Below are 115,343 nucleotides of genomic sequence, written 5' to 3'. Positions count from 1 at the left end.
CTGAAGCAGCTCCGGCGACACCACAAACCAAGAGGCTGGTTCCGCGGCTAGGACCAACCATTCGGATACAGAGACGGGTCAATGCTTTTTCGCCCGCCTTGCCCATCATCGCCGCTGAAGAAATTCCCCCCACCATCTTCCCCACCTCCACAAATTTCGCCTTCGTGCATTGCTGTTCCCGTCCGGTCGTGCATGCCTCCTTGATTTCCAATCCTCCGGCACCAAGGTCCAACATCACGCCCACAACCGTTCCCGAACTCAGATGACGCGCGACGTTGCCCATGCGTTTGACGTTCTTCGCATAGTTGGCGATCTCGCCGGTGTGCAGGTATCGCTTGCTGGAGATCCCCAGCATTTTCTTGATCGACGAGTTGTTCTTGAGCCCAGTTCCCCAGCGTCCGATCCCGCGTAGCTGGCCGTCGAGCGTGCTGAAAAGCGCCTTTCGCTGTGCGAGAAACTGATCCTTGGTGAACACCCCGAAGCGCCATTTCTGATACGCCGTACCGATGTCTTTCAGCGTGTCCTGCACCTGATTCAGGTGCGTTGCCCACGCCGAGGTCGCACTGCCGACGCCGATGGAGCCGTAGGTCATGATGCTTTGCAGCAAGTCGTAATTGTGGGTCTGCAGGTGTGCGCTGGCGTTGTTGCTGCCCAAGAGGGTCTGATGGACGTTTCGAGCATGGAACATGAGCATTTCCTCGTCCCGTGTGCACATCTCCGTTGAGTCGTCACCCACGATGATCAACTCTCCCGGCTTGCCCATGCCCCCCAAGCCGAGGTGAGCGTTGACCCGGTCGAATTTCTGGTTGGCGCGCCCACCCATCACAAGACCCTCTCGATACCAGGAGAGGCTGCGTTTTCCGTCATTGATGAGCGCGTAAGGCGTGGACATGCGGGGATCGTCCTGATCGTTTGAAGAAGGCGAGGACGATAGGGGTCGGTTTTGGGGGTTGTCAGTAGATGCCGCGGGGATTTGGGCGTGACTACGGAAGTTTCAGAAATGCCCTACTTCCGATCTTCAAATGCCTGACAAACGCATGGGCGCAGGCAGATCATTCAGCCACATCCGAATGAATGCCGGGCACGGGATCTGTAGGAGCGAATTCATTCGCGAAAAATATTTCAACCGACAGAGATGTTTAGGTTGACCGCCGTCTCGCGAATGAATTCGCTCCTACAGGGGGTGCGCTCATCTTTGCGATAGGCCCATGGACGACGACGCTCTGCCAGCGCGCTATCATGCCCACCTTTATCCACAGGCCTTTCAAACCGGCCTGTCGCAAGCATTGGGTCTGAGGGCAATACATGGCGCCGTGGCTGACAGTCGTGGGAATCGGTGAGGACGGCTACAAGGGGCTGGGCCGGAATGCGCGGCACGCGCTGTTGCAGGCGCGCCTGGTGTTCGGCAGCTCGCGCCAGCTGGACCTGTTGCCGCCGTGCATTCAGGCCGAACGGCGTCAGTGGCCGAGTCCGTTTTCCTTGCAGCCCGTGCTGGAGCAGCGCGGTGAGCCGATCTGCGTGATTGCCAGCGGCGACCCGATGCTGTTTGGCGTCGGCGTCAGCCTGACACGCCAGGTGCCCGTCGAGCAGATGCGCGTGATCCCCGCCCCCTCGTCTTATTCGCTGGCTGCCGCCCGCTTGGGCTGGGCGTTGCAGGATGTGGTGACACTGTCGGTGGTCGCCCGTCCCTTGGCGGCATTAAACGCGCAACTGCATCACGGTTTGCGCCTGCTGGTGCTGAGCAATGACGGACACAGCCCCGCCGCGATGGCAGCTTTGCTGCGCGAGCGGGGTTTCGGACCCAGCCACATGACCGTTCTCGAACACTTGGGCGGCCCGGCGGAGCGTCGTGTGGACGGCATCGCTCAGGACTGGTCGGACCCAGACATCGCGCCACTGAATCTGGTGGCGATTGACTGCCGCGCCGCGCCAGACACTTTGCGACTGTCGCCCCTCGGCGGACTCCCCGATGACGCGTTTCGTCACGACGGCCAGTTGACCAAACGCGATGTGCGCGCTATCACCCTCGCCCGTCTGGCGCCCGTTCCTGGCGAGCTGCTGTGGGACGTCGGCGCTGGGTGCGGCTCCATCGGCATTGAGTGGATGCGCGCCCACCCCACCTGCCGCGCCATCGCCATTGAGTCCAACGAAGATCGCCATCAACTGATCGAATTCAACCGCGACGCGCTTGGGGTTCCCGGTCTGCAATTGGTGCGCGGCCGCGCGCCCGACGCGCTTGAAGGGCTGGAACGCCCGGACGCGATTTTCATTGGCGGCGGCGTGACTCGCGCTGGCGTGTTGGACAGCTGCTGGGAGCAATTGCGCTCAGGTGGCCGTTTGGTCGCCAACGCCGTCACGCTGCAAAGCGAAGCGATGCTAGTGAACTGGCGTGAACGGCATGGCGGCGAACTGACGCGCATTCATATCGCCCACTCCAAACCCTTGGGCAAATTCGACACGTGGCGTCAGGCGTTGCCAATCACCCTGCTCGAAGCGATCAAGCCCTGATGCGCGACGAAACCGCCGAGCAACCCGCCCCTCTGCGCAGCGGCCTGACCACCGGCAGCTGCGCCACGGCGACCTCCCTCGCAGCGGCGCGATTGCTGTTGGCGGGGGAGATGAACGACGCCATCGACATTACCCTGCCCAAGGGCAAGCAGGTGCAGATGCGGCTGGAGTTTTGCCGGGCCATCGAAGGTGGCGCGGAAGCGGGCACGATCAAGGATGCTGGCGATGATCCGGACGTCACCCATGGCGCCCTGTTGTATTCGCAAGTGCGGCTGATGTCCGAACCCGGTGTGCGATTCGTCGCAGGCCCCGGCGTCGGCACCGTGACCCGCCCAGGCCTGGTGCTGGGCGTCGGCGAGCCGGCCATCAACCCCGTGCCCCGGCGCATGATGACCGAGCACCTGACTCAGTTGGCGGCTGACTTGAGTTATGCCGGCGGCTTTGAAGTCACGGTCTGCGTGGAAAGGGGCAGCGAGCTGGCGCTCAAGACCATGAACCCGCGTCTGGGCATTCTGGGCGGGCTGTCGATTCTCGGCACCAGCGGCATCGTCCGGCCGTTTTCCTGCGCGGCCTACATCGCGTCGATTCATCAAGGCATCGACGTCGCCAAGACCAACGGCTACCCGCACATAGCCGCCTGCACCGGCAACGCCAGCGAAGACACCATGCGCCGGGTCTATGGCCTGCCCGACATCGCGCTGATCGAGATGGGCGATTTCGTCGGGGCTGTCCTCAAGCATCTGCGCAAGGTGCCTGTGGATAAACTCAGCCTGTGCGGCGGCTTCGGCAAGATCAGCAAGCTCGCCGCCGGACACATGGACCTGCACAGCCGCCACTCCAGCATCAATCTGGACCAACTGGCGCAATGGGCGGCCGACGTCGGCGCTGACGGCGAATTGCAGCAGCAGATTCGCGAAGCCAACACCAGCCAACAGGCGCTGGCCATGGCGTCGGCAGTCGGCGTGACGCTGGGAGATGCGGTGTGTCAGCACGCGCTGGATTTCGCCCGCAGCGTGGTGCCTTCGCAGGTGCAGGTCGAGGTGTTTGCCATTGACCGGCAAGGTGGCATCGTCGGTCACGCGGGTGCGTTCCAATGACGCGCATCTTGTTGTTGGGCGGTGTGACGGAAGCGCTGGCCATCGCCCGAACGCTGGGGCCACACCACATCTATAGCCTTGCGGGCGTGGGCCGCGTGCCAAGCGACTTGCAATGCCAGGTGCGGGTCGGCGGTTACGGCGGCGCGGAAGGCCTGGCGCAATTCGTACGCGATGAAGGGATTGGTCTGATCCTCGATGCGACGCATCCCTACGCCGCGCAGATCAGTCAGAACGCCGCCACTGCCGCCACCCTGACAGGCATTCCCTGCTGGGGCCTGCGTCGCCCCGCCTGGCAAGCCGGTCCCGACGACAATTGGCGAGAGGTCTCGGACTGGGCAGAGCTCATCACGGCACTGGCCCCCTTCAAGCGCCCACTCTTCACGCTGGGTCGCGAGCCGCTGCAACACCTGCACGAAATCCCCGACCACCAGTTCTGGACCCTCCGCGCCCTCGACACCTATCCCGGCAACGCACGCTGCGAAGTCATCGGTGCCCGCGGACCGTTTCACCTCGAAGGCGAGCGCGAACTGTTCGCGCGTCGCAACATCGATGTGCTGATCAGCAAGAACAGCGGCAGCAGCGCGACCGAGCCCAAGCTGGAAGTGGCGCGGGAACGTGGGGTGCCGGTGCTGGTGTTGAAGCGCCCGGTGTTGGCAGCGGTGGATCGGGAGTTCTGGAACATTGCGCAGGCGTTGTCCGCTTTAAAAGACCTTTCCTGATCCAGACCCAAATCGCTGCAAATTCGTCAGCAACACGACGAACGTTCCGACTTCATTCGTCTGCTTCGCCTGACTTCGGAAAAAAGCCTTACGGAATACCTTTTCCGCATGATTTTTTTCGAACGTTCTACCTCATTCTCGGATTGGCTAAAGTCGTTAAAGGACAAAACTGGTCAACGACGCATTCTTGCGCGACTCGACGCCGCTGAAGAAGGGCATTTTGGAGATTGCCAACCGGTTGGCAGCGGAATCTATGAAATGCGCATACATTATGGACCTGGATACCGGGTCTACTTCACTCGCCGTGGCAACGTCATGTACCTGCTGCTGGTTGGCGGCGACAAATCCACACAAGCACGTGATATTGACCAGGCTAAGGAAATGGCCAAGAACCTCGGCATGAGGACATGAAGATGAACGTTAAAGAAGAATTCAGACCGTACGACGTGACGGACTACCTCGATACGCCGGAAGATATGGCGGGCTATCTGGATGCTTGCCTGAGCGAAGATCAAGGCGATGGCGCTCTCGTTCTCAAAGCACTCGGCAATATCGCCCGAGCGCACGGCATGACTCAAATCTCCCGAGACATGGGAATCGATATGGACAGCCTTTCCAAAGCGCTGAGCAATGAAGGCAATCCAGACCTTGCAACCATCATGAAGGTCATCAAAGCCTTGGGACTCAAGCTCCACGCTTCGACCTGACGCCCCGCGACACATCGCCGCACCCGCACTTTTTACATCTCGCGCCCATTCAGGCTAAATGGCCGACATGAAAAAACAAGAACGTACCCTCATCAGCCTCAAGCGGCGCCGGGCCTTTGCCTGGGTTGCGTGCTTTGCGCTGCTGTTTGGCATGTTGGCGATGCCCATGACGCCGACGATGCCGCGTACGCAAGGCGAGCGGGTGGTATGGGGCAGTTTCTGTACCGGCAGCGGCACGCGGTTGGTGGCCACGCCCATTTCGTCTGCCGATCAAAGCAGCCCGGAGCGTAATGACCACGCCCTGATGGAGCATTGCCCATGCTGCTCCGGCGTTCTGTCGATGGTGGCGATTCCCGCCGACAACCAGCCGGGCTTTATCGTGTTCGTCCAGCCTATCCGCCTGCCGGATGCCGTTTTGGTGTTCCACGGGCCGCCTAGGGTGTTATGGCCCAACCTCAATCCCCGAGCCTCTCCGCGCGTCTGATCGTTCGTTCACGCTTTACTTCGCGTATCTGAATGACCTGAAGAGGCCTGCCCCATGTTGAAAAAAGTTCTGCTGCTGGCAGCTTTGCTGCTGTCCACCTGCGTGGTGGATGCCCACGAATATGAAAAAGGCCCACTGTCCATCGCTCACCCGTGGTCAATGGAGCTGCCACCGAACTCGCCCACCGTTGCCGCCTACTTTGTGATCAAAAATGGCGGTTCGGACGCCGATCGTCTGGTCAGCGTCGACAGCCCCATCGCGGGCACGGCTCAACTGCACCAGCATGTGCATCAGGACGGCCTGATGAAGATGCAGCAGGTCGAGTCGGTGGACATTCCGGCAGGTGGCACGGTGACCTTCGCCCCAATGGCCTACCACGTCATGCTGCTGGACCTGAAGGACCGCTCGAAGCTGACTTCTGGCCAGCGCTTCCCGTTGACCCTGCACTTCGAAAAGGCCGGAGACCTGGCTGTCGAGGTGGTGGTGCAAAAGGACGCGCCTGACGATTCGGCGCCTGCCCATGCCCATTAATCGCCCCTGATCATCGAAGCTTAACGCCTTTGAGCCGCTTGCCCGCGATCCGCAGTCATCACGCTGACGCCCCCCGCAAAACGTCGGGTGCGTGGCTGAGCCTGTTCGCGATGCTGATGATTTTCGTCGGCCCGCTGATCTCCCAATCGATGCCGATGGAACATCACGCGGGCATGCCGATGTCCGCGTCGATGGCTGCCGACATGGACATGGCCATGCCGATGGACATGTCGTCTGCCGATCACAGCGGACACCACGCAAAGACGGCTGACGGGGCAGGCGTGGATCATGTGATCTGGGCCAAGTGCGGCTATTGCACCCTGCTGTTCAGTTGCCCCGCACTGACCCAGACGTTGGCGGTCATTGCGCCTGTACCGCCGAAACCTGCCGACTTCTACACCGCTACCCCGCAACAGGGGCACGCTCAGCGGCATGTCTTCCCCAACGCCCGCAGTCGCGCCCCGCCCTTCGCTTCCGTCGCTTGAACATTCAGAACATTCGCACCCGCTGACGGCCATGCAGCCGTCAGCGGGTTGCACCGTGCTTATCCCTGACGGGAGCGTTTTACCGTGTCCAGACCCAACGTGTCTTTCTACAACCTGGCGTGGCGCTGGCATTTCTATGCCGGGCTGTTCGTGGCGCCGTTCATGATCCTGCTGTCGTTGACCGGGATGGTTTATCTGTTCAAACCGCAGCTCGATTCGCTGATGTACAGCGACCTGCTGACGGTCAAACCGGCCCATCACCTGCTGAGCGCCGACGAGCAGCAACAGCGTGTGCTGGCGGCCTACCCCAACGTGTTGATCAGCAAATACCTGCCGCCTGTGAACGCGCAGAGCAGCGCGCAGTTCGTGGTGAAACAAGACGGCCGCGACGTGAACCTGTTCATCGACCCCTATAGCGGCCAGATCCTCGGCACCCAGGATGCGAAGAGCAATCTGCAAGCGATGGCCCGCGAACTGCACGGCGAACTGATGATTGGCACGGTCGGCGATCGTCTTGTCGAGCTCGCAGCGGGTTGGGGCATCGTGCTGGTGGTGTCCGGCCTTTATCTGTGGTGGCCGCGAGGGCGTTCATCGGCCGGCGTGCTGTGGCCGCGGATCAGCGCCAAAGGCCGAGTGCTGTGGCGCGACCTGCATGCGGTGACCGGCTTTTGGGGGGCGGTGGCGTTGTTGTTCATGCTCTTGAGCGGCATGACGTGGACGGGGATGTGGGGCAAGGTCTACGCCGATGTCTGGAACACGTTTCCTGCGGCGATGTGGAATGACGTGCCGAAGTCCGACAAACAGGCGGGCGACCTCAACACCGCCGCCGTGCAGACCGTGCCGTGGGCGCTGGAGAACACACCCATGCCGGTGTCATCCGGCGATCACGCTGAGCACATGAATCACGGCGCCATGTCCAGCGCACCTGCCGCGCCCAGGATCACGCTGCAACGGGTCGTGGACATCGCCAATGAGCGGAAGATCGAACCTGGCTACAGCATCACGTCGCCCAAAACCGCCGACGGCGTGTTCACGGTATCGGTGTTTGCGGACGATCCTCACAACGACGCCACACTGCATGTCGATCAGTACAGCGGCAAGGTGCTTGCGGACGTCCGCTACGCCGATTACAGCGTGGTGTCGCGAGCCACCGAGTTGGGCGTGATGCTGCACGAAGGCAAGATGTTCGGCTGGGTCAACCAACTGATCATCCTGTTCATCTGCCTGATGGTGCTGCTCAGTTCGGTGAGCGGGATTGTGATCTGGTGGAAACGTCGGCCGCAAAACGGTTGGGGTGTTCCGCCGCTGCGTCATGACTTGCCGCGCTGGAAAACGGCGACGGTGGCGATGGTTGCGCTGGGTGTTGCCTTTCCGCTCGTCGGGATTTCCATGATGGCAATATGGTTACTCGATCGGATAGCCCTTTCGCGCTTTGCCAAATCGACGACAACAGCTTAGATTGCGTCCTGCGGGGCCTGGAACCTTTTTTGGGTGGTTTAGTGATGAATTCCTCCTCATTTCCGGTTTCAGGCCCCGTCTTTGTTTTTCTCTCCGACATATGCAGCGCCGTTTGAGCGCGCCCCACCAAAAACCTGTCGACCCAGACAACATCCGCACCACATCAGCGCACCCACCGCACCACGGCTCCCGCGCCATCCCACATTGGTGCGACCCCTCTCTCGATCGCGACGCTTTCATTCGATTCTGCGACGTTTTCGGCGTTGGCCCAGCCTTTGCTAAAGCCTAAGCAGACACAACCTCCGCACCGCCAACAGCATTTCCTAAAAAAATCAAAGAATGGAGCTAGCCAATGAAGCGTCGTAGTTTGCTTAAAGCGTTCACCTTGTCCGCATCGATCGCCGCTATGGGTTTGGCCTGGACCGCCCAGGCCGCCGACACCATCAAGGTCGGCATTCTTCATTCTTTGTCCGGGACCATGGCCATCTCCGAAACGTCGCTCAAAGACATGGCGCTGATGACCATCGACGAAATCAACGCCAAGGGCGGCGTGAACGGCAAGAAGCTCGAAGCCGTGGTCGTTGACCCTGCGTCCAACTGGCCGCTGTTCGCTGAAAAGGCGCGCCAACTGATTACCCAGGACAAAGTGTCCGTGGTGTTCGGTTGCTGGACGTCGGTGTCACGTAAATCGGTATTGCCGGTCTTCGAAGAGCTGAACGGCCTGCTGTTCTACCCGGTGCAATACGAAGGCGAAGAGATGTCGCCGAACGTGTTCTACACCGGCGCTGCACCTAACCAACAGGCGATTCCTGCGGTCGAGTACCTGATGAGCGAAGACGGCGGCGCGGCCAAGCGCTTCTTCCTGCTGGGCACCGACTACGTCTACCCACGCACCACCAACAAGATTCTGCGTTCGTTCCTGCACTCAAAAGGCGTGAAGGACAGCGACATCGAAGAGGTCTACACCCCGTTCGGTCACAGCGATTACCAGACCATCGTGGCCAACATCAAGAAGTTCTCCGCTGGCGGCAAGACCGCTGTGATCTCCACCGTCAACGGCGACTCCAACGTGCCGTTCTACAAGGAACTGGGCAATCAGGGCCTGAAGGCCACCGACGTACCGGTCGTTGCATTCTCGGTGGGCGAAGAAGAACTGCGCGGCGTCGACACCAAACCGCTGGTGGGCAACCTGGCAGCCTGGAACTACTTCGAGTCGGTGAAGAACCCGGTCAACACCAAGTTCGTCGCGGACTGGAAAGCCTACGCCAAGGCCCACAACCTGCCGAACGCCGACAAGGCCGTGACCAACGACCCAATGGAAGCCACCTACGTGGGCATCCACATGTGGGCACAGGCGGTCGAGAAAGCCAAGTCCACCGATGTGGATAAAGTCCGCGAAGCCATGGCCGGCCAGACCTTCGCCGCGCCGTCGGGCTTCACCCTGACCATGGACAAGACCAACCACCACCTGCACAAGCCAGTGATGATCGGCGAGATCAAGGCCGACGGTCAGTTCAACGTGGTCTGGAAAACCAAGGAGCCGATCCGTGCTCAGCCTTGGAGTCCGTTCATTCCGGGCAACGACAAGAAGCCTGACTATGCGGTGAAGAGTAACTAAGCCGCGTTAAAGGTCGCTCTTGCGTATGGCGCATGAGCGACCCGGCGCGTCGCCTGAACATCCTTCGCGAATGAATTCGCTCCCACAGGGGAATGCGATCTTCTGTGGGAGCGAATTCATTCGCGAAATGCCTCAACGCGGTTTCTCTGCTGTACGCCGACACCAAGGCCAAACGATATGCCCAGATCTCTTCTCTACCGCCTCATTCTCGCCCTGAGCCTGTTGCTGCCTTTCGCAGCCCACGCCAGCGATGCCGGTGACTTTGTCGCGGCCGAATCCTCCGAACGCGCTGAATTGCTGGAAGCCTGGGCCGCCAAGCCCGATCCGACGCGCGTCGAATTGCTGGTTGCCCTGCAGGAAGGCCGGGTGGCCGCCGACAGCAGCAACCGCGCCTTCATCCAGAACGGCGACACCTACACCGCCGTCGACCCGAATGCTCCGGCCGCAGCCGACGCGCCCAATCCTGACGAACCGCAGGCCATCAGCCTGAACAACCGTTTGCGCGGTCTGGTGGAAACAGCGCTGGCCAGCCACCAATTGCTCGCCGCCGACGCCAAGTTGCGTCTGGCCGCCGCGCTGACCCTGCAGAAAAGCGCCCGCCCTGCGCAACTGAAACTGCTGATGCAGCAAGTCGCCAGCGAGAAAGACGACACCGTTCACGCGGCCCTGAGCCTGGCGCTGGCCAACCTGCAATTGGTCGACACCAGCCCGACGGTTCGCCTCGCCGCTGTACGTCTGCTGGGCGAAACCGGTGATCCGCTGGCCCGAACCCGCCTTGAAAACCTGCTTGAGCCTAACGTCGAAACCGACCCTACCGTGCGGCTTGCCGCCGAAACCAGCCTGGCGCAAGTCAAACGCAAGCTGATGATCGGCGAAGTGATCGGCCAGGTGTTCAGCGGTATTTCACTGGGGTCGATCCTGCTGCTGGCGGCACTGGGGCTGGCGATCACCTTCGGCTTGTTGGGCGTGATCAACATGGCCCACGGCGAGATGCTGATGCTCGGCGCCTACGCGACGTACGTTGTGCAGATCATGTTCCAGCGCTACGCACCCGGCGCCATCGAGTTGTATCCGCTGGTGGCGCTGCCGGTCGCGTTCTTCGTCACGGCCTGCATCGGCATGGCGCTGGAGCGCACGGTGATTCGTCACCTGTACGGTCGCCCGCTGGAAACCCTGCTCGCGACCTGGGGCATCAGCCTGATGCTGATCCAGCTGATCCGCGTGGTGTTCGGCGCACAGAACGTCGAAGTGGCCAACCCCGAATGGCTGTCCGGCGGCATTCAAGTGCTGCCGAACCTGGTGCTGCCGTACAACCGGATCATCATCATTGGCTTCGCGCTGTTCGTGGTGGTGCTGACCTGGCTGCTGCTGAACAAGACCCGCCTGGGGCTGAACGTGCGCGCCGTGACCCAGAACCGCAACATGGCCGCCTGCTGCGGCGTGCCCACCGGGCGCATCGACATGATGGCCTTCGGGCTCGGCTCCGGCATCGCCGGGCTGGGTGGCGTGGCGCTGAGCCAGATCGGCAACGTCGGCCCTGACCTGGGCCAGAGCTACATCATCGACTCGTTCCTGGTGGTGGTGCTCGGCGGCGTTGGTCAACTGGCCGGCAGTGTCACGGCGGCCTTCGGTCTGGGCATCGCCAACAAGATTCTCGAACCGCAAATCGGCGCAGTGCTGGGCAAGATCCTGATCCTGGCGCTGATCATTCTGTTTATCCAGAAACGTCCGCAAGGGCTGTTCGCGCTCAAAGGACGGGTGATCGACTGATGAACCAGCCATTGATGGTTACCGCCGCGCAACGCGCTGGCACCAAAGTCACGCTCGCGGTGGGCGTGGTCGTCCTCGCCCTGCTGATCGCCCTCCCGCTGCTCTCGCTCTTGCCTGAAAGCAACAGCCTGCAAGTGTCGGCCTACACCCTGACGCTGGTGGGCAAGATTCTGTGCTACGCCATCGTCGCTCTGGCGCTGGATCTGGTCTGGGGCTACGCGGGCCTGTTGTCGCTGGGCCACGGCCTGTTCTTCGCGCTGGGCGGTTACGCGATGGGCATGTACCTGATGCGCGAAGCCTCGGGCGACAGCCTGCCCGCGTTCATGACTTTCCTGTCGTGGACCGAGCTGCCGTGGTACTGGGTCGGCACGCAACACTTCCTCTGGGCCATGTGCCTGGTGGTGTTGGCGCCAGGACTGCTAGCGCTGGTGTTCGGCTTTTTCGCCTTCCGTTCGCGGATCAAGGGCGTGTATTTCTCGATCATGACCCAAGCCCTGACGTTCGCCGGGATGCTGCTGTTCTTCCGCAACGAAACCGGCTTCGGCGGCAACAATGGCTTCACTAACTTCCGCAGCATTCTGGGTTTCAGCATTACCTCCCAAGGCACGCGGGCGGTGCTGTTTCTGCTCACCGTGACCTTGCTGGTTGGCAGCCTGTTCGTCGGCTGGCGTCTGGCGCGCAGCAAGTTCGGTCGGGTGCTGACCGCTGTGCGTGATGCGGAAAACCGCCTGATGTTCTGTGGCTACGACCCGCGCGGTTTCAAGCTGTTCGTCTGGGTGCTGAGCGCTGTTTTGTGTGGCTTGGCGGGCGCGCTGTACGTGCCGCAAGTGGGCATCATCAACCCCAGCGAAATGTCGCCGACCAACTCCATCGAGGCCGCCGTGTGGGTCGCTTTGGGCGGGCGCGGCACGCTGATCGGCCCGCTGTTGGGGGCCGGTCTGGTCAACGGCATGAAGAGCTGGTTCACCGTGGCCTTCCCGGAATACTGGCTGTTCTTCCTCGGCGCGCTGTTCATCGTGGTGACGCTGTACCTGCCCAAAGGCGTGATTGGCCTGATGAAAAAAAGGGGCGAACAATGAAAAGCACGCCGACTCCCGCATTCGATCCCGTGCTGGACCCGAACAGCGACGCAGGCACCAGCCGCGACGCCATCGGCTTGGGCCAAATCGCGGGCAAAGGGCTCAACACCCGACACGGCACCATTCTCACGCTGGAAAGCATCAGCGTCAGTTTTGACGGTTTCAAGGCCCTGAACGATCTGAATCTGTACATCGGCGTGGGCGAACTGCGCTGCATCATCGGCCCCAACGGCGCGGGCAAGACCACCCTGATGGACGTGATCACCGGCAAGACCCGCCCCAGCCACGGCACCGCGTGGTTCGGCGAGACGCTGGACTTGACCAAGATGAGCGAAGTGCAGATCGCTCAGGCCGGGATCGGGCGCAAATTCCAGAAGCCCACCGTGTTCGAAGCGCTGAGCGTATTCGAGAACCTGGAGCTGGCGCAGAAGACCGACAAATCGGTCTGGGCCAGCCTGCGGGCCAAGCTCAACGGCGAGCAACGCGACCGCATCAGTGAAGTGCTGGAAACCATTCGCCTGACCTCATCGATGGCGCGGCCTGCGGGTTTGCTGTCCCACGGGCAGAAGCAGTTTCTGGAGATCGGCATGTTGCTGGTTCAGGACCCGCAGCTGCTGCTACTCGACGAGCCGGTGGCGGGGATGACCGACGCCGAAACCGAATTCACCGCCGAACTGTTCAAGAGCCTCGCGGGCAAGCACTCGCTGATGGTGGTCGAGCACGACATGGGCTTCGTCGGCAGCATCGCCGACCACGTCACCGTGCTGCACCAAGGCAGTGTGCTGGCGGAGGGGTCGCTGGAAGAAGTGCAGGCGGATGAGCGCGTGATTGAGGTTTATCTGGGGAGGTAACGCAGATTTCGGATGACATCTGTGGGAGCGAATTCATTCGCGAAACGGCGGTACATCCGACGCATTTTTAGCGCCTGAACCACCGCATTGCGAATAAATTCGCTCCCACAGTGGATCGCGGCAGCCACAACAGACGAGAACGGACCTTATGCTCCAGGTTGAAAAGCTTCATCAATACTACGGCGGCAGCCACATCCTGCGCGGCCTGTCTTTTGACGTGAAGATCGGCGAAGTCACGTGCCTGTTGGGCCGTAACGGCGTGGGCAAGACCACCCTGCTAAAAGTCCTGATGGGCCTGCTGCCCGCCAAAGAAGGCGTGGTGCAGTGGGAGGGCAAGCCGATCACCGGTTTCAAGCCGCACCAGCGGGTGCACTCGGGCATCGCTTACGTGCCCCAGGGGCGCGAAATTTTCGGGCGTCTGACGGTGGAAGAAAACCTGCTGATGGGCCTGTCCCGTTTCCCCGGCTCAGAGGCCAAGGAAGTGCCGGCCTTCATCTACGAGCTGTTCCCGGTGCTGCTGCAAATGAAGCATCGCCGCGGCGGCGACCTGTCGGGTGGTCAGCAGCAACAGCTGGCGATTGGCCGAGCACTGGCCAGCCGCCCTCGCCTGCTAATTCTCGACGAGCCTACCGAAGGCATTCAGCCGTCCGTGATCAAGGAAATCGGCGCGGTGATCAAGAAGCTCGCAGCCCGTGGCGACATGGCGATTCTGCTGGTCGAGCAGTTCTACGACTTCGCGGCCGAGCTGGCGGATCAGTACATCGTCATGTCCCGTGGCGAGATCGTTCAGCAAGGTCGCGGCGAAAACATGGAGGCCGAAGGCGTGCGTGGTCTGGTCACCATTTGATGCACCGATCGGCTAAGGTAGACGCCTTCAAAGAAAGACACCGAACACTATGAACCTGCCTGCCCACACCGCCCTGTTCACACCCAGCTGGCACGCCGAGCTGGAGCTGGGCTATGGGCGCTTCGACGACACCACGCGCCCGACCCAACGTCGCCACAAAGGTCCGTTGCGGGTGCAAAAGCACCTGTACCCCGAAGGCCCGGAAGTCTGCCAGCACATCATCGTTCACCCGCCGGGCGGGATTGCGGGCGGGGATCGGCTGGACATCAACGCCAGCGTTGGCCCCAATGCCTGGGCACAACTGACCAGCCCCGGCGCCGCCAAGTGGTATCGCGCCGCGGGCCCCGCTTATCAACAGCTTGAGTTGAAGATTGCCGCAGGCGCTACGCTGGAATGGCTGCCGCAGGAGACGATTGTCTTCAGCGAGGCCAAGGCTGAATTGACCACGCGCATTGAGCTCGAAGGCGATGCGCGGCTGTTGTACTGGGACGTCGTGGCGCTCGGGCGGCCGGCCAGCGGCGAGCGTTTCGATCAGGGGCATTTTCAGGCGCATCTGGACATTCGTCGCGACGGCAAACTGCTGTGGCATGAGCGCCAGCGCATCACGGGGAATGACGGGTTGCTGGATTCGCCGGTGGGCCTGTGTGGCAAACCGGTGTTCGCGACGCTGATCGTGACCGGGGAGATTGACGCGGCGCTGATGGAACGTTGCCGCGAGCTGGCTGAACAGTCGCCGGTGCGCGGGGATGTGAGTCAGTTGCCGGGGCTGATCGTCGCGCGCTGCCTGGCCGATGAAGCGCTGCATGCAAGGGCCTGGTTGATTGAATTGTGGAAAGTATTGCGGCCTGCGCTGCTGGGCAGAGAGGCTGCCGCGCCGAGAATCTGGAGTACCTGATTTTTTGGGTTGGCTGGACCGACGTCTTCGCGAATGAATTTGCTCCCACAGGGAGATCGCGTTCCAACGGTGGACCTGCATTGCCGCGCAGAGATGCATTCCAACGGGCATATGCATTCCTTGGGAGAAATACATTTCCACTGTGGGAGCGAATTCATTCGCGAACGATCGTCCAGACAACAACGATTTAACGGGCAAACGCCCAACCGATTTAAAACGGAAGAAACATGGACCTGACGCCACGCGAAAAAGACAAGATGCTGATCTTCACCGCAGGCCTGGTGGCCGAGCGGCGACTGGCCCGGGGCTTGAAGCTCAACTACCCGGAAGCCATGGCCTTCATCTCCGCCGCCCTACTGGAAGGCGCGCGCGATGGCCAGACCGTCGCAGAACTCATGCACTACGGCACCACCCTGCTCACCCGGGAACAAGTGATGGAAGGCATCCCGGAAATGATCCCGGAAATCCAGGTCGAGGCCACGTTCCCGGACGGCACCAAGCTGGTGACCGTGCACCAACCGATTGCCTGAAACAGCCTTTTTTGAACAAGTGAAAACGAACATGACGTATACGATTCGTGACGCGCTGCTGACTGACATGCCTGCCGTGCTGGACATCTACAACGACGCCGTCCTCAACACCACGGCGATCTGGAACGAACAACCGGTCGACCTGGCCAATCGCGAAGCGTGGTTCGTAGCGCGCCAGACCCAGGCCTACCCGATTCTCGTGGTCGTCGATAACGCCGGTCAGGTGCTCGGCTATTCCTCGTTCGGCGACTGGCGGCCCTTTGAAGGCTTCCGCCACACCGTCGAACATTCGGTCTACGTACGCGCCGATCAGCGCGGCAACGGCCTCGGTCCTTTGTTGATGAAAGCGCTGATCGAACGCGCCAAGGCTTGCGACAAACACATGATGGTCGCGGCCATCGAAAGCGGAAACGCCGCCTCGATCCACCTGCACGAACGGCAAGGCTTCATCACCACCGGCCAGATGCCGCAAGTCGGCACCAAATTCGGCCGCTGGCTGGACCTGACCTTCATGCAACTGGACCTGTCGCCGGGGGCCAAGGCCCCGCCGTCTCAGGCGCCATCGCAGGGTTCGAACCCATAATCCGATAGCCCACCCTATGCCCTGATTTCTCTCTTTGAAGGAAGCCAAGTCATGAATGCTGCTCAGTTGCGACGTGTCACCGGTGAAAGCTTTGCGCATTACCGCCACGGTCTGGTGGCGTTGTTGCTGGACGCTGTGCACCGGGGCGCGTCCATCGGTTTCATGGCCGATCTGAGCGCCGACGAGGCGTATAGCTGGTGGGAGAGCATCAAGACCGAGGTCGAGCAGGGCAAGGTGCTGATGTGGGTCGTGGTGCAGGACGAGCAGGTGCTGGCGACCGTGCAATTGGCGCTGTGCCAGAAGGCCAACGGCCTGAACCGCGCTGAGGTTCAAAAGCTGCTGGTGCTGCACCATGCCCGCCGTCGCGGGTTGGCCACGCAATTGATGCAGGCGGTCGAACAGGCCGCTGCACAGCAGAAACGCGGGCTGCTGTATCTGGACACCCTGGCCGGCTCGCCTGCCGAAGATTTTTACCGCGCGCTGGGTTATGAGCTGTGCGGCCAACTGCCGGACTATGCCTGCAACCCGGACGGCGAGTACCACGCCACCGCCATTTACTACAAGTTACTGTCGAGGAAGAGCGCATGATTCCTGGTGAATACCAGATCCAGCCCGGTGACATCGAACTCAATGTCGGGCGCCGCACGATCACCCTCAGCGTCGCCAACAGCGGCGACCGGCCGATTCAGGTCGGCTCGCATTTCCATTTTTTCGAAACCAACGACGCCCTCACCTTCGACCGCGCCGCCAGCCGTGGCATGCGCCTGAACATCCCGGCCGGCACTGCCGTGCGCTTCGAACCGGGCCAGGCGCGAGAGGTTGAGCTGGTGGACCTGGCAGGGCTGAGGCGAGTATTTGGATTCGCAGGCAGAGTCATGGGCGACCTGTAGCAGCGCCGAGCTTCAAGCCACAAGCTGCAAGAAACGGCAGTCCGCGGCGTACACAATTCCGCTTTTACTTGAGGCTTGCAGCTTGAAGCTCGCAGCTCAAATTGGATTCGAGGAACGAGAATGAAGATCAGCCGACAAGCCTACGCCGACATGTTCGGCCCTACCGTCGGTGACCGCGTGCGTCTGGCCGACACCGAGCTGTGGGTCGAGGTCGAAAAGGACTTCACCACCTACGGCGAAGAAGTGAAATTCGGCGGCGGCAAAGTCATTCGCGACGGCATGGGCCAGGGCCAGTTGTCAGCCGATGACGTGGTCGACACGTTGATCACCAACGCGCTGATCATCGACCACTGGGGCATCGTCAAGGCCGACGTCGGCCTCAAAAACGGGCGCATCGCGGCCATCGGTAAAGCAGGCAACCCGGACATTCAGCCGGACGTGACTATCGCCATCGGCGCGGCCACCGAAGTCATCGCGGGCGAGGGCATGATTCTCACCGCAGGCGGCGTCGACACGCACATCCACTTCATCTGCCCGCAGCAGATCGAAGAAGCGCTTATGAGCGGCGTGACCACCATGATCGGCGGCGGCACCGGCCCTGCGACAGGCACCAACGCCACCACCGTCACCCCCGGCAAATGGCACATGATGCGCATGTTGCAGGCCGCCGAAGCGTTCCCGATGAACATCGGCTTCACCGGCAAGGGCAACGTCAGCGTGCCTGAACCGTTGATCGAGCAAGTAAAAGCAGGTGCCATCGGCCTCAAGCTGCACGAAGACTGGGGCACCACCCCTGCCGCCATCGATAACTGCCTGACCGTTGCCGACCAATACGACGTGCAGGTGGCAATCCACACCGACACCCTGAACGAATCCGGCTTCGTCGAAACGACCCTCGGCGCGTTCAAGAACCGCACGATCCACACCTACCACACCGAAGGGGCTGGGGGCGGCCACGCGCCGGACATCATCAAGGCGTGCGGCTTCCCCAACGTGCTGCCGAGCTCGACCAACCCGACCCGGCCATTCACGCGCAATACCATCGACGAGCACCTGGACATGTTGATGGTTTGCCATCACCTGGACCCGAGCATCGCCGAAGACGTGGCGTTCGCCGAAAGCCGTATCCGTCGCGAGACCATCGCCGCCGAAGACATCCTCCACGACTTGGGCGCGTTCTCGATGCTCAGTTCTGACAGTCAAGCCATGGGCCGTGTTGGGGAGGTGATCATGCGCACCTGGCAGACCGCCGACAAGATGAAACGCCAACGCGGCGCCCTACCGGGTGACGGCGAAGGTAATGACAATTTCCGGGTCAAACGCTACATCGCCAAATACACCATCAACCCGTCGATCACCCACGGCATCAGCCACGAAGTCGGCTCGGTGGAAGTGGGCAAATGGGCGGACCTGGTGCTGTGGCGCCCGGCGTTCTTCGGCGTGAAGCCGACGCTGATCCTCAAAGGGGGTTCAATCGCTGCCAGCCTGATGGGCGACGCCAACGCCTCGATCCCGACCCCACAACCCGTACACTATCGCCCGATGTTCGCCAGCTACGGCAGCGCGTTGCACGCCAGCAGCCTGACCTTCATCAGCCAAGCCGCCTTCGATGCGGGCGTACCGGAGCAACTGGGCTTGAAGAAGCAGATCGGTGTAGTGAAAGGCTGCCGCAGCGTGACCAAAGCGGACCTTATCCACAACGACTACCTGCCGAAAATCGACGTCGACCCGCAAACCTATCAGGTGAAAGCTGATGGCGTGCTGCTGTGGTGCGAACCTGCGGACGTATTGCCGATGGCGCAGCGGTATTTTCTGTTTTAACGGGGTATCGCGGGAACTCCTGTGGGAGCGAATTCATTCGCGAAAAATGGTTCGGGCGATGCACTTGTATCGTCTGGATGGGCCTCTCGCGAATGAATTCGCTCCTACAGGTCGATCTCTCTCAAGGTTCGCACGCTCAATCCCCTGTTCTTCCCGTCACGACATGGCGCTAATATGGCCCCACTTTCACTCAGCGCTTCGCCAGCAAGGTTGTACCCCCATGCGTCTTTCCGACTTCATCGTTCAGCACGTGGACCGCATTGTCGACGAGTGGGAAAAATTCGCGGCGACGCTGACACCTGCGGCGGATTCGATGAACAGTGTGGAACTGCGCGATCACGCCAAGGCCATTCTGCTGGCCGCGGCGCGGGACATGAACACGGCGCAGACCAAGTCCGAGCAGATCGCCAAATCGCAGGGCGAAGAGATCGGCAAGACCCCGACGCTGGATCAGGCGGCGGCCAGCCATGGCGAGCTGCGGCACACGGTCGGCTTTGATCTGGTACAAATGACGTCGGAGTTTCGTCACCTGCGCGCAACGGTGATCCGGTTTTGGGTTGAAAGCCTGACTTCGCCGGAGATCGCGTACTTTACGGACATGATCCGCTTCAACGAAGCCATCGATGAAGCGCTGGCTGAGTCGACGGCGGCTTACGCGGAACGTGTTACCCGTTCGCGCGACATCTTCCTGGCGATTCTGGGCCATGACCTTCGCGCGCCGTTGCAAGCCATTGGCATGTCGTCCGAAATCCTGATGCGCAAGACCACCATCAACGATGCGGACATGGCTTACATCAAGGCCATCAAAAGCAGCGGTCGGCACATGGCGACCATGGTCGGGGATTTGCTGGAGTTCGTGCGCAGCCGTCTCGGCTCAAGCCTGCCGGTCGAGCGCAAGCCGATGGAGATGACCGTGGCCTGTCGTGAGGCCATTGATGCCGCCATCGCTGGCCATCCCGACTGCGACCCGACGTTCACCTCCCAGGGCGAGACGCAAGGCGAGTGGGACCGCGCGCGGATTGACCAACTGCTGCAAAACCTGATTGGCAACGCCCTGCAACATGGTGCTTCGCCGCACACGATCAGCGTGACACTCACGGGCAGCGAGCATCACATCAGTCTGTCGGTGCACAACGAAGGCGAGCCGATTGCGCAGGAAGCCATCGGCAGCATTTTCGACCCGATGGTGCGCGCGCTCAACGAAGAAGCGGGCACGCACAACCCGTCCACTAGCCTGGGGTTGGGGTTGTTCATCGTTAAAGAGGTTGTCAACGCCCACGGCGGAAGCATCACCGTGACGTCGAATGTCGGGGATGGGACCACGTTTACGGTGGTGCTGCCGAAGAGGGGTGAAGCGCCCAGATCCACACAATCCCTGTAGGAGCGAATTCATTCGCGAGACATCTGCACGGGCGACCCAGAGGTGTCGGATGTACCGGCGCCTCGCGAATGAATTCGCTCCTACAGAGGTCCGTCGTCGCGGGCATTGCATCCTGCTCAATCCTGCAAAAACCTGCCCAGCCGCTGCTTGAGCATGCGGTTTTCGGCCCGCACCTGCTCAAGCTCATCCAGCAGGTTCAACGCCAGGGCGACGCCGTCCCATTCCATTTCCAGATCATGATGCAATTTGGCCGCGCGCTTGGCGATCGACAGCGAGTACGTGTCGAACAGCCAGTCATCCGGTTTTAGTCCCTGGGGTTCGACGATGCCGTGTTCGACAATCTCGATGACATAGGCGGCCGGCATATCGACCACCTGGCAGAACTCCTTCATGTCTACGACCAGGGTATTGCGCATGATCAGTTACTCCATTGAGCCCTCGGATCGAAAGCGGCCTTCTCGGCCAGTTTCTCCCACAGCGCTTTGGTGGCGTCATCGGTGGACTTGGGCATGACGATTTTCAACTGCGCATACAGATCGCCACGCTCGCCCTGCTTGTTCAACAGACCATTACCTTTAACCCGCAATCGCTGCCCGCTCTGACTGTCCGGACGAATGGTCAGGTTGATCTTGCCGGTCAGGGTCGGCACCGCGACCTTCGTACCCAGCGCCGCCTCCCACGGGGCCAGCGGCACGGTGATGATCAGGTCATGGCCTTCGACGTCGAAGCGCGGGTGCGGCGCCAGACGAATGGTCAGGAAGAGATCGCCATTTTCGCCCCCGGCAATGCCCGGCGCGCCTTGTCCTTTAAGACGAATGCGCTCGCCGTCGCTCACGCCCGCCGGGATCTTCACGTTCAGGTTTTTGGTGATGTCCGCCATGCGCTGGCCGTTGGCGCTGTGCTGCGGCACTTTGAAGCTGATTTTTTTCGACTCGGTGGAGAGGGTTTCTTCCAGGAAAATCGCCAGGTCCAGTTCCACGTCTTGCCCTCTACGTCCCGTGCTGCGCGGACGTCCGCCCGGCTGACCGCCACGATTGCCAAAAATAGAACTGAAGAAGTCGGAGAAATCCCCGCCCTCGAAGCCGCCACTGCCAAACCCCGGGCCTGCGCCCGCGCCACCACGGCCCTGCCAGCCCGGAGGCGGCTGGAAACGGCCCTGCTGGCCGTATTTGCGGATGTCGTCGTATTCGGCGCGCTTTTCAGGGTCGCTCAGCGCTTCATAGGCCTCGGAGGCCTCTTTGAATTTGTCTTCCGCGCCAGGCTCTTTGCTGACGTCGGGGTGATACTTGCGCGCGAGCTTGCGGTAAGCGGTCTTGATCGTCTTCTCGTCCGCAGTCGGCTCAACGCCAAGGATCTTGTAATAATCTTTGAAGTCCATCTAACGGTCACCCATTCCGGAGTCTCCAGCACAGTTCCGTACCGCGTTATCAAATGAGAACGTCGACCGCGCTGAATGTTGCAAGGTTATCGGCACACGGCCTCGCGAGCTTGAAACAGGGTCCAAACCGGCCGTATGCATTGAGAGTTGCCTTGGAGATTGGGGGTGATGTGCGCTGATTCAAGCGGCCCGCGTGAAATAGACGCACATGAAAAGAAAAACCGACGTGCGCGCTACGAATCTGGCGCTTTGTCGCATACACTGCGCGGCCGTTTTTTTGACCGGAACGTACAGACATGAGCACCCCATCCCCAGCCCGTGCCGTTGGCATCGATTTCGGCACCTCCAACTCCACGGTCGGCTGGCTGCGCCCCGGAACGGAAACCCTGATCGCGCTGGAGGACGACAAGATCACCCTGCCCTCGGTGGTCTTTTTCAACATGGAAGAGCGTCGCCCGGTCTATGGCCGTCTAGCGTTGCACGAATACCTGGAAGGCTATGAAGGCCGCCTGATGCGCTCGCTCAAGAGCCTGCTGGGTTCCAAGCTGATCAAGCATGACACCAGCGTGTTGGGCACGGCGATGCCGTTCAAGGACCTGCTCGGGCTGTTCATCGGCGAGCTGAAAAAGCGCGCCGAAGCTGTCGCTGGTCATTCATTCGAACAAGTGGTGCTGGGCCGTCCGGTGCATTTCGTCGATGACGATGCGGCCGCCGATCAGGAGGCTGAAGACACCCTGGCCGAAGTGGCACGCAAGATTGGCTTCAAGGACGTGTCGTTTCAGTTCGAACCGATTGCGGCGGCCTTCGACTACGAGTCGACGCTGGGGCGTGAAGAGCTGGTCCTCATCGTCGACATCGGCGGGGGTACGTCTGACTTCTCGCTGGTGCGTCTCTCGCCTGAACGTCGTCTGGTCGATGACCGTCAGAGCGACATCCTCGCCACCGGCGGCGTGCACATCGGCGGCACCGACTTCGACAAACAGCTCAGCCTGCAAGGCGTGATGCCGCTGTTCGGCTACGGCAGCCGGATGAAAAGCGGCGCCTACATGCCCACCAGCACCCACATGAACCTGGCAACCTGGCACACCATCAACTCGGTGTACTCGCAGAAGTCGCAGCTGGCGCTGGGCAGCATGCGCTACGACATTGAAGACACCTTGGGCATCGATCGCCTGTTCAAGCTGATCGAACAGCGCGCCGGGCACTGGCTGGCGATGGAAGTGGAAGAAACCAAGATTCAACTGACCCATGCCCACAAACGCGTGGTGCCAATGGACCGTATCGAGGCCGGTTTGAACGCCGACCTCAGCCGCGAGCTGTTCGAGTCGTCGATCGATGCGCTGCTGGAGCGTGTGCGGGAAAGCGTGACAAGCCTGCTGAACGATGCAGGTGTGGGCGTGACCGACGTGGACACCGTGTTCTTCACCGGTGGTTCCAGCGGCATCCCGGCCCTGCGCAACAGCGTCGCGGCGATGCTGCCGAAAGCGCGGCATGTGGAAGGGAATATCTTCGGCAGCATCGGCAGCGGGTTGGCGATCGAGGCGAAGAAGCGTTACGGCTAAGCGGCATCACACCGATCCGCTTCTGCCGGAGGCGTAGGAGCTGGCTTGCCTGCGATCTGCCGGGAACCGGCAGCAAATGCAGAAAACCTGGTTGTATCAGCAGAACCGCATTCGCCGGGTTTGCTGTTGCTGCCCAACAGATCGCAGGCAAGCCAGCTCCGACGGCCTTTGGCCAGAAGCAATCAGCGTCGAACCGAAAACCGCAGCGAGCCGTCAGACCAACTCGACCTTCCGCAACTCGCTCTTCAAATACGCGTAATAAATCGGCCCTGCCACCACGCCGGGCAGGCCGAACGCGGCTTCGAAGATCAGCATCGCCAGCAGCAATTCCCACGACTTCGCGCTGATCTGCCCGCCGACGATCCGGGCGTTGAGGAAGTATTCGACCTTATGGATCACGATCAGGTACCCCAGCGCCGCCAACGCGACCCAGATCGACAGCGACATGCCGACAATGAAGATCAGCGTGTTGGACATGAGATTGCCCACCACCGGCAACAAGCCGAGCAGGAAGGTCAGGACGATCAGCGTCTTGGTCAGCGGCAGGTGCACGCCGCACAACGGCAGGATCACCGCGAGGAACACCGAGGTGAACGCCGTGTTCAGCAGCGATATCTTGATCTGCGCGAACACGATGTTGCGAAACGCCTGACTCAGCAGGTGCAGACGCTCGAACAGCGCGGCGGCCAAGGGCTTGCGCTTGGTGACGTCGGGAATGCGTTGCAGCGCAATGATTGCACCCAGGACCATGCCAATCAGCAGGGTCACGAACATGTGTGCGGCGCCTTTGCCGAGCAATTGCAGCTCGCCGATGTGCTTGGTCAGCCACGCGCTGAGGGAGGCCTGGAATTCAGAAGCGCTGGCGGGCAAATAGCCGTCGATGAACGGCGGCAACTGGCCGCGGGCACGCTCCACCAGAATCATGAACTTATCCAGCGACGCGCCGGGATTCTCGGCTTCGTGCAGGATGAAACTGATCGCGCCCGCGAACAGCAGCGCAAGAACACTGACGACCAGCGTGCCGAGCAAAGCCACCGCTAACCAGCGCGCGCGCTCACCGGCGATCAGGCGTTGCAGTTGTGGAGTGAGCATGTCGACCAGTTCGTAAACCAGCAGACCCGCGAGCAGACTGGGCAGGAGCTTGAGCGGTAACACCAGCAGCAGACCGCCGAACACGAGAATGCAGCTGGCGATGTACACATGACGCGGCGAAAACGTTGGCATACAGCCTCAAAAACGAACGGCCTGAAAAGATGGGCAGTCTGCCAGCGTTCCCTGTTAAGGACCAGCGCCTAGAAGTGTCGTTAGTCGCTCTAACTGTCACGCAAATACCTGTGGGACCGAATTCATTCCGGGCGGTGATCTGACGATTGGCCACTACGGCGATACATCTGCATCGTCTTCGCTGCCGTTCCGCGAATGAATTCGCTCCCACAGGTCCGTTTCATCTCGATAACTCTGGTAACAAATGCCTTATTTTTTCTTCAGGCAGTCACTCATGAACGTTTTGCGCGCATCGCCTTTCAACGCTTGGGTCGAGGCCGTCGCGTTGCAGGTTTTCATCTTCTCCTGCTGGGTGGCCGCCGGGGCTGGCGCGGCTTTCAGGCAGGTGCTCATGAACGCCTTGCGGTCGTCGCCCTTCAAGGATTTGGCCGACGCATCGGCATTGCAGGTGGTCATTTTGTTTTGCTGTGCCGTGGCAGCGAAACCTTGAGCGCACATCAACAAGCCCATGACCAACAGAGGAACACGCAGCATTTTCATCGACTTTCTCCGGGATCGCCGCACAGACGCAGCTTTCAACGCAGTGTAGTCAAAGAATGTTGCGACATATTTCCGAGAAACCGGCCAGTGAGGTAGACGCGAATCCTCACAAGCCGATAATGACGCCTCACTCTTCTGCCGGTTTCCCCATGCAATACCTGTATCCCCTGCTCACCGTCATGATCTGGGCGGGTAACAACGTCATCACCAAAGCCGCCGCCGGGCGCATTTTCCCGGCCGAGATCGGCTTTTACCGCTGGCTGCTGGCGGGTTTGCTGTTCACGCCGTTTCTGCTTGGCCCGGTGCTGCGCAATCGGGCGGCGATTCGGCCCATCGTCGGCAAAGTCGTGGTGCTGGGCGTGCTGGGGATGGCGATTTATCAAAGCCTCGCGTACTACGCGGCAAACATCACGACCGCGACCAACATGGGGATCATCCTGTCGTTGGTGCCGGTGATGACACTGGGCATGTCGATTGCGAGTCTTGGCACCGCGCTGACGGCAGGCGCGTTGGTCGGTGCACTCGTGTCGTTCGCGGGCGTGCTGTTGGTGGTGTCGCAAGGCAGTTGGGCCGTGCTGATTGCCCATGGCGTCAACTTCGGGGACTTGATGATGCTGGTCGCAACGCTGGCATACGCGACTTACAGCACGCTGCTGAAGAAATGGCAGCTGCGCATGCCGCCGCTGCAATTGCTGTATTTGCAGATTCTGGTGGCGATCATCGCGCTGTTTCCGCTGTTCCTGCTCTCGCCGAAAACCGGACTGAACGGCAGCAACATCCCGCTGGTGCTGTACGCCTGCATCCCGACGTCGATGATCGCGCCTCTGCTGTGGATGAAAGCCATCAGCATCCTCGGCCCCAGCCGCACGACGTTGTTCTTCAACCTGGTGCCGATTCTTACGGCGTTGGTCGCTGCCTTGGCGCTGGGCGAGCAACTGGCGTCCTATCACTTCATCGGCGGCGCATTGACGCTGGGCGGCGTGATCCTCGCTGAACGCTGGACCACCCCGCTGCGCAAAGCCGCAATCCGTTAGGGTCTACGCCTCTTCGCGATCATCCGCGCTGTGAATCGACACGTCGGTAATGCCCGCGACATGGGGCAGACCGATGTGTGGGTTGCCCGCATCGAGGGGATCGTCAGCCACCGCAACGTGGTGCTTGTGCGCCAACTCGTGGACGACCTCAATGATCGGCACATCCAGGTTTTCGATCACATCGACGTGATGTTCGCCAGCGAGGGTGTACTCGATCTCATAAAGCTCTTTATCGCTCATCGCATCACTTCCTTTGCGACCCTTTGGGGCCGACAGATCACGAACTACGGCTAAAAAAGTCAGAGGCCAGCGGCTTTCAATCGCGAGGCGTGTTCGAGAAACAGCCCCACCGGATCAGCCCCTTTGCCGACCAGCCCGAAGTGCTGGTTGACGATGTCGAAATGGTCGAGCGGGAAGTCGTCACCGATGACTGTGCCCAGGTGCGAACTGAATCGCCCGACCATGCCATCAGATTGACCTCGCTCTTTCGTGAACGTGCGAGCGAATATTCGGCAGGTGAGATTAGCGGCATCGAGGCGGTTTTTTCCCCGGTCCGTGCGCCCCGGTTGCAAGGTGCCGGACCACGAGTAATACCGCACGCCGTTGACCAGTTCTTCGCCCTGCCCGCCCCAGCTTTCAGGCAGGCCTTGCGGGAACAGCCGGTTGAAGCGTGCAACGCCACGGGTGGTCAGCGAATGGTGCGCTGCGTCCACGTCGGTTGGAAGCCGCGTGCCGCGATAGCCAGTGTCGAGGAGGGCGAGCGCCAGCGTGGTCAAGCGTATGCCTGCGTTCACCGCCCGACCACGCACCGTCGTTTGTGGGTAATGCTCCTCAAGGTAGTCAGCCAGTTCCGAGCCGTGATTGGGACCGGCGACTGAGGTGACGGACGCCACCAGGTCTGGCCGCACGCCCGCGACGTAGCGAATGGTCAGCGCGCCCTGGCTGTGGCCGATGAGGTTGACCTTGGAGGCCCCCGTGTCCCTGAGAATTTCTTCGATTCGCGCAAGCAGCTGTTCGCCGCGAATTTCCGTGGAGTTCACCGCCGAGACCATCACCGGAATCACCGTAGCCCCACCCCGCCGCAACGCCGGGACGATGCCGTACCAGTACGGATAGACGATCAGCTTCACAAAGCCCAATAACCCCGGCACCAGCACAATCGGATAACGCGTGGCCTGTTCTTGCGTCATGGGCGGTTGAATCTCCTGATGTCGAATGACAATCCCTCTGTGGGAGCGACTTCATTCGGGATGGGTCAGTCCAGCCAAAACATTTCCGCCAGATGTACGATTTTTCGCGAATGAACTCGCTCCCACAGAATCCGCGTCTAGCCGCTTTCCCGGCTCGGCCCGGAATCTAAACCCTAGCCGCAAACCATTCATCAATGATGACAAAACGAGGTAATGCCCCATCGCCATCTTTTGATCGAACTCTTTCAATCGGCCAACGCTCATAACTGCAACGGGCCACCAATGGCCTTTCTCTGGAGTGACCGGTTATGTACAAGCAATCCTTGGCAGTAGTGTTCGCAATGGCCGCGCTGGCGGGCTGTACATCGACAACCCTGCAAAACCCGGTGGACTACGCGACGTATCGCAACGAGCCGTTGGTCAAGCAGGTGGACACGGGCATGACCGAACAGCAAGTGCTGACCCTCGGCGGCGAGCCTTCTACCCGTGTGCATCGCAAGGTTCACCCTGGCACCTGCAATAACTACATCCTGAACAAAGACGGCCATCAACAAGCGTATTACGTGACCTTTGGCGCCAACGACCGCGTGGACAGCAAGGGTTTCATGACTTGCGAACAGCGTGAGGCGAATGAAAAGGCGATGTAATCGATCACATCCGATTCATTGACGCACGCAAACTGGTGGGAGCCTGCTTGCTGGCGAATGTGGCATATCAGTCACAGAAAGGCTGACAGGTCTGACGCATTCGCCAGCAAGCCGGCTCCTACAAATGGTCCGCGTCGACCCGAACCCGCGGCAAAACAAATAAAACTTTTCCTCGCGCCCGACACTCACACCATAAGACCCGATCTCACCGGGCGCCGGTCAGGCTCTATACGATCAGCGCATCAAGAGCGAGACGGCAAAAAACCGGATTAGCCCTGGAGATGAATGATGAGCGATGTGCAGCAATTAACCGATGTCAGCACCCTGCGCGAACGTGCGCGTCACAACGTTGAAAACGGTGCAGTGACCGAAGGCTATGACGGCGACCGCGAAGAGATCATTCGCCTGCTCAACGCCTCGCTGGCCACTGAATGGGTGTGCGTCCTGCGTTACAAGCGCCACTACTACATGGCCAAAGGCGTTAAAGCCCAGGTCGCAGCGGCCGAGTTTCTTGAGCACGCCGGGCAGGAAGCCGAGCACGCCGACAAACTGGCCGAGCGTATCGTGCAACTGGGCGGCGAGCCGGAACTGAACCCCGACCTGCTGTCGAAAAACTCCCACGCGCAGTATGTGGCCGGTAATACGCTAAAAGAGATGGTCACCGAAGACCTGATCGCCGAGCGTATTGCCATCGACAGCTATCGCGAGATCATTCAGTACATCGGCGACAAGGACCCGACCACCCGCCGCATCTTCGAAGAGATTCTGGCGCAGGAAGAAGAACACGCCGACGACATGGCGGACATCCTCGACGGGCTGTGATGCCAGAGCGGGAATGCGAAAAGCCAGGGCATGTGCCCTGGCTTTTTTGTGGGTGGCGGATTAGTGAGCCTTGGGCCACTCCTGTAGCAGACAGGCTTGCCGGCGGCAGCGTCATCAGAATCGCCACCGCCGGCAAGCCGTGCGGCTACAGGTAGTCACCGCTTCACTTAACGGTTTTAGGCGCTTTGCCCGCGCGCATCTGTTCCAACAACGGCGCGCACTGGTTCGGCTCGCCACCACTCGGCGCGACCAGTGCCAGCAGCCCCGCCGCAGGCCCAACCGCCGCGCCCAGCAGCACCATTCCCGCGCCACGCAACAGCAGCGGCCCCGACTGCACACCCGCACTCGGCTTGACGAACGGACCCCTCACGTACAGCGGCGAGCGCAGGGAGAAGACACGGAAGCCCTTGGATTCCGGCGTGACCTTCAAGTCCAACTGCTCGGCCTTCATGTTCGCCGTGCCGTCGATGTAGATGATCGCGTTCTCAGTGTCGAACACCGACAGCTTGCTGGTCGCCAGCCCGTCCTTGAACCCGAAGTCGGAGGCCGCGCAATTGATCTTCACGTTTTTGTCGCCGAACAACGTGCCCACGACGTAGTTACCGACGTTCAGACCGGCAATCTCCATCAGGTCACGGCTGATCGCACCGTCGTTCACCAGCAGCTTCATCTCGCCATTGGCCGTGCCCAGCAATGCCGCCACCGAATTACCCTTGCCAGCAATGTCAGCGTCGCCGTTCAACTCACCAAAGCTGGTTTTCATCGGTTCAAAGGTCGGGAACAGTTGCTTGAGCTTGAAGCCGCGCGCGGTCAATTTCGCGCGTCCCTCCAGCGGCTGTGAATGGCCATTGAGCTTGATGTCCGCGTCCAGTTTGCCGCCCGCTACGCCGAAGCGCAGGGGTTGAAGGCTCAATTGGCCGTCGCTCAGCACCACATGGGTGTAAAGATCGGTAAATGGCAGTTCGGCGCTCTGGACGATCTTCTTGCCCGTGAACTCGACGTCCGCGTCCATCGCGCTCCAGCGGTCGGTTTTGAACTCCTCCACCGGCAACACTTTGTCAGCAGGCTGTTTGCTCTCACCACCACGGGATTTCTGCTCGGCGTTTGAATCGGCGCCAATCAGCGGCTTGAGGTCAGCCATCAGCAATTGATTGGAGACCAATGCACCGCTCAACTTTGGACGCGGCTCGCTGGCGACAAAACCCAGATCGCCGTGGATGTCGCTGTTGCCGATCTTGCCGTTGAAGCCTTTGTATTGGAACGAGGCTCCGGCCGGATCATGCAATTTGGCGATCAGCCGGCCATCGGTGGAGTACGGCGGGGAGTCCGGCAGCGTCACGCCGGTCAGCGGGTAGAGATTGCCCAGACTGTCGCCGGACAGTTTCAGGCTCAGGTCCAGCTCACCCAGGTTCTGCGGGTCGGTGACCGTGCCCGCGACCGCCACGCGGGTGTTGCCCGCACTGACATCCGCCTGAACCGGAAACGGCAGCGCCGCATCCTTCAACGCCAGCAAGCCACCGACCTTACCGGTGCCGTTAAGGGCCTGGCCGTGATATTGACCTTTCGCCTTGAAGCCAAACGCGTAGTCCTGAGCCGACGCGCCTTTGTCTTTCACCTTCTTCGCTTCGCCGCTGCCGACGATGTCGCTGAACGGAATCGGCTTGCCGAGCGGGTCAATGACCACTTCCACGGCGGTGTTGATCTTCTGGTCGTTGTAACTCACGAAGCCTTTGTCAAAGCCGATCGAACCGATGTCCACTACCCAATTCGAGGGTTTGGCGTTGGGGTCGCTCTTGGGCAGGTCGAACACCCAGTTGGCGCGACCATCGGCCAGACGTTCGATCTTGGCGTTGGGCTCAGTCAGGTCAATGCGCGGAATTACGACGCGCTGCGCCAATAATGGCAGCGGCGACAAACGCATTTCCACACGTTTGAGGGTCACCATTTGAGGGACTTTCGACCATTCGGGGTTACCCAGCGCGATGTCTTCCGCCGACATGTGCGGCCAAGGCACCCACGCACGCCAGCCGCCTTCGTCATGCTCGCGGCGCCATTGCACGGCCAGATTGCCGTTGATGGCGAACGGTCGATGCAGCTCGGCCGACACTTTTTCGTTGATGGTCGGCTTGAGCCGGTTCCAGTCAAACGTTGCGATCACGATGATCAGTACAGCCAGCAACAGCAGCAGAATGCCGACTGTCCAGGCGAAAATCTTGCGGCCTCGCGTCATTGCGTTTTCTCCCCAATCTACAGACGGCCCTTCCTGGGCGCGTCTTGCACGTCATACCCCCTCTGACTGACAAAAGCGCCGTGGGTTTGATGAAATCGGGAAATGAGCTTCGGAAAAGTTCCGCAATGGCCCTTCGCAGGCCGTCACTGGCGTACTGAGCGAGCCGGGCAATTGAGCTACAAGCCCCATAAATACGGGCCCGCGTCGCCGAATCAATTCTGTCGATGGTCACCATCAGCCCTTTGAACTTCTTTATCCCCGCTCCGCCAGTAAAATTGCCCTCACGTTCACAACACGCCCTTTCCAAGAGCAACCACCATGAAACGCCAATTGATCGCACTGACCCTTTCTCTTCTCGCCTCCAGCGCGTTCGCGATGCCTGCCAGCGAACAACCGATGCTCGGCGAAGCGAAACTGTCCCAGGAAGCCGGTCTGCCCACTTTGGCGCAGGAAGGGACTGATCGCGTGATCCATCAGTACCAGCGCGTTGCTATCGAAGAAAATTGCGACAGCCTTGCGCACCGCTACCAGCGTGTCGCCGACAACGGCCCTGACCGTCTGGTCCAGCAGTATCAGCGCGTTTCCTGATCCCAATGTTCAAATGCCAAAGCCCGGCCCTGATGCCGGGCTTTTTCGTGCCGACTGCCCATTGCGGAAAACCGGGTTCGACGCCGCGCAAACGCATTTGCTAGAGTGCTGCCCACTTCTCCTTCAGATATTGCCTACTCCATGCTGCCCCGCGCCGAACAGAAACAGCAGACCCGTCACGCCCTGCTTGATGCAGCCCGGGGGTTGATGGAGAGCGGTCGCGGCTTTGGTAGTCTGAGCCTGCGGGAAGTGGCGAAAACGGCGGGAATCGTGCCCACTGGCTTTTATCGCCATTTCGACGATATGGACCATCTGGGCCTGGCGTTGGTCAGCGAAGTCGGCCAGACCTTTCGCGAAACCATTCGCCGGGTGCGGCATAACAGCGACATCAACACCGGGATCATCGATGCTTCGGTGCGGATTTTTCTTGAAGTGGTCGCGGCCAATCGCTCGCAGTTTCTGTTTCTGGCCCGCGAGCAGTACGGTGGCTCGCTGAAAGTGCGTCAGGCGCTGGGCGCCTTGCGTGAGGCGATCATCGCCGACCTCGCAACCGACCTGGCGTCGATGCCCAAATTTCACCACCTCAATCCCGATGACCTTGCGGTGATGGCCGACCTGGTGGTCAAAAGCGTGTTCGCCATGCTCCCCGAACTCATCGACCCGCCGCCCGTGACGCTGGCCGAACACATGACGCCCCGGGCCAAGATCACGCAGCAATTGCGCTTCATCTTCATCGGTGCCAAGCGCTGGCAGGGCCTTGGGAGCACCGAATAGCGAGCTTCAAGTTGGGAGCTTCAAGCTGCAAGGGGTCAGCGCTGCAATGCATCACCTCTTAAAGATCCTTTAAACGCCACCTTACTTTCGACCACGGGGTGTCATCAGGAATGATCCTGACGGCGAACTCAGCCGCCACATCCCAATCTGGTGCACCCTCATCCAGTGCGCACCAATAACGATCACCACCACGCCCCACCTTCTATCACCTCCTTAGGCCCAGCCGCCCATTCCTGACTGACCTGTCAGTTGGCAAGCCCCTTGCTCTACCTATTGCATCGCACATTGCTGGAAGTTTTCCGATGCTGGTGATTCATCAACGAATCGAACCCCAGGCCGAATGGGCCGCTGAGTTGCATTTGAATTTCGAAGCGCGGAGTAAAAGCCGGCTGCGCTGTTTCAGTGCCGAGGGCGAAGACGTAGGCCTGTTCCTCGAACGCGGGCAACCGCCCTTGCGCGACGGGGATTTTCTCAAGGCTGAAGACGGTCGCGTCGTGCGTGTCTGCGCCCGCCCGGAACAGCTGATGCACGTGACCTGCAGCAGCGCTTACGAGCTGACCCGCGCGGCCTATCACTTGGGCAACCGTCACGTCGCGCTGCAACTGGGCGATGGCTGGCTGCGGTTGCTCGACGACTACGTGCTCAAGGCCATGCTCGACCAACTCGGCGCGACCACCGAGTCCATCGAAGCGCCGTTCCAGCCGGAACATGGCGCGTATGGCGGTGGGCATCACCATTCGCGTGCGGGGGAAGAAGACTTCAACTACGCGCCGCGCATTCATCAGTTCGGCGTCCGCAAATGAGCCCGCGGCCATGAACAAGGCGTGGGCGCTGTTGCGTCTGGCCAGCCCGCTGCTGCCGATTGGCGGCTACAGCTATTCCCAAGGGCTGGAGATGGCTGTGGAGCGATCCATCGTCAGCGACCCGCCAAGCGCCGCCCGCTGGATCGGCGATCAACTGTTGCTGAATCTGTGCCGCTTCGAAGCCCCGCTTTTATTGGCGCATTGCACAGCGGCGGCTGACGAGGATTGGGCGGCGTTGTTGCAACTGAGCGAAGAACACCGCGCCAGCCGGGAAACCCGTGAGCTGCATCTGGAAAGTCGGCAGATGGGGTACTCGTTGCAGCAGTTGCTCATCGGTCTGCCTGAGCTGGATCAACCTGCCCGGGATTTCCTGCGCCAGACCGACGAGCCGCATCTGGCCTTGGGCTGGGCGCTCGCCGCACGCGCCTGGCACATCGCCCCGCAGGACGCCCTCGCCGCCTGGCTGTGGAGCTGGCTGGAGAACCAACTGGCCGTGCTGATGAAAACCCTGCCGCTGGGGCAACAGGCCGCGCAACGTCTGACCAGCGAGTTGACGCCCCTGCTGGAAACCGCGCAGCTACGTGCCACTGAACTTGATCCTGAACACATGGGCAGCGCGCCGTTTGGCCTGGCGTTGGCGAGCATGGCCCACGAGCGCCAGTACAGCCGACTGTTTCGATCGTGACCCTTTATTGGCCCCCCTACGAACTGCACAAAAAGATCAACGGAGAACACCTTATGAACAGCCAACCTTTGCGCGTCGGTATCGGCGGCCCGGTCGGGTCCGGCAAGACTGCGCTGACCCTCGCCCTCTGCCTGGCGTTGCGCGAGCGCTACAACCTCGCCGTGGTCACCAACGACATCTACACCCGCGAAGACGCCGACTTTCTGGTGCGCAACGAGGCCTTGGCGCCTGAGCGCATCATCGGCGTGGAAACCGGCGGCTGCCCACACACTGCGATCCGCGAAGACGCGTCGATCAATCTGGAAGCCGTGGATCAGTTGAACCGTCGTTTCGAAGGCCTGGACCTGATCATCGTCGAATCGGGCGGCGATAACCTGTCCGCGACGTTCAGCCCTGAATTGTCGGACCTGACCATCTACGTGATCGACGTGTCCGCGGGCGACAAGCTGCCGCGCAAGGGCGGGCCGGGCATCTGCAAATCCGACCTGCTGGTGATCAACAAGATCGACCTGGCACCGCTGGTGGGCGCGTCGCTGGAGATGATGGACCGCGACACCAAAAAAATGCGTGGCGACAAACCGTTCGTGTTCAGCAACCAGAAAACCGGCCATGGCCTGGAGGACATCATCGCCTTCATCGAGCGCCAAGGCCTGCTGACCGCTGCCTGATTTCATTCACTAAGGAAGATCATTGATGAATCGCAAAACCTTTTCGGGGACAACAATGCTCGGCGCCTTGGCGCTGCTGCTGGTTCCGGCCTTGGCATTCGCTCATCCGGGCCACGATGAAAGCGGTCTGGTGGCGGGCATCAGCCATCCACTGAGCGGCATCGATCACTTGCTGGCGATGGTCGCGGTGGGCTTGTGGGCCGCGCAGCAGAAAGGCGCCGCTCGCTGGGCACTGCCGATGACGTTCGTGGGCACCATGCTGATCGGCGGGTTGCTGGGCTTTGAAGGCCTGGAACTGCCTGCGCTTGAGAGCGGCATTGCGGCGTCGGTGTTTGCGCTGGGTCTGGCCGTGGCACTGGCGGTGCGTCCGCCGCTGTTCGTGGCTGTGGCGGCGACCGCGCTGTTCGCGATGTTCCATGGCGTGGCTCATGGCCTTGAGCTGCCAGAGATGTCCAGCCCTTGGGGTTACGCACTGGGCTTCGTCGGCGCCACCGCTGCGCTGCACGCCGCCGGTTACGTCGTGGTGCGCTTCCTGCCAGCGGCGGCTGCACCAATTGTGCGGGTCGCCGGAGCATTGTCGGCTGCGACAGGGGTGTGGTTGTTCGCGGGCTGAAATCTTCTCCCTGACGCACCTCATACCCTGCGGGAGCGAATTCATTCGCGATACGCCCGTACAGCCGACAAAGATATGTCGGATGTACCGGCCAATCGCGAATGAATTCGCTCCCACAGGGGCTCTGCGCAGGACGGCCCCTCATTTGATCCACCCGTTCACCCCGCCATCCCCGCCTCCTGCTACCATGTCGCGCAATTTGACCTCTGCCGCGACGCCATCCGATGCCTGACGTTTCTCTGCCCGCCTCCAAGCCTGAACTGTCCGCTGTGTTCGCCACTGTGCAACAGCATTTCATGGCAGTGATCGTCCCGCTTTGGCAGGGGCCGGGCTGGAATGCCGAGATGGCGCTGCCGTATGAGGCGCTGGACGCTCAACACCAGCCGTTGCCCCCTCAGCGTTACCGGGCCATGGCCTGTGCGCGGCAGTTGTTTCTGTTTTCCAGTTTCATCGGCGACCCGCAAGTGCCCAATGCCGAGGTTCGTGCGGCGGCGCTGTTCCGCTCGCTGCAACGGCATTTCCACGATGCCGAACACGGCGGCTGGTTTTACAGCATCGACCCACAGGGCGCGCCGCTGGACCGTCGCAAAGACCTCTACACCCACGCGTTCATCGTCTTCGCCTGCGCGCATTACTGGGCGAAGGTGCGTGAGCCGTTGGTGGAATCGATACTCAATGCCGCGCTGCACGTCGTCGCCGAGCGTTTTGCCGATGGCGATGGCTTGTACGAGTCCGTGCTGAACGAAGACTGGTCCTCGCTGGACGCCGGGCCCCTGCAGAATCCGTTGATGCACCTGGCTGAAGCGTTCCTGGCGACGCTGGAAGTGCGCGAAGACGCCGACACGCTCGCTGCCCTCGACGCCTTGGCGGAAGCCATGCAGCGGCGCTTTGTCGATGTCGATCACGGCGTGATGCTGGAGAAACCCCTCGGCGCTGCGGATAACTGGTCCGAGCCGGGGCATCAGTTCGAATGGTTCTACCTGCTGGAGTCGTCGGCACACCTGCGCGGCACCCCGCTGCATCGCTCGTTGACCACTGCGTTTGGCCACGCCGAGGCGCAAGGGGTCGATCCGGTCACAGGGGCTGTGGTCGCGACACTGGATGTGGAAGGCTTGGTGAAGGATGGCACTCAGCGCATCTGGGCGCAGGCCGAGTACCTGCGGGCGTTGACGTTGCGCCCTGACGGTCAAGCGTTGCTGGCGCGTCAGTTGAACGCCTTGCAGCAGCGTTTTTTGCATGCAGGCGGCTGGAATGAGTGCCTGGATAGCCAGGGACAGATTAGCCGCAGCGACATGCCGTCGACCACGCCCTATCACTTGGCGACGTGCTATATCGGATTGGCTGAATACTTCGGCGCCTGATCAATTGCCTCGCGAATGAATTCGCTCCCACAGAATTGAGAACGCCTCAACACTGTAGGACCCGGCAGCAAGCCGGCTCCTAAAGGTCATTATTGCAGTCTTACTTCGCATCGCCCCGCGTACGATCAATCGCAAACCCGGCCCAGGTCTGGCTCACAGGCATCAGTTCCAGGTTGTTGACGTTGACGTGCGCCGGGGTGTTCATGATCCAGAAAATCGTCTCGGCGATGTCTTGCGGCTGGATCGGCTCAGCGCCCGCGTAAGTGGCGTCGTACTTCGACTGATCACCACCGAAACGCACCAGAGAGAACTCGCTTTCACACAGGCCGGGCTCAAGGTTGGTCACCCGCACGCCGGTGCCGATCAGATCGTTGCGAAGGTTCAGCGAGAACTGTCCGACGAAGGCCTTGGTACCGCCATACACGTTACCGCCCGGATACGGATAATTGCCCGCGACCGAACCCAGGTTGACGATGCTCGCGCCACGGCCGTAGGCGATCAGGCGCGACAGTAGCGTGCGAGTGGTGTAGACCAGCCCTTTGACGTTGGTGTCGATCATGGTGTCCCAGTCGTCCAGGTCGCACTTCGGCGCAGGATCGATGCCCAGCGCCAGACCAGCGTTGTTGATCAGGCCACGAATCTTTGCGAACTCGGCAGGCAGTCCCTCTACGGCCTTTTCCACAGCCGCACGGTCGCGGACGTCCAGCGTCAAGGTGTGCACCTTGGTCTGCTTCGACAGTTCGGCGCTCAACGCCTGCAATCGCTCTTCGCGGCGACCGGTCAACACCAGCGACCAGCCCGCTTCTGCAAAGCGTCGTGCACAGGCTTCGCCAAACCCGGATGTAGCACCGGTAATGAACACGGTAGAAGTCATGTCGTTCTCCTGACGGGGTTTCGGCTTAGGAATAAGCTCGGGTGAACGCAGCGCAGCGGCTGCGTGTAGGAAAGTTCTGGAGAATGCCCGCGCAGGCGGCTCGGGATCAAGCCTGCGCGTCACAAACCTCACACGGCGGTGGGGGTACATTCCGACTGTATAAAAAACAACCAAACATACCAAAGCCTTGTGCCATCAGGGCTGGGCGCAGTTTTGCCCACCTTATCCACAGCCAGACACACAAAATCGGTGCGCAACTCGCAGGGCTACACGTCACGGCATGCGGGGCCTGTGGGCAATTCAAAAGAGGTTTTCTCTTGACCTGCTGAAACCGATCTGCCGCCTGTCGAGCGCTCAGGTTGTACGAACGGACAGGATCGTTCGTCCAACCTCAGGGATTGCGCTATCTGCGGCGGTCTTTCCAAGGGTTGCACACAGAGTTATCCACAGGAGGACCGGAGCAAAAAACTGGATAAAAAACCAGCCTCTAAAGCGTTGACAAACTCAGCAGAAATAACAGCCAAACCTACTGATCAATAAATAACCAACCCTCTGTAAGCCTTATAAACAAAGGCCTGTAGCCAACTGCCACCAACTTATTCACAGTCACCTCCACAGTAAAACTGAACAAGTCAAAAACGTGACAAAACAACCATTTGCAGCGGCTAAGTGTCGCGCTTTGGCAGCTCTTCAAAATTGTTTTCCACAATTGGGGTCGTCAGCCTTGCATTCCTCTTATAGCAGCACGGCTTGGCGGCGATGACGTCCGAAAAATCCCTGCGCCAGCACGCCGGACTCCTATGGATGAGCCGACGACAAACCTGTGGGAGCGAATTTATTCGCGATGGGTAGGTACATCCGACACATCCCCATCGGTTGTACCGCCCTCTCGCGAATGAATTCGCTCCCACAGGGGTAGGCCGCTTATTCCGTTACCAGGAACGCTCGACGCGCCACGCAGAATGCAAAACGCCCCGAGTGAATAACACTCAAGGCGTTGGTTATTGCCGAAGTACTGGAGGAATCAATGCCCGCCGAGATAGGCGTTCCGCACTTCTTCGTTGGTCAGAAGCTCCTGGCCGGTGCCTGTGAGACGAATCTCGCCATTGACCATCACGTAGGCGCGGTCTGACAGCTTCAGGGCGTGGTTGGCGTTCTGCTCGACGAGGAAGATCGTCATGCCGGTTTTCGCCAGTTCACGCAGGGTGGAGAAAATCTGCTTCACGATGATCGGCGCCAGGCCAAGGCTCGGCTCGTCCAGCAGCAACAGTTTCGGGCGGCTCATCAGGGCGCGGGCGATGGCGAGCATTTGCTGTTCGCCCCCGGACATGGTCATGGCGCGCTGATTACGACGCTCCTTGAGGCGCGGAAACAGCTCGAACATGCGCTGCATGTCTTCGTTGGCGTACTTATCCCCAATCGGAATCGTGCCCATCATCAGGTTCTCTTCCACCGACATGTCGGGGAACACACGGCGGCCTTCCGGCGACTGCGCAATGCCGTTGGACGCGATGTAGTGCGACGACTTCTGCGTGATGTCGGTGCCCTGATAGATGATCTGCCCGCTGGCGGCGCGAGGCTGGCCGAAGATCGACATCAGCAGCGTGGATTTACCCGCGCCGTTGGAGCCGATCAGGCTGACCGTTTCGCCTTCATTGATGTGCATCGAGACTTTCTTCAGAGCCTGAATAGGCCCGTAATACACGTCGATCTCTTTCAGTTCGAGGATCGGCTTACTCATACCAACTCCTCTTCATCAGCACCCAGGTACGCCGCGATCACCTTCGGATCGTTGCGAATCTGCTCCGGCTTGCCCTTGGCAATCACGTTGCCGTGGTCCAGCACGACAATATCGTCGGAAATGCCCATGACCATGCCCATGTCGTGCTCGATCAGCACGATGGTCATGTCGTGGTCGTCGCGCAGGTGACGGATCATGCCACTCAACGCTTCGGTTTCCTGTGGGTTAAGCCCTGCGGCTGGTTCGTCCAGGCAGATGACCTGCGGACGGGTGCACATGGCGCGGGCGATTTCCAGACGACGCTGTTGGCCGTAGGACAGCTCACCGGCGAGACGGTTGGCGCAGTCCACCAAATCCACCACTTCCAGCCAGTAGAAGGCGGTGTTCAGCGCGTCTTCCTCGGCCTTGCGGTAGCCCTTGGTGTTGAGGATGCCCGCGATCATGTTGCGATTGACCCACATGTGCTGGGCGACCAGCAGGTTCTCGACAACGGACATTTCCTTGAACAGGCGAATGTTCTGGAACGTACGCGCCAGGCCTGCACGGTTTACCAGATGCGTGCCGCCGAACATTTTGTAGAACAGGCGGCTGCCGAAACGCTTGGGCGAGGCGAAGTCGCTGACGCGGAATTGCTCGCCGAGCAACTGGATCACGTTGGTTTTCTTGCCGCGCGCGTTCAGCTCGATCTTGCCGCCGGTGGCTTTATAGAAGCCGGTCAGGCAGTTGAACACGGTGGTCTTGCCCGCGCCGTTAGGGCCGATCAGGGCGAAGATCGAGTTGCGGCGCACTTCCAGGCTCACGTCGCTGAGGGCCTTGATACCGCCGAAGTGCATCATCAGGTTCTCGACGGACAGAACGATTTCGTCGCTCATCACGCGCCCTCCACTTTTGCCAGCACGCCTTTGCGTGGTTGTACGCCGCTGCGGCTGATGCGAATCAGGCCACGTGGGCGCCAGATCATCATCAGCACCATCAGGATGCCGAACAGCAGCACGCGGTATTCCGCAAAGCTGCGCAGCATTTCAGGGGCAACGGTCAGCACGAATGCCGCAATCACCACGCCCACGGTCGAACCCATGCCGCCGAGGACAACGATGGCCAGGATCAGCGCCGATTCGAAGAAGGTGAACGAGGTTGGGTTGACGAAGCCTTGGTAGCTGGCGAAGAACACCCCCGCCAAACCTGCGGTCGAGGCACCAATGGTGAACGCCGAGAGCTTGACCAGCACGTGGTTCAGGCCCATGGAACGGCAGGCGATTTCGTCTTCACGCAACGCTTCCCAAGCCCGGCCGACCGGCATACGGGTCAGGCGGTGCTTGACGTACAGCACCGCCAGCACGACCAGGAACAGCACGGCATAGATGAAGATGAATTTCAGGTCCGGGTTGTATTCGAAGCCGAAATACTCGTGGATCGGAATCCCGCCGTCTTTGGCGCGACGCCCGAACTCCAGACCGAAGAACGTTGGCGAAGGCACCGGCACGCCGTTCGGGCCGCCAGTGAACGACAGCCAGTTGTTGAGCACCAAACGAATGATTTCACCGAAACCCAGGGTCACGATGGCCAGGTAGTCGCCGTGCATGCGCAGGACCGGGAAGCCCAGGATGCAACCGGCAAACGCCGCAGCGATGGCCGCCAGTGGCAGCGCCGACCAGAAACCCAGGCCCAGATACTGATAACCCAGCGCCAGACCGTAAGCACCGATGGCGTAGAACGCCACGTAACCCAGGTCAAGCAGACCGGCCAGGCCGACCACGATGTTCAGGCCCAGGCCCAGCAACACGTAGATCAGGCCGAGAATGACCACGGTCAGGACGTATTTGTCAGCGAACACCGGGAAGATCACGGCGATCAGGATCATCAGCGGAATGATGAAACGCAGGCGAGTCTTGTAACCCGGTGGCAGCACGTGGACGCCAGAGCCGGTGCTTTCGAAACTCTGGGCGATGGCCACGCCTTTCGGGGTTTGCAGGAACAGGCTCATCAGGAAGCGACCGACCACCACCACACCGACCAGCGCCGCGACGCGACCCGGTTGCATGTTGAAGCCATAGCCGTCCAGCACGATGCCGACGATGGGGCCGAACACGATCAGCGCCAGCAAGCCGGCAACCACCGCGTCGATCAGACTTTGTTTGATATCGATGGGTTTGACAGGAGCAGACATGGTTACACCTTCGCCACGAGTGGGCGACCCAGCAGGCCTTGAGGACGGAAGATCAGAATCACTACCAGCAGGCCGAAACTGAACACGTCTTTATAGTCGGAGTTGATCAGACCGGAGAATTGCGACTCGGCAACCCCCAGGATCAATCCACCGAGCATCGCGCCCGGCAATGAACCGATACCGCCGAGTACCGCTGCGGTGAAGGCCTTGATACCGATGACGAACCCGGCGAAGAAGTCGAACGTGCCGTAGTTCATGGTGATCAGAACGCCGGCGAGTGCGGCCATGGCAGCACCGATGACGAACACGTAGGAAATGATCCGGTCGGTGTTGATCCCCAGAATCGAGGCCATTTTGCGATCCTGCTGCGTGGCGCGGCACATGCGGCCCAGCTTGGTGTACTTGATGATGTAGGTCAGTACGCCCATGCCGACAAACGCGGCGATCAGGATGAAGATTTTGGTGTAAGTGATCTGCACGAAACCATGGCCGATTTCAAACCGCATGGCACCGTCGAGCAGGGTCGGAACACCTTGTTGACGTGGGCCCTGTGCGATTTGCGCGTAGTTTTGCAGGATCAGGGAGATACCAATGGCACTGATCAGCGGTGCCAGACGCGTCGAGTTACGGAGTGGCTTGTAGGCCACGCGCTCGATGACGAAGCCATACACACCGGTCACCACGATGGTGAAGATCAGCGTGCCGAGAATCAGGAAAGGGAACGACTCGATACCGAAGAACGACAGCACGGCCAGGCCGATGGCTGCGAGGTAGGCGGAGATCATGTACACGTCGCCGTGGGCGAAGTTGATCATGCCGATGATGCCGTAAACCATCGTGTAACCGATGGCGATCAGGCCGTATACCGAACCCAGGGTCAGGCCGTTGACCATTTGTTGCAGGAAAATACCATCCATCACGCACGCTCACGAACTTGAAGGCCAACCCGGCGCGGACCGGAAACTCCCTCGTGAGGAATGACGGGACGCGCACGATGGCAACAGAAGAATCCGACGCTGCGCGGGGCAGCGTCGATTACCGGGTCAGGCCGTTTCGAGGTTCCAAGCCCGCAAAACGGCTGACTCGACTAGGCGCTCAACTTACTTCTGCTTTTCGAGCTGGTGATATTTGCCATCCTTGTCCCACTGGTAAACCACGTAGTCGGAGACTTTCAGGTCGCCTTTGGTGTCCCAGTTCTTCTCACCCATGACGGTTTTCACCGGATGTGCTTTCAGCCACTTGGCCGCTTCCTCGCCTTTGGTGGACTTGGCGCCAGTGAATGCAGCGGCCAGGGCCTGAACCGAAGCGTAGGAATACAGGGTGTAGCCTTCAGGCTCGTAACCGCCTTTGCGGAACTGATCCACGACAGCCTTGCTGTCTGGCAGCAGACGTGGGTCGGCGCCGAAGGTCATGTACACGCCATCGACGTACTGAGCGCCGCCAGCGGTGGTGACCAGTTCGTCGGTCACAACGCCGTCGTCGGACATGAACTTGACGTCTTTGAGGCCTAGCTCACGCATTTGGCGAACCAGAGGGCCGGCTTCCGGGTGCAGACCACCGAAGTAAACCACGTCGGCACCGGCACCACGGATCTTGGTCACCAGGGCGCTGAAGTCTTTCTCGCCACGGGTCAGACCTTCTTCCAACACCGGCTTCACGCCGCGAGCGGTCAGTTGCTTGGCGGTGGCGTCAGCCAGGCCTTTACCGTAGGTGTCTTTGTCATTGATGACCGCGACTTTCTTGCCTTTCAGCACGTCGACGATGTAATCGCCAGCGACGATACCTTGCTGGTCGTCACGGCCGCACATACGGAACATCGCGCCCAGGCCACGTTCAGTCACGTTCGGGTTGGTCGACGCAGGGGTGATCGTGATGATGCCGGCTTCGTCATAGACTTCCGATGCAGGGATGGTCGAAGACGAGCAGAAGTGGCCAACGACACCGACCATTTTGTCAGACGCAGCCTTGTTGGCGACGGCCACGGCCTGTTTCGGCTCGCACGCATCGTCGTATTGAGTCAGCGCGATTTTTTCCCCGTTCACGCCGCCCGCAGCGTTGATAGCGTCAGCCGCAGCCTGAGCGCCTTTCCAGAACTGCAAACCAAATGAGGCGTTGGCGCCGGTCATTGGACCAGAAACGCCGATCTTGACGTCAGCCTGTGCAAAAGTAGCCACACCCATTGCAGTAGCGACTGCGAGTGCCAGAAAGCCTTTCCTGTAAAACGTCTGCGACATGAGTTGGTGCTCCTAGGTTTTTTAATTAGCACTGCGACCACAGAGATGCTCTGAGCAAGTGGCGTGCCATCGGTTTTTTATTCTGAAAAAAGTCGTCGTTTTGTTGTTATTCGACTGTTTTGAGCCCTTTTTTATTGGGCGTGCAACCGTCTAAACCGCGCAAGGTGCAACCCTGCGACTTTTATAGAGCAACCCTCCCGAATAACGCGCGCAACCGCACTGCCCTGACCTGTACAACCCTGTTGTTACAGCTTGCGTCACCGAACTGCACACCGGCGGTGCGGGACCGCTACGGGACGCACCATTTGAGGGTAGTGGATATACGCGAAAGCGTTGATTTATGACAAACATTTCGCCTCAGATCACAACCCTGAGACATTGCCCCGCATGGTATAGCGAAAAGCCAGCTTCATATAAAGAGCTGCGTAAAGCAATGGCCGAGAGCGGCTGCATGGGAGCAAACGGGATCGGCAGCACATCCGGGTTGCCACCGCACAGGTAATCGGCGAAGGCTTTACCGACGACTGTGCCGGTCGTATTGCCCCGACCGTTGTAACCGGTCATGGCGACCAGTCCTGGTGCAGGCTCGTACATGCGCAGCAAATGATCGGGCGTGAAATCGATGCAGCCCGTCCAGGTGCATTCCCACTCGACCTTTTTCAGGTACGGGAAATAGTGCTGCTGAATGCGGTCTGCCCAGGCCTTGAGGAACCACGTCGGCTTCTGATTGCCGTTGCCCAGACTGCCCAGCAACAGACGCCCATCCGCGTCGCGACGGATGCTGCTCAGCACTTGGCGGGTGTCCCAGGAGCCCTGTCCACCGGGAAGAATCTGCTGGGCAGCCTCTTCCGTCAGCGGTGCGGAGGCCACTTGATAGTAATAGCCAGGGAAAAAGCTGCGGCGGACTTCAGTCCAGTCGCCTTCGGTGTAGGCGTTGGACGCAATGACGACTTGATCGGCGATGACCGAGCCGTTGTCGGTGATCACGCACCAACGTTGGCCCTGACGCTCCAGCCGCTTGACCGGCGAGTGATCGTAACGTTGGCCTCCCAGCGAAGTGACCGCTGCCGCCAGACCGCTGGTGTAGGCCATCGGGTTGATGGTGCCTGCGCGGTGGTCGAGCAGCGCAGCGGTGATTTCCTGGGTGCCGGTGGCTTCCTGGCATGCTTTGCCGGTCAGCAGTTCGATGGGCGCGCCACGGCGTTTCCATTGCTCTTCGCGGCTGCGCAGATCCAGCTCGCCCTTGGCGTTGTGCGCCATGTGCAGCGTGCCTTTGCGCGTGGCCTGGCAATCGATGTTGTATTTTTCAATGAGGCTGAACACCAGCGACGGCGCGTTGCCGAGCATGGTGTTGAGCTGGCTGCCGATTTTCTCGCCGAAACCGGCTTCAATCTCGTCGGGCGGAATCCATAGCCCGGCGTTGACCAAGCCCACGTTGCGCCCCGAGCCACCTTGGCCGGTGCGATGGGCTTCGACGATGGCGACGTTCTTGCCCTGTTCAAGCAAATGCAGCGCTGCCGACAACCCCGTGATGCCTGCGCCGATCACGCACACATCGACGGCCACTTCCCCCCTCAACGCTGGCGCCTCAGGCCTCTGCGGCGTCAGCGTTTCCCACAGACATTCTTCGCGTAGCGGCATCGCAAAACCTCGAAAAGAGACAGCCAAATCTGATAATCACAATCAGGACGTCGCCTGCACGGACGCCATCGCGAATGAATTCGCTCCCACAGGTCCTGCACAATCCTGTGGGAGCGAATTCATTCTGGGCGGCATTCCGACGATAGAGCCAACACAAATCGAGGGCTGTTCCCGGACATGCCTGAGAGCAACCCTCAATTTTGGCTCCAAACGCTTAGTCGAACGTAATGCCCTGCGCCAACGGCAGCTCGCGGGAGTAGTTCACGGTCGCGGTCTGGCGACGCATGTAGCCCTTCCACGAATCCGAGCCGGACTCACGGCCACCGCCGGTTTCCTTCTCGCCGCCGAACGCGCCACCGATCTCTGCACCACTCGGGCCGATGTTGACGTTGGCGATGCCGCAGTCACTGCCCAGCGCCGAGATGAATTGCTCGGCCTCACGCACATCGGTGGTGAAGATGCACGAAGACAGGCCTTGTGGCACGTCATTGTTCAAGCGCACAGCGTCAGTGAATTCCTCGTAACCGACTACGTAAAGGATCGGCGCGAACGTCTCGCTGCGGACCACGCCGCTTTGCTCAGGCATTTCGACGATGGCGGGCGATACGTAAAACGCGTTCGGGAATTTGTCGGCCAGTTGACGCTTGCCGCCAAAGACGGTGCCGCCTTCGCTCAACGCCTGTTCCAGCGCTTCCTGCATGTTTTCGAAGCTTTGCTTGTCGATCAACGGACCGACCAGATTGCCTTCCAGCGGATGACCGATGCGCACTTTGGCGTAAGCGGCTTTCAGGCGCTCGACGAATTCGGCCTTGACCGAGTTATGCGCGATCAGGCGACGCAGGGTGGTGCAACGCTGACCGGCGGTGCCGACGGCGCTGAACAGCACGGCGCGAACGGCCAGGTCCAGATCGGCGCTTGGGGTCAGGATCATGGCGTTGTTGCCGCCCAGTTCCAGAATGCTGCGAGCGAAACGCGCAGCGATTTTCGGCGCCACTTCACGGCCCATACGGGTGCTGCCGGTGGCGCTGATCAGGGCGACACGCTCGTCATCCACCAACGCTTCGCCAGCGTCACGGCCACCGATCACACATTGCGCGAGGAATTGCGGGGCGTCCGAGAACTCAGCGGCGACGCGGTCGAACAGGGCCTGGCACGCCAAGGCGGTCAGCGGAGTCTTTTCCGACGGTTTCCAGATCACCGAGTTGCCGCACACCAGCGCCAGCGCGGTGTTCCACGACCAGACCGCCACCGGGAAGTTGAACGCGCTGATCACACCGACGACGCCCAGCGGGTGCCAGGTTTCACGCATGTGGTGGCCCGGACGCTCGGAGGCGATGGTCAGGCCGTACATTTGGCGGGACAGACCGACAGCGAAATCGCAGATGTCGATCATCTCCTGGACTTCACCCAGACCTTCCTGAGTGATCTTGCCCGCTTCCCACGACACCAGCTCGCCGAGGTCAGCCTTGTGTTTGCGCAGCGCTTCACCGAACAGACGCACCAATTCGCCACGGCGCGGCGCCGGGACTTTGCGCCAGGCGTCGAACGCGTGCTCGGCACGGGTGATGCGCTGCTCGACTTCGGCCGCCCCTTCCCAACTGACCGAAGCCACCTGACTGCCATCAATTGGCGTGTGAACAGGCTTGTCACCTTTCTGGTAAAGAGCAGGGTCGACACCGAGACGGGTTAGCAGATCGTTGAGCATGATTTCTCCTGGATTCGGATGAGCCGTAAAACGCGATTGCGGAATACTGGGATTGAGGTGTTTCGTCAGCCTCTAGTAATAGCTGGCGTGACGTCATGCAACAAACGACGATTAAGCGAGATATCATTCCGTTTTTTCATGCTGACGCCGAGCAGGCCTGAATATGCTGAACAGACGCCATCTGCCGTCCATCACCGCGCTGCAATGTTTCGAAGCGGTGACCCGGCACCTGAGTTTCACCCGTGCCGCCGAAGAGCTGAATCTGACCCAAAGTGCGGTCAGCAAACAGGTCGCGCAACTTGAAGAGCTCGTCCAGCACCTGCTGTTCAGACGCGTGCGCCGTCGTCTACAGCTCACGCCAGCGGGGGCTTTATATTTGGCAGAGGTGCGAAAAATCCTCACGCAGATGGAGATGTCCACGCACTTTCTGCGTTCCTACGGCGGCGAAACCGAAGTCCTGCGCGTTTCGACGCCCTCGACCTTCGGCGCCCGGTGGTTGGTCCCACGTCTGAAAGGCTGGCGTCTGCGGTATCCGCACATTCATCTGGACTTGGTGAACGAACAGGAAAGCGATGACCTCGCCCAGAGCCGTTGCGACCTGTCGTTCTATTTCGGCCAGGGCGCCCGACCCGGTGCCGAAAGTGTGAAGCTGTTTGGCGAAGAACTGGTGCCGGTCTGTTCGCCCGACAGCCTTCCCGACAAGCCTTTCACCGATCCCACTCAACTCGCCGACCTGGTCTTGCTGCAAAACGCCCATCGCCCACAGGGCTGGCATGAGTGGTTCGAAAGTCAGGGTTATCAGACCGAACACAGCTATCACGGCCCGCGTTTCGAAACGTTCTACATGTGCATTCGCGCTGCGCAAGTGGGGTGCGGCGTGGCATTGCTGCCGCGCTTTCTGGTTGAAGAGGAGTTGGCCGACGGCAAGTTGGTCATTCCGTGGCCTCATGCCCTCCCCAGCCACGATGCCTATTACCTGGCCTACCCGGAACACGCGGCAGAAGTGCCGAAAATCCGGGGGTTTGTGGAATGGATGTTGGAGCAGTTGGATCAACCGACACCGCAATAAATGATCAGAATCACTTCCCCCTGTGGGAGCGGATTCATTCGCGATGCCTCGGTATGGGCAATAGAGCTGCGTCGAATGTACCGGCTTTCGCGAATGAATTCGCTCCCACAGGGCTCAGACCTCTTGCCCAACGCTCCGGTGACAACATCCAACAGCTGAAACATTTCTGCCCCAAGCCGGCGACGACTGGCATTATGTCCGTCACCGTCAATAACACGCCGGACGTAGCGGCCTGAAGCCATCAGCCCCGCTGCCACAAGGTTGTATGCGACACCGACTCGATTTCCACGAGCCGCATGTTTGCGGCCACTGCTGGCTGGAGCGACACAATGAGTGAGAGCGCTTTCGCAGATCGCATCGTTCAGAACCTGCTCGATACCGACCTCTACAAGCTGACCATGATGCAGGCCGTCCTTCACAACTACCCCAACGTCGACGTTGAGTGGGAGTTTCGCTGCCGCAACGGCGAGGACTTGCCGCCTTATCTGATGGAAATTCGCCACCAGATCGAGCAACTTTGCGACCTGTCCCTGAGCGTCGAAGACATCGGCTTTCTCGAACGCATCAGTTTCATGAAACCCGATTTCCTGCGCTTCCTCGGCCTGTTCCGCTTCAACCTGCGCTACGTGCAGACCAGCATTGAGAATGACGAGTTGTGCATCCGCCTCTGCGGCCCCTGGCTGCACGTGATCCTGTTCGAAGTGCCGATCCTGGCCATTGTCAGCGAAGTGCGTAACCGTTATCGCAACCCCAATACGCTGTTGATTCAGGCTCGCGACCAGCTCTACCGCAAGCTTGACTGGTTGACCGCCACCGCTACGCCTGATGAACTCGCCGAACTGAAAGTCGCCGATTTCGGCACCCGCCGCCGCTTCTCTTTCGCGGTTCAGGAAGACGTCGTTTCAGTGCTGAAAAAGGATTTCCCCGGTCAGTTCGTCGGCACCAGCAACGTGCACCTGGCGCGCAAGTTCGACCTCAAGCCCCTCGGCACCATGGCTCACGAATGGATCATGGCGCACCAGCAATTGGGCCCTCGACTGATCGACAGCCAGAGTGCCGCCCTTGATTGTTGGGTGCGCGAGTACCGCGGTCTGCTGGGTATCGCCCTCACCGACTGCATCACCACCGACGCCTTCCTGAACGATTTCGATCTGTTCTTCGCCAAGCTTTTCGACGGCCTGCGCCACGATTCGGGCGATCCGGTTCAGTGGGCTGAAAAGTGTATTACCCATTACCAAAAGCTGGGTATCGATCCGATGAGCAAGACGCTGGTGTTCTCAGACGGCCTGAACCTGCCCAAAGCGCTGGAAATATTCCGGGCGCTGCGTGGTCGGATCAATGTCAGTTTCGGCATCGGCACCAACCTCACTGCTGATGTGCCGGGGGTCCAGCCGATGAGCATCGTGCTTAAGATGACTGCCTGCGCCGGTCAGCCAGTGGCGAAGATTTCCGACGAGCCCGGCAAGACGCAATGCAAGGACCCGGAATTCGTGTCCTACCTGCGCCACGTATTCAAGGTGCCAGCCTGACCCGAGCACCGTACTGCCCCACTTTTTTACATGCCTCTTTTTCTTCTTCATAAGGAGTCAATCATGCAAGCCGTACAGCTCGAGATCGCTAAAGAGCTCAAGGTTCAGGCCCCCTTCGCCAATCAGGGCGAGCTTGAAACCGAGGTCGCGCGTCGAATCCAGTTCATCAAGGACTGCCTGCACAACGCCCGCCTGAAAGTGCTGGTGCTGGGCATCAGCGGCGGCGTCGATTCGCTGACCGCCGGCCTGCTCGCCCAGCGCGCCGTGAAAGAACTGCGCGAGAGCACCGGCGACAACGCCTACCAGTTCATCGCCGTGCGCCTGCCGTATCACATTCAGCACGACGAACACGAAGCCACGGCGTCGGTGGATTTCATCAACCCGGATGAACGCCACACCGTGGACATCGCCCCTTCGGTCAAGGCATTGGTCGAGCAAGTCAAAGCCTTCGAAGGCCAGTCCGATGCGGCGGTGGATTTCGTCAAAGGCAACGTCAAGGCACGCACGCGCATGGTCGCGCAGTACACCATCGCGGGCGTTCGCGGCGGTCTGGTGATCGGCACCGACCACGCGGCGGAAGCGGTCATGGGCTTCTTTACCAAGTTCGGCGACGGCGCCTGTGACCTCGCCCCGTTGAGCGGTCTGGTGAAGAATCAGGTTCGCGCCATCGCCCGCAGCTTTGGTGCTCCGGAGTATCTGGTCGAGAAAATTCCGACTGCTGACCTCGAAGACCTGGTGCCGGGCAAACCCGACGAAGCCTCCCACGGCGTGACTTACGCCGAGATCGACGCCTTCCTGCACGGCCAGCCCCTGCGTCAGGAAGCCTTCGACATCATCGCCAATACCTACCGCAAGACCCAGCACAAGCGCGACCTGCCTTACGCGCCGTAAAAGCAGCGTCGAGTGGCAAGCTTCAAGCGGCAAGACGCGCAAGGCTTCAATCTTGCGGCTTGCCGCTTGTAGCTCGCAGCTGACGCGCGGCGCAGCATTCGAAAACGGAATGAACCCGTCGTTTTTTTTCGCTTGATGGCGTCCGTCATCAAGGCTTTCATAGCGGCCTGACTTTCTCGCTCAGAGACGCTAACCATGACTGCTTTCCACGGCCTCTTTTCCCTCGTCGCCTCCACGGTCGGCCAGCCCGCTGCTGACTGGCTCGAACGTCGTGTCGACGTCCCGCAAGCGCTGCATGATTTTTCCTGGTCCGACGGAGGCGTTCATCGCGTCTGGCTCGCAGAAGCGCTGAACCTGTGCCTGTTCCATAAACTGGTGCAAGCGGTGCCGGACGGCCTGCGTTACGTTGACGAACAGTTCGAAAGCGGACGCAAAGTGGTGTTCGATCATGGCGCCATCCGCACCGTGGACTGGGCGCAAAACGGAGAGCTGCCTCGTGGTCGCCAAGCATTTTCGCGGCTGCTGGAGCCGTTGGGCTTTACCGACGTGCGCACCTATCCGCTGACCAAACTGAACATGACCGGCTGGGGCTATCGCCAGATGGACCTGCCGGAAGACATCGCGCAGTTCTTCGTGTCGGAGCTGCATCCGGGGCGTTTGAGCCAAGCATTTCAGGACGCTGTCAGCCGCGTGGTGAGTTCCAGCCGCGACCCGCTGACGCCTGACGACCTGAGCATCCTCCAGCGTCTGCGCGCGACGCGTCATTGCAGCCTCGAAGAAGCCACACGCCTGCTGCCGGGGCTGTATCGCGCATTCGGTCGTCAGCATGGTGTGGTGCAGGAAGCCGACTATCGTCAGCTGCTCGGCGAAAGCGCGGAAATGGCGTGGATTTCAACGGAAGGCAACAGCTTCAACCACCTGACAGATCGGGTCGGAAATCTGGAAGCCACGGTGGAAGAGCAGATTCGTCTGGAACGCCCGATGAAGGACAGCATCGAGGTGTCTACGTCAGGTCGCGTGATGCAGACCGCCTACAAGGCTTGCACGGTGAGTCGCGAGCTGCTGAATGCCGAAGGCGTGCTCAAGACGCATCAGGTGCCGGGGTCGTTCGTCGAGTTCATCCAACGCAAGATCGACCCGGAAAACGGCAAGATCGACCTGAATTTCGACAGCAGTAATGCACAGGGGATTTTCAAGATGACAGCGTCTTGAGGTACGTCGGACTATCCTCTTCGCTGCCGTCGTGACCTCCGGCGTCTCCTACAGGGATCGAGGCGTACCTGAAGTATCGGTACACCTCTGAAACCTGTGGGAGCTGCCACCGATCACTTCAGGGTAATCGCGCCCTTCATCATGCTGATGTGGCCTGGAAACGAGCAGAAGAAACCGTATTTCTCTGCCGGGTCCAGCTTCGACACATCGATTTTCAGCGAATCGGTCTCGCCAGCGCCAATGATCTTGGTGTGAGCAATGACGCGTGCATCGCCTTCCTTCAAGTAATCTTTGTCGATGCCAGCGCTCAGGCCGTCAGTGGCAATGGGCTGCATGTCGGCGTCTTTGCTGACCACCAGGTTATGGCCCATGACGTTTTTTGGCAGGCTGCCTGAGTGCTTCAGGTTGACGGTGAATTCCTTGCAGCTCTTGTCGATTTCGATGGCCTTGGTAGTGAAAGACATCTGATCGGTAGAGTCCACGTCCACCGAACATTCGGCGGCCAGCAGATGGCCGCTGGCCAGGGTCAGCAGGGAGGCAGCAACGAGCTTGCGAATCATGGTGAGTCTCCTGAATGGGGTTGCTCTGTTTTTTGTATACAAAGATTGCCTCAATCCTAAACAATTTATCAACCCAAGATTATGAAACATCTCTGGGCGGGCTCTATCAGGCCCATCGAGACAATCAAGCAGCCAACCATACAGGGTCTTTCTAAGATGAGCCCGTCACTCATCAATCAGGACGATCATCATGCAACTCAACAGCCTTTTCCGCAGTTTGCTCGCCGCCTACGCCTGTGGCGCCAGCGGGAGCTACGACCGTGTGGCTCAGGATTACAACGACTACCGTCACGCGTGAGTTCTGGAATCCGGAGATTCACTCATCCAGCGGCATGACCGTCACACGCACTTCCGGGTCATGATTGCCGCCGCCGAGGATGACGCCGCGCAAGGGTGAGACGTCGGAAAAATCGCGCCCCCACGCCAGACTGATGTGTTCAAGCGCAGGCTGGATGTTGTTGGTGGGGTCAAAATCCACCCAACCCAGCACCGGACAGAACACCGAGACCCAAGCGTGGGATGCATCGGCACCGATCAGACGCGGCTGGCCGGGGGGCGGCTGAGTCAGCAGATAGCCGCTGACATAACGGGCCGCAAGCCCACGTGAGCGCAGGCAGGCAAGCATCAGGTGCGCAAAGTCCTGGCAGACACCACGCCGGGTCTCCAGCACCTCCACCAACGGCGTCGCCACTTGCGTCGCTTCGCCGTCGAACGTGAACTCGTCGAAAATCTTCTCCATCAGTGCCTGAGCACATAGCATCAAAGGCTCCCCTTCCGGAAAACAACCAGCCGAAAACTCGACAAACGATTGCTTCAGGTGCACGTAGGGCGATTCGAAGCGGTAGCGGCAGGCTTCCAGAATGTCTGGCGACATCTTCGTCGCGCTGTAGGTCAGCGTGCTGCGGGTCAAATCCCAAGCCGGTGACTGCCGGAAATCCAGCGCAGGTCGCTCCAGCACTTCGATCTGCAGACGGGCGTTGACCTGCAATTCATCGTGGGGCCGTTCGAACGCCAGCCGGGTCAGCGGATTGCCGAACACGTCCAGCTCATCTCGGCGCGTGGTCGGCGCCGGGCTGATCTCCAGATGCTGCTCAAGGCAACGCTGCCAAGGGCTGCACCGTGGCCATAAATGCGCGAGCTGCTGCGCCAGTGACACCGGGGTGTCGTACTTGTAGTGGGTATCGTGAAGGATCTGGTAGAAAGCGCTGTTCATCAGACGGACACCGTGCGCTGGCTGACATCATCGACGTGGGCGAAATGGCGCAGGGCCAAGCGGTCAGAGACCTGGCCGCTGGTGTCGCCGATGCTTTGCAGCAAGTCCGCCAAGCCGTGCAGCGCAGCCTTGACGCTGCTCTGACCGAACAGGCCGTTTTCCAGACAACCCAGGTCAAACGCTGCCAATCGCTGGCGCAAGACCGCGAGGCTATTGTCCTGGGGCACGCCAAAATCGTCGTTCAAACGCTTCACCGAACGCGTCACCAGCTTGAGCTGGAACAGCACGGCGTGGGGGTTTTGCTCGTCCAGCAGCAACAAATCGAGGACCGGAATCAACTGCGGCAACGCCAGATACCGCGAACGGTAAGTGATGCTGCTGTTGCCCAGTTCCAGCAGCCAGTCCAGCGCGTCCTGATCGAACACCGCGTCGCTTCGCAGGAATGCGGCCAGGCTGGTGCTGAGGAACTGCAAACGCTCGATGCGCCGCCCGATCATCAGGAAACGCCAGCCTTCGTCGCGGGTCATGTCGTCCAGCGCAAAACCGGACAGCGCCGCGAGAGACATCACCAAGCGGTTGAGAAAATCCAGCAGCTCGCCGAAGTCGGGGGCGTCGGTGTCCAGACTCGCGGCTTCGCGCTGCAATTCGACCAACGCTTGCCAGTTCTCACGAGACAACTTGCCGCGCACCTGCGAGGCGGCCCACTGCAAACGCTGCAGGTTGGAACGCAGACTGAATGGCCAGTCTTCGCCCAGCAACGCTGCGAGCAAGCGATCGTGCAGCTCGCTCGGCTCGTCTTCGTCCTCGCGTGGCACCAGATTCAAGCGCTCGCCCAGCTCGACCGCCGCTTGCAGCGCCAGCGGGTCATCGCCATCGACGTAGCGCGCCAGCATGATCCGCAGCAGGCGAGCACTGTCGTCGCAACGTTCGCAATAACGACCGAACCAGAACAGGTTTTCCACGACACGCGACGGCAGATAAGGATCTCGGCGGATCAGGTCATGCACGCCCAACGAGTGACGGCCTTTCCACGGCTCGCTGCCCAACGTGCGCTCGCCCAGAATCCACGTGTCCTTGCTGGCCCCGCCACGCTGCATCGATACCACGTCGGCATCGGCATCGGCGGCCACCCGCGTCAGGCCACCCGGCAGCACGCGATAGCCGTCGGCAGTCGCGACGGCATACACCCGCATGCCGATGGCACGAGGTTGAAGCTGTGCGTCGGCGCCCTGCCAGACCGGCGCGTGAGACAGCTGCGCCAGTTCCTGAGCGACATAGGCGTAAGGCCGCGCCTGCATTCGCGCCGCCAGCGCCTGACGCTGTTCATCGTTCAAATCCCGGCCGAATACCGGCACGAAGCTCTGCGAAGGAAAGGCCGGTTTGATCAGCAATTCCGGCATTTTTTCCAGCGCTTGGGCGAGAACGGGAGGCTCGCCGCACCACCAGGTCGCGATGGACGGCAGAATCAACGCTTCGCCAAACAGGTGCTCGTTGATCTTTGGCAGGAAACCCAACAGGCCCGGCGATTCCAGCACACCGCTACCCAAGGCGTTGGCCACCAGCACGCGGCCCTGACGCACGGCTTCGAGCAGCCCCGGCACGCCGAGGGCGGAATCGGTGCGCAGCTCCAGCGGGTCGCAGAAGTCGTCGTCCAGACGCCGCATGATCGCGTGCACCCGACGCAGGCCGCTGAGGGTTTTCAGGTACACCGTGGCGTCGCGGACCGTGAGGTCGCTGCCTTCGACGAGCGGATAGCCCAATTGCCCGGCGAGGTACAAATGCTCGAAATAGCTCTCGTTGAAACGGCCCGGCGTCAGCAGCACGACCAGCGGCACTTCGTTGCTGCTCGGCGCCTGTCGCGCCAGTGTTTCCTGCAACGAGCGGAAGAAACCCGAGAGGTGCTGTACTTCCAGATCGCGATACAGCTCGGGAAAGGCGCGGGACACGATCAGGCGGTTTTCCAGCGCATAACCCGCACCGGACGGCGCTTGCGTTCGGTCAGCGGTGACCCACCAGCGGCCATCCGGGGTGCGCGCCAGGTCAACGGCGTACACGTGCAAAAAAGTGCCTTCCGGCGGCGTCACGCCTTGGCAGGGCCAAAGAAAATTGTTGTGGCCAAAGACCAGCTCGGCCGGCAAAAGACCCTCGGCGATCAGGTTTTGCGGGCCATAAAGGTCGGCCAGCACCGCGTTGAGCAATCGCGCACGTTGGGAGATACCCGCCGCCAGTTGCTGCCATTCCTCGATCGGAATCAAATGCGGCAGCAGGTCCAGTTCCCAAGGACGATCGGCCCCTTTGGGGTCGGCATAGACGTTATAGGTGACGCCGTTTTCCTGAATCTGCCTGGCCAGCAACGCCTGCCGCTGGATCAACTGAGCGGGGGTGCTGCGTTGCAGCTGCTCGTAGAAACGCAGCCAGTGCGGCCGAATGGCGCCGCTGGCGTCGAGCATCTCGTGATAGGTGCCCGCAGAGAGCGGGTATCGGTCAAGCAGGTCGGGCATGGAAGGCTCGGCAGACAACTAAAGAGGTCAGATTAGCGCAGACAACGTGACACGAAGTGGCTCGCTTCCCTGCGGCCGCTTTCTGAGCAAGCCAGCCCGATTCATGAGATCAGGCTGGCCGTCCGGGCCATTTTTATCGGTGCAGACGCAAATCCAGCGTCATGGGCAATTCATCGTTGAGGGTCAGTGCAGGCACCGCCAGTTTGCCGGGGCTGTGGCCGACGCGGAAAAACCGCGACAGGCGCCGACTTTCGGCTTCGTTGGCGTTGACCGGCAGGGTTTCGTAATTGCGCCCCCCAGGATGCGCGACATGATACTCGCAGCCGCCCAGCGAGCGCTGCATCCACGTATCAAGAATGTCGAAAACCAGCGGCGCATGCACCGGAATCGTCGGCTGCAAGGCGTTAAACGGCTGCCAGGCGCGATAACGCACGCCCGCGACGAATTCGCCTACACGTCCGGTCGGTTGCAGCGGCACCGGCACGCCGTTACACGTGAGCATGTAGCGTTGCGGCGGCAGGCCCGTGACTTTCAGCTGCAAACGCTCCAGCGACGAGTCCACGTAACGCACCGCACCGCCAGCGGCGCCCTCCTCGCCCAGCACGTGCCAAGGCTCCAGCGCCTGACGCAGCTCCAGCTCGATACCGCTGACCGCGTAATCGCCAACTTTTGGAAAACGAAACTCCAGGTGCGCCGCGAACCACTCGGCGCGCACCGGGTAACCGGCGGCGTTGAGTTCGACAATGACGTCAGCGAAGTCCTGCTCGATGAAATGCGGCAGCATGAAACGGTCGTGCAGCTCAGTGCCCCAGCGCGCCAGCTTGGCCGGTGCGTAAGGCTCACGCCAGAACCGCGCCACCAGTGCGCGCAGCAGGAGTTGCTGCGCCAGGCTCATCCGCGCATGAGGCGGCATCTCGAACGCGCGCAATTCCAGCAGCCCCAGACGGCCCGTCGCGCCATCCGGCGAATACAGCTTGTCGATGCAGAACTCGGCCCGGTGGGTGTTGCCCGTGACGTCGATCAGCAAGTTGCGCAAAAGGCGATCCACGAGCCATGGCGGGCATTCTTCACCCGGCGCGGGCATCTGCGAAAAGGCGATTTCCAGCTCGTACAGCGAGTCATTGCGTGCCTCATCGACACGCGGCGCCTGAGACGTCGGACCGATGAACAATCCGGAAAACAGGTACGACAGCGACGGGTGGTTGTGCCAATAGCTGAGCAAGCTGCGCAGCAGATCGGGCCTGCGCAGGAACGGCGAATCCCCCGGCGTCGCGCCGCCCAGCACGAAGTGGTTGCCGCCGCCGGTGCCCGTGTGTCGCCCGTCGATCATGAATTTTTCGGTGGTCAGGCGGGTCAGGCGCGCCTGCTCATACAGGAACTCGGTGCGCTCGACCAACTCATCCCAAGAGGACGAAGGCTGCACGTTCACTTCAATCACGCCCGGGTCCGGCGTGATGCGGAAGTTGGCCAGACGCGGGTCGCTCGGCGGCTCGTAGCCTTCCAGCAACACTGGGCAACGCAGCTCTTCGGCCGTGGCTTCGATGGCCGCGACCAGCTCCAGATACGCTTCGAGGGATTGTAGCGGCGGCATGAACAGATACAACCGCCCGCCACGCGCTTCGGCGCTCAGCGCGGTGCGGGTCAGCCAGTCCGCTGACTCGTCAACCTTCGGCATACGCTCGGCGCCGGCATTTGTCTGTTCGGTGAGGCCGCCAAGCGCGCTGTCGACTTCTGCCCGATCCGGCAGGTCGGGGAAATCCTGGTTGTAATCGGTCGGGTGGATGTACGGGTATTCCGCAGCCTTGACCCACGGCTGCGAGGCCAGCGGCAGACGGTAGCCCAATGGCGAATCACCCGGCACCAGACGGCAATGCTCGTCCCGCAGAAACCAACGCCCGCTCTGCCAATGATCATCGGCGGCAGTGCGTGCTAACGGCAGGACATGGCCAATCACCGTGTCCAGCCCCTGAGAAAACACCTTGGTCAGCCGTGCACGCTCCAGCTCATCGCCGAGGCGCGAATCCTCGGCGCTGACGTTTTTCGGCAACGCGCCTTCACGCCAGAGGTAATAAAAATGATCTTCGTAGGCTGGGAACACGTAGCGCGTCGGCAGTTTCAGACGCTCGGCTACGCTGCGCAGGAAACGCCCGGCCATCTCGCCATCGGTGCCGTAATCCTCGGTTTCGTCTGCGATCAGCGCGTTATTGCGCCAGACCGGCTCGCCGTCGCGACGCCAGAAACAGTTCAGCGACCAGCGCGGCAGTTGCTCGCCCGGATACCACTTGCCTTGCCCGAAATGCACGATACCCTGCGGCGCGTAGTGCTTGCGCATGCGCTGATACAGTTCGGCAGACAACACGCGTTTCTTCGGCCCCAGCGCAGCGGTGTTCCACTCGCTGCCGTCGCGGTCGTCGATGGACACGAACGTTGGCTCACCGCCCATGGTCAGGCGCACGTCTTCGGCGATCAGGTCAGTGTCGATCTGTCGGCCCAGCGCCTGAATGTCCGACCACTGCTCCTCGGTATACGGCTTGGTGACGCGCGGTGCCTCCCAGATGCGCTCCACCGACATCTCGTGGCTGAATTCGGTTTCGCACGGCTCGACCAGCCCGCTGATCGGCGCCGCCGAGGAAGGCTCCGGGCTGCACGCCAACGGAATATGCCCCTCGCCAGCAAACAGACCCGAAGTCGCATCCAATCCGACCCAACCCGCTCCCGGCAGATACACCTCGCACCACGCGTGCAGGTCAGTGAAGTCCACGTCCGTACCCGACGGCCCGTCCAGCGCTTCGACGTCGGCCTTGAGCTGAATCAGATAGCCCGACACAAAACGCGCTGCCAGCCCCAAATGCCGCAGCAACTGGACGAGCAACCAGGCGGAATCGCGGCAAGACCCGGATGCGCTGTCCAGCGTGAACTCAGGGGTCTGAATCCCCGGCTCCATGCGGATCAGGTAATTGATGTCGTTGGCCAGCCGCTGGTTGAGGTTCACCAGAAAGTCGATGGCCGGGATGGGCGTGCGGTCGATGCTGTCCAAATACGCCTGAAACTTCGGCGTCAGCGGGAGCTTTTCCAGATACGGCAAGAGCTCGTGGTGCTCTTCCCTGGCGTACGTGAACGGAATCTTCTCGGCGTAAGGCTCAAGGAAAAAGTCGAACGGGTTGAACACCGCCATCTCGGCGACCAGATCAACCTCGATGCGCAACTCGTCGGTCCTCTCGGGGAACACCAGACGCGCCAGGTAATTACCCTGCGGGTCCTGCTGCCAATTGATGAAATGGTTCTCAGGCAGGACTTTCAACGAATAGGACAAGACACGCGTACGGCTGTGCGCCGCCGGGCGCAAGCGCACGATCTGCGGACCCAACTCGACCGCTCGTTCATAGCGGTAATGCGTGACGTGGTGCAAGGCGATGTGAATCGACACGGCGTGCCTCCTGCGAGCCTGGACGGTAGCGGAACCGCGCAAGACTTATGCCACCCCGGCAAGTCAGGCGCCCTCGGCGTTCATGATGCTCGGTGAGCTAAGCACCGCACCAACATTGCGCCAGCTTCGGCGGATGGTGCAAGGGTCGCACGGAAATGAGGCGGGTGGGGTTATTTGCTTCCCGGGCACCTGAGTTTGACCACGGACGAATCACAATCAGCTGCTATTGGCAGCGAAACTGTAGGAAATTTTCCATTCTTCTGTGTGAACGGTCTGGTTGTGCTCCCAACGTCTTGTGGCCAGCGCTTCAGTAAGAAAAGGTGCGCCTCGACAATTCGTCGACGACTGTTTCAGGGAGAGTTCATGGCTATCGATATGTTTTTGAAGCTGGGCGATATCAAGGGTGAGTCCAAGGACAGCGCTCACCAGGAAGAGATCGACATTCATACCTTCCAATGGGGTATGACGCAGTCCGGATCGATGCACCAAGGGGGTGGCGGAGGCGCGGGCAAGGTCAACATCCACAACCTGAGTTTCACCAAGTCGCTGGACAAGTCATCTCCGAACCTGATGATGGCGTGCTCCAGCGGCAAGCATTACCCCGAAGCCACGCTCACCATCCGCAAGGCGGGCGGCAGCAGCCCGGTGGAATACATGATCATTACGCTGAAAGAAGTGATGGTCGCGTCATACAACGCCAATGCCGGAAATAGCGATGAAATCATCAAGGAAGATTTCACCCTCAACTTCGGCAAGGTCGAAGTCAGCTACCAACCGCAAAAAGCCGACGGCAGCAAGGATGGCGGGGTGATCAAGTACGGCTGGAACATCCGCGAAAACGTGAAGATCTGAAATGCAAAACGCCAGCTCGAAAGCTGGCGTTTTTTTACAACGGCGTCACTCAGCGGGGAAAGACAGGCTGACGGGACGGTTTTTTGCCGCCCTTCCCACCTTTGGCCGCGTCAGCGCGATCCTTGGCAGCCTGTTTGTTGCGGGCAGCCGCGGCGGCCTTGGCCTCTTCGCGCTTGTCCCACGGCTTACTGCCGTCGCTGCCCCGTTGCGGCAGGCCGGTGTGCTGCGTAAGGATCTTGGTGGTTTTGGCCACTTTGTGGCTGCCAGCGGGCGTCGAGTTCTTGCGACGGGCGCTCTGGTAGCTGTCGGTTTCCGGCTGGTGCAACGGGATCAGCTGGTTCTTGCCCGGACCAATGAGGTCCGAACGCCCCATGCGCTCCAGCGCTTCGCGCAGCATCGGCCAGCCTTTTGGGTCGTGATAGCGCAGAAACGCCTTATGCAGACGGCGCTGCTCTTCGCTCTTGACGATGGTGACCGCGTCACTCTTGTACGTGACCTTGCGCAACGGGTTCTTGCCCGAGTGATACATGGCTGTCGCACTGGCCATCGGCGACGGGTAGAACGCCTGCACCTGGTCCGCCCGGAAGCCATTGCCCTTGAGCCACAGCGCCAGGTTCATCATGTCTTCATCGGTGGTGCCGGGGTGGGCTGCAATGAAGTACGGGATCAGGTACTGCTCCTTGCCCGCCTCTTTCGAATACTTCTCGAACATGCGCTTGAACTTGTCATAGCTGCCAATGCCCGGCTTCATCATCTGGTTGAGCGGACCTTCCTCGGTGTGTTCCGGCGCAATCTTCAGGTAGCCACCGACGTGGTGGGTGACCAGCTCTTTGACGTATTCCGGCGACTCGACCGCGAGGTCGTAGCGCAGGCCGGAAGCGATCAGGATCTTCTTCACGCCCGGCAGATCACGCGCACTGCGGTACAGCTGAATCAGCGCCGAGTGATCGGTGTTCAGGTTCGGGCAGATGCCAGGGAACACGCAGGACGGCTTGCGGCATGCGGATTCGATTTCCGGGCTCTTGCAAGCAATACGGTACATGTTGGCGGTCGGGCCACCGAGGTCGGAAATGACGCCGGTAAATCCTGGGACTTTGTCCCGAATCTCTTCGATTTCACGAATGATCGAATCGTGCGAGCGGTTCTGAATGATGCGGCCTTCGTGTTCGGTGATCGAGCAGAAGGTGCAGCCGCCAAAGCAGCCACGCATGATGTTCACCGAGAAGCGAATCATGTCGTAGGCAGGGATCTTTTCCTTGCCGTACGCAGGATGCGGGATACGTGCGTACGGCATGCCGAACACGTAGTCCATTTCTTCAGTGGTCATCGGAATCGGAGGCGCGTTGAACCAGACATCGACGTCGCCATGCTTCTGAACCAGCGCACGGGCGTTGCCAGGGTTGGTCTCCAGGTGCAGAACCCGGTTGGCATGGGCGTACAACACCGGGTCGTTACGCACTTTTTCCATGGACGGCAGACGAATGACGGTCTTGTCGCGGGTCATGCGCGGGCTGGCCAGAATCTGCACGACCTTGGCTTCGTTCGGATCTTCAGTCGGCCCTTTTTCCTGCTCGATAGCGCAGGCCTGGGTGTCCTGAGTATTCACGTACGGGTTGATGATCTTGTCGACCTTGCCCGGGCGATCGATACGCGTGGAATCGACTTCGTACCAGCCTTCAGGCGTGTCGCGCCGAATGAATGCGGTGCCGCGGACGTCGGTGATGCTTTCAATGGTTTCGCCATAAGACAGACGGGTGGCGACTTCAACGATGGCGCGCTCGGCGTTGCCATACAGCAGGATGTCGGCGCAGGCGTCGATCAGGATCGAGTTGCGAACCTTGTCCTGCCAGTAGTCGTAATGCGCGATGCGGCGCAACGAAGCTTCGATCCCGCCCAGCACGATAGGGACGTTCTTGTACGCTTCCTTGCAACGCTGGCTGTAGACCAGGCTCGCGCGGTCCGGGCGTTTGCCCGCCATGCCGCCAGGGGTATAGGCGTCGTCGGAACGGATTTTCTTGTCCGCGGTGTAGCGGTTGATCATCGAGTCCATGTTGCCCGCTGCGACACCGAAGAACAGGTTCGGCTCGCCAAGCTTCATGAAGTCGTCTTTCGATTTCCAGTCCGGCTGAGCAATGATCCCGACGCGGAAGCCTTGGGACTCCAGCAGCCGGCCAATGATCGCCATGCCGAACGACGGGTGATCGACGTACGCATCACCGGTCACGATGATGATGTCGCAGGAATCCCAGCCAAGCTGATCCATTTCTTCCCGGCTCATGGGCAGGAAAGGCGCTGGCCCGAAACATTCGGCCCAGTACTTCGGATAGTCAAATAACGGCTTGGCTGCTTGCATGTCGATGACCAGTGTTCGTAATCGGGGAGGCGAGTTTCTTGTGGAAATTCGCGGGCGCGGAGAATAGCACAAATTTTGATCAAATCCGACTGTAATAGTCGGCCTTGCCAGCGTTTTTCGATCAATCGCACTGTCATTTCTGACAGTATCCGGCCCTTGGAAGCGAGGCTAGAGTAGACGCAGCGCTGGCCATTGCAGGATGCAGGCATCATGTCCGACTCCGTGCACCGAAACACCCCTTCCATCGCGGTTTACGACGGCCGGGGCCTGACAGTGCGGCAAGTGGCCTACTACCGGGCTGAGGTCGAGGAGGAGGCGAAACCCCGAATCAACGCCCAGACTTACGACTGCCGAGGTCGCGCCGTGGCGGCTTGGGACCCACGCCTCTTTGAGCAACGGTCGAGGGAGCCCGACCTGCACCCCAATGTCGCGACCCTGTACAGCCTCTCGAACACCGTATTGTCCAGCCGCAGCGTGGATGCCGGTGAAACAATCTCTCTTTCAGCAGAATCAGGCGTCACTCTGGAGCAATGGGATGCCCGCTCGACGCATTGGCAGACCGACTACGACAATTATCCAAGACCCATAGCGGTTCATGAGCACATGGAGGGGCAACCGAGCCGGACCTGCGAACGGCTCACGTATGGTGGGACTGACGCGGATTCAGCCTCTCACAACCAGTGCGGCCAACTGATCCGGATTGACGACAGCGCGGGCACTATGGCGATCACCGAGTACGGCCTGTCGGGCGGGACGCTGAGGGAAGAACGCCGCATGCTCAGGCTGACCGAGCCTCCTGACTGGCCGCCCTCAGCCGAGGAACGTGAAGCCCTGCTGGAGCCCGACAATGGCGCCATTACTCACAGGCGCTCAGACGCCACCGGCACCACCATCAGCACGACGGATGCGCGAGACCACCAGCAAAGCATCGGGTTGAACATCGCCGGTCAGTTGGCACAGGTCCTACTCACGCTGAAGGGCAGCGCGCAGCAATCATTGCTGCACGATGTGCGGTACAACGCTAAAGGGCAGGTCGAGTCGCAAACCGCAGGCAACGGCGTGGTCAGCCAATACGGCTATCACTCGGCGGACGGCCGCTTGCAGACGCTAAAGACCCTTCGCCCTGCCAACGACCCGCTGCAATCATTGACCTATACCTACGATCCGGTGGGGAACGTCGTGAGCATCGCTGACGATGCCCAGGCGGCTCGCCACTTCGCCAATCAACGCGTCGAACCGGTCAACGTCTACCGCTACGACAGCACGTATCAGTTGATTGAGGCACAAGGCAGGGAAACAGCCAATGCTTCAACCGGCCCCCAGCTGCCTGATCTGGCGACATTGCCGATAGACACCAGTGAATGGCTCAACTTCACCGAACGTTACCGCTATGACACGGCGGGTAATCTGATTCAACTGAGGCATGAAGGCAGTCAGCCCTACACCCGCGATTTTGACGTGGATGCGACCAGTAACCGCGCCGTGATCAAGACGGAGGGCAGCGCACCGCCGGACTTCGCCAACGGTTTCGATGCCAGCGGCAACCTGCAACACCTGCTCCCCGGCCAGAAAATGTTCTGGGATGCGCGCAATCGTTTATCGAAGATCACCCCCGTGAGTCGCAAGGACGCCGAGGGAGATACGGAGCATTACGAGTACGACAGCGGCGGGCAGCGGGTTCGCAAAATTGGCACAAGCACCGCACGAGCCGCTTCACACACGCGGGAGGTCCGCTACTTTCCGGGCTTGGAATTGCGCAGCGACACTGCCACCGATGAGCAGCTGGAAGTCATCGTGATCCAGGCCGGCCGATGCACAGTGCGCTGCCTGCATTGGTTGAGCGGACGTCCTGCCGACATCGAAAACGATCAATTGCGCTATTCGGTCGACGATCATCTGGGCTCCAGCACACTGGAGCTGGACGGGAGCGCGCGATTGATCAGCCACGAGGGCTACTATCCATTTGGGGGGACGGCTTGGTGGGCGGCGCGCTCGTCGATCGAAGCGAAGTACAAAGTGGCGCGGTATTCGGGGAAAGAGCGGGATGCCAGCGGGTTGTATTACTACGGGCTGAGGTATTACGCGCCGTGGTTGATGCGCTGGGTTAGTCCAGATCCTGAAGGTCCAGTGGATGGGCTTAATTTGTATCGAATGGTGCGTAACAGCCCGATTAACCGTACTGACGTTCTAGGGGGCCTAAGCGTGGATTTTAGCTTTATCCTTGGAGTTTCTGCGGTTGTACTGGCGATAGTCATCTACGCGCTCGGTCAACTTTCTGAAGCCAGGTATGAGCGTCGTAGCAATGTCATCCAGACGCTCGTCGAGACTTACACGGGGAGGTTTGATCTCACAGCTGAAGAAACCGAAGTACTCACTGCGAGCTATGACTCGGCGGTCAATCCAAGCTTGATACATGTAGGGGCTGATCGGAAAGGCAGTCTGCGGATATATGAGACGCGAACCAAAACCGAGGCTCACCGAATTATCGATGCTGCTCTGAACCCTCGTGAGTTGGAAAAGATAGTTCGTGACAACCGCACACCCTCCACCGAATTGAGACCCGCTCCCCCTAAGCCTTCGTCTCCACACTCGGGCAACGATCAATCACCATCGGTCAGCGCCCCGACCTCGGCGCGTCCGTCATTTGACATAGCGGCGCAGGCAACAAGCAGAGGCCTGACAACCGATGAGCTTCGTCATATTCCAGAAAGAGTGACCTCTAGCAAACGAGGCTCTACCGCGTCGAACGCGAGTGCCGGGTTGGAAAACGAGTCCGTCACACCCGCAAAGTCCAGTGGTTCCAGTAGACAAACGTTTCCTATTGAACTGGGCTCTTTTTTCAGTTCTAGAGCATTCAAAGATGGCCCAAAGAACCTGACGTCGAATGCACTGAGAGCCATCGTCACATCGGCTATCTCAAGATACGAGCAGAGCGGTGAAGGCAATCTCCATCTTTCACGCCAAGGATTATGGTCTCTTGACCTGCCGGGAATCGGCGGCTCAACCGGCAGGGGCGCATGGCGCCTTATGTTCAAGAAACCAGATGGCGTTCTTCGAGCGCATAGCTTTTGGAATCATAAGCGCTAGCGGAGTGATCATTCATCATCATCAAAGTTGTAGCTACCCGGCGCCAGGTTTTCAAAACGGGTGTACTTGCCGATAAACGCCAGACGCACGAAACCAATCGGACCGTTCCGCTGTTTACCGATGATGATCTCAGCGATGCCTTTGTGCTCGGTTTCCGGGTGATACACCTCGTCCCGGTACACGAACATGATGACGTCGGCGTCCTGCTCGATCGCTCCGGATTCCCGCAAGTCGGAGTTCACAGGGCGCTTGTTCGGGCGTTGTTCCAAGGAGCGGTTGAGCTGAGAGAGGGCAACCACCGGGCAGTTGAATTCTTTGGCCAGTGCTTTCAAGGAACGGGATATCTCGGAAATCTCGTTGGTCCGGTTATCACCGCTGGAGCCTGGAATCTGCATCAGCTGCAGGTAGTCGATCATGATCAGGCCGACATCACCGTGCTCGCGCACCAGACGCCGGGTGCGCGCACGCATCTCCGAGGGGCTGATGCCCGCCGTATCGTCGATGAACAGCTTGCGATCATTCAGCAGATTGACGGCAGATGTCAGACGCGGCCAGTCGTCATCATCCAGTTGGCCGGAACGGACCTTGGTCTGATCGATACGTCCGAGGGACGACAGCATACGCATGATCAGCGATTCGCCTGGCATCTCCAGCGAGAACACCAGCACCGCCTTTTCGCTGCGCAACACCGCGTTTTCCACAAGGTTCATCGCGAAGGTGGTCTTACCCATCGACGGACGGCCCGCGACGATGATCAAGTCGGAAGGCTGCAAACCGCTAGTTTTTTCGTCCAGGTCGGTATAACCCGTGGACAGGCCGGTGATGCCCTCACCCAGGTTGAACAGCGTGTCGATGCGGTCGATGGCCTTGGTGAGCAGGTCGTTGACGCCCACCGGACCGCCCGTCTTTGGACGCGCTTCGGCGATCTGGAAAATCTGGCGCTCGGCTTCGTCGAGAATCTCCTCGGCAGTCCGCCCTTCCGGGTTGAACGCGCTGTCGGCAATATCGTTACTGATGCCAATCAACTGCCGCAAGGTCGCCCGCTGCCGCACGATCTGGGCGTAGGCCTTGATGTTGGCAACAGACGGGATGTTTTTTGCCAATTCCGACAAATAGCCCAGACCGCCGACCTGTGAGGTCTGGCCTTCCTTGTCCAGCTGCTCGGACAGGGTTACGACGTCGATGGGCAGGTTCTGATCGGCCAGCTTGGCGATGGCGCGGAAAATCAGGCGGTGGTCATGGCGGTAGAAGTCGCCGTCCGAGACTTGATCCAGCACGCGCTCCCACGCCTGGTTATCCAGCATCAGACCACCGAGTACAGCCTGTTCGGCCTCGATGGAATGGGGCGGCACCTTCAGGGCTGCGGTTTGCAGGTCGTATTGCTCGGGAGCAGAAATATCGTTCATGGCCACACGGAATCAGGGGTTTGAATCAGAAGTTGATCAACAATACCTAGAAATGACAAAGGGCACGACCCAAGAAATGGATCGCGCCCTTTATTGACCGGCTAGCGAACGAGTCGCCAGCTGGTCGGACACCAGCACCGAAGCACCGGCATCAAGCAGCTTAGGCAGCTACGACGACCACGCGAACGGTGGCTTCAACGTCGCTGTGCAGGTGCACGGCTACGTCGTATTCGCCAACGTTACGGATGGTGCCGTTCGGCAGACGAACTTCAGCTTTAGCGACTTCAACGCCAGAGGCGGTCAGTGCATCAGCGATGTCGTGAGTACCGATCGAACCGAACAGCTTGCCTTCGTCACCAGCGGTGGCAGTGATAGTCACTTCCAGCTCAGCCAGTTGAGCAGCGCGACTTTCAGCAGAAGCTTTCTTGTCAGCAGCGGCTTTTTCCAGCTCAGCACGACGCTCTTCAAACGCGGCCAGGTTGGCAGCGGTTGCAGCGGTGGCTTTGCCGAAAGGCAGCAGGTAGTTACGGCCGTAACCAGCCTTAACGTTTACTTTATCGCCCAGGTTGCCCAGGTTGGCGATTTTTTCCAGCAGGATGAGTTCCATTTGGTAATAACCTCTTAACTTTAACCTTCACCGTTCGCAGAACCGTTATCGGCATCTTTCGACGCCAGGCGGCCGCGAAAATCAATCAGGCTGTCGACAATGGCAAACACCACCAGCAACGGATAAATCAGCTGCATGAACAGCACCAGCGTGACGTACAAACCCACCAGCCAAAACCGGGTCAGGCGCTTCGTAGCCACCAGACCGTGAATCAGGGCCAGCCCCGCGAACATCAGCGGTACGCTGCACAACGGTGTCAGCATCGCCAGTTGAGGACCGAAATTCGGCCCCACCAACATGCACACCAGCAGCACCAGCATCGGTGCCCGCGGGAGTCTCAAACTGCGAAATTCGCGTCCGAAACCGCCCGGGTTATACAACAACGCCTGCCAGTACCGCCCAAGGATCAGGCATACCACGCTGACGATCTGCAACACCGCCGCAATCAGGCCATTCAAGACCGGTGTAATCAGTGCCCCCAGACGCGCTCGCTCTTCTACCGACATCTGTTGGTAGACATCACCGAAGACGTGGGGCAAGAGTTTCTGCAACTCCCCCGCCATGGCTTCGATGGGCTCGCGGAAAACCGCCCCCAGGATCACGCCATACAACAATCCCAGTCCGATGCTGACCAACAGCACACGGACCCACGACTCGCTGGCGCGCAACACGGCCGCCAACCCCCATGAACCCAGCAACACCATCAGGGTGCGGGGATCACCGAAATACCACCAGACCAAAGCCGGCAGCAGAGCCCAGGCGAGAACGCTCGAAGCGCCACTCAACCCGCGCCGCAGAAGCACAAGGCAACCCGCGGCGGCACTCAACCAGAACAACAGCGGCAACGCCGCACATCCAACCACTACCAGAGTGGCCTGCACGCGGCCGCGCATGATGAAGTCAGCCATGGCGCGCATGCGATTTATCCCTTACTGCGTTTTTGTCGACTGAACCTGGTCTCAGCGGCCGTGGCTGTCGGTGTAGGCCAGCAGGGCCAGGAAGCGGGCGCGCTTGATAGCGGTAGCCAGCTGACGCTGATAACGAGCTTTGGTACCGGTAATGCGGCTAGGAACGATCTTGCCGGTTTCGGATACGTAGGCTTTCAGGGTGTTGAGATCTTTGTAATCGATCTCCTTCACATTTTCAGCTGTGAAGCGGCAGAATTTACGACGACGGAAGAAACGTGCCATGTAATAGGCTCCTCAAAAGGTCCGTGGATTACTCGTCAGCGTTATCGCTGTTGTCGCTGTCATCACTGTCAACGCCTTCAGCGTCGGAGTGCTCAGGACGGTCGCGACGCTCACGGCGCTCACTGCGGTTTTCTTCAGCCTTGAGCATTTCGGACTGGCCAGTAACGGCTTCGTCGCGACGGATGACAAGGTTACGGATCACGGCATCGTTGTAACGGAAGTTGTCTTCCAGCTCGGCCAGGGCCTTGCCAGTGCACTCAACGTTCAGCATCACGTAGTGAGCCTTGTGAACATTGTTGATTGCGTAGGCCAGTTGACGACGGCCCCAATCTTCCAGACGGTGGATCTTGCCGCCGTCTTCTTCGATCAGCTTGGTGTAACGCTCAACCATGCCGCCGACTTGCTCGCTCTGGTCCGGGTGAACCAGAAAGATGATTTCGTAATGACGCATGAATGCTCCTTACGGGTTGTAGCCTGCCGCCAAAGCGGTCAGACAAGGAGTGAATAACACTGGTTTATCTTGCACAGGGACAGGCACGTGAGCGCCTGCCATGACAGCAAGGGGCGCAATTGTAGAGAAGGGTCAGGGACGGCGCAAGGCAATTGGTGATTATTTGAGCAGGAGCAGCTTCAAGCTGTAAGCCGCAAGCTACAAGCTGGCCGTGGGCAGGCTCGAGCTTGATGCTTGCAGCTTGAAGCTCGTTACTTCCGCGAAGCGGCAGCCTTCACGCTGCGTTGGCGCATCGCCTCGAAGAGGCAAACACCTGTCGCCACAGAGACGTTCAAGCTGCTGACGCTGCCCGCCATCGGCAGGCGAACCAGATAGTCGCAATGTTCGCGGGTCAGGCGACGCATGCCCTTGCCTTCCGCGCCCATGATCAGAATGGTCGGGCCGGTCAGGTCCTGCTGATACAGCTCTTGCTCGGCCTCGCCCGCCGTACCGACAACCCACAACCCGCGCTGCTGGAGTTTTTCCAGCGTACGGGCAAGGTTGGTCACGGCGACCAGCGGAATCACTTCCGCAGCGCCACAAGCCACCTTTCGTACAGTCGGTGTCAACGTCGCAGACTTGTCTTTCGGCACGATTACCGCCAGCGCACCCGCCGCATCAGCAGTACGCAGGCACGCGCCGAGGTTGTGCGGGTCGGTCACGCCGTCGAGAACCAGGATCAGCGGCGCGCCTTCGGTGCGATCCAGCAGTTCGTCGAGCATCGCTTCGCCCCAGACCTGGCTCGGACTGACATCCGCGACAACGCCCTGATGGACACCTTCAACCCATGCGTCCATTTCGCGACGCTCGGCCTGCCCCACCGCCACACGATTTTGCGCGGCGAGGTCAATCAACACCTGAACGCGGGGATCGCTGCGACCCTCAGCCAGCCAGATCTGCTTGACCCGCTTTGGATGGTGACGCAACAACGCTTCTACTGCGTGAACGCCGTAGATTTTTTCCAGCTGACTCATGACTTCGCCTTAGGTTTACGCACACTGCCGCCCTTTGCAGCGGGGGCAGAGCCCGACTTTGACGGGCCCTTGCGGTGTTTACTCGGTTTTGCGGACTTGCCGGACGGCGCGGAATCACTCCGCGACGACTTTCCCGACGACGCCTTGCTACCACCCTTCGCTTCTGCCAGAAGCGCTTTCTTCATCTCGCGGCTTTTACGGACTTCGGCATTTTTTGCGGCCGCATCGCTAGGGCGATACGCCTCGACAACCGGTTCCTTGGTGGCGCTGCGACGACTTGGGCGAGACGCCGTGGCCTTGTCCTGCTCTTTATCTTTCGGTTTTTCCGCAGCTGCAGGCTCGGCAGCCTTGCGCTTACGACCCACCGGCGCGCTGGTGGTTTTTTCCGACATTTCGAAGTCGATCTTGCGCTCGTCAAGATCGACGCGCATGACTCGCACCTCAACGGTGTCGCCCAGGCGGAAGCTACGACCCGTACGCTCACCCGCCAAACGGTGGTGAACCGGATCGAAATGGTAGTAATCGCCTGGCAACGCGGTCACGTGCACCAGGCCTTCCACGTAAATGTCGGTCAGCTCGACGAACAGCCCGAAACCGGTCACCGCGGTGATGACGCCCGGGAACGACTCACCCACGCGGTCCTTCATGAACTCGCACTTGAGCCAATTCACCACGTCACGGGTGGCTTCATCGGCCCGGCGCTCGCTCATCGAGCATTGCTCGCCCAACTGCTCCAGTCCCGCTTCGTCATAAGGATAAATGCGCGCTTTCGGGATCGACGCTGCGCCCGCACGACGAACGTGCGGCGTGTCCTGCTTGGAGCGGATGACGCTGCGAATGGCGCGGTGCGTCAGCAGGTCCGGGTAACGACGAATCGGCGAGGTGAAGTGCGTGTAGGCCTCGTAATTCAGGCCGAAGTGGCCGTTGTTATCCGAGCTGTACACCGCCTGGCTCAACGAACGCAGCATGACGGTCTGGATCAGGTGGTAATCCGGACGGTCCTTGATGGTTTCCAGCAGCGCCTGATAATCCTTCGGCGTCGGGCCATCCTTACCTTTGTGCAGGGACAGACCCAGCTCACCCAGGAAGGCGCGCAGTTTTTCCAGGCGCTCAGGCGGCGGACCGTCGTGGACGCGGTACAGCGCAGGGATTTCATGCTTCTTGAGGAACTCGGCAGTGGCCACGTTGGCGGCCAGCATGCATTCCTCGATCAGCTTGTGCGCATCGTTGCGGGTCGTCGGGCGAATCTCGGCGATCTTGCGCTCGGAACCGAAGATGATCCGGGTTTCCTGCGTTTCGAAGTCGATGGCGCCACGGGTGTGGCGTGCTGCCAGCAGCACCTTGTACAGCGCGTAAAGCTGCTTGAGGTCCGGGATGACCTCTTTGTAATCGCCGCGCAACTGGCGGGCTTCGCTGGTTTTCGGGTGTTCCAGAATCGAACTGACCTTGTTGTAAGTCAGGCGCGCGTGGGAGTGAATCACGGCTTCGTAGAACACGTAGTCCGTCATTTCGCCGGATTTGGAGATAGTCATCTCGCAGACCATCGCCAGACGGTCGACCAGCGGATTCAGCGAGCAAAGGCCGTTGGACAACTGCTCAGGCAGCATCGGTACGACACGCTCGGGGAAGTACACCGAGTTGCCACGCACTTGCGATTCGGCATCGAGCGCGGAGCCGATCTTCACGTAACTGGAGACGTCAGCAATCGCGACGTACAGTTTCCAGCCACCTGAGAACAGACGTAGCTTGCCCGGCTTGGCTTCGCAGTAAACCGCATCGTCGAAGTCGCGAGCGTCTTCGCCGTCAATGGTCACGAACGGGAGGTGGCGCAGGTCGACGCGGTGCTCTTTGTCCTTTTCCTCGACTTCCGGCTTGAGCTTGGCGGCTTCTTTGAGCACAGCTTCAGGCCAGACATGCGGAATGTCGTACGTGCGCAGCGCAACGTCGATTTCCATGCCCGGCGCCATGTAGTTGCCCACGACTTCGACCACGTCGCCCTGCGGCTGGAAGCGCGGGGTCGGCCAGTGGGTAATCTTCACTTCGACGAACTGACCCACGCGGGCGTCGGCATTGCGACCCGGCGTGATCAGCACTTCCTGCTGAATCTTTGGATTGTCAGGAACGACGAAACCAATGCCGCTCTCTTCGAAGTAGCGACCCACCACGGTTTCGTGAGCGCGGGAAACGACTTCAACGATGACGCCTTCGCGACGACCGCGACGGTCCAGGCCGGAAACGCGGGCCAAGGCACGGTCACCATCGAACACCAGACGCATCTGGGCCGGGCTCATGAACAGGTCGTCGGAGCCGTCGTCAGGCACGAGGAAGCCAAAACCGTCGCGATGGCCGCTGATGCGACCGAGGATCAGGTCCAGCTTGTCGACCGGCGCGTAGGTGCCGCGGCGGGTGTAGATCAACTGCGCATCGCGCTCCATCGCACGAAGGCGACGGCGCAGGGCCTCGATCTGATCTTCAGTCGTCAGACCAAATTCTGCGACCAGCTCTTCACGGGCAGCGGGCGAACCGCGCTCGGAGAGATGCGCCAGAATCAGCTCACGGCTAGGAATGGGGTTTTCGTATTTTTCCGCTTCACGAGCGGCCTCGGGATCGAGGGACTGCCAATCGGCCATTAGAATGAGTTCACCTTATCTGTATGCAATTAGTTTGGCATATACCCGATTGAAACGCGAAGGCAGCGTTTGTTGAGGCTTTTCGCTATTTCAAAAAAAATTTCACGCCGGGGGTTTACAGCTTCTATCCTCATCCGTAAGATGCGCCCCACAACGACGGCACTGCCACGTTGTAGTTGAAATCAAGCGGCTTTTTGAAAAATAAGTCGAATGAAATCAACGAATTGCCCAGATGGTGAAATTGGTAGACACGCCAGCTTCAGGTGCTGGTGACCTTACGGTCGTGGAAGTTCGAGTCTTCTTCTGGGCACCAATTCAACGAAACCGAGCCAAGTGCTCGGTTTTGTGCTTTCCGGGGTTTGAAAATTCTTTTCCGAGCAGCTCTGAGGGTAGATCAGTTCCCCTCCCCTGTCCTTCCTGCCTTTGACAAACCTGCGAGCTTATCGCGCTCGCAATCAAAACCTCCTCTACCGCTAAAATTTCTCAAAATTATGTTGCACTAATACGAAAAATCTAATTAAATCAGCGCCATGCCCAGGTGGTGAAATTGGTAGACACGCCAGCTTCAGGTGCTGGTGACCTTACGGTCGTGGAAGTTCGAGTCTTCTCCTGGGCACCAAACAAAACAAAACCGAGCCAAGTGCTCGGTTTTGTGCTTTTCGGGGTTTGATAATTCCCCTCCTCCGCAAAAGCCTGGCATGCCGGCGAAGGCAATCTCCCTATTGCCACCTCCGCCAAACCCGCCCGCTACAGAAATACGCTACGACCTATAACCCGCCTACGCCCGGAATTGCCCAAGACTCGCTTTCAACTGCGCGGCCAGTTTATCCAGCGTCTTGCCACTGGCAGTCGTCTCGACAACAGCCTGGGCAGCTTTCTCGGCCTGGGCATGAATCACTTCCACGCGGCCACGCACCGCCTGCGCCCCTTGCGCCTGATGCTCTGCTGCGCGGGTCGCCAAACCTATCGCCGCATGAACCTGCTCAACGGAGTCCTGAACGGTTTTCTGCAAGCGGGCACTGTCGCGCAGCACTTCCAGCCCTTCCTTCGCTTTGCGGCCTGCCAGACCGATGGTCGCGACCGCTTCTTTAGCTCCAGATTGCAGCTTGGTGATGTGTTCCTGAATATCGCCAGTGGAGCTTTGAGTTTTGCTGGCCAGCGCGCGAACCTCATCGGCCACGACTGCGAAGCCGCGCCCCGTCTCACCCGCACGCGCCGCTTCAATGGCGGCATTAAGCGCCAGCAAGTTGGTTTGCTCGGCGATGCCGTGAATCACTTCCAGCACCACCTCGATCTGCTCGCTCTGCTGCGCCAAACGCTCAATGACCTGCGCGCCGGTCTCAACCTGCCCTGCCAGTGCTTCGATCAGATTGCCGACCTGGGTCGACGTCCGCGTGTTCTCATCTGTGGCTTGGCGAATGTCGACCACCTGCCGCAGTGCAGCCTGCATCGCCTGACTCTCGGCTTGCGCCTCGTCTGCCATCTGGGCCAAAGCGTGGAGGCTCGCGGCCACTTCGTCTCGCTGCAACTCGGCAGCCGCATTGGCACCTGCGTTGCGCTTGCTCATGGCACCGATCTCAACGCCCGTTTGCTGAGCGACATCACCCGCCTCTCGAACGATGGGTTGCAGCTTGTCCACAAAACGATTGACGGCCGCCGCCATGTCGCCAATTTCGTCATTGCTGTTGAGCTTGACCCGCTTGGTCAGGTCGCCCTCCCCCGCTGCCAGATCATCCAGCGCACGATTGAGCAGCTGTAGGCGCAGCACGACACGACGCCCCAGCACCACCGCCAGCACGATCAACACAATCAGACCGACCAGCGCCAGGCCGACACCGATCCTCCAGCGCAATGTTTCAGCCGCCGCCTGAACTGTGGAACTGGTATTGGTGGCCATCGCCGACGCAGCGCTCTGCGCGGTCTGTAGACGCGAACGCAGCGCCGCAGAGCTTTCCGCCGACGCACTGCCGAGGCTTTCAGAGACCAACTGCTCGCCATTGCCGATCAGCGCCGTGAAACGCTTGTCGAGCGCCAGCAGATTCGTCTCGACCGCTGCGGTTGAAACGCCCATCCGCACCTTGCCGATTTCAACGCCATTCGGGCTGATAGAGGCCTCGACGTAATACACCGATGGGTCTTTCTGCGCAGCATTCAGGACCTTGTCCATCGCCCGCTCACCCTCGCCCTTGGCCAACAACGCCTTGATCGATTCGTTCTCGCGGTTGAGGTAGCGCGTCAGGTGCTCGCCCTGGGCGTCGTCGTAAACAACGAACAGCACGTTAGGATTGCGCTGGGCGCGTCGTGCGAATTCAGACAAAGTCGGGGTGTCACCATCCCACATCGCACGGGGCGCGACAGCCGCGAGCAGCTCTGCCATGTCGGTGGCGGAATCCTTCAAGTCCGTCTCCAGCGTCGCACGCAGTTGCTTCTGCTCATCCTTCAGACGGGTCGACAATCCCGCACTCAAACGCTGCCGAGTATTTTGCGAAAGGCTGTCGAGACTGGACGTTACGTCACGGCTCGCCTGCTCCAGTTCGCCGGACAAGTGTTGCGAATCTACACCCAGCCGCGTGGCCAGATCGGCCTCAAGCGCAGTGACCGTGCTCCGGGTCAGGGCGACCGCGACCAGCACTTGCACCAATAGGGCAATGCCGAGAGCAATGAATACGGGCCGCAGCAAGCGACTGCGGAGAAGCGAAAGGACGGCTGACACTGGAAATTCCCCCACCACAAACGCCATTAAAATGATGGCATTTCTAATGACGGTATTTACAGCAAGGGCCGTGCCGTTCTCATGACGGGAATCAGGCAGGCAAAAGAAAGGGCCGCCAGAGCGACCCTTTTCTTTCGTATCAACGAGTTATCACCCGAACGGGTGACGCAGAACGATGGTTTCGTTGCGGTCCGGACCTGTCGAAATAATGTCGATCGGCGCGCCAACCAGCTCTTCGAGGCGCTTGATGTACGCACGAGCGTTGGCAGGCAGCTCTTCCAGCGTCTTCGCGCCCAGGGTCGATTCCGACCAGCCAGGCACCTGCTCGTACACCGGCTCCAAGCCGATGTAGCTGTCGGCGTCGGTCGGCGCTTCGATGACGGCGCCATTTTCGTTCTTGTAACCCACGCAGATGTTGATGGTTTCAAGACCGTCCAGCACGTCCAGCTTGGTCAGGCAGATACCCGAGATGCTGTTGACATCGATGGCGCGACGCAGGATGACGGCGTCGAACCAGCCGCAACGACGGGCACGGCCGGTGGTAGCGCCGAACTCATGACCACGCTTGGCCAGGAAGGCACCCACGTCGTCGAACAGTTCAGTCGGGAACGGGCCCGAGCCCACACGCGTGGTGTAGGCCTTGGTGATGCCCAGAATGTAGTCGATGAACATCGGGCCCACACCCGAACCGGTCGCGATACCGCCAGCAGTGGTGTTGGAGCTGGTGACGTACGGGTAGGTACCGTGGTCGATGTCCAGCAACGAACCTTGAGCGCCTTCGAACATGATGTCTTTGCCAGCGCGACGCATTTCATGCAGCGCGGCGGTGACGTCCAGCATCATTGGCTTGAGCTGCTCGGCGTATTCCATGCACTCGTCGAGTGTCTTCTGGAAGTCGATCGCAGGCTCTTTGTAGTAATTGACCAGCACGAAGTTGTGGTAATCCAGCAACTCACCCAGCTTGGCGGCGAAACGCTCGCGATGGAACAAGTCACCGATGCGCAGGCCGCGACGGGCCACCTTGTCTTCGTAAGCCGGGCCGATGCCACGACCGGTGGTGCCGATCTTGTGCTCGCCGCGGGCTTTCTCACGGGCCTGATCCAGCGCAACGTGGTAGGACAGGATCAGCGGGCAGGACGGACTGATGCGCAGGCGCTCGCGCACCGGAATGCCCTTCTCTTCCAGCTTGGTGATTTCACGCATGAGCGCGTCAGGTGCCACGACCACACCGTTACCGATCAGGCACTGCACGCCTTCGCGCAGTACACCGGACGGAATCAGGTGCAGAACGGTTTTCTCGCCATCGATCACCAGGGTGTGACCGGCGTTGTGGCCGCCTTGATAGCGAACTACCGCGGTAGCATGTTCGGTCAGCAGATCAACGATCTTGCCTTTGCCCTCATCACCCCATTGGGTGCCCAGGACTACGACATTCTTACCCATAACACTTGTCCTCATTCACGCAAACTGGGTGCCGGCTGCCGCCGACTGGAAAACTCAAGAGGCCAGCGGCAGTACCTGCCAATGCTCGCCGTGCTGAATCAATTGCCGATCGCAATCGGCTTCTTTCGCTGCCGCGACCGATTGGCCAGGCAATGCCTGAACCACGCGCTGACCTTCGCTGCGCAACTGGCAGACGGTCTGCCAGAGTGCCGCGTCGGTACTGTCAGGCATCCAGATACCGCCAGACGGTAGCTCGATCTGCGCCTGCCCCAGCGTGACCAGGGTTTTCAAATCGGTGGAGAAGCCTGTCGCCGGACGCGCACGCCCGAAATCGGCACCGATGTCATCGTAACGACCGCCTTGGGCGATCGACTGGCCGACACCCGGCACGAACACCGCAAACACCACACCCGTATGGTAGTGATAGCCGCGAAGCTCGCCGAGGTCGAAGTACAACGGCAAATCAGGGAAACGAGCCGACAGACGTTCGGCGATTTCCACGAGGTCGTCCAACGCTTCGACGACCGGCGCAGGTGCCTTGGCCAGACGCTCGCGGGCAGCGGCCAGCACGCCGCGGCCACCGCACAGATCCACCAGGGCCCGCAACATGGCGGCCAGATCAGTTGGCAGGTTCTCGGTCAGCGTGATGACTTCGTCGATGGCCTTGCGCTGCAAAGCATCAAAAAGCTGTTGCTCGACTTCACCCGACAACCCTGCCGCACGAGCCAGGCCGCGATAAATGCCAACATGGCCCAAGTCCATATGGACGTCAGGCACATCCGCGAGTTTAAGCATAGCCAGCATCAGGCTGATCACTTCGACGTCGCTGCTCGGACTGGCATCGCCATACAACTCGGCGCCCAGTTGAATCGGGCTGCGCGAGGACGACAGGGCGCGGGGCTGGGCATGCAGCACGCTACCGGCGTAGCACAGACGGCTCGGGCCTTCGCGGCGCAAGGTATGTGCGTCGATACGGGCGACCTGAGGCGTGATGTCCGCCCGGAAGCCCATTTGCCGACCCGACTGCGGATCGACCACTTTAAAGGTGCGCAGGTCCAGATCCTGGCCAGCACCTGTGAGCAGTGATTCAAGGTATTCGATGTGCGGGGTAACGACGAACTCATAGCCCCAGCTCTGAAACAGATCCAACACCTGACGGCGCGCCACTTCTATGCGCGCAGCTTCCGGCGGCAGTACTTCTTCGATGCCATCCGGCAGCAGCCAGCGGTCAACCGTTGCCATTACGCCTTTCCCCTATGATCCGGGCGGCCAACCCTTGGGCAAGCCTTGAGTGAAGCAGACAGTGGTCTGCGGACATCATTTCAGGGGGTTGAACCCCGAGCCTTCTGTCTCGCAGCGTTGCGAACACTGTCCTCGAAAAAACTGCCGCGCACGAAATACACCACGGCCAATCAATCGTGTAGACGCAAAAAAGCCGGGAATTTCCCGGCTGCCGCATCATACACACGTTTTGCCGCGTGATCACCCCGCCGAGCCGTTTTGCCGCCCGGCGGAGTCATCGATCACGGTGTGCGATTACGGTTTTGCTTTCTCCAGATAGCGAAAGAATTCGCTGCCCGGATCAAGCACCATCACGTCACTTTTGTTGGCGAAGCTTTCACGGTAGGCACGCAGGCTGCGGTAGAACGCATAGAATTCCTGATCCTGACCGTAGGCTTTGGAGTAGATCGCAGCGGCTTGTGCATCGCCATCACCGCGTGCCTCTTCAGACTCACGATAGGCTTCAGCCAGCAATACGCGACGTTGACGATCGGCGTCGGCACGAATGCCTTCAGCCAGCTCGTTACCCTTGGCGCGGTGCTCGCGAGCTTCACGCTCACGTTCGGTGCTCATCCGCTCGAACACGCTACGGTTCACTTCCTTCGGCAAGTCGATGGCCTTGACCCGGACGTCGATGACTTCGATGCCCAGTTCTTTTTCGGCCATCTTGTTCAGCGAAGCGGTGATGTCAGCCATCAGCGCGTCACGCTCGCCCGACACAGCTTCGTGCAGGGTGCGCTTGCCGAACTGGTCACGCAGACCCGACTCCAGACGACGGGACAGACGCTCGTCGGCGATCTGCTTCAAGCCGGATGTCGCGGTGTAGAAACGCTCAGCGTCCTTCACGCGCCATTTGGCGTAGGCATCGACCATCACGGCTTTCTTTTCCAGCGTCAGGAAACGCTGAGTCGGCGCATCCAGCGTCAACAGACGGCCGTCGAACTTGCGCACCTGATTCACATAAGGAACCTTCACGTGCAGGCCCGGCGGAACATCCGCCTGAACCACACGACCGAACTGCAGCAACACTGCACGCTCGGTCTGAGCGACGATGTAGAAGCTGTTCCAGGCGACAACCGCCAGCACGACACAGACAATCAGGGCGACCAGAGATTTATTGCTCATCAGCGAGTCTCCCTAGTGCGCGTGTCGCGTTGCTGTTGCAGATCCGCAGCCCGAGAGCCCGGGTCCACAGCAGTGGCCGAAGCCCCGCTCGACGACGATGTCGAACCGTTACGACTGCTTTCGATCATTTTGTCCAATGGCAGGTAAAGCAGGTTGTTCTGACCCTTGTCGCCGGTCACGAGCACCTTGCTGGTGTTGCTGAAGACTTCTTGCATGGTGTCCAGGTACAGGCGTTCGCGAGTGACTTCCGGCGCCTTGCGGTACTCGGCGACCAATTTGGTGAAGCGGTCAGCCTCACCCTTGGCACGCGAGACGACTTCGTCGCGGTAACCATTGGCGTCTTCGACGATGCGCTGGGCCTGACCACGGGCTTCGGGAATCACACCGTTGGCGTAGGTTTCGGCCTGGTTACGCGACCGTTGCTCGTCTTCACGGGCACGAATCACGTCATCAAAGGCTTCCTGAACCTCACGGGGCGCGGCTGCGCTCTGCACGTTCACCTGGGTCACGGTAATACCGGTGCGATAGGTGTCGAGGAAACGCTGAAGGCGGTCCTTGATCTCGCTGGCCATCAGCTCACGCCCTTCGGTCAGGACCTGGTCCATGGCAGTCGAACCGACCACATGGCGCAGAGCACTTTCGGTAGCATGTTGCAGGCTGACTTCAGGCTGATCGACGTTCAGCACGAAATCCTGCAGGTTGGTGATCTTGTACTGCACGGTCAGCGGCACTTCGACGATGTTCTCGTCTTCGGTGAGCATCTGGCCCTGCTTGCTGTACGCACGCTCGCGGGTCACGTTTTCGAGATACTTGCGATCGAACGGCGGGAAATAGATGTTCAAACCCGAACCGACGGTTTCGTAGTATTTGCCGAAACGCAGAACGACCGCCTGCTCTTGCTCGTCCACCACATAAATCGCGTTGTACAGCCAAATCGCGAGCAGCACGACGAGGCCGATGCCGAGCAGGCCAAAACCACCGCCTTTGCCCGAACCACCGCCACTGCCGCCGCCGTCACCACTGCGTTTCTTACCACCACCGAACAACCCATTCAGGCTTTCCTGCAGCTTTCGGAAGGCCTCGTCGAGATCTGGTGGCCCCTTGCGGTCGCCGCCCTTGCGCTTACCACCCCAAGGATCCTGATTATTCGAGTTGCCACCCGGCTCATTCCAAGCCATAGCGCTCTCCATCTGATAAAGCAAAGACGCGCCCGCGGCGCGCCGACCAATGCTACAGAATGCCCATCAAAGCAGCACAACCGCTTCTTCAGGCTTTTATTGCAAAGTGTGTTGCTCGATGAATTCCAGCGGCTGCAGTCCTTCGCGACTCACCAGGCGATTGAATTCAATTCGGGGTAAACGTACCGCTAACAGGCTTTGACCTTCTTCGTCGTGCTCTTCACTTTGCACTGCACCCAGTTGGAAGAACTGGGCACGAAGCCGGGCGAAGCGTTGCGACAAACACAGCGTGCCAACGAACAGGTCGCTTCCCAAGAGCTCGGCAACAGCCTGCTTGATCAAGTCCAGACCGCGACCGTCACGAGCAGAGACCCAGACACGCTGAGGCTTGCCGTCGGGATCGCGCTGGATCTGAGGCTCGACACCCTCAAGCAAATCGAGTTTGTTATAGACCTCCAGTATCGGCAAGTCCTGGGCACCGATCTCGCCCAGCACCGCCATGACCTGTTCGATCTGCTCCAGGCGATCCGGCTCATGCGCATCGATCACATGCAGCAGAAGGTCCGAGTTGCTCGACTCTTCGAGCGTTGCCCTGAAAGCCTCAACCAGCTTGTGCGGCAGGTGACGAATGAACCCCACCGTGTCGGCAAGCACGATCGGCCCCAAATCGTCGATTTCCAGACGGCGCAGGGTCGGGTCAAGTGTGGCGAACAACTGATCAGCAGCGTAGACGTCGGAATGGGTCACTGCATTGAACAACGTCGATTTACCGGCGTTGGTGTAGCCCACGATGGAGACGGTCGGAATGTCGGCACGGGAACGGCCGCGACGGGCCTGATCACGCTGACTGCGTACCTTTTCCAGACGGCTCTTGATTTGACGCAGGCGCACCCGCAGCAGACGACGGTCCGTCTCCAGCTGGGTTTCGCCCGGACCGCGCAGACCGATACCACCGCCCTGACGCTCAAGGTGAGTCCACCCACGGACCAGACGCGTACTCATGTGTTCGAGCTGCGCCAACTCGACCTGCAACTTACCTTCATGGGTTCGTGCGCGCTGGGCGAAGATGTCGAGAATCAGGCCCGTACGGTCAAGCACGCGACACTCGAAAACGCGTTCGAGGTTACGTTCCTGACTGGGTGTAAGGACATGATTGAAAATGACGATATCTGTTTTTTCGGCGTGGACCAGGTCGCGTAACTCCTCGACCTTGCCGCTGCCTACCAGATATTTGGCCGTGGGCCGATGCCGTGGCACGTTGATGAACGCAACGATATCGGCACCCGCCGAAAGGGCCAACTCCCGGAACTCCTGCGGATCTTCGCGCGCCTCAGGGTCCTGGCCATCCAAATGAACGAGGATTGCCCGCTCACCACCACCGTGGCGCTCAAAGAACAAGGCAGACTCCTATCAGGCGTTACCTGGCTCAGCATCACCCTGTTCGGATTCGGTAGCGCTAGGCAGACGAATTGGACGAACTGGAACGACGGTAGAGATGGCGTGCTTGTAAACCATTTGGCTGACAGTGTTCTTCAGCAAAATAACGAACTGGTCGAAGGACTCGATGGTGCCTTGCAGCTTGATACCGTTGACCAGATAGATCGAAACCCCAACCTTTTCTTTACGCAAAGTGTTCAGGTAAGGGTCTTGTAGCGAATGCCCTTTTGACATGTGCCGCACTCCTTTAAGGATCAATAGAATAAATTCGAAAACATTGGCTTGGGCCGTTACCCCCCAAGGATAGACGGCTATTACAAGGACTCAGCTCAATATGGAGACCGATCCCAGGTATTTCAAGGTGCGTGGCAGATTGTCGCAAGCCAGGCTGTCCAACCAGTGTAAATTTTCCCAGCTTCGTAACCAGGTGAACTGTCTCTTGGCCAATTGGCGCGTGGCGATGATGCCGCGTTCCTGCATCTCGTCCCGCGTCAGCTTGCCGTCGAGATGGTCCCAGACCTGGCGATACCCTACAGCTCTTATAGACGGTAAATTCGAGTGCAGGTCACCCCTCGAACGTAACGCTACGACTTCTTCAACGAATCCTTCATCAAGCATTTGCCTGAAACGCAATGCGATCCGGTCATGCAATACCTTGCGATCCTGCGGAGCGATCGCGAGATTTGCGACAGTATAGGGCAATTGATGTCGCCCCGAACCGCCAGCTTGAGCAGTTTGCGCACTTTGTTGCTCACGGTGTGCGGTCATGCTCATGCCGCTGACCCGATAAACCTCAAGCGCTCTCACCAGCCGCTGTGGGTCATTGGGATGAATCCTCGCCGCCGACACCGGATCAACACTTGCCAACTCATCGTGTAACGCCTGCCAGCCGCGGCTGGCCGCTTCGGCTTCGAGTTGCGCCCGGACCTCTGCGTCAGCCGCTGGCATGTCGGCCAGGCCCTCTAATAGAGCCTTGAAATACAACATGGTGCCACCGACCAGCAGGGGAATTTTTCCTTTGCGGGTGATTTCAGCCATGGCCTCCAACGCGTCAGTGCGAAAATCCGCCGCGGAATAGCTCTCCGACGGGTCGAGGATATCGATCAGCCGATGGGGATACTTGTCCAAAAGCGCTTTTGACGGTTTGGCGGTGCCGATGTCCATGCCACGATAGACCAGCGCCGAATCGACACTGATCAGCTCGCAGGGCAGCACCTTGGTCAGCTCGATGGCCAGGTCGGTCTTGCCGGCGGCGGTCGGCCCCATCAGAAAGATGGCCGGAGGAAGTGCACTCATCAGCGACCGCGCAAAAACAGTTTGTCGAGGTCATCCAGACCCAGCTGGGTCCAGGTCGGTCGGCCATGGTTGCACTGGCCGCTGCGCTCGGTGTTTTCCATGTCGCGCAACAGGCCGTTCATTTCCGGAATCGCCAGGCGCCGGTTCGCCCTCACCGCGCCATGACAGGCCATGGTGCCAAGCAGCTCGTTCATGTGCGCTTGCACCCGGTCGCTGGTGCCGTACTCCATCAGATCGGACAACACGTCATGCACAAGACGGTTGGCTTCGGCCTGTTTGAGCAATGCGGGAATCTGTCGGATCGCCAGGCTTTCGGGCCCCAGGCGCTGCAACTCGAACCCCAGTTGCTGGAAGGTCGCCATGTGCTCTTCGGCGCAGTCAGCTTCACGCTGGCTGACGGCAATCGACTCTGGCACCAGCAGCGGCTGCCCGCTCAAGCCCTCGCTGGCCATGGCGATTTTCAGGCGCTCGTACATGATCCGCTCGTGGGCGGCGTGCATGTCCACCAGCACCAGCCCGTGAGCGTTCTCAGCGAGGATATAAATGCCTTTGAGTTGTGCCAGCGCGTAGCCCAACGGCGGGATATCCCCTTGAGATTCCGGCAAAGGAACGCCCACTGCATTGCCCGGCGTCGCCTGCGCCCCCGGAAGCGGAGCAAAGAACGCGCTGTAGGCCGCTCGCGCTTCTTCGGCAGGCAATACAGAAGAAGGGCGCGGCGTGTACTGATACTGATAACCCGCGCCAGCGCCGGAACCCGCCGCTGGGCCACCGCCCGCGTTGTTTGGGGTGTTCCACGCCGAGCCCTGTGGGGTTTCCAACACATTGTTAGCCAGACGCATCTCGCCTTGGGGGCCGAACTCGCCCGCTTCCGGCCCGGTCGGACGCACCAGCGCCGTGACCGAGGTCGTGCCAGCGAGCTGGTCTTCCGGGCGGACATCGCCCAAAGCCCGATGCAACGTGCCGTACAGGAAGTCATGCACCATGCGCCCGTCGCGGAAACGGACCTCGTGCTTGGTCGGGTGCACGTTGACGTCGACCACCGCAGGGTCGACCTCGAAGAACAGCACGAACGTCGGATGACGACCATTGAACAGCACGTCGCGATAGGCCTGACGCACCGCGTGGGCCACCAGTTTGTCGCGAACCGCGCGGCCGTTGACGAAGAAATACTGCAAGTCAGCCTGGCTGCGAGAGAAGGTCGGCAGCCCCACCCAGCCCCAGAGTTTCAGGCCGTTGCGTTCGACCTCGATCGGCAGCGCCTGCTCCAGAAAGCCCGGACCGCAGACCGCCGAGACGCGTCGCGCCCGAGCCACGTCATCGCGGGCTTCGTGAAGACTGAGAATGGTCTTGCCGTTGTGGCGCAGATGGAACGCGACGTCGAAACGCGCCAGCGCCATGCGCTTGATCACTTCTTGAAGGTGATCGAATTCAGTTTTTTCAGCCTTCAGGAATTTGCGGCGCGCCGGGGTGTTGAAGAACAGGTCGCGCACTTCCACCGACGTGCCCACCGGGTGCGCGGCAGGCTGAACACGAGAGACCATGTCGCGCCCCTCGGTTTCCACTTGCCAGGCCTGATCGGCATCGCGGGTGCGGGACGTCAGCGTCAGGCGGGCCACGGAACTGATCGACGCCAGCGCCTCCCCCCTGAAACCCAGGCTCATCACGCGCTCAAGGTCTTCTAGTTCGCGAATCTTGCTGGTGGCGTGTCGCGCCAGGGCCAGCGGCAGGTCGTCGGACGAGATGCCGCCACCGTCGTCGCGCACGCGCAACAGTTTGATACCCGCTTGTTCGACATCGACATCAATGCGACGGGCTCCGGAATCGAGGCTGTTTTCCAGCAATTCCTTGATGACCGACGCCGGACGCTCGACCACCTCACCTGCCGCGATCTGGTTTGCCAGTCGCGGACTGAGCAATTGAATGCGCGCAGCTTCGGCGGCCGGGCCGTCAACGCTTACGCTGACGTCCAGGCCTTCTTCATCGAGCAGCAGACCCGTCACGGCTCACCCGCCAGTTCCGCGCTCGGAATCTTCAATTGCTGACCGACTTTCAATTCATCGGAGCTGAGATTATTCGCCGAACGCAACGTTGCCATGCTCATGTCGTAACGGGCCGAGAGCATGCTCAGCGACTCACCCGGACGCACCATATGCTCACGCGGCCCCATGGCCAGCTTGCCGTTGTCCCTCAGCCAGGCGATGTACGTGCCCTGTGGCGGATTCTGCTGGAAGAACTGCTTCACACCTGCCGTGATCGAACGCGCCAGCGCCTGCTGGTGGCTGGCACCTTGAAGCTTGCTGGCCTCGGCAGAGTTGGAGATGAAGCCAGTTTCCACCAGGATCGATGGGATGTCGGGCGATTTGAGCACCATAAAGCCTGCCTGCTCGACCCGTGCCTTGTGCAGCGAGGTTACGCGGCCGATGTTGGTCAAGACTTTCTGGCCGACGTTGAGGCTCGACGTCAGCGACGCGGTCATCGACAGGTCGAGTAACACGCCTGCCAGCATGCGGTCTTTGTCGTCCAGGCTCACAGCACCCGCCCCGCCGATCAAGTCGGAGCGGTTTTCACTGTCTGCCAGCCAACGGGCGGTTTCGGAGGTGGCACCCCGTTCGGACAACGCAAACACCGATGCACCGAATGCTGCCGACGATGGCGCAGCGTCAGCGTGAATCGACACGAAAAGGTCGGCTCCTTTGGCGCGGGCGATTTCAGTGCGTTTACGCAACGGGATGAAGTAATCGCCAGTACGGGTCAGCTCGGCACGGTAGCCCTTCTCGGCATTGATCTGGCGCTGCAATTCCTTGGCGATCGACAGCACCACGTTCTTTTCTTTCTCGCCCCGGCTGCCTGATGCACCCGGGTCTTCACCACCGTGTCCGGCATCGATGACTACCACAATGTCGCGCTTGCCGTTCGGCACAGGCGTGAGCTTGATTTCAGGCTTCGACGGGCTGACCGGCACCGCTGGCGTTGCCGGGGCTACGGTGGCCGGGGTATCGGCGACGGTCGGCGGCGGGTTGGCGTCGGCAGGGTTGTCGTAAAGATCGACTACCAGACGATTGCCGTACTGCTGGTTCGGCGCCAGCGTGAAGCTTTTCGGGGTCACGGCCTTTTTCAGGTCGATGACCACGCGCAGGTCGTCCGGCGTGCGTTGCGCTGAACGCATGCTGGTGATCGGCGTGTTGGCGGTGGGGATGTTCAGCGCGCCGCCCAGCGTCGCGCCGTTGATGTCGATGACCAGACGGTCCGGAGACTGAAGGGTAAAGACGCTGTGCTGAACCGGGCCAGACAGGTCGAAAACCAGTCGAGTGTTATCCGGAGCACGCCATAAGCGGACACTTCGTACCTGTGAAGCGGCCAACGCGTCGACGGCCAGCGTCGTCAGCAGCAGTCCAATCACAGTAACCAGCGCGCGCATGCGCATACCTAACCCCATATCTATTTGAATTCCAAAGCCAAAGCGGCACACCATTTCTCACCGCGCGAGCTTTCAGGGCTCAGAGTCAGCGCTCGACCTTCCGCGTGCGGCCTAATGGTAATGATCAGGTCAGGCTTTGGCAAAAAGCCCGCACCGAGATTGGGCCACTCGATCAGGCAAAGGGCCTCCCCTTCGAAGTAATCCCGTATGCCGAGGAATTCTAGCTCTTCTGGATCAACAAGTCGGTAAAGATCAAAGTGATACGCGCGATTTCTCCCAATCTCGTAAGGTTCCACGAGGGTGAATGTCGGGCTTTTGACCGCGCCGACATGGCCCAGCCCTCGGATGATTCCCCGCGACAGGGTGGTCTTGCCAGCCCCCAGATCGCCCTCAAGAAAAATAATCCCATTGCTTTCAGTGACTTGGGCAATCCGCGCGCCAAATTCGGTCATCGCCTCTTCACCCATCAGGTGCAGGGTTAACTCAGACACGGTTGTTGCTCCTCCAGAAGCCTACGAATAACAGGAATCAGATCAGCGGCAGCCATCCCGCGCCCACTGGCGCCACATTGTTCTCCCGCCAGCGCGTGCAGCCAGACGCCGAGGCAGGCGGCCTCGAAAGCGGGCATTTTTTGCGCCATCAACGCGCCAATGACGCCCGCCAGCACATCGCCCAAACCGCCCGTCGCCATCGCCGGATGACCGTGATTGGCCAGCGCCAGATCCCCAGCAGGGTTAGCAATGAGGCTGCCGCTGCCCTTCAGAACACAGACAGCGTTGAATTTCCGGGCCAGCGCTCGCGCAGCAGCGGGCCGATCGGCTTGAATTTCCTGAGTGCCAATGCCCAGCAAACGCGCCGCCTCCCCAGGGTGCGGCGTGATCACGCAATCCTTGGGCAACCGCACCAGACCGGCGGCCAACTGATTCAGCGCGTCAGCGTCCCAGACTTGAGGCCGTTGGGCATTGGCGGCGGCAGACAACAGGCTGCGGCCCCAACTGTGCTGCCCCAATCCTGGCCCGACGACCAACACGCTGGCGGGCTCGATCAGCGCCATCAGTTGATTCGCCGAGCTGATGCCAGCGCTCATGACTTCGGGAAACCGCGTCAACGCAGCGGTAACGTGTTCGGGACGGGTCGCCAGCGTGACCATCCCCGCGCCGCTGCGCAAGGCGCTTTCCGTGGACAGCAGGGCCGCCCCGCCGAAGCCAAGATCGCCGCCAATGACCAACACGCGACCAAACTGGCCTTTATGGGCCGTGCGAGGACGAGCCTTGAGGACGGGCAGATTAAATGTATCGAGACGTTTAACGCTGACGGGCGCTTGCCCGACGATGGCCGGATCAGCCTGTAAATCGTCGAACACCAGCTCACCGACCAAGTCAGGCGCATCACCGGTGAACAGGCCGACCTTGAGACCAATGAAGGTCACCGTCAGATCGGCACGCACCGCCACGCCCAGCGTGTGGCCCGTGTCCGCGCACAGCCCCGACGGGATGTCGACTGCCATGACCGGCAAACGACTGTCGTTTATGGCGTGAATGGCGGACGTGTAGGGGTCGCGCACATCGCCCTTGAGACCCGTCCCGAGCAGCGCATCGACGACGATCCCGCTCAGCACTTGTTGCTGCCACGGCTGGATGTCGACCTGATCGCCCGCCGCTTCTTTATAAGCGGTCTCGGCATCGCCCTTCAGCGCCGAGCAATCGCCCACAGCCAGCACCGTCACCTGCCAGCCTACGCGCTTGGCCAAGGCCGCAATCAAATAGCCATCGCCCGCGTTATTGCCATGGCCTGCCAGCACTGTCAGTCGCTGACCGTCAGGCCAGTGGCGACGGATCGCGCGCCAGGCGGCGTGGGCTGCGCGCTGCATGAGTTCGAAGCCAGGCGTGCCTGCGGCAATCAGGCGTGCGTCGAGGTCACGGACCTGCGCGGCGCTGTACAGTGCGCCGGGAAATGGGGGTTTGCTGTGCAACATGCGTCTTTGGGCTCCGATGTCTGGCAGAATTATACGCACCTACGCCCCGGTGTCCTCCTTGCATGTCCGCGATAACTGTAGATCCAGCCACACATTCCGCACCCTTGTCGGTGGCGGCATTGTCCGAGCTTGCCCAATCCATCAAGGACTGGGGGCGCGAACTCGGCTTCCAACAAGTGGGCATCTCGGGGCTGGATCTGGCGAAACATGAGCAGCATCTGGAGCGCTGGCTCGAAGCCGGGTATCACGGCGAGATGGACTATATGGCAGCGCACGGCAGCAAACGTTCGCACCCGGAGGAATTGGTGCCGGGCACGCTGCGAGTGGTGTCGTTGCGTATGGACTATCTGCCGGGCGAAACGCAGATGGCGCAATTGCTGGCTCAGCCGGAAAAAGCCTATGTCTCGCGTTATGCCTTAGGCCGCGATTATCACAAGCTGATTCGCAAGCGCGTGCAGCAACTGGCCGAGCGTATCCAGCAAGCCATCGGCCCCTTCGGTTTCAGGGCGTTCGTCGACAGCGCCCCGGTGCTGGAAAAGGCCATCGCCGAACAGGCCGGTCTGGGCTGGATTGGCAAGAACACGCTGGTGCTGAATCGCAAGGCCGGGAGCTACTTCTTCCTGAGCGAGCTGTTCGTCGATTTGCCGCTGCCGACCGATGCCCCTCATGCCACCGAACATTGCGGGCGTTGCACAGCTTGTCTGGACGTGTGCCCGACCAACGCGTTCGTCGGGCCGTACGTGCTGGACGCCCGGCGCTGCATTTCTTACCTGACCATCGAATTGAAAACGTCGATTCCCGAAGAGTTGCGCTCGATGATCGGCAATCGAGTGTTCGGCTGCGACGATTGTCAGATCGTCTGCCCCTGGAACCGTTTCGCCCGGCCCACCGATCAAAACGACTTCAAACCCCGCCACGGCCTCGATAACGCCGAACTGACGACGCTGTTTTTGTGGGATGAGACGACGTTCCTCAGCAATACCGAAGGCTCGCCATTGCGGCGTGCGGGGTATGAACGGTGGTTGAGGAATCTTGCGGTGGGGCTGGGCAATGCGCCTTCTACCATTCCGGTGATCGAAGCATTGAAAGCGCGCCTGAATGATCCATCAGAATTGGTGCGGGAGCATGTGGAATGGGCATTGCGGCAGCATTCGAACAGCATCCCAAGCTGATGGCCGATTGCTGACCTGTGGGAGCGAATTTATTCGTGAGACGTCGGTACATCCGACACATCTTCGTGACCTGAACATCGTTCGCGAATGAATTCGCTCCTACAGAGGATTACGCATTGCCCGGCATCAAGTGCAAGGCGGGTTAATTGAAACGAATCAATGCCCATCCTTGTACACAAACTTGGGCATTTCCCAGTGGTACTTGATCGCCAGCAGACGCAGCAACAGCCCACCCGACAAGGTAATCAGCGTGCCCTGCTCGATCGGCAACCCCGCCCACTGACACAACAAGAAGCACCACGCCGCTGCGAACGAGACACTGGCATACAGCTCGCGTCGAAAAATCAGCGGAATGTCGTTGCAGAAGATGTCTCGCAGGATGCCGCCAAAGGTCCCGGTGATCACCCCACTGACCGCCGCCACCAGCATGCCCAGCCCCATGTCCAACGCCGTCGTGGAGCCGATGATCGTAAACGCCACCAGACCCAAGGCGTCGAGCACCAGGAACAGCGAGCGGAGGTGGCGCATCAGCGGTGCAATAAAGATCGTCACCAAAGCGGCCACCGTGGTGAGGATCAAGTATTCCGGGTGTTTCACCCACGTCAGCGGATAGTGGCCCAACAGCACGTCACGTACCGAACCGCCTCCCAGCGCCGTGATGCAGGCAATCAGCACCACGCCAAACCAGTCCATGCCGCGACGTCCGGCAGACAGCGCTCCAGTCATGGCCTCGGCAGTGATGGCAATCAGGTAAAGCATCAACAGCATGGTGGCGATCCGTGCGAAAGAGGGACGCAGTTTGAAACGTTTAGAAGCGCTTGCCCGCGGTTACGGTGTTCCTGTCACGGGCAAGCAAACGCCTAGTCGACGCGTCAGACTTTGATGAAATGCTCGCGATAAAAACGCAACTCGGCGATGGATTCACGAATGTCGTCCAGTGCCAGGTGGGTGCTGCCCTTCTTGAACTTAAGCTCCGGCGACCAGCGCGCTGCCAGTTCCTTGAGCGTCGAAACATCGAGGTTGCGGTAATGGAAGTAGTTTTCCAGGGTTGGCATGCGCTTATAAAGGAAGCGGCGGTCCTGACAGATGCTGTTGCCGCAGATTGGCGAGCTGCGCTCCGGCACCCACTGTTTGATGAAATCCAGAGTCATGGCTTCCGCCTCGGCAGTGGAAATCGTGCTCTCGCGCACGCGCTGGGTCAGGCCCGAACCGCCGTGCTGACGGGTGTTCCACTCGTCCATGCCATTCAACAGGTCATCGCTTTGATGCACGGCGATGACCGGCCCTTCGGCCAGAGTGTTCAGCTCGCTGTCGGTGATGATGGTCGCCATCTCGATGATGACGTCGTTGTCAGGGTCCAGACCGGTCATTTCCAGGTCGATCCAGATCAGATTCTGCTTGTTCTGCATATGTCGGCTCCTCAGCGTAGGCGCGCAGTTTAGCGTAGCCGAGCGTGCTAGACTCCCCCGCGCCTTACCCAATTAGCAGCTTTTGCATTCCGGATCTCAGAACACCCATGGCCAAACGCCAACTCAACCGCCGCCAAAACTGGCGCATCGAAAAGATTCAAGGCGAGCGCGCTGCCCGTGCCGCCAAACGTGAATCCCAAGCACTGGAAACGCTGGAAGGCGGCGATCTGGGTCCCGAGCAGACGGGGCTGGTCATCGCTCACTTCGGCGTTCAAGTGGAAGTCGAGGCACAGGAAGGCGAACTGAGCGGTCAGGTGTTCCGCTGCCATTTGCGGGCCAACCTGCCAGCGCTGGTGACCGGCGACAGAGTCGTCTGGCGGGCAGGCAATCAGGGCATTGGTGTTATCGTCGCGCAATTGCCGCGCAATACCGAACTGTGTCGTCCGGACACCCGAGGCCAGCTCAAGCCGGTGGCCGCCAACGTCGACATGATCGTCATCGTGTTCGCCCCCGCGCCTGAACCTCATGCCAACTTGATCGACCGGTATCTGGTGGCCGCAGAACACGCCGGCATTCGCCCGCTGTTGCTGCTGAACAAATTCGACCTGATCAACGACGAGAATGCCCCGGCGCTGAATGCGCTGCTGGCGGTCTATCGGACATTGGGCTACCCGGTGCTGGAAGTGTCGGCTCATCACGGTGACGGGATGCAGCAATTGCAGGATCTGCTGGACAGCCACATCAGCGTATTCGTCGGTCAGTCGGGCGTGGGCAAGTCTTCCTTGGTCAATAGCCTGCTGCCGGAAGTCGGCACGCGGGTCGGGCCTTTGTCGGAGTATTCCGGCCAAGGCACTCACACCACGACCACCGCCCGCCTGTTCCACTTCCCCCGTGGCGGCGATCTGATCGATTCCCCCGGTATTCGGGAGTTCGGCTTGGGCCATGTGAGCCGCGCCGACGTCGAAGCGGGCTTCATCGACTTCAACGACCTGCTGGGCCGCTGCCGCTTCCGCGATTGCAAACATGATCGCGAACCGGGGTGTGCGCTGCTCAAGGGTTTGGAAGATGGCCGCGTGCAGCAACAGCGGATGAACAGCTATCGCTCAATCATCGCGAGTTTGCCGGATAGCAGTTACTAAAACCTGCCGCACACAAAAACGCCGCGATCATCGCGGCGTTTTTTTCAAACCGGGTATCAGTTCTTGGTCTCGTCGATCTTCAGTTGCCCCTGATCGAACAGGTTCAGCTTCTGCCGAATTTCATGGGGCTGGGCGTAGGCCTGGGGATCGACGGCTGGCGCTGCGGTCGATGCCCCTGGCTTGGCGCCCGGCGCCGTCGGCGAGGTCGGAGCGGGAGCAGCATCCGATTTAGGCGCATCCCCCGTCCCTTGTGCACCTTCGATACGCTGCTGGGCCTTCTTGGTCAAAACCACGATATCGATACGACGGTTGATCGGATTAGTGGGGCTGTCCTTGTCATAAAGCGCCGACGACGCGTAGCCCACCACACGAGCGACCTGAGGATCAGGATAGCCACCGGCAGTCAGCGCACGGCGAGCGGCGTTGGCGCGGTTGGCCGACAGCTCCCAGTTACCGAAACCGTTGTTGCCCACGAAAGGCGTCGCATCGGTGTGACCACTCACGCTGATCTTGTTCGGCACCGCTTTGATGGTGTCGGCCATGGCCAGCAGAATGTCTTCGAAATACGGCTTCAGACGCGCGCTGCCGATGTCGAACATAGGCCGGTTTTCAGCGTCCATGATCTGGATACGCAGGCCGTCCTGAGTGATCTCAAACAGGATCTGATCCTTGAACTTCGCCAGTTGCGGGTTCTCGTTGACCTTGGTCTGCAGCTCCTGCAACAGCATCTCCAGCCGCTCTTGCTCGACCTGCTCGGCCGCTGCGTCTTCCTTGTCGGCGTCCACGGGCACCTTGTCCGGGGCGGGGGTGGATTTCACTTCAGGGTTGAGCGTCTGGTCGGGCGACATCTCGGGCGAACCGCCCAGGTCGATCACGTAAGGCGAACCGCTGTCGGAAAACCCGACCGGGTCTTTGAAGTAACCGGCAATGGCGATCAACTGCTCGGGCGTGGCCGAGGACATCAGCCACAGCACGAGGAAGAACGCCATCATCGCCGTCGCGAAGTCGGCGAAGGCGATTTTCCAGGCGCCGCCGTGGTGGCCGCCGCCGAAGCGCTTTACGCGCTTGACGATAATGGGCTGATTATTTTCCATGGATCAACGACCGCGAACAGCTTGTTCCAGCTCGCTGAAGCTGGGGCGGTGCGCCGGGTAGAGAACCTTGCGACCGAATTCGACAGCCAGTGAAGGCGGCACGCCTGAGGCCGAGGCCACCAGCGAAGCCTTGATCGACTCGAACACGTTCATTTCTTCTTTGGCGTCGTGGGCCAGGCACTGAGCCAGTGGGCCGAAGAAGCCGTATGCCGCGAGAATACCGAAGAACGTACCGACGAGCGCCGCACCGACGTGCATACCGATCGCGGCCTTGTCACCGGAACCCAGGGACGCCATGGTCACCACGATACCGAGTACCGCCGCCACGATACCGAAGCCGGGCATACCGTCCGCCACACCGGTGACGGCATGGGAAGGATGTTCCAGCTCTTCCTTCATGCTCAGCAGTTCCATGTCGAACAGGCCTTCCAGCTCGTGGGGAGCCATGTTGCCGGAGGACATGATGCGCAGGTAATCGCAGATGAATGCGATCATCTTGGTGTCTTTGAGCACGCTGGGGTACTTGGCGAAGATCGGGCTGTTTTCAGGCTCTTCGATATCGCCCTCGATGGCCATCATGCCTTCGCGGCGGCTCTTGTTGAGGATCTCGTAGATCAGCCCCAGCACCTCCAGATAGAAGGCGTGAGTGAAGCGTGAACCGAACATCTTCACGGACTTCTTGATCACGTGCATGGTCATATAGCCCGGGTTCGCCTGCAAAAATGCACCGAACGCGGCACCACCGATGATCAACACCTCGAAAGGCTGGATCAACGCAGCGATTTGACCATGGGAAAGTACGTAGCCGCCGAGGACGCTCGCGAAAACGACGATGATGCCGATAATTTTTGCCATAGATAAAGAATACTTACTGAGTCGGGTTCATGGTCATTGTGCGAGAAGCGTTCAAAACTCTTGTTCTACTTATCGGCATGAGTGCGCCAGACTATAGTGAAATCAAGCGAAAATCCTGCCTGGCGTCTGGCCCGGGTCTAGCAGCACGAAGGCCAGCATGATGCCATCATTCGACGTCGATCAAAACCTCCCAGCCGTACGGGCCTTGTGAATGCAATCAGATAAAGCCTCCCCGCTCCTCGTTCCGCAGACACTCGATGCCTGGGTCAAACAGCTAGACAGTCTCGCCCTGCCTGTTCCCGCCGTCGCGCATGCGAAGGTCAATGCCGCGCTCAACGACAGTCGCAGATCGCTGCGCGAGATTGCTGACTTGATGCAGGACAGCCCCGCGCTGGTTCTCAGCGTGCTGCGCGAAGCCAATGTGCACAGCGGCGGCCTGACCGAACCGGCCGAAAGCCTCGAAGTGGCGCTGAATAGACTGGGGCTTGCCCGCACCGGCACTTTGCTCGCACGATTGCCGAGCGTGGAACTGCAACAAATCCCGGTCGCGCTGCGCCAACTGCAACTGATCAGCCAGCACGCCACACAACAGGCGTACGGGCTGTTCGCGAATCAGTTGGCGCGTCTGTGGCAAGACATTCATTTGGGCAGCCTGCTGTTCCTCGCGCCACTGTGGCCCATGGCGCTGGCCCATCCCAAGTTGCTGGAAGAGTGGGAATTGCGGGTTATCCACAAAGGAGAGTGCGCCAAGACTGTGGAAAAAGCCTTGTTCGGCGTGCGCCTGGTGCAACTGTGCCAGGCATTGGCGGAGCGTTGGCAACTGCCGATCTGGGTCACACAGGGCTATAACCTGCTGATGCGCGAACAGCGCAGTCTTGTGAAGGTGCTGCGCATCGCCCACGAGAGCGATGATCCGCTCAAACAACAGCAAGCGCTGGATGCCGATCTGCCTTTGCGCCGCTGGTTCAATCAGCCCGCCAACACCATTCTCCTGGCCAACGGCCTGGCGCTATCGGCACAACAAGCGTGGGACTCGCCGCACAATCTGCGCTGGCAATTGCTGACCAGTCTTTATTTGCAACAGCCCTTCGATGACCTTCAACAACAGGTGCACCAGAACGCCGCTGCCAGCGCTCGTCAACACGCAGCGCCCGGCGTCTGGCATCCGGCCGAAGCGTTGCTATGGCCTTGGGACGCTCGGCGGGTGCACAAAGGCTTGCTGCCCGCGCCACCGCCGTCCGCTGAAGCGCTGCAAGTCTGGCGCAAGCACTGCGGCGACCTGCTCAAAGAGCCCAGCGCCTTCACCAATGCCATGCACCTGACGACCACCGCGCGAGACGCTCTGATCGCATCGGGCATGCAACGGGCCGTGCTGCTGATGATCGACCGTAAAACCGACACCCTGCGGGTGCATCAAATCGCCGGCGTGGACAAATCCGCCGCCGCGCTGCTCATCCCTTATAAAGACAGCACGGTCCTGCAACGCCTGTTGGCCCAAGCCACACAATTGCGTCTGAACGCCAGCAACAACGCCCAGTTTTCGGCCTTGCTGCCCCCTCAACTGCGCAATCTGTTTTCGGGTGAAAACCTGTTGATCCGATCACTGGCCAGCAATGGCCGGGTCATCATGGTGATCGTCGCCGATCAAGGGGGTGGGCCTTTCTCGGAAGTGACGGTGCAAGCCTTCGGAAAAACCGGGCAATGCATAGAGAAAGCGCTGACAACCTTTAGCCATCGCAATGGCTGACGGCTGAGCTACAATTCGCCTATTTTCATGATCTGGAGACACCCATGTCTGCCTTCTCAAGCTTGCCGCTGGTCATCGAGCCCGCAGACCTGCAGGCACGCCTCGGCGCTTCAGAACTGATCCTGGTCGACCTGACCAGCGCCGCCCGCTATGAAGCCGGTCATCTCCCCGGTGCTCGCTTTGTCGACCCCAAACGTACCCAACTCGGCCAACCGCCCGCGCCAGGCCTGCTGCCGACTCAGGCGCAGCTGGACGCACTGTTCGGCGAGCTCGGTCACAACCCGAATGCCGTTTATGTGGTGTACGACGACGAAGGCGGCGGCTGGGCCGGGCGCTTCATCTGGCTGCTGGACGTCATCGGCCATTCGAAATACCACTATCTGGACGGCGGCCTGCTGTCCTGGCAGGCGGAAGGTTTGCCGCTGTCTACGGAAGTGCCCGCTCCTGCTGGCGGCCCGGTGCCAGTGACGATTCACGACGACCCCACCGCCACCCGCGAATACCTGCAAAGCCGACTGGGCGCTGACGACCTCGCCATCTGGGACGCACGTGGTCCTACCGAATATTCAGGCGAAAAGGTCGTGGCAGCACGCGGCGGCCATATTCCAGGCGCTGTGAACTTCGAATGGACGGGGGGCATGGATCAGGCCCGCAGTCTGCGCATCCGCAAGGACATGCCGCAGATTCTGGAGAGCCTGGGCATCACCCCGGACAAGGAAGTCATCACCCATTGCCAGACCCACCATCGCTCAGGCTTCACCTACCTGGTCGCCAAGGCGCTGGGTTACCCGCGAATCAAGGGTTACGCCGGTTCGTGGGGCGAATGGGGCAATCACCTGGATACGCCCATCGAGAAGTAATCGCTCACCCGGCACTCCCTGTCTCGACTTTTGAAAAGCCTTTTGAACGCTTTAGGAACCTTGATGAAACAGCGTCTGTTTATCCTTTTCCAATACCTGCTTCCCCACCATCTGCTGTCACGTCTGGCGGGCTGCGTTGCCGAGTGCCGCGTGCGCTGGTTCAAGAACGCCTTCACCCAGTGGTTCGCACGCCGCTATAACGTCGACATGTCCCAGGCCTTGGTGGAAGACATCACGGCGTACCCACACTTCAACGACTTCTTTACCCGAGCCCTCAAACCGGGGGCACGCCCGCTGGACGAAACACCGGGCGCAATTCTGTGCCCTGCCGATGGCGCGGTAAGCCAGTTGGGCCCGATCGACCACGGCCGGATTTTCCAGGCGAAGGGCCACAGCTACAGCGCACTTGAGCTGCTGGGTGGCGATGCACGCTTGTCCGCGCCGTTCATGGGCGGCGAGTTCGCCACTATTTACCTGTCGCCGAAGGACTATCACCGCGTTCACATGCCATTGGCAGGCACGTTGCGCGAGATGGTCTACGTTCCGGGTCGCTTGTTTTCGGTGAACCAGACCACAGCGGAAAACGTCCCGGAATTGTTCGCCCGCAACGAACGCGTGGTCTGCCTGTTCGACACCGAGCGCGGTCCAATGGCCGTAGTGTTGGTGGGCGCGATGATCGTGGCCTCCATCGAAACCGTCTGGGCGGGTCTGATAACCCCTCCAAAACGTGAACTGAAAACCTTCCGCTATGACGAAGCCGCACGCGCACCCATCCATCTGGAGAAGGGCGCCGAGTTGGGGCGCTTCAAGCTAGGCTCGACCGCCATCGTGCTGTTTGGCCCGAATCAGGTGAAGTGGGCAGCGGACCTGGCAGCCGGTTCGCCGACTCGAATGGGTCAATTGCTGGCAACCCCTCCTCAGGCCTGATTCTTGCCTGACAAACTCTGAAACGGTTTATTGGCGGGCCTGTGGTCGAGAGCACAGCCCGCCGCTGGTCAGCCAAGCGCCTTTGTATCCGTATTGATACGGTGTCACATTGACATTAAGGGCTGCCCTCATGGCCCAATGCTGGTACAGTCTCTCGTCAGTCTTGTAGGAAACTTCGCTTTCAATTGACGTAAACTTGCTCGTTTAGCTCGGTCACGCGTGTCATGCATGCGATCGCTTGTAGTCATCTGAGCCAGTAGTTGTTGGAGTTTGCCTGTCACATGAGTAACTTAAGCCTCCCACTGTTGTTGCGCGCCCCTGTGCCGACGCAGTCGAGCCTGTCGTTCTGTGACGCGACGCCGAAAGACCTGAAGCGCTGGATCGCCACTCTCCCTAAAGCCAACCTCGGTGAAATGGCTCGCCAGCTGTATCAGGGCCTGGGCGAACTCAACCAGCTGCTGACCCCCAGTGAAAACCGGCTGCAATTGCTGGAGCTCCTGCGTCCCGAAGTCTTCTTCGTGTGCAAGCACCTGGAACGTCACTTCCTCAATCAGTCGGTCGTGCTTGAAGAACGCCCGCGCAAAGTCGCCAATCTGTGCCAGGCCCTGCAAAACCACCTGGCCATTGGCTACAAGCAAATCATCGCCCGAGTCGCGCCCAAACTCACTCGCGACCGCACCACGCTGCTGACCACTGCCCTTCAACGCGCGCTGCATTGCCTCAATGGCCCGCTGATCCGCGCCAACCAGCTTTATTGCCCGGTGCAAGACGGTCTGTGGCTCGAACTGCATCAGATCTACCAGATTGCTCGCCAGAATCAGTTGCACAACGTTCCAGTGGCTGACAATCAAGCACACCACACTCGCACCCTGACCGTCGAACAGACTTACGTCGTGGCGCTGCTGATGGGGTGCTCCCGCTGCAACCAGATGCGTCAACACAACATCGGCAAACTGGCCGATGCACTGGACGCCTGGAGCTCGATGGTCACGCTGCAACAGCCGGTCGATGACGCCAGCCTGTACGCCGTGGCCCATGGCACCGATACCGCGCCGCGCTACACCACGCTGTACACCGACGATCAGCGCGGCAATCTGCTGGGCATCAACCCTCGCCCGCTTTCGGCAGCCTTGCAGCGCTACATCGAAATGCCGATTGAGCAGCGCTCGCAGTCTTACCTGCACGTACCGCCAGGCCTTTCACTCGACGTGTTGCAACATCTCGCTGCCGCGTGGGGCGATGTGTCTGAGCGTGCTTTCCAGCGCACGGTCGGGCAAGGCACATTGACCGTCTGCGTCGGCATGAGCGCCCTGCACTATTTCGTCGGTGGCAAAAAATGCTTCAGCGATCTGCTGCTGGTGCCTACGGTGACCGTGAGCAAGGTCGCCGAATATAGCTTGCAGCCACTTGAGCCAGCGCGCCACGACCCGTGGGCACAGGCGATGGACGTTCAGCGCACCGGGTCGTCGACTTCCATGCTGCCGTTCGAAGAGATCGAATATCAGCGCGAGGAAGCGGACGGCGGCGCCTCTGCCCTGGATGGTCAGAAGAGCTTTCCCACCTACAACCTGAACATCGTCAACCACAGCCCTGGCGGCTATTGCCTGGCCTGGCCTAAAGACGTTCCCGATCAGCTGCAGGCAGGCGAGATGATCGGCATTCAGGATCACGGCCACGGCTGGAGTATCGCGGTAGTGCGCTGGGTGCGTCAGGTGCGCAGCGGCGGTACGCAGATGGGGGTTGAGCTGATCGCCCCGTTCGCACAGGCGTGCGGCATGCAGTTGCTGCGTGCCGAACAGAGCAGTCAATACCTGCGAGTGCTGTTGCTGCCCGAAGTGCGCGCCATTGATGTGCCTGCCACCGTCATTGCGCCTCGCTTGCCATTCGACGACGGCAATAAAGTGATGATCAACAGCAGCGGCGACGAGCGCCGGGCGACCCTGAGCAATCGCAAGGCCACGACCGGCAGCTACAATCAGTTCGAATACGAAATTCTGGAAGGGCCGAAGAAAGCGACGCCAGAAGCAGGACCGGAGCAGGAATTCGATTCGTTGTGGACGGTGCTCTAACCCCCCAACGCATTACATTCGTGGGAGCCGGCTTGCTGGCGAATGCATTGGGTCAGACACGAAGATGTTTCTGACCTGACGCATTCGCCAGCAAGCCGGCTCCCACAGACGGTGCAACGTCTTAGGTGAAACGGCTTATAAGCCACGCCCTTCGCGATCCCTGAAGCCCAAGAGGTACAGCACCCCATCCAGCCCCAGCGTCGAAATCGCTTGTTTGGCAGACTGCTTCACCAGCGGCTTGGCACGGAATGCAACGCCCAGACCGGCAATGGCCAGCATCGGCAAATCGTTCGCGCCGTCGCCAACGGCGATGGTCTGCTCCAGACTCAAGCCTTCCTTGATCGCCAGCTCGCGCAACAGGTCAGCCTTGCGCTGCGCATCGACAATCGGCTCGACGGCCACGCCGGTGCATTGGCCGTCCACCACTTCCAGCTCGTTGGCGAAGATGTAGTCGATACCCAGTTTCGCCTGCAACTGACGGGCGAAGTAGGTGAAGCCGCCTGACAGAATCGCGGTTTTGTAGCCCAGGCGCTTGAGTTCGGCGAACAGGTTTTCAGCGCCTTCGGTCAAACGCAGCGAGGCGCCGATTTCATCCAGCACTTTGATATCGAGACCTTTGAGCAACGCGAGACGCTCTTTGAAGCTGGCGCGGAAATCCAGCTCGCCCCGCATCGCACGCTCGGTGATTTCCGACACGCGCTCACCCACGCCGTGGGCCTTGGCCAGTTCGTCGATGACTTCAGCCTCGATCAGCGTCGAGTCCATGTCGAACACGGCCAGACGACGATTGCGGCGGAACAGGGAATCCTGCTGGAACGCGATATCAACGTTCAGCTCTTGCGCCACGTGCAGGAACTCGGCGCGCATCTCCTGCGCATCAGCGGGTTCGCCGCGCACGGAAAACTCGATGCAGCCCTTGCCCTTGTCACTTGGCATGTCCGGCGGCATGCGCCCGGACAGACGGTCGATGCGATCAATATTCAAGCCGTATTTGGCGGTGATCGCACTCACGGTTTGCAATTGCTCGGCCGTGACCTTGCGGGTCAGCAGCGTCACGATGTGCCGGTCTTTGCCCTGATCGTCGACCCAGTGCTGGTAGTCGTCTTCGCTGACGTGGGTGAACAGCACCTGTAAGCCCAGCTCATCGACCTTCGACTGCACCCCATCCAACACCGTCGAGCCGTTCTCGGTGTCCGGAATCTGGACCAGAATGCCAAACGAAAGCGTGTCGTGGATCACCGCCTGACCAATATCCAGAACATCGGCGCCGCCGCGAGCCAGCACGCCAGTAATGGCCGCCGTCAGACCCGGACTGTCTTCGCCAGTGATGTTTATCAGGACAATTTCGCGCAAGGCGCACCCCCGCAGGTGGAAAAAAACGGCATTCTACTCACTTTCAGTGACCACCGGGCACAGTGAGCGCTTTGCCGTCTCTGGGTCGCTCGCTATACTGCGCCCCAACTTCTCCAAGAGAGCCGTGCTCAGTGAACCGGCCCACGCCAGTAAAAACCGATAATTTCTTCTTGCTGATCTTCCGGGCTCTGCGTCATCGACGCGTTCCGATTGCTTTGCGCATCGCCAGCCACAACGTGATCCTCGTCGCGCTGGCGCTGGTGATCTATGCCTGCGTGATGGGTTTGCAGTTCAAGCAGGCCATGCACGAACAGGCAGATGCGCTGGGCCAGGCCCTGACCACGCAAACCGCGACCTCCGCCACCGAGCTGCTGGTGTCCAACGACATCCTCAGCCTCAACGTGTTGCTGGGCAACCTGGTGAAGAACCCGCTGGTGGCCCACGCGGCGATCTACAGCGTTGATAACCGCATCCTTGCCGAAGCCGGTCAGCGTCCGAAAAACGGACTGTTGGGCGAAGCCGAGGGCCTCTACGAAATCAAAGTGACGTTCCAGGACGTGGTCGCGGGCACCTTGCGCATCAGCCTGGACATGTCCCAGTTCCAGCAGCCTTTGCTGATCAGCCTGCAAAGCATGGGGATTCTGGCCGGTATTCTGTTGGCACTGGCGCTCGCCTTGAGCCTGCGTCTGGGACGGCACATTTCCACGCCGATGCTGCAACTGCGCATGTGGCTGCGTTACATCGATCCATACACCCCGGCGACTGATCGTCAGGATGAAATCGGTGATCTGGCCCGTCAGCTCAAAGCGTCTTATGCGCCACCCGAGCCGGAGCCTGCACCGATTCCCGAGCCAGCGCCTGTTGCAGAAGACGATGACAGCTCGCCTGAGTTCGACGCCAGCGATCTGAGCGACCCTGAATTCGACGAAGCGCCGAAGCCCCGCGCGACAGCGATCCCGGCGCGACGCATCATGGCCGAGGAAGATGAAGAGGACGAGGAAGACCCGTTCGCCGATCTGCGCGACAACACCCCTGTTGCGCAGAAGCCTGCGCCACGCCCTGCTCTGCCAGTGGCCCCATCGCAACCGCAATACAGCGCGGTACTGGCCGTTCAATTAGGTTCGCAGGAACAATTGCGTCGTTTGCCTCGCGCTCGTTTGACCGAACTGCTGGAGCGTTATCGCGACTGCATCGATCAGGCGGCATCGCTCTATGACAGCGAGTTGCACACACTGAACGACGGCAGCTCACTGATGGTGTTCAGCACCCAGGACAGCGGTGACGATTACCTGACCAACGCCATCTGCTGCGGCGAATTGCTGCGCGCCCTGAGCCACGCCTTGCAGATCGAAGTCGCGGACAGCGGCATCACGCTGCAATTGCAACTGGGTCTGACGCTGGGCGAAGGCTTGCACGGCATGAATCAGATCGACCTGCTGCTGACCGAAACCGCGCAAGACGCGTTGGCCCTCTCGCAACACAGCCGCAACTTGCTGCTGGTCGAGCGCAAAATCAGCGAAGATCACACCATCCGCCAACGCGCCCGTATCCGCCCGATCGCCAGCCCCGAAGGCGCCAGCTGTGTCGAGCGCCTGATGGAACCGTATCCGTCGATGCTTGAGCGCCAGTTGGCGCGCATGCATGAGGCGCGCAAGGCGTAACCCGCTGCGCCGATCCACCTGTAGGAGCCGGCTTGCTGGCTCCTATGGCCTGCGGCCAGAATCAAATGCGATCTGCGCCCCCCCTTTAACGATCAAAACAACGTCTGTAGCTGCACGGCTTCATGATTTCGTCACCCACAAAAAAGCCCGCATCGCTGCGGGCTCTTTGTATGTGGCTGACTTAGAACCGGTAGATTTCCAGATCTGTGCGAATCGGCGACGCCATCGGGATCTTTGGCTTGTCCTGATCGACGCGGGTCTTGGCAGGTTGAGCGGCTTTCTTGGGCTCTTCCGCAACCAACGGCTGACTGGCCACCGGTTTGACCGCCACGCTCAGTTGATCGGCCAGACGCTGCAACAGCACGCCTTGAGCCTTGACCTGCGCCGCAGAGGTGCCCGCATGAGGCTCTTCCAAGTGAACCAGCTTGCTGTCGCGCACGGTGCCGCGACGGTCCAGCAAACGCCACTGAGCGTCGAGGACCGCGGGTTGATTCACACCAGAGTCCAGACGGGTGATAGACAGTACGACCTGCACATCCGGGGTGAAATTCGCGGCCGCAGGCGCCATGACGACCCGTTGGCTGTCCAGCTTCCACGCCAACTGGCGCAGCAGCAATTGATCGATATCAGAGGACAGACTGCCCGCCCAGCGCCCGTCAGCCGAGGCCGTCAGGCTGCCGTCGGGTTGGCGTTGCAGTAATGTCTCGCGTTGCAGATAGTCAGCAACGGAAACCGGACCCAGCAAAACAGCGACTCCGGCACTTTGTTTCGGTTGCCCAGGTTCGCCACTGTCCAGCTGATAGAGCGATTGGGGCTGATGAACGCTGCACCCGGCCAAACCTAGAACGCCGGTCAACAACAGAACAAAAGGAACGCGTAGAAAATTCATCATTCCGTCCAAGTGGCCCCGCACGGCGGCCACACTGTCAAATACTCAAGAAAACATGAAGGCACACAGCCACGCCCGCACCTCAAGACGACATATCATCCGTGAATATGCGCGATGACTCCAGCGATTCTGCGTCGATCTTCGTGACGAAACGAAGATCGGCAGCTGAAATCACCAGTTTAAGTAGCGCTTTCCACCAACAAAGCGTCTACGCGCTGGAAGCCACGCGGTAGCTTATTGCCACGACGGCCACGCTCGCCTTTGTAGTGTTCGAGATCATCCGGCTTAAGAGAAAGCGTACGCTTGCCCGCTTGCAGCACCAAAGTGGCGCCTTCAGGAATGACGGCCAGGTCGGTCACATACTCTTCACGGCTAGCGACGCGCTCACCCGGAATACCGATGATCTTGTTGCCCTTGCCTTTGCCCAGTTGCGGCAGATCGCTGATTTTGAACACCAGCAGGCGACCTTCGGTCGTGACCGCCGCGAGCCAGTTCTGCTCACGATCCGGCACGGGACGCGGCAAGATAACCTTCGCACCCGACGGCAGGCTCAACAGCGCCTTGCCTGCCTTGTTCTTGGCTTGCAGATCCTCACCCTTGACCACGAAACCGTAACCGGCGTCCGATGCGATCACGTACAGCGCGTCGTCATCCGGCAGCAGCACGCACTCGAAGGTGGCGGCAGGCGGTGGCGTCAGACGCCCCGTCAACGGATCGCCCTGCCCTCGCGCAGACGGCAAGGTATGCGCCGCCAGCGAGTAGCTGCGGCCGGTGGAGTCGATGAACACGGCGAACTGGTTCGAACGCCCCGCCGCTGCCGCTTTGAAGCCGTCGCCCGCCTTGTAGGAAAGCCCGGTCGCATCGATGTCGTGGCCCTTGGCGCAGCGCACCCAGCCTTTTTCCGACAGCACGACGGTCACCGGTTCGGTGGGCATCAGTTCGTTTTCGGACAACGCCTTGGCTTCGGCGCGCTCGACGATCGGCGAGCGACGGTCATCGCCATAGGTTTGTGCGTCGGCAATCAGCTCGCTACGGACCAGCTTGCGCAGCTTGGTTTCACTGCCCAGCAGCGCCTGAAGCTTGGCTTGTTCCTTAAGCAATTCGTCTTGTTCGCCGCGCAGCTTCATCTCTTCCAGACGCGCCAACTGACGCAACCGGGTGTCGAGGATGTAATCAGCCTGGATTTCAGACAGGTCGAAACGTGCGATCAGCTCGGCTTTCGGGTGCTCGGCGGTGCGGATGATGTGGATCACTTCATCCAGATTCAGGTACGCAGTGAGCAAACCTTCCAACAGGTGCAGACGCTTCTCGACCTTGTCCAGACGGAACTGCAAGCGGCGGCGCACGGTGGTGAGACGGAATTGCAGCCATTCGGACAGCAGCGTCTTGAGGTTTTTCAGCTGCGGCTTGCCGTCGAGGCCGATGATGTTGATGTTCACCCGGTAGCTGGATTCCAGCTCGGTGGTGGCGAACAGATGCTGCATCAGCTCTTCGGGATCGACGCGGTTGGAGCGCGGAATGATCACGATGCGGCAAGGGTGCTCGTGGTCCGACTCATCGCGCAGGTCAGCGACCATCGGCAGTTTCTTGGCCTGCATCTGCGCGGCGATTTGCTCCAGCACCTTGGCGCCGGAGACCTGGTGAGGCAGCGCGGTGACGACGATGTCGCCATCTTCGACGCGATACACCGCACGCATGCGCACCGAGCCACGGCCGGTTTCGTAGATTTTCAGCAGGTCGGCGCGCGGCGTGATGATTTCCGCTTCGGTCGGGTAATCCGGACCCTGTATGTGCTCACACAGCTGTTCGATGGTGGCCTTGGGCTCATCCAGCAGACGGACACAGGCCGACGCGACTTCACGCAGGTTGTGCGGCGGCACGTCGGTGGCCATGCCCACGGCAATACCGGTGGTGCCGTTGAGCAGGATGTTCGGTAAACGGGCTGGCAACACCGCCGGCTCGTCCAGCGTGCCGTCGAAGTTCGGCACCCAGTCCGCCGTGCCTTGGCCCAGTTCGGTGAGCAACACTTCGGAATAGCGGGACAAACGCGCTTCGGTGTAACGCATGGCGGCGAACGACTTGGGATCATCCGGCGCACCCCAGTTCCCCTGGCCGTCCACCAGCGTGTAGCGATAGCTGAACGACTGGGCCATCAACACCATGGCTTCGTAGCAGGCTGAATCGCCGTGGGGATGGAATTTACCCAACACATCACCGACGGTACGCGCCGATTTCTTGTGCTTGGCGTCGGCATCCAGACCCAGCTCGCTCATGGCGTAGACAATGCGCCGCTGCACAGGCTTCAGGCCGTCGCCGATATGCGGCAAGGCGCGGTCCATGATCACGTACATGGAGTAGTTGAGATAGGCCTGTTCGGTGAAGTCAGCCAGCGACCGGCGTTCTACGCCGTCCAGGCTGAGGTCAAGGGAGTCGCTCATGCGGGCCTCATCATTTTGTCGTCTGACGCAGCAGCAAGGTGCCGCCGCGCTGTGTGAATTCGAGTTGTTGGATGGCGCTCATACCCAGCAGCACCTGATCACCGTCCAGACCGGGCACCACGAGGGCGCGCACATCGTTCAGGACGATATCGCCGATTTGCAGCCGCTTCAGCGTGGTCCGGAAGGCGTCAGTCCGGCCGTTGGCCGTGCTGACTTCCACCCTGGCGCCGCGCTCAAGTCGCAGTGTCTGCGCGACACCTTCGGGAATCGCGACGTTGGTTGCGCCCGTGTCGAGCATGAATTCGACGGGGTGGGCATTGATCTGCCCCGTCATGACGAAATGCCCCTGACGATTACTCGCCAGTCGCACTTCGACATAGCCATCACCGTGTTCCGAGGTGACGGCAGTATTCGGATTTTCCTGATGCTGCTCCCACTGGCCGAAAAACCGCGTCGCCAGAAACAGCCCTGCGGCCCAGACAACGATCAGCATCAGGCGCCCGGCGCCTTTACCGGGAGGCCCTTGCCTCAAGGCTTAGTGCTCCAGCCACCCTCAGGCGCATCGAAACGCCAGACAATGGGCCGTTTTTCGCCGTCGGCCCTGGCACCGAAATTGTTGTCGATGCCTACCCACGCGCCGCTGTCATCGATGATCAGCGCTTCGGTGAGGCCGTATTTCTGATCGTAGAGCCGGTTCGGCAGCAAGGCCTCCTTGGCAAACGACCAACAGGTCTCCAGCTTCCCGGTCTCCAGCGTCCGACGACAGATGCGATAAGCCGCGCGCTCCAGGGTGTAGAGTTTGCCTTTGTACAGCGAGATATCGGAAAAGTCCTTGGCGACGGATTTGCCCCCCAGCTGTGGCGGCAAGGTGTCATTGCCGGACTCCATGCGCAGAATGCAGCTGGTGCCGCAGGCCCAACCGTCCTTGCCAAGCTTCGCGGTCAACAGCCCACGTTTTTCGCGCTCGGCGGCGAGCCAGATCTGGTCGCCTGCCGGGCTGATGGCGATGCCTTCAAAAATAGCGTTGAAATGCTGAAGCATGCCCGCCGCCTGGGCTTCCACGACCAGCTTCTTCGGCAGGGGCAACCAGCTTGCCGCGCCCTCGACGGGCACTTTCAGCACCGTCGCGAATCCTTCGCTGACCAGATAACGATTGCCCGCCGAATCACAAGTCACGCCTTCGAAATCCAGGTCGCCGCCCCGTAGCAGCGACGCGGCCTTGGCCATGTTTCGCAGCGTGCCCGACAAACCGCTGTCCGGAATCGGCGGAATTTCAAGCTTCAGCGCCTTGGCTTTCCAGACCGTCGCTGACGTGTCGAGGCTGTACAGAATCTCGTCGTCGCGATCCGAAACCGTCCACAGCACGCCATCGCAAGACGCCAGCCCGGACAGGTTGCCGCCGATCATGTCGTCGACTGCATGTTCGGACAGCAACTTGAGCTCGGGCAGTGGCTTTTGCGCCACCGGCTGCGCAGCAAATACAGGCATGGCGGTCAGCATCAGCGCTGCCAGCCACCCTCGGATCAAACCAGCACCTCGGCCAGATTGCCCTTGGATTCCAGCCAGGTCTTGCGATCACCTGCGCGCTTCTTGGCCAGCAGCATATCCATCATCTCGGACGTCGCTTCGAAATCGTCCAGCGTCAGTTGCACCAGACGACGGGTGTTCGGGTCCATGGTGGTTTCGCGCAGTTGCGGTGGGTTCATTTCACCCAGGCCTTTGAATCGCGTGACTTGCGGCTTGCCGCGTTTCTTTTCGGCCACCAGCCGGTCAAGGATGCCGTCGCGCTCGGCTTCGTCGAGAGCGTAATAAATCTCCTTGCCCAGATCGATACGGTACAGCGGCGGCATGGCGACGTACACATGGCCAGCGTCCACCAGCGGGCGGAAATGCTGGACGAACAGCGCGCAGAGCAGCGTGGCAATGTGCAGGCCGTCGGAGTCGGCGTCGGCAAGGATGCAGATTTTGCCGTAGCGCAGTTGGCTCATGTCCGCCGCGCCCGGATCGACGCCGATAGCGACCGCGATGTTGTGCACTTCCTGGCTGGCAAGGACTTCGCCGCCATCGACTTCCCACGTGTTCAGAATCTTCCCGCGCAACGGCAGGATGGCCTGGAATTCCTTGTCTCGCGCCTGTTTGGCCGAGCCGCCTGCAGAGTCACCCTCGACCAGAAACAGCTCGGCGCGCATGGGGTCCTGACCCGCGCAATCCGCCAATTTGCCCGGCAATGCCGGACCTTGGGTGATGCGCTTGCGCTCGACCTTTTTGCTCGCCTTCAGGCGACGGCCGGCGTTGTTGATGGCCAGTTCGGCCAGTTGCATGCCCATTTCCGGGTGCGCATTGAGCCAGAGGCTGAACGCGTCCTTGACCACACCGGACACGAAGGCCGCCGCTTCACGGGACGACAGCCGCTCCTTGGTCTGGCCGGAGAATTGCGGCTCCTGCATCTTCATCGATAGCACGAACGCGATGCGCTCCCAGACGTCTTCCGGGGCCAGCTTCACGCCACGCGGCAGCAGGTTGCGGAACTCGCAGAACTCGCGCATCGCGTCGAGCAGGCCCTGACGCAAACCGTTGACGTGGGTGCCGCCCTGGGCAGTGGGGATCAGGTTGACGTAGCTTTCCTGAACGCTGTCGCCGCCTTCCGGCAACCACAGCAGCGCCCAGTCCACAGCTTCCTTGTTACCCGCAAAGGCGCCACAAAACGGCTCTTCCGGGAGGCGCAAGAAATCGTTGACCGAGTCCTGCAAATAAGAGCGCAGGCCGTCTTCGTAATGCCACTCGACTTTCTCGCCGGTGCTTTTGTCTTCAAAGCTGACCAGCAGCCCTGGGCACAGCACGGCCTTGGCCTTGAGCACGTGTTTGAGGCGGCTGACGGAAAATTTGGGGCTGTCGAAATACTTCGGGTCCGGCGCGAAAAACACACTGGTGCCGGTGTTGCGTTTGCCCACGGTGCCGACCACGGCGAGTTCGGTGGCCTTGAAGCCGTCGGCAAAGGTCATTTCGTATTCGTTGCCGTCGCGCTTGACCCGCACCCGCACCTGGGTGGAGAGCGCGTTGACGACGGAAATCCCCACGCCGTGCAAACCGCCGGAGAACTGGTAGTTCTTGTTGGAGAATTTGCCGCCCGCGTGGAGCTTGGTGAGAATCAGCTCAACGCCCGAGACGCCCTCTTCCGGGTGAATGTCCACCGGCATGCCGCGACCGTCGTCGGCCACTTCCAGGGAGTTGTCGGCGTGGAGAATCACTTGCACCGATTTGGCGTGGCCTGCCAAGGCTTCGTCGACGCTGTTGTCGATGACTTCCTGGGCGAGGTGGTTCGGCCGAGAGGTGTCGGTGTACATGCCCGGCCGCTTGCGGACCGGGTCGAGGCCCGAGAGGACTTCGATGGCGTCTGCGTTATAAGAGCTAGCGCTGGGATTGGCCATGGGGTCTCGTCATCAAGTCGTTCATGAAATGTCGGAATGACACTGTTCTACAGGTTTGTTTCAGTCAGCGCTTCGATTCTGGCGCTTCGTTCAGAGCGTCGACAGATCGATAGCTTGCAACAGCTCGGGGGCGAATCCGGCAATGCTCAACAAGGTCGGCATTTTTTCTGCGAACCCCTGGAAGCTGTGATCGCCGCCCGCCTCGATGCGCAAGGCACAGGCCCGGTAAAACGCCTGTGCCCGTTTGTAATCCAGCGTCTCGTCACCGGTTTGCAGCCACACCTGAATGCGCTGCGGATCCTGTGGCGCGGGCACTTCAAGCTCTGCCAGCGCATCCACGTGATCGTGCGTCAGCTCCCAGCTTTCGCCGGTGTAGAGGTTCGTTTGGGTGCCCAGAAAACCGTCGAACAGCTGGTGCGGATTCACCGCCGGGTTGATCAGCACGGCCTTGAGGCCATGTCGCTCAGCCAAGTGAGTCGCATAGTAGCCGCCGAGGGAGCTGCCGACCAGTAATGGCCGCCCGCCCAGTTCGTCGATGGCGGTTTCAAGCTGGGCAATGGCCTGGCGCGGATGATGATGCAGCTCCGGCACGCGCAGTTGCTCACTCAGACCGAGACGGTTCATCAGCCCGGACAGCTGCGTGGCCTTCTTCGACATCGCCGAGCTGTTCAGGCCATGTATATAAAGCAGTGTCGAGTGATGGTGATTCACGCCGTGGCCTCCTGAAGCTGCGAGTCGGGTGAAAGCCGACGTTCTGGCTCTCACAGGGCAAAGCCACGCAGTTTACAGGGACAACGGCGTGAAGACTCGTTCGATGATGATTTACCGCGAATTCAGGACGCTTCCTTCAATAGCCAGCGCCACTGAGGTCCACCTCAAACAGATGCGGATCGATGCGCGACACCCCCGTTTCGATCTGCCCGTCATCGAGCAGGCGCAGCCAGCGGTAGCCGGGTGCGCGCGAGTCGAGGGCGAAATCCACGCTGTTCGGCGCGAACTGAATGCAGGTGGAAGGTGAAGCCATTAGACGGACGCCTTGGCGAGGCTGATCGAACTCTTGATGCACATGGCCCCAGAGCACTGCGCGCGTGTGTGGAAAACGCTCCAGCACAGCAAACAACGCATCGGGATTGCGCAGCCCGATTGGCGCCATCCATGCCGCACCAATCGGTACTGGATGGTGATGCAAGCAGACCAGGTGATGACGCTCCGGCGCTTCGCTCAAGGCCTGCGCGAGCAATTGCAGCTGCTTGTCCTCCAGATAGCCGGGAACGGAGCCTGAAACCGCCGAGTCCAGCATCGTGATGCGCCAGTTGCCGATGTCGACGACCGGGTCCAGGAATTCGCTGCCCTGGGCGCCTATCGCCATTTCGCGGAGTTCGTCGTGATTGCCGGGAATCCAGCGCTTCGGCGCATCCAGTCGGTCGCTTTCAGTCCGAAACGCCTGATAAGACTCAACCGAGCCATCCTGCGACAGGTCGCCGGTGGCCAGCACCAGATCGATGTCGGACTGCTCGGCGAGCACCAGATCGACCACAGCCTTGAGGCTGTCGCGGGTTTGCATGCCCAGCAGTTGGCCGTCCGCTTCAGCGAACAGGTGGCTGTCGGACAGTTGAACCACCAACACGGAGGACGGGTTTGAAGGTGCGCTCGGCAATGGCCATCTCCTTGAGCAGGTATGGCCGGATTATGGTGTCTGATTGTTACGACGGCAAACCCGGAACAGCGTGGCAGTTCTCATTTGCGCAACAGACCAGGGGAAAACAGCGCCCACTGTAGACTCGCCGGTGCACCCGGACTTAGCGAACCGCCTCAAACTCATGCCCACACGCCAGGCAGTGGCTCAGCCACTCACCCAGAAAAAGATTCAGCTGAGCCTTTTCGTCCGGCTGGTGCATGTCGGCATTGGGGTAGGGGTAGATCCCCTGAAAACGGCGCGCATGTTCGGCGCCGATGACTTCCGCCATGCGGGCGTCGTGGTAGACCTGCACTTCCAGCACCGGGACCGGCAGCCAGGGCAGGCTGTGTTCCTGGCGCACCTGCAGGGTGGTGGTGTATGGGCAGTCGAGAATGACTTCGACCGCCAGCACGCCCAACATTTGATCGCCTTGAGTGACAGCCACCCGACGGGAGCGTTGTTCATTGCGCATGTCAGGTAACAGACGCATCAAGCGCGCGTAGTTCGCCTCACAGGCTGCTTGCAGCCCGGCAAGGTCGACACGGTAGCGCTCGCGCAGAAGATTCACGACCACAGCCCCCTGATTTCGGCGCGATTAAGCGCCAGCCACTGTATTGCGATGATAGTTGCCGCATTGACGATGCGTCCGTCTTTTACGGCTTGCATCGCGTCATCGAACGACCAGACCGACACACGGATGTCCTCGGCCTCTTCCTCCAGCCCATGCACCCCACCTGCCCCCGCGCTCTCACATTTGCCCAAGTAGAGGTGAACGAATTCGTTACTGCCACCAGGCGACGGAAAGTATTTGGTGATCGGCCACAACGCACTGAAGACAAGCCCAGCTTCCTCTTCTCCTTCGCGGTGAGCAACCTCCTCGGGCTGCTCTTTTTTGTCGATCAGCCCGGCGACCATTTCAATCAGCCAAGGGTTGGGATGCTTGCCAACGACGCCGACCCGGAACTGCTCCAGCAGAACCACTTCGTCGCGCTTCGCGTCGTAGGGCAGCACGCACACGGCATCGTGACGCACGAACAACTCGCGCTTGATTTCCGGCCCCATGCCGCCGTCGAACAGCTCGTGGCGCAGGTGCAGACGGTCCAGTTGGTAGAACCCCTTGAAGCAGGTTTCGCGGTGGACGATCTCGTGCTTCGTGGGTGTCGATTTAGCGGTATCGGTCATAAATTTCTCACTGCAAAGCACTTGTGACTTCGCGCCATCCTAACGTGCTGCCACCCGGGATGCAGCCCCCGGACTTGGCAAATCCGGCACTCAGGGTAGACGAAGGCAGGGGAATGGCACTCTAATCCGCCCAATGGCGAACTGATTGCGCCACAGACAGTCGAAGCCTGTTGCCGTTATCCCTCTGTGATGGCCCTTTATGGCCCTTATATGCCAACGCCAAGGATCACCATGTCGTTTCTGAAGATCGTTTCAATGGCCTGCCTGGCCCTGATACTGGGTGCCTGCCAGAGCTTTTTCGAACCCAACATGCGAAAGCCGCTGACCGTTCAGCGCGACGCGTCCGAGCTGATCAAGCCGGGCTGCACCACGGATGACTGCCCGTTGGTGAACATCGACACCGTGCACTTTCCGGATGAACCGAAGCTGGACGGCATCGTGCAGCGCACCCTGCTGCAATTGACCCGCAGCGACACCGACGGCCCTTTGCCGCCGACCCTCAAGGCCTATCAGGAGCAGTTCCTCGCCCGAGCCCCGGCGCGCAACGCCAGCTATTTGCAGGCGAAAGTACGCGAGCAGCATGACGGTCTTGTGGTGGTTGAGCTGTCGAGCTACCTCGACGCAGGCGGCGCCCATGGCGACCCGGGCCGCGCGTTCATCAACTATTCCCGTCAACAGCAACGCGTGCTGACGCTGGCCGACATGCTGGTGCCAGGCCAGGAAGCGGCCTTCTGGGCTAAAGCGGAGCTGGCGCACCAGGCCTGGCAAATCAGCGTCAAGCTGGACAAAGACACCGAGTTCCAGAAGATGTGGCCATTCAAGCGCACTTCCAACGTCGCCCTGACGTACGGTGCCGTGATCCTGAAATACCCGGTCACTACCATCGCCCCGTACGCCATGGGTCACATCGAGCTGAAGATTCCGTATCCGCAGCTCAACGGCATCCTCAAACCGGAACTGTTCCCCGGTCGGAGTTGATCGCCTTGCTCAGCGCCAGTTGCAGCACGCCAGCCACGATAAGGGCTGGCAGTGTTGCACCGACGTTGGGGTAAAGGTTCGCCAATATGTGGTAAGTCGCGATGCCGCCGACCCACGCCAGCAGCGTCATCCAGCGCAATCCCACCGTCGCGGCGCCATGGCTGCGACGACGCAGGATGAAGTGATCCACCAGTACCACGCCAAACAGCGGCGCGAACACCGAGCCGATCAGCAGCAGGAAGTTCTGGTACTGCGCCAACGGCGCGAAGCAGGCGATCAGCGTGCAGATCACGCCGATGGCCAACGCCAGATGTTCGACCTTGGCTTTCAACAGAATCCCGCTTGAAACCGCTGCCGAGTGAATGTCGGCGAAGGCGTTTTCGGATTCGTCGAGCAGGATCAGGAGCAGCGGAATGCCCATCCCGGCCCCGGCCAGCGCCAACAGCAGTGCATTCGCTTCACCGCTCGGCGCAAACGCCAAGGTGTAAGCGACGCCCAGGGTCATCAGCCAGAAGTTGCCGATAAAGAAGCCCATCACCGTGCCGCCGAACACGCCGGTAGCGCGTTTGCCGAAGCGTGAATAGTCGGCGATCAGCGGCAGCCACGACAGCGGCATGGCGATGGCGATGTCGAAACCCACGGCAAACGGCAGCGACCCATCGCCCGCCCGTGCCCAGAGTGCGGCGAGATCGGCTTTGGCGAACAGGTTCCAGGTCAGCCAGACGCACGCCGCCAGCAACAGCCAGATGCCCCATTTACGCAGGATTTGACGAACAAACGTCAATGGACCGCTAACGGCCAACAGCGTCGCCAGACCGCCGAACAGCAGCGTCCAGAGCAGCGGGCTTGTCCACAAGCTGCCTTCACTGAAAGCGCCCGCGGCGAGCAGACTGGCCGCATCGCGCATGACGATGATCTCGAAAGAACCCCAGCCCACCAGTTGCAACAGGTTGAGAATCGCAGGCACGCCCGCGCCTTTGGTGCCAAGGCTGAGCTTGAGCGCGGCCATCGACGACAGGCCGGTGTCGCTGCCGATCACGCCCACGGCGGCCAGCAGCAGAACGCCGACCAGGGTGCCGAGGAAGATCGCCAGCATCGAGCCTGACATGCCCAGCCCCGGCGCCAGCAGCGCGCCGGTTTGCAGGACCATCAGGCCGATGCCGAGGGAGAACCACAGGGAAAACAGATCACGCCCGCCGAAGACCCGCTTGCTGGCGGGGACGGGGATGTCGGGTGAATAGGTGCTGGGTGTGTTCACATTAAGATCCCTGGAAAAGCAGTGATGAGCTTCAAGCTACAAGCTGCAAGTAAGAGCAGAAGCGGATCTGCAGCGGCTTGTAGATTGCCGTTCGCGGCTAGATCAAAAGAAGCAGTGGGAAGCCTCAAGCGGCAAGCTACACGTTTGAAGCCAAAACAGACCTGCTCTTGCTTCTAGCTTGCGGCTTGCCGCTCGCCGCTCGTGGCTAGACTTTCTTGTAAAGCTGGCTGCCTTCCTGCTTGAACCGCTCGGCCTGCTCGCGCATGCCTTCGGCCACCGACAGGTCCACCGCCTCGATTTTCTGGTTGGCCGCGTATTCGCGGACTTCCTGGGTGATCTTCATCGAGCAGAATTTCGGCCCGCACATGGAGCAGAAATGCGCGACTTTCGCGGAGTCTTTCGGCAGGGTTTCGTCGTGGTACGAACGCGCGGTGTCCGGGTCCAGGCCGAGGTTGAACTGGTCTTCCCAACGGAATTCGAAGCGTGCCTTGCTCAAGGCGTTGTCGCGAATCTGCGCACCCGGATGACCTTTGGCGAGGTCGGCTGCGTGGGCGGCGATCTTGTAGGTAATGATCCCGGTCTTCACGTCGTCTTTGTTCGGCAGGCCCAAGTGT

Annotated in this window: 102 protein-coding genes and 2 tRNA genes (2 of these 104 only partly in view); 48 read left to right on the top strand and 56 right to left on the bottom strand. The window is 60.2% G+C overall.

Annotation, left to right across the window (positions count from 1 at the left end):
- Positions 1–892, bottom strand: the 5' portion of a protein-coding gene (locus ACIQAL_RS17460; RefSeq protein WP_401147616.1) for a hypothetical protein. It extends 83 nt beyond the left edge of the window; 892 of the gene's 975 nt are visible here — the first part of the coding sequence; the start codon lies at positions 890–892; its stop codon lies beyond the left edge, outside the window.
- Positions 893–1,305: 413 nt separating this feature from the next.
- Here ACIQAL_RS17460 and cbiE point away from each other — a divergent pair, with 413 nt between their 5' ends.
- The 21 genes from cbiE (at position 1,306) to ACIQAL_RS17355 (ending at position 20,254) form a co-directional block, all read left to right on the top strand.
- Positions 1,306–2,508, top strand: coding sequence for a precorrin-6y C5,15-methyltransferase (decarboxylating) subunit CbiE (cbiE, locus tag ACIQAL_RS17455; RefSeq protein ID WP_401147613.1), 1,203 nt, complete (start codon positions 1,306–1,308; stop codon positions 2,506–2,508).
- Positions 2,508–3,605: a cobalt-precorrin-5B (C(1))-methyltransferase gene (locus ACIQAL_RS17450; protein WP_401147611.1), complete on the top strand. Its 1,098-nt coding sequence runs from the start codon at positions 2,508–2,510 to the stop codon at positions 3,603–3,605. Before cbiE ends, ACIQAL_RS17450 begins: the two co-directional genes overlap by 1 nt.
- The gene (locus tag ACIQAL_RS17445; protein WP_401147608.1) at positions 3,602–4,324 is read left to right on the top strand and encodes a cobalt-precorrin-6A reductase; all 723 of its coding nucleotides are present in this window, start codon (positions 3,602–3,604) and stop codon (positions 4,322–4,324) included. Before ACIQAL_RS17450 ends, ACIQAL_RS17445 begins: the two co-directional genes overlap by 4 nt.
- Positions 4,325–4,432: 108 nt before the next feature.
- A complete protein-coding gene (locus tag ACIQAL_RS17440) occupies positions 4,433–4,735 on the top strand; it encodes a type II toxin-antitoxin system RelE/ParE family toxin (RefSeq protein ID WP_401147605.1) in 303 nt (100 codons plus the stop codon).
- Positions 4,736–4,737: 2 nt separating this feature from the next.
- Positions 4,738–5,031, top strand: coding sequence for an addiction module antidote protein (locus ACIQAL_RS17435; protein ID WP_401147602.1), 294 nt, complete (start codon positions 4,738–4,740; stop codon positions 5,029–5,031).
- A gap of 67 nt (positions 5,032–5,098) precedes the next feature.
- Positions 5,099–5,515, top strand: a complete 417-nt coding sequence (locus ACIQAL_RS17430; RefSeq protein WP_401147599.1) for a DUF2946 domain-containing protein — start codon at positions 5,099–5,101, stop codon at positions 5,513–5,515.
- Between the two features lie 54 nt (positions 5,516–5,569).
- Positions 5,570–6,046, top strand: coding sequence for a copper chaperone PCu(A)C (locus tag ACIQAL_RS17425; protein ID WP_401147596.1), 477 nt, complete (start codon positions 5,570–5,572; stop codon positions 6,044–6,046).
- Between the two features lie 29 nt (positions 6,047–6,075).
- On the top strand, positions 6,076–6,531 hold the full coding sequence (locus ACIQAL_RS17420) for a DUF2946 domain-containing protein (RefSeq protein WP_401147594.1): 456 nt from the start codon (positions 6,076–6,078) through the stop codon (positions 6,529–6,531).
- A gap of 84 nt (positions 6,532–6,615) precedes the next feature.
- Positions 6,616–7,989, top strand: a complete 1,374-nt coding sequence (locus tag ACIQAL_RS17415) for a PepSY-associated TM helix domain-containing protein (RefSeq protein WP_401147591.1) — start codon at positions 6,616–6,618, stop codon at positions 7,987–7,989.
- A 352-nt stretch (positions 7,990–8,341) separates the two neighbouring features.
- Positions 8,342–9,607 carry an urea ABC transporter substrate-binding protein gene (gene urtA / locus ACIQAL_RS17410; protein WP_401147588.1) on the top strand — a complete coding sequence of 422 codons (1,266 nt, stop codon included), beginning with the start codon at positions 8,342–8,344 and terminating at the stop codon, positions 9,605–9,607.
- Between the two features lie 177 nt (positions 9,608–9,784).
- Positions 9,785–11,377 carry an urea ABC transporter permease subunit UrtB gene (gene urtB, locus ACIQAL_RS17405; protein ID WP_401147586.1) on the top strand — a complete coding sequence of 531 codons (1,593 nt, stop codon included), beginning with the start codon at positions 9,785–9,787 and terminating at the stop codon, positions 11,375–11,377.
- The gene (urtC, locus tag ACIQAL_RS17400) at positions 11,377–12,456 is read left to right on the top strand and encodes an urea ABC transporter permease subunit UrtC (RefSeq protein WP_401147583.1); all 1,080 of its coding nucleotides are present in this window, start codon (positions 11,377–11,379) and stop codon (positions 12,454–12,456) included. Before urtB ends, urtC begins: the two co-directional genes overlap by 1 nt.
- Positions 12,453–13,307, top strand: a complete 855-nt coding sequence (gene urtD, locus ACIQAL_RS17395; protein WP_401147581.1) for an urea ABC transporter ATP-binding protein UrtD — start codon at positions 12,453–12,455, stop codon at positions 13,305–13,307. The genes urtC and urtD overlap by 4 nt, the downstream gene beginning before the upstream one ends.
- Before the next feature lie 148 nt (positions 13,308–13,455).
- Entirely contained in the window at positions 13,456–14,154 is a 699-nt protein-coding gene (gene urtE / locus ACIQAL_RS17390; protein WP_401147579.1) for an urea ABC transporter ATP-binding subunit UrtE, read from the top strand.
- A gap of 49 nt (positions 14,155–14,203) precedes the next feature.
- Positions 14,204–15,049 (top strand): urease accessory protein UreD, encoded by an 846-nt coding sequence (locus ACIQAL_RS17385; protein WP_401147576.1) that lies wholly within the window; start codon positions 14,204–14,206, stop codon positions 15,047–15,049.
- A gap of 227 nt (positions 15,050–15,276) precedes the next feature.
- Positions 15,277–15,579: an urease subunit gamma gene (locus tag ACIQAL_RS17380; protein ID WP_081563993.1), complete on the top strand. Its 303-nt coding sequence runs from the start codon at positions 15,277–15,279 to the stop codon at positions 15,577–15,579.
- A 31-nt stretch (positions 15,580–15,610) separates the two neighbouring features.
- Positions 15,611–16,162, top strand: coding sequence for a GNAT family N-acetyltransferase (locus ACIQAL_RS17375; protein WP_401147573.1), 552 nt, complete (start codon positions 15,611–15,613; stop codon positions 16,160–16,162).
- A 51-nt stretch (positions 16,163–16,213) separates the two neighbouring features.
- The gene (locus tag ACIQAL_RS17370; protein WP_166595966.1) at positions 16,214–16,750 is read left to right on the top strand and encodes a GNAT family N-acetyltransferase; all 537 of its coding nucleotides are present in this window, start codon (positions 16,214–16,216) and stop codon (positions 16,748–16,750) included.
- Positions 16,747–17,052 carry an urease subunit beta gene (locus ACIQAL_RS17365; RefSeq protein WP_401147570.1) on the top strand — a complete coding sequence of 102 codons (306 nt, stop codon included), beginning with the start codon at positions 16,747–16,749 and terminating at the stop codon, positions 17,050–17,052. The genes ACIQAL_RS17370 and ACIQAL_RS17365 overlap by 4 nt, the downstream gene beginning before the upstream one ends.
- 120 nt (positions 17,053–17,172) lie before the next feature.
- Positions 17,173–18,873, top strand: coding sequence for an urease subunit alpha (gene ureC, locus ACIQAL_RS17360; protein WP_401147568.1), 1,701 nt, complete (start codon positions 17,173–17,175; stop codon positions 18,871–18,873).
- Between the two features lie 220 nt (positions 18,874–19,093).
- Positions 19,094–20,254, top strand: coding sequence for a sensor histidine kinase (locus ACIQAL_RS17355; RefSeq protein ID WP_401147565.1), 1,161 nt, complete (start codon positions 19,094–19,096; stop codon positions 20,252–20,254).
- A 116-nt stretch (positions 20,255–20,370) separates the two neighbouring features.
- Here ACIQAL_RS17355 and ACIQAL_RS17350 read toward each other — a convergent pair whose 3' ends face one another.
- Together ACIQAL_RS17350 and cbpA are read right to left on the bottom strand one after the other, a co-directional pair.
- Positions 20,371–20,670, bottom strand: a complete 300-nt coding sequence (locus ACIQAL_RS17350) for a chaperone modulator CbpM (RefSeq protein ID WP_166595969.1) — start codon at positions 20,668–20,670, stop codon at positions 20,371–20,373.
- Between the two features lie 2 nt (positions 20,671–20,672).
- The gene (cbpA, locus tag ACIQAL_RS17345) at positions 20,673–21,632 is read right to left on the bottom strand and encodes a curved DNA-binding protein (RefSeq protein WP_401147562.1); all 960 of its coding nucleotides are present in this window, start codon (positions 21,630–21,632) and stop codon (positions 20,673–20,675) included.
- A 296-nt stretch (positions 21,633–21,928) separates the two neighbouring features.
- Here cbpA and ACIQAL_RS17340 point away from each other — a divergent pair, with 296 nt between their 5' ends.
- On the top strand, positions 21,929–23,194 hold the full coding sequence (locus ACIQAL_RS17340; protein ID WP_401147559.1) for an Hsp70 family protein: 1,266 nt from the start codon (positions 21,929–21,931) through the stop codon (positions 23,192–23,194).
- Between the two features lie 213 nt (positions 23,195–23,407).
- Here ACIQAL_RS17340 and ACIQAL_RS17335 read toward each other — a convergent pair whose 3' ends face one another.
- The gene (locus ACIQAL_RS17335; RefSeq protein WP_166595972.1) at positions 23,408–24,418 is read right to left on the bottom strand and encodes an AI-2E family transporter; all 1,011 of its coding nucleotides are present in this window, start codon (positions 24,416–24,418) and stop codon (positions 23,408–23,410) included.
- Positions 24,419–24,667: 249 nt separating this feature from the next.
- Positions 24,668–24,958: a PsiF family protein gene (locus ACIQAL_RS17330; RefSeq protein WP_166595973.1), complete on the bottom strand. Its 291-nt coding sequence runs from the start codon at positions 24,956–24,958 to the stop codon at positions 24,668–24,670.
- A 149-nt stretch (positions 24,959–25,107) separates the two neighbouring features.
- On the opposite strand from ACIQAL_RS17330, the gene ACIQAL_RS17325 reads away from it, so the two are divergent.
- Positions 25,108–25,992 (top strand): DMT family transporter, encoded by an 885-nt coding sequence (locus tag ACIQAL_RS17325; protein WP_401147856.1) that lies wholly within the window; start codon positions 25,108–25,110, stop codon positions 25,990–25,992.
- A gap of 3 nt (positions 25,993–25,995) precedes the next feature.
- Here ACIQAL_RS17325 and ACIQAL_RS17320 read toward each other — a convergent pair whose 3' ends face one another.
- Together ACIQAL_RS17320 and ACIQAL_RS17315 are read right to left on the bottom strand one after the other, a co-directional pair.
- Entirely contained in the window at positions 25,996–26,232 is a 237-nt protein-coding gene (locus ACIQAL_RS17320) for a hypothetical protein (protein ID WP_401147555.1), read from the bottom strand.
- Between the two features lie 59 nt (positions 26,233–26,291).
- Entirely contained in the window at positions 26,292–27,182 is an 891-nt protein-coding gene (locus ACIQAL_RS17315) for an esterase/lipase family protein (protein WP_401147552.1), read from the bottom strand.
- Between the two features lie 308 nt (positions 27,183–27,490).
- Between ACIQAL_RS17315 and osmE the strand changes: the two genes are divergently transcribed.
- Together osmE and ACIQAL_RS17305 are read left to right on the top strand one after the other, a co-directional pair.
- Complete coding sequence (osmE, locus tag ACIQAL_RS17310) at positions 27,491–27,829, top strand: osmotically-inducible lipoprotein OsmE (protein WP_166595977.1); 339 nt, start codon at positions 27,491–27,493, stop codon at positions 27,827–27,829.
- A 288-nt stretch (positions 27,830–28,117) separates the two neighbouring features.
- Positions 28,118–28,651: a bacterioferritin gene (locus ACIQAL_RS17305; protein ID WP_401147549.1), complete on the top strand. Its 534-nt coding sequence runs from the start codon at positions 28,118–28,120 to the stop codon at positions 28,649–28,651.
- Between the two features lie 163 nt (positions 28,652–28,814).
- On the opposite strand, the gene ACIQAL_RS17300 is transcribed toward ACIQAL_RS17305, so the two are convergent.
- Positions 28,815–30,881 (bottom strand): AsmA family protein, encoded by a 2,067-nt coding sequence (locus ACIQAL_RS17300; RefSeq protein WP_401147546.1) that lies wholly within the window; start codon positions 30,879–30,881, stop codon positions 28,815–28,817.
- 318 nt (positions 30,882–31,199) lie between these two features.
- Here ACIQAL_RS17300 and ACIQAL_RS17295 point away from each other — a divergent pair, with 318 nt between their 5' ends.
- The 7 genes from ACIQAL_RS17295 to ACIQAL_RS17265 all read left to right on the top strand — a co-directional run bounded on the left by ACIQAL_RS17295 (position 31,200) and on the right by ACIQAL_RS17265 (position 36,373).
- A complete protein-coding gene (locus ACIQAL_RS17295) occupies positions 31,200–31,469 on the top strand; it encodes a hypothetical protein (RefSeq protein WP_401147543.1) in 270 nt (89 codons plus the stop codon).
- A gap of 141 nt (positions 31,470–31,610) precedes the next feature.
- Positions 31,611–32,243, top strand: a complete 633-nt coding sequence (locus tag ACIQAL_RS17290; protein ID WP_166595981.1) for a TetR family transcriptional regulator — start codon at positions 31,611–31,613, stop codon at positions 32,241–32,243.
- A gap of 302 nt (positions 32,244–32,545) precedes the next feature.
- Entirely contained in the window at positions 32,546–33,046 is a 501-nt protein-coding gene (gene ureE, locus ACIQAL_RS17285) for an urease accessory protein UreE (RefSeq protein WP_401147540.1), read from the top strand.
- A 10-nt stretch (positions 33,047–33,056) separates the two neighbouring features.
- The gene (locus ACIQAL_RS17280) at positions 33,057–33,731 is read left to right on the top strand and encodes an urease accessory protein UreF (RefSeq protein WP_401147538.1); all 675 of its coding nucleotides are present in this window, start codon (positions 33,057–33,059) and stop codon (positions 33,729–33,731) included.
- Between the two features lie 53 nt (positions 33,732–33,784).
- Positions 33,785–34,399, top strand: a complete 615-nt coding sequence (ureG, locus tag ACIQAL_RS17275; protein WP_062378949.1) for an urease accessory protein UreG — start codon at positions 33,785–33,787, stop codon at positions 34,397–34,399.
- Between the two features lie 55 nt (positions 34,400–34,454).
- Positions 34,455–35,012: a HupE/UreJ family protein gene (locus ACIQAL_RS17270; RefSeq protein ID WP_401147853.1), complete on the top strand. Its 558-nt coding sequence runs from the start codon at positions 34,455–34,457 to the stop codon at positions 35,010–35,012.
- Between the two features lie 224 nt (positions 35,013–35,236).
- Positions 35,237–36,373: an AGE family epimerase/isomerase gene (locus tag ACIQAL_RS17265; RefSeq protein ID WP_401147536.1), complete on the top strand. Its 1,137-nt coding sequence runs from the start codon at positions 35,237–35,239 to the stop codon at positions 36,371–36,373.
- A gap of 100 nt (positions 36,374–36,473) precedes the next feature.
- On the opposite strand, the gene ACIQAL_RS17260 is transcribed toward ACIQAL_RS17265, so the two are convergent.
- From ACIQAL_RS17260 to ACIQAL_RS17225, 8 genes are all read right to left on the bottom strand, one after another.
- Complete coding sequence (locus ACIQAL_RS17260) at positions 36,474–37,247, bottom strand: SDR family oxidoreductase (RefSeq protein ID WP_401147535.1); 774 nt, start codon at positions 37,245–37,247, stop codon at positions 36,474–36,476.
- Between the two features lie 1,024 nt (positions 37,248–38,271).
- On the bottom strand, positions 38,272–38,988 hold the full coding sequence (locus ACIQAL_RS17255) for an ABC transporter ATP-binding protein (RefSeq protein WP_401147532.1): 717 nt from the start codon (positions 38,986–38,988) through the stop codon (positions 38,272–38,274).
- The gene (locus ACIQAL_RS17250) at positions 38,985–39,860 is read right to left on the bottom strand and encodes an ABC transporter ATP-binding protein (protein WP_166595988.1); all 876 of its coding nucleotides are present in this window, start codon (positions 39,858–39,860) and stop codon (positions 38,985–38,987) included. Before ACIQAL_RS17250 ends, ACIQAL_RS17255 begins: the two co-directional genes overlap by 4 nt.
- Positions 39,860–41,155, bottom strand: coding sequence for a high-affinity branched-chain amino acid ABC transporter permease LivM (gene livM / locus ACIQAL_RS17245; RefSeq protein ID WP_401147530.1), 1,296 nt, complete (start codon positions 41,153–41,155; stop codon positions 39,860–39,862). The genes ACIQAL_RS17250 and livM overlap by 1 nt, the downstream gene beginning before the upstream one ends.
- Before the next feature lie 2 nt (positions 41,156–41,157).
- A complete protein-coding gene (locus ACIQAL_RS17240) occupies positions 41,158–42,072 on the bottom strand; it encodes a branched-chain amino acid ABC transporter permease LivH (protein WP_401147527.1) in 915 nt (304 codons plus the stop codon).
- Positions 42,073–42,255: 183 nt separating this feature from the next.
- A complete protein-coding gene (locus tag ACIQAL_RS17235) occupies positions 42,256–43,389 on the bottom strand; it encodes a branched-chain amino acid ABC transporter substrate-binding protein (protein ID WP_401147525.1) in 1,134 nt (377 codons plus the stop codon).
- A 357-nt stretch (positions 43,390–43,746) separates the two neighbouring features.
- A complete protein-coding gene (locus tag ACIQAL_RS17230; RefSeq protein WP_401147522.1) occupies positions 43,747–45,030 on the bottom strand; it encodes an NAD(P)/FAD-dependent oxidoreductase in 1,284 nt (427 codons plus the stop codon).
- Positions 45,031–45,244: 214 nt separating this feature from the next.
- Positions 45,245–46,735, bottom strand: a complete 1,491-nt coding sequence (locus tag ACIQAL_RS17225) for an aldehyde dehydrogenase family protein (RefSeq protein WP_401147519.1) — start codon at positions 46,733–46,735, stop codon at positions 45,245–45,247.
- A gap of 163 nt (positions 46,736–46,898) precedes the next feature.
- On the opposite strand from ACIQAL_RS17225, the gene ACIQAL_RS17220 reads away from it, so the two are divergent.
- From ACIQAL_RS17220 to ACIQAL_RS17205, 4 genes are all read left to right on the top strand, one after another.
- Positions 46,899–47,804, top strand: coding sequence for a LysR family transcriptional regulator (locus ACIQAL_RS17220; RefSeq protein ID WP_341960292.1), 906 nt, complete (start codon positions 46,899–46,901; stop codon positions 47,802–47,804).
- A 329-nt stretch (positions 47,805–48,133) separates the two neighbouring features.
- Positions 48,134–49,333: a nicotinate phosphoribosyltransferase gene (gene pncB, locus ACIQAL_RS17215; protein WP_401147517.1), complete on the top strand. Its 1,200-nt coding sequence runs from the start codon at positions 48,134–48,136 to the stop codon at positions 49,331–49,333.
- Positions 49,334–49,396: 63 nt separating this feature from the next.
- Positions 49,397–50,224 (top strand): ammonia-dependent NAD(+) synthetase, encoded by an 828-nt coding sequence (gene nadE / locus ACIQAL_RS17210; RefSeq protein ID WP_401147514.1) that lies wholly within the window; start codon positions 49,397–49,399, stop codon positions 50,222–50,224.
- Between the two features lie 195 nt (positions 50,225–50,419).
- Entirely contained in the window at positions 50,420–51,436 is a 1,017-nt protein-coding gene (locus ACIQAL_RS17205; protein WP_401147512.1) for a DUF1338 domain-containing protein, read from the top strand.
- A 113-nt stretch (positions 51,437–51,549) separates the two neighbouring features.
- Here ACIQAL_RS17205 and azu read toward each other — a convergent pair whose 3' ends face one another.
- The 4 genes from azu to ACIQAL_RS17185 form a co-directional block, all read right to left on the bottom strand.
- Positions 51,550–51,996 (bottom strand): azurin, encoded by a 447-nt coding sequence (gene azu, locus ACIQAL_RS17200; RefSeq protein ID WP_401147510.1) that lies wholly within the window; start codon positions 51,994–51,996, stop codon positions 51,550–51,552.
- Between the two features lie 316 nt (positions 51,997–52,312).
- Positions 52,313–53,209 carry a transglutaminase N-terminal domain-containing protein gene (locus ACIQAL_RS17195; protein ID WP_401147508.1) on the bottom strand — a complete coding sequence of 299 codons (897 nt, stop codon included), beginning with the start codon at positions 53,207–53,209 and terminating at the stop codon, positions 52,313–52,315.
- On the bottom strand, positions 53,209–55,710 hold the full coding sequence (locus tag ACIQAL_RS17190) for a circularly permuted type 2 ATP-grasp protein (RefSeq protein WP_401147507.1): 2,502 nt from the start codon (positions 55,708–55,710) through the stop codon (positions 53,209–53,211). Before ACIQAL_RS17190 ends, ACIQAL_RS17195 begins: the two co-directional genes overlap by 1 nt.
- A gap of 133 nt (positions 55,711–55,843) precedes the next feature.
- Positions 55,844–59,137, bottom strand: coding sequence for a DUF2126 domain-containing protein (locus tag ACIQAL_RS17185; protein WP_401147504.1), 3,294 nt, complete (start codon positions 59,135–59,137; stop codon positions 55,844–55,846).
- A gap of 363 nt (positions 59,138–59,500) precedes the next feature.
- Between ACIQAL_RS17185 and ACIQAL_RS17180 the strand changes: the two genes are divergently transcribed.
- Entirely contained in the window at positions 59,501–59,989 is a 489-nt protein-coding gene (locus ACIQAL_RS17180; protein WP_166596002.1) for a type VI secretion system tube protein Hcp, read from the top strand.
- A 49-nt stretch (positions 59,990–60,038) separates the two neighbouring features.
- Here ACIQAL_RS17180 and ACIQAL_RS17175 read toward each other — a convergent pair whose 3' ends face one another.
- Complete coding sequence (locus ACIQAL_RS17175) at positions 60,039–62,342, bottom strand: YgiQ family radical SAM protein (RefSeq protein ID WP_166596003.1); 2,304 nt, start codon at positions 62,340–62,342, stop codon at positions 60,039–60,041.
- Positions 62,343–62,552: 210 nt separating this feature from the next.
- Here ACIQAL_RS17175 and ACIQAL_RS17170 point away from each other — a divergent pair, with 210 nt between their 5' ends.
- On the top strand, positions 62,553–65,429 hold the full coding sequence (locus ACIQAL_RS17170; RefSeq protein ID WP_401147501.1) for an RHS repeat domain-containing protein: 2,877 nt from the start codon (positions 62,553–62,555) through the stop codon (positions 65,427–65,429).
- Positions 65,430–65,437: 8 nt separating this feature from the next.
- Here ACIQAL_RS17170 and dnaB read toward each other — a convergent pair whose 3' ends face one another.
- The 7 genes from dnaB to rnr form a co-directional block, all read right to left on the bottom strand.
- On the bottom strand, positions 65,438–66,835 hold the full coding sequence (gene dnaB, locus ACIQAL_RS17165) for a replicative DNA helicase (RefSeq protein WP_166596004.1): 1,398 nt from the start codon (positions 66,833–66,835) through the stop codon (positions 65,438–65,440).
- Between the two features lie 160 nt (positions 66,836–66,995).
- The gene (rplI, locus tag ACIQAL_RS17160) at positions 66,996–67,442 is read right to left on the bottom strand and encodes a 50S ribosomal protein L9 (RefSeq protein ID WP_166596005.1); all 447 of its coding nucleotides are present in this window, start codon (positions 67,440–67,442) and stop codon (positions 66,996–66,998) included.
- 20 nt (positions 67,443–67,462) lie between these two features.
- Positions 67,463–68,359, bottom strand: a complete 897-nt coding sequence (locus ACIQAL_RS17155; RefSeq protein ID WP_166596006.1) for a hypothetical protein — start codon at positions 68,357–68,359, stop codon at positions 67,463–67,465.
- Between the two features lie 42 nt (positions 68,360–68,401).
- Positions 68,402–68,632, bottom strand: a complete 231-nt coding sequence (gene rpsR / locus ACIQAL_RS17150; RefSeq protein WP_037015707.1) for a 30S ribosomal protein S18 — start codon at positions 68,630–68,632, stop codon at positions 68,402–68,404.
- Between the two features lie 28 nt (positions 68,633–68,660).
- A complete protein-coding gene (rpsF, locus tag ACIQAL_RS17145) occupies positions 68,661–69,083 on the bottom strand; it encodes a 30S ribosomal protein S6 (RefSeq protein ID WP_062379020.1) in 423 nt (140 codons plus the stop codon).
- 251 nt (positions 69,084–69,334) lie between these two features.
- Positions 69,335–70,096 (bottom strand): 23S rRNA (guanosine(2251)-2'-O)-methyltransferase RlmB, encoded by a 762-nt coding sequence (gene rlmB / locus ACIQAL_RS17140; RefSeq protein ID WP_401147496.1) that lies wholly within the window; start codon positions 70,094–70,096, stop codon positions 69,335–69,337.
- Positions 70,093–72,726, bottom strand: coding sequence for a ribonuclease R (gene rnr, locus ACIQAL_RS17135; protein WP_401147494.1), 2,634 nt, complete (start codon positions 72,724–72,726; stop codon positions 70,093–70,095). Before rnr ends, rlmB begins: the two co-directional genes overlap by 4 nt.
- Before the next feature lie 226 nt (positions 72,727–72,952).
- Here rnr and ACIQAL_RS17130 point away from each other — a divergent pair.
- Positions 72,953–73,039, top strand: a tRNA-Leu gene (locus tag ACIQAL_RS17130).
- Between the two features lie 219 nt (positions 73,040–73,258).
- A tRNA-Leu gene (locus tag ACIQAL_RS17125) sits at positions 73,259–73,345 on the top strand.
- Positions 73,346–73,504: 159 nt separating this feature from the next.
- Here ACIQAL_RS17125 and ACIQAL_RS17120 read toward each other — a convergent pair.
- The 12 genes from ACIQAL_RS17120 to ACIQAL_RS17065 form a co-directional block, all read right to left on the bottom strand.
- Positions 73,505–75,439: a methyl-accepting chemotaxis protein gene (locus ACIQAL_RS17120; protein ID WP_401147492.1), complete on the bottom strand. Its 1,935-nt coding sequence runs from the start codon at positions 75,437–75,439 to the stop codon at positions 73,505–73,507.
- Between the two features lie 150 nt (positions 75,440–75,589).
- Positions 75,590–76,882, bottom strand: coding sequence for an adenylosuccinate synthase (locus ACIQAL_RS17115; RefSeq protein WP_166596010.1), 1,293 nt, complete (start codon positions 76,880–76,882; stop codon positions 75,590–75,592).
- Between the two features lie 54 nt (positions 76,883–76,936).
- Entirely contained in the window at positions 76,937–78,124 is a 1,188-nt protein-coding gene (locus ACIQAL_RS17110) for an ATP phosphoribosyltransferase regulatory subunit (RefSeq protein ID WP_401147489.1), read from the bottom strand.
- A gap of 294 nt (positions 78,125–78,418) precedes the next feature.
- Positions 78,419–79,288: a protease modulator HflC gene (gene hflC, locus ACIQAL_RS17105; protein WP_296188307.1), complete on the bottom strand. Its 870-nt coding sequence runs from the start codon at positions 79,286–79,288 to the stop codon at positions 78,419–78,421.
- Entirely contained in the window at positions 79,288–80,466 is a 1,179-nt protein-coding gene (gene hflK, locus ACIQAL_RS17100) for an FtsH protease activity modulator HflK (RefSeq protein ID WP_401147485.1), read from the bottom strand. The genes hflC and hflK overlap by 1 nt, the downstream gene beginning before the upstream one ends.
- 96 nt (positions 80,467–80,562) lie before the next feature.
- Positions 80,563–81,864, bottom strand: coding sequence for a ribosome rescue GTPase HflX (hflX, locus tag ACIQAL_RS17095; RefSeq protein WP_166596014.1), 1,302 nt, complete (start codon positions 81,862–81,864; stop codon positions 80,563–80,565).
- A 12-nt stretch (positions 81,865–81,876) separates the two neighbouring features.
- Positions 81,877–82,137, bottom strand: coding sequence for an RNA chaperone Hfq (hfq, locus tag ACIQAL_RS17090; protein WP_010221594.1), 261 nt, complete (start codon positions 82,135–82,137; stop codon positions 81,877–81,879).
- A gap of 90 nt (positions 82,138–82,227) precedes the next feature.
- Complete coding sequence (gene miaA, locus ACIQAL_RS17085; RefSeq protein WP_401147482.1) at positions 82,228–83,199, bottom strand: tRNA (adenosine(37)-N6)-dimethylallyltransferase MiaA; 972 nt, start codon at positions 83,197–83,199, stop codon at positions 82,228–82,230.
- Positions 83,199–85,169, bottom strand: a complete 1,971-nt coding sequence (mutL, locus tag ACIQAL_RS17080) for a DNA mismatch repair endonuclease MutL (RefSeq protein WP_401147850.1) — start codon at positions 85,167–85,169, stop codon at positions 83,199–83,201. Before mutL ends, miaA begins: the two co-directional genes overlap by 1 nt.
- Before the next feature lie 26 nt (positions 85,170–85,195).
- On the bottom strand, positions 85,196–86,635 hold the full coding sequence (locus tag ACIQAL_RS17075; protein ID WP_218576229.1) for an N-acetylmuramoyl-L-alanine amidase: 1,440 nt from the start codon (positions 86,633–86,635) through the stop codon (positions 85,196–85,198).
- Between the two features lie 2 nt (positions 86,636–86,637).
- Entirely contained in the window at positions 86,638–87,108 is a 471-nt protein-coding gene (gene tsaE, locus ACIQAL_RS17070) for a tRNA (adenosine(37)-N6)-threonylcarbamoyltransferase complex ATPase subunit type 1 TsaE (protein ID WP_401147479.1), read from the bottom strand.
- Positions 87,096–88,592, bottom strand: coding sequence for an NAD(P)H-hydrate dehydratase (locus tag ACIQAL_RS17065; protein WP_401147477.1), 1,497 nt, complete (start codon positions 88,590–88,592; stop codon positions 87,096–87,098). The genes tsaE and ACIQAL_RS17065 overlap by 13 nt, the downstream gene beginning before the upstream one ends.
- A gap of 62 nt (positions 88,593–88,654) precedes the next feature.
- On the opposite strand from ACIQAL_RS17065, the gene queG reads away from it, so the two are divergent.
- The gene (gene queG / locus ACIQAL_RS17060; RefSeq protein ID WP_401147474.1) at positions 88,655–89,764 is read left to right on the top strand and encodes a tRNA epoxyqueuosine(34) reductase QueG; all 1,110 of its coding nucleotides are present in this window, start codon (positions 88,655–88,657) and stop codon (positions 89,762–89,764) included.
- Between the two features lie 156 nt (positions 89,765–89,920).
- On the opposite strand, the gene ACIQAL_RS17055 is transcribed toward queG, so the two are convergent.
- Together ACIQAL_RS17055 and orn are read right to left on the bottom strand one after the other, a co-directional pair.
- Complete coding sequence (locus tag ACIQAL_RS17055) at positions 89,921–90,532, bottom strand: trimeric intracellular cation channel family protein (protein ID WP_401147473.1); 612 nt, start codon at positions 90,530–90,532, stop codon at positions 89,921–89,923.
- Between the two features lie 104 nt (positions 90,533–90,636).
- Entirely contained in the window at positions 90,637–91,173 is a 537-nt protein-coding gene (gene orn / locus ACIQAL_RS17050) for an oligoribonuclease (RefSeq protein WP_166596020.1), read from the bottom strand.
- 107 nt (positions 91,174–91,280) lie between these two features.
- Here orn and rsgA point away from each other — a divergent pair, with 107 nt between their 5' ends.
- Positions 91,281–92,312, top strand: a complete 1,032-nt coding sequence (rsgA, locus tag ACIQAL_RS17045) for a small ribosomal subunit biogenesis GTPase RsgA (RefSeq protein WP_401147470.1) — start codon at positions 91,281–91,283, stop codon at positions 92,310–92,312.
- Between the two features lie 56 nt (positions 92,313–92,368).
- On the opposite strand, the gene motB is transcribed toward rsgA, so the two are convergent.
- Positions 92,369–93,406 carry a flagellar motor protein MotB gene (motB, locus tag ACIQAL_RS17040; RefSeq protein ID WP_166596022.1) on the bottom strand — a complete coding sequence of 346 codons (1,038 nt, stop codon included), beginning with the start codon at positions 93,404–93,406 and terminating at the stop codon, positions 92,369–92,371.
- 3 nt (positions 93,407–93,409) lie between these two features.
- Complete coding sequence (gene motA / locus ACIQAL_RS17035) at positions 93,410–94,261, bottom strand: flagellar motor stator protein MotA (RefSeq protein WP_166596023.1); 852 nt, start codon at positions 94,259–94,261, stop codon at positions 93,410–93,412.
- A 211-nt stretch (positions 94,262–94,472) separates the two neighbouring features.
- On the opposite strand from motA, the gene ACIQAL_RS17030 reads away from it, so the two are divergent.
- The 4 genes from ACIQAL_RS17030 (at position 94,473) to ACIQAL_RS17015 (ending at position 99,864) form a co-directional block, all read left to right on the top strand.
- Positions 94,473–96,008, top strand: a complete 1,536-nt coding sequence (locus ACIQAL_RS17030) for an HDOD domain-containing protein (protein ID WP_401147466.1) — start codon at positions 94,473–94,475, stop codon at positions 96,006–96,008.
- 44 nt (positions 96,009–96,052) lie between these two features.
- Positions 96,053–96,868, top strand: coding sequence for a rhodanese-like domain-containing protein (locus ACIQAL_RS17025; protein WP_401147464.1), 816 nt, complete (start codon positions 96,053–96,055; stop codon positions 96,866–96,868).
- Positions 96,869–96,931: 63 nt separating this feature from the next.
- Positions 96,932–97,795 carry an archaetidylserine decarboxylase gene (gene asd / locus ACIQAL_RS17020; protein ID WP_401147462.1) on the top strand — a complete coding sequence of 288 codons (864 nt, stop codon included), beginning with the start codon at positions 96,932–96,934 and terminating at the stop codon, positions 97,793–97,795.
- A 281-nt stretch (positions 97,796–98,076) separates the two neighbouring features.
- The gene (locus tag ACIQAL_RS17015) at positions 98,077–99,864 is read left to right on the top strand and encodes a molecular chaperone (RefSeq protein WP_401147459.1); all 1,788 of its coding nucleotides are present in this window, start codon (positions 98,077–98,079) and stop codon (positions 99,862–99,864) included.
- A 135-nt stretch (positions 99,865–99,999) separates the two neighbouring features.
- Here the strand turns inward: ACIQAL_RS17015 and serB are convergent, their stop codons facing one another.
- On the bottom strand, positions 100,000–101,217 hold the full coding sequence (serB, locus tag ACIQAL_RS17010) for a phosphoserine phosphatase SerB (RefSeq protein ID WP_401147457.1): 1,218 nt from the start codon (positions 101,215–101,217) through the stop codon (positions 100,000–100,002).
- A gap of 131 nt (positions 101,218–101,348) precedes the next feature.
- On the opposite strand from serB, the gene ACIQAL_RS17005 reads away from it, so the two are divergent.
- Entirely contained in the window at positions 101,349–102,878 is a 1,530-nt protein-coding gene (locus ACIQAL_RS17005) for a histidine kinase (protein WP_401147454.1), read from the top strand.
- A 181-nt stretch (positions 102,879–103,059) separates the two neighbouring features.
- Here ACIQAL_RS17005 and ACIQAL_RS17000 read toward each other — a convergent pair whose 3' ends face one another.
- The 9 genes from ACIQAL_RS17000 to ACIQAL_RS16960 form a co-directional block, all read right to left on the bottom strand.
- Positions 103,060–103,767, bottom strand: coding sequence for a membrane integrity-associated transporter subunit PqiC (locus ACIQAL_RS17000; protein ID WP_166596030.1), 708 nt, complete (start codon positions 103,765–103,767; stop codon positions 103,060–103,062).
- Between the two features lie 179 nt (positions 103,768–103,946).
- Complete coding sequence (gene parC / locus ACIQAL_RS16995; RefSeq protein ID WP_166596031.1) at positions 103,947–106,205, bottom strand: DNA topoisomerase IV subunit A; 2,259 nt, start codon at positions 106,203–106,205, stop codon at positions 103,947–103,949.
- A 10-nt stretch (positions 106,206–106,215) separates the two neighbouring features.
- On the bottom strand, positions 106,216–106,698 hold the full coding sequence (locus ACIQAL_RS16990; protein WP_401147848.1) for a TIGR02281 family clan AA aspartic protease: 483 nt from the start codon (positions 106,696–106,698) through the stop codon (positions 106,216–106,218).
- A 35-nt stretch (positions 106,699–106,733) separates the two neighbouring features.
- Entirely contained in the window at positions 106,734–107,732 is a 999-nt protein-coding gene (locus tag ACIQAL_RS16985) for an esterase-like activity of phytase family protein (protein ID WP_401147450.1), read from the bottom strand.
- The gene (gene parE / locus ACIQAL_RS16980; protein WP_401147448.1) at positions 107,729–109,633 is read right to left on the bottom strand and encodes a DNA topoisomerase IV subunit B; all 1,905 of its coding nucleotides are present in this window, start codon (positions 109,631–109,633) and stop codon (positions 107,729–107,731) included. Before parE ends, ACIQAL_RS16985 begins: the two co-directional genes overlap by 4 nt.
- Positions 109,634–109,723: 90 nt before the next feature.
- Positions 109,724–110,290 carry a YqiA/YcfP family alpha/beta fold hydrolase gene (locus ACIQAL_RS16975; RefSeq protein WP_401147846.1) on the bottom strand — a complete coding sequence of 189 codons (567 nt, stop codon included), beginning with the start codon at positions 110,288–110,290 and terminating at the stop codon, positions 109,724–109,726.
- A 190-nt stretch (positions 110,291–110,480) separates the two neighbouring features.
- A complete protein-coding gene (cpdA, locus tag ACIQAL_RS16970; RefSeq protein ID WP_401147446.1) occupies positions 110,481–111,290 on the bottom strand; it encodes a 3',5'-cyclic-AMP phosphodiesterase in 810 nt (269 codons plus the stop codon).
- Positions 111,291–111,432: 142 nt separating this feature from the next.
- A complete protein-coding gene (locus ACIQAL_RS16965) occupies positions 111,433–111,885 on the bottom strand; it encodes a DUF1249 domain-containing protein (protein WP_401147444.1) in 453 nt (150 codons plus the stop codon).
- A complete protein-coding gene (locus ACIQAL_RS16960) occupies positions 111,876–112,493 on the bottom strand; it encodes an NUDIX domain-containing protein (RefSeq protein WP_166596036.1) in 618 nt (205 codons plus the stop codon). The genes ACIQAL_RS16965 and ACIQAL_RS16960 overlap by 10 nt, the downstream gene beginning before the upstream one ends.
- Before the next feature lie 231 nt (positions 112,494–112,724).
- Between ACIQAL_RS16960 and ACIQAL_RS16955 the strand changes: the two genes are divergently transcribed.
- Positions 112,725–113,471: an RsiV family protein gene (locus ACIQAL_RS16955; RefSeq protein ID WP_401147441.1), complete on the top strand. Its 747-nt coding sequence runs from the start codon at positions 112,725–112,727 to the stop codon at positions 113,469–113,471.
- Here ACIQAL_RS16955 and cytX read toward each other — a convergent pair.
- Entirely contained in the window at positions 113,440–114,729 is a 1,290-nt protein-coding gene (gene cytX / locus ACIQAL_RS16950; RefSeq protein WP_401147439.1) for a putative hydroxymethylpyrimidine transporter CytX, read from the bottom strand. The two genes, ACIQAL_RS16955 and cytX, sit on opposite strands and share 32 nt — an antisense overlap.
- A gap of 205 nt (positions 114,730–114,934) precedes the next feature.
- Positions 114,935–115,343, bottom strand: the 3' portion of a protein-coding gene (thiC, locus tag ACIQAL_RS16945) for a phosphomethylpyrimidine synthase ThiC (protein WP_401147437.1). Its footprint extends 1,478 nt past the window's final position; 409 of the gene's 1,887 nt are visible here — the last part of the coding sequence; the start codon falls outside the window, past its right edge; it ends in the stop codon at positions 114,935–114,937.

It is taken from the genome of Pseudomonas sp. NPDC088368, from assembly GCF_044753445.1.
Classification (GTDB): Bacteria; Pseudomonadota; Gammaproteobacteria; order Pseudomonadales; family Pseudomonadaceae; genus Aquipseudomonas; species Aquipseudomonas bambusae.
This window is presented reverse-complemented; position numbering and strand designations above follow the sequence as displayed.

Excerpts from the sequence above, each read along its gene's own strand:
- ACIQAL_RS17430 (WP_401147599.1), top strand. The coding sequence starts at position 5,099 with ATGAAAAAACAAGAACGTACCCTCATCAGCCTCAAGCGGCGCCGGGCC.
- urtA (WP_401147588.1), top strand. The coding sequence starts at position 8,342 with ATGAAGCGTCGTAGTTTGCTTAAAGCGTTCACCTTGTCCGCATCGATC.
- ACIQAL_RS17450 (WP_401147611.1), top strand. The coding sequence starts at position 2,508 with ATGCGCGACGAAACCGCCGAGCAACCCGCCCCTCTGCGCAGCGGCCTG.
- ureE (WP_401147540.1), top strand. The coding sequence starts at position 32,546 with ATGCTGGTGATTCATCAACGAATCGAACCCCAGGCCGAATGGGCCGCT.
- ACIQAL_RS17175 (WP_166596003.1), bottom strand. The coding sequence starts at position 62,342 with ATGCAAGCAGCCAAGCCGTTATTTGACTATCCGAAGTACTGGGCCGAA.
- ACIQAL_RS17240 (WP_401147527.1), bottom strand. The coding sequence starts at position 42,072 with ATGGATGGTATTTTCCTGCAACAAATGGTCAACGGCCTGACCCTGGGT.
- ACIQAL_RS17220 (WP_341960292.1), top strand. The coding sequence starts at position 46,899 with ATGCTGAACAGACGCCATCTGCCGTCCATCACCGCGCTGCAATGTTTC.
- rpsR (WP_037015707.1), bottom strand. The coding sequence starts at position 68,632 with ATGGCACGTTTCTTCCGTCGTCGTAAATTCTGCCGCTTCACAGCTGAA.
- urtE (WP_401147579.1), top strand. The coding sequence starts at position 13,456 with ATGCTCCAGGTTGAAAAGCTTCATCAATACTACGGCGGCAGCCACATC.
- urtD (WP_401147581.1), top strand. The coding sequence starts at position 12,453 with ATGAAAAGCACGCCGACTCCCGCATTCGATCCCGTGCTGGACCCGAAC.
- ACIQAL_RS17325 (WP_401147856.1), top strand. The coding sequence starts at position 25,108 with ATGCAATACCTGTATCCCCTGCTCACCGTCATGATCTGGGCGGGTAAC.
- ACIQAL_RS17350 (WP_166595969.1), bottom strand. The coding sequence starts at position 20,670 with ATGCGCAATACCCTGGTCGTAGACATGAAGGAGTTCTGCCAGGTGGTC.
- ACIQAL_RS17030 (WP_401147466.1), top strand. The coding sequence starts at position 94,473 with ATGCAATCAGATAAAGCCTCCCCGCTCCTCGTTCCGCAGACACTCGAT.
- ACIQAL_RS17380 (WP_081563993.1), top strand. The coding sequence starts at position 15,277 with ATGGACCTGACGCCACGCGAAAAAGACAAGATGCTGATCTTCACCGCA.
- ACIQAL_RS17065 (WP_401147477.1), bottom strand. The coding sequence starts at position 88,592 with ATGTTGCACAGCAAACCCCCATTTCCCGGCGCACTGTACAGCGCCGCG.
- ACIQAL_RS17115 (WP_166596010.1), bottom strand. The coding sequence starts at position 76,882 with ATGGGTAAGAATGTCGTAGTCCTGGGCACCCAATGGGGTGATGAGGGC.
- rsgA (WP_401147470.1), top strand. The coding sequence starts at position 91,281 with ATGGCCAAACGCCAACTCAACCGCCGCCAAAACTGGCGCATCGAAAAG.
- ACIQAL_RS17290 (WP_166595981.1), top strand. The coding sequence starts at position 31,611 with ATGCTGCCCCGCGCCGAACAGAAACAGCAGACCCGTCACGCCCTGCTT.
- ACIQAL_RS17330 (WP_166595973.1), bottom strand. The coding sequence starts at position 24,958 with ATGAAAATGCTGCGTGTTCCTCTGTTGGTCATGGGCTTGTTGATGTGC.
- motB (WP_166596022.1), bottom strand. The coding sequence starts at position 93,406 with ATGGAAAATAATCAGCCCATTATCGTCAAGCGCGTAAAGCGCTTCGGC.
- ACIQAL_RS17425 (WP_401147596.1), top strand. The coding sequence starts at position 5,570 with ATGTTGAAAAAAGTTCTGCTGCTGGCAGCTTTGCTGCTGTCCACCTGC.
- cbpA (WP_401147562.1), bottom strand. The coding sequence starts at position 21,632 with ATGGACTTCAAAGATTATTACAAGATCCTTGGCGTTGAGCCGACTGCG.
- urtB (WP_401147586.1), top strand. The coding sequence starts at position 9,785 with ATGCCCAGATCTCTTCTCTACCGCCTCATTCTCGCCCTGAGCCTGTTG.
- ACIQAL_RS17375 (WP_401147573.1), top strand. The coding sequence starts at position 15,611 with ATGACGTATACGATTCGTGACGCGCTGCTGACTGACATGCCTGCCGTG.
- ACIQAL_RS17335 (WP_166595972.1), bottom strand. The coding sequence starts at position 24,418 with ATGCCAACGTTTTCGCCGCGTCATGTGTACATCGCCAGCTGCATTCTC.
- urtC (WP_401147583.1), top strand. The coding sequence starts at position 11,377 with ATGAACCAGCCATTGATGGTTACCGCCGCGCAACGCGCTGGCACCAAA.
- ACIQAL_RS17055 (WP_401147473.1), bottom strand. The coding sequence starts at position 90,532 with ATGCTGTTGATGCTTTACCTGATTGCCATCACTGCCGAGGCCATGACT.
- miaA (WP_401147482.1), bottom strand. The coding sequence starts at position 83,199 with ATGAGTGCACTTCCTCCGGCCATCTTTCTGATGGGGCCGACCGCCGCC.
- ACIQAL_RS17320 (WP_401147555.1), bottom strand. The coding sequence starts at position 26,232 with ATGAGCGATAAAGAGCTTTATGAGATCGAGTACACCCTCGCTGGCGAA.
- ACIQAL_RS17195 (WP_401147508.1), bottom strand. The coding sequence starts at position 53,209 with ATGAACAGCGCTTTCTACCAGATCCTTCACGATACCCACTACAAGTAC.
- ACIQAL_RS17300 (WP_401147546.1), bottom strand. The coding sequence starts at position 30,881 with ATGACGCGAGGCCGCAAGATTTTCGCCTGGACAGTCGGCATTCTGCTG.
- ACIQAL_RS17025 (WP_401147464.1), top strand. The coding sequence starts at position 96,053 with ATGTCTGCCTTCTCAAGCTTGCCGCTGGTCATCGAGCCCGCAGACCTG.
- ACIQAL_RS17280 (WP_401147538.1), top strand. The coding sequence starts at position 33,057 with ATGAACAAGGCGTGGGCGCTGTTGCGTCTGGCCAGCCCGCTGCTGCCG.
- ACIQAL_RS16990 (WP_401147848.1), bottom strand. The coding sequence starts at position 106,698 with ATGCTGATCGTTGTCTGGGCCGCAGGGCTGTTTCTGGCGACGCGGTTT.
- ACIQAL_RS17305 (WP_401147549.1), top strand. The coding sequence starts at position 28,118 with ATGAGCGATGTGCAGCAATTAACCGATGTCAGCACCCTGCGCGAACGT.
- ACIQAL_RS17075 (WP_218576229.1), bottom strand. The coding sequence starts at position 86,635 with ATGGGGTTAGGTATGCGCATGCGCGCGCTGGTTACTGTGATTGGACTG.
- ACIQAL_RS17370 (WP_166595966.1), top strand. The coding sequence starts at position 16,214 with ATGAATGCTGCTCAGTTGCGACGTGTCACCGGTGAAAGCTTTGCGCAT.
- osmE (WP_166595977.1), top strand. The coding sequence starts at position 27,491 with ATGTACAAGCAATCCTTGGCAGTAGTGTTCGCAATGGCCGCGCTGGCG.
- ACIQAL_RS17110 (WP_401147489.1), bottom strand. The coding sequence starts at position 78,124 with ATGGCAACGGTTGACCGCTGGCTGCTGCCGGATGGCATCGAAGAAGTA.
- ACIQAL_RS17315 (WP_401147552.1), bottom strand. The coding sequence starts at position 27,182 with ATGACGCAAGAACAGGCCACGCGTTATCCGATTGTGCTGGTGCCGGGG.
- ACIQAL_RS17205 (WP_401147512.1), top strand. The coding sequence starts at position 50,420 with ATGACTGCTTTCCACGGCCTCTTTTCCCTCGTCGCCTCCACGGTCGGC.
- cbiE (WP_401147613.1), top strand. The coding sequence starts at position 1,306 with ATGGCGCCGTGGCTGACAGTCGTGGGAATCGGTGAGGACGGCTACAAG.
- dnaB (WP_166596004.1), bottom strand. The coding sequence starts at position 66,835 with ATGAACGATATTTCTGCTCCCGAGCAATACGACCTGCAAACCGCAGCC.
- ACIQAL_RS17365 (WP_401147570.1), top strand. The coding sequence starts at position 16,747 with ATGATTCCTGGTGAATACCAGATCCAGCCCGGTGACATCGAACTCAAT.
- orn (WP_166596020.1), bottom strand. The coding sequence starts at position 91,173 with ATGCAGAACAAGCAGAATCTGATCTGGATCGACCTGGAAATGACCGGT.
- ACIQAL_RS17445 (WP_401147608.1), top strand. The coding sequence starts at position 3,602 with ATGACGCGCATCTTGTTGTTGGGCGGTGTGACGGAAGCGCTGGCCATC.
- ACIQAL_RS17235 (WP_401147525.1), bottom strand. The coding sequence starts at position 43,389 with ATGTCGCAGACGTTTTACAGGAAAGGCTTTCTGGCACTCGCAGTCGCT.
- queG (WP_401147474.1), top strand. The coding sequence starts at position 88,655 with ATGTCCGCGATAACTGTAGATCCAGCCACACATTCCGCACCCTTGTCG.
- pncB (WP_401147517.1), top strand. The coding sequence starts at position 48,134 with ATGAGTGAGAGCGCTTTCGCAGATCGCATCGTTCAGAACCTGCTCGAT.
- ureC (WP_401147568.1), top strand. The coding sequence starts at position 17,173 with ATGAAGATCAGCCGACAAGCCTACGCCGACATGTTCGGCCCTACCGTC.
- ACIQAL_RS17295 (WP_401147543.1), top strand. The coding sequence starts at position 31,200 with ATGAAACGCCAATTGATCGCACTGACCCTTTCTCTTCTCGCCTCCAGC.
- ACIQAL_RS17440 (WP_401147605.1), top strand. The coding sequence starts at position 4,433 with ATGATTTTTTTCGAACGTTCTACCTCATTCTCGGATTGGCTAAAGTCG.
- ACIQAL_RS17435 (WP_401147602.1), top strand. The coding sequence starts at position 4,738 with ATGAACGTTAAAGAAGAATTCAGACCGTACGACGTGACGGACTACCTC.
- ACIQAL_RS17250 (WP_166595988.1), bottom strand. The coding sequence starts at position 39,860 with ATGAGCGACGAAATCGTTCTGTCCGTCGAGAACCTGATGATGCACTTC.
- ACIQAL_RS17190 (WP_401147507.1), bottom strand. The coding sequence starts at position 55,710 with ATGCCCGACCTGCTTGACCGATACCCGCTCTCTGCGGGCACCTATCAC.
- rpsF (WP_062379020.1), bottom strand. The coding sequence starts at position 69,083 with ATGCGTCATTACGAAATCATCTTTCTGGTTCACCCGGACCAGAGCGAG.
- hflK (WP_401147485.1), bottom strand. The coding sequence starts at position 80,466 with ATGGCTTGGAATGAGCCGGGTGGCAACTCGAATAATCAGGATCCTTGG.
- hfq (WP_010221594.1), bottom strand. The coding sequence starts at position 82,137 with ATGTCAAAAGGGCATTCGCTACAAGACCCTTACCTGAACACTTTGCGT.
- ACIQAL_RS17180 (WP_166596002.1), top strand. The coding sequence starts at position 59,501 with ATGGCTATCGATATGTTTTTGAAGCTGGGCGATATCAAGGGTGAGTCC.
- ureG (WP_062378949.1), top strand. The coding sequence starts at position 33,785 with ATGAACAGCCAACCTTTGCGCGTCGGTATCGGCGGCCCGGTCGGGTCC.
- ACIQAL_RS17255 (WP_401147532.1), bottom strand. The coding sequence starts at position 38,988 with ATGAGTAAGCCGATCCTCGAACTGAAAGAGATCGACGTGTATTACGGG.
- ACIQAL_RS16955 (WP_401147441.1), top strand. The coding sequence starts at position 112,725 with ATGTCGTTTCTGAAGATCGTTTCAATGGCCTGCCTGGCCCTGATACTG.
- ACIQAL_RS17265 (WP_401147536.1), top strand. The coding sequence starts at position 35,237 with ATGCCTGACGTTTCTCTGCCCGCCTCCAAGCCTGAACTGTCCGCTGTG.
- ACIQAL_RS17015 (WP_401147459.1), top strand. The coding sequence starts at position 98,077 with ATGAGTAACTTAAGCCTCCCACTGTTGTTGCGCGCCCCTGTGCCGACG.
- ACIQAL_RS17225 (WP_401147519.1), bottom strand. The coding sequence starts at position 46,735 with ATGCTCAACGATCTGCTAACCCGTCTCGGTGTCGACCCTGCTCTTTAC.
- parC (WP_166596031.1), bottom strand. The coding sequence starts at position 106,205 with ATGAGCGACTCCCTTGACCTCAGCCTGGACGGCGTAGAACGCCGGTCG.
- ACIQAL_RS17355 (WP_401147565.1), top strand. The coding sequence starts at position 19,094 with ATGCGTCTTTCCGACTTCATCGTTCAGCACGTGGACCGCATTGTCGAC.
- asd (WP_401147462.1), top strand. The coding sequence starts at position 96,932 with ATGAAACAGCGTCTGTTTATCCTTTTCCAATACCTGCTTCCCCACCAT.
- ACIQAL_RS17000 (WP_166596030.1), bottom strand. The coding sequence starts at position 103,767 with ATGAATTTTCTACGCGTTCCTTTTGTTCTGTTGTTGACCGGCGTTCTA.
- parE (WP_401147448.1), bottom strand. The coding sequence starts at position 109,633 with ATGGCCAATCCCAGCGCTAGCTCTTATAACGCAGACGCCATCGAAGTC.
- rnr (WP_401147494.1), bottom strand. The coding sequence starts at position 72,726 with ATGGCCGATTGGCAGTCCCTCGATCCCGAGGCCGCTCGTGAAGCGGAA.
- motA (WP_166596023.1), bottom strand. The coding sequence starts at position 94,261 with ATGGCAAAAATTATCGGCATCATCGTCGTTTTCGCGAGCGTCCTCGGC.
- ACIQAL_RS17270 (WP_401147853.1), top strand. The coding sequence starts at position 34,455 with ATGCTCGGCGCCTTGGCGCTGCTGCTGGTTCCGGCCTTGGCATTCGCT.
- ACIQAL_RS16975 (WP_401147846.1), bottom strand. The coding sequence starts at position 110,290 with ATGTCGAAGAAGGCCACGCAGCTGTCCGGGCTGATGAACCGTCTCGGT.
- hflC (WP_296188307.1), bottom strand. The coding sequence starts at position 79,288 with ATGAGCAATAAATCTCTGGTCGCCCTGATTGTCTGTGTCGTGCTGGCG.
- livM (WP_401147530.1), bottom strand. The coding sequence starts at position 41,155 with ATGTCTGCTCCTGTCAAACCCATCGATATCAAACAAAGTCTGATCGAC.
- ACIQAL_RS17170 (WP_401147501.1), top strand. The coding sequence starts at position 62,553 with ATGTCCGACTCCGTGCACCGAAACACCCCTTCCATCGCGGTTTACGAC.
- rlmB (WP_401147496.1), bottom strand. The coding sequence starts at position 70,096 with ATGAGTCAGCTGGAAAAAATCTACGGCGTTCACGCAGTAGAAGCGTTG.
- ACIQAL_RS17155 (WP_166596006.1), bottom strand. The coding sequence starts at position 68,359 with ATGCGCGCCATGGCTGACTTCATCATGCGCGGCCGCGTGCAGGCCACT.
- azu (WP_401147510.1), bottom strand. The coding sequence starts at position 51,996 with ATGATTCGCAAGCTCGTTGCTGCCTCCCTGCTGACCCTGGCCAGCGGC.
- ACIQAL_RS17385 (WP_401147576.1), top strand. The coding sequence starts at position 14,204 with ATGAACCTGCCTGCCCACACCGCCCTGTTCACACCCAGCTGGCACGCC.
- nadE (WP_401147514.1), top strand. The coding sequence starts at position 49,397 with ATGCAAGCCGTACAGCTCGAGATCGCTAAAGAGCTCAAGGTTCAGGCC.
- ACIQAL_RS17340 (WP_401147559.1), top strand. The coding sequence starts at position 21,929 with ATGAGCACCCCATCCCCAGCCCGTGCCGTTGGCATCGATTTCGGCACC.
- ACIQAL_RS17260 (WP_401147535.1), bottom strand. The coding sequence starts at position 37,247 with ATGACTTCTACCGTGTTCATTACCGGTGCTACATCCGGGTTTGGCGAA.
- rplI (WP_166596005.1), bottom strand. The coding sequence starts at position 67,442 with ATGGAACTCATCCTGCTGGAAAAAATCGCCAACCTGGGCAACCTGGGC.
- ACIQAL_RS17230 (WP_401147522.1), bottom strand. The coding sequence starts at position 45,030 with ATGCCGCTACGCGAAGAATGTCTGTGGGAAACGCTGACGCCGCAGAGG.
- ACIQAL_RS16960 (WP_166596036.1), bottom strand. The coding sequence starts at position 112,493 with ATGACCGATACCGCTAAATCGACACCCACGAAGCACGAGATCGTCCAC.